At 55.3% G+C, this 115343-nt stretch carries 115 protein-coding genes, 1 tRNA gene and 1 other RNA gene (2 of these 117 only partly in view); 66 read left to right on the top strand and 51 right to left on the bottom strand.

Annotation, left to right across the window (positions count from 1 at the left end; all coding sequences use genetic code 11):
- The 3 genes in view from OCA8868_RS14990 to OCA8868_RS14980 are tightly spaced (at most 15 nt apart) and all read right to left on the bottom strand, a layout consistent with a single transcriptional unit that may run on beyond the window.
- Positions 1–255 carry the beginning of a hypothetical protein gene (locus tag OCA8868_RS14990; RefSeq protein ID WP_093997434.1) on the bottom strand. 864 nt of this gene lie to the left of the window's left edge, so 255 of the gene's 1119 nt are visible here — the first part of the coding sequence; the start codon lies at positions 253–255; the stop codon falls past the left edge of the window.
- A complete protein-coding gene (locus OCA8868_RS14985) occupies positions 248–478 on the bottom strand; it encodes a hypothetical protein (protein WP_093997393.1) in 231 nt (76 codons plus the stop codon). Before OCA8868_RS14985 ends, OCA8868_RS14990 begins: the two co-directional genes overlap by 8 nt.
- Positions 479–493: 15 nt before the next feature.
- Positions 494–1570: a coiled-coil domain-containing protein gene (locus OCA8868_RS14980; protein WP_093997392.1), complete on the bottom strand. Its 1077-nt coding sequence runs from the start codon at positions 1568–1570 to the stop codon at positions 494–496.
- Positions 1571–1723: 153 nt separating this feature from the next.
- On the opposite strand from OCA8868_RS14980, the gene OCA8868_RS14975 reads away from it, so the two are divergent.
- Positions 1724–2269: a hypothetical protein gene (locus OCA8868_RS14975; RefSeq protein ID WP_093997391.1), complete on the top strand. Its 546-nt coding sequence runs from the start codon at positions 1724–1726 to the stop codon at positions 2267–2269.
- Here the strand turns inward: OCA8868_RS14975 and OCA8868_RS14970 are convergent.
- Positions 2266–3105, bottom strand: coding sequence for a L,D-transpeptidase (locus OCA8868_RS14970; RefSeq protein ID WP_093997390.1), 840 nt, complete (start codon positions 3103–3105; stop codon positions 2266–2268). The two genes, OCA8868_RS14975 and OCA8868_RS14970, sit on opposite strands and share 4 nt — an antisense overlap.
- Before the next feature lie 177 nt (positions 3106–3282).
- Here OCA8868_RS14970 and OCA8868_RS14965 point away from each other — a divergent pair, with 177 nt between their 5' ends.
- Positions 3283–3756 carry a hypothetical protein gene (locus OCA8868_RS14965; protein ID WP_143849653.1) on the top strand — a complete coding sequence of 158 codons (474 nt, stop codon included), beginning with the start codon at positions 3283–3285 and terminating at the stop codon, positions 3754–3756.
- Here the strand turns inward: OCA8868_RS14965 and OCA8868_RS14960 are convergent.
- Positions 3749–4501, bottom strand: coding sequence for a hormone-sensitive lipase (locus OCA8868_RS14960; protein WP_093997388.1), 753 nt, complete (start codon positions 4499–4501; stop codon positions 3749–3751). The two genes, OCA8868_RS14965 and OCA8868_RS14960, sit on opposite strands and share 8 nt — an antisense overlap.
- 67 nt (positions 4502–4568) lie before the next feature.
- Between OCA8868_RS14960 and OCA8868_RS14955 the strand changes: the two genes are divergently transcribed.
- The 4 genes from OCA8868_RS14955 (at position 4569) to OCA8868_RS14940 (ending at position 9530) form a co-directional block, all read left to right on the top strand.
- Complete coding sequence (locus OCA8868_RS14955; RefSeq protein WP_093997433.1) at positions 4569–6047, top strand: NAD-dependent succinate-semialdehyde dehydrogenase; 1479 nt, start codon at positions 4569–4571, stop codon at positions 6045–6047.
- Positions 6048–6423: 376 nt separating this feature from the next.
- The gene (locus OCA8868_RS14950; RefSeq protein ID WP_093997387.1) at positions 6424–6837 is read left to right on the top strand and encodes a CopD family protein; all 414 of its coding nucleotides are present in this window, start codon (positions 6424–6426) and stop codon (positions 6835–6837) included.
- A 51-nt stretch (positions 6838–6888) separates the two neighbouring features.
- Positions 6889–7425: an RNA polymerase sigma factor gene (locus OCA8868_RS14945; protein ID WP_093997432.1), complete on the top strand. Its 537-nt coding sequence runs from the start codon at positions 6889–6891 to the stop codon at positions 7423–7425.
- The gene (locus tag OCA8868_RS14940; RefSeq protein ID WP_093997386.1) at positions 7422–9530 is read left to right on the top strand and encodes a vWA domain-containing protein; all 2109 of its coding nucleotides are present in this window, start codon (positions 7422–7424) and stop codon (positions 9528–9530) included. Before OCA8868_RS14945 ends, OCA8868_RS14940 begins: the two co-directional genes overlap by 4 nt.
- Positions 9531–9594: 64 nt before the next feature.
- On the opposite strand, the gene OCA8868_RS14935 is transcribed toward OCA8868_RS14940, so the two are convergent.
- From OCA8868_RS14935 to OCA8868_RS14920, 4 genes are all read right to left on the bottom strand, one after another.
- A complete protein-coding gene (locus OCA8868_RS14935) occupies positions 9595–10284 on the bottom strand; it encodes a helix-turn-helix transcriptional regulator (protein ID WP_093997385.1) in 690 nt (229 codons plus the stop codon).
- Positions 10284–10655 (bottom strand): VOC family protein, encoded by a 372-nt coding sequence (locus OCA8868_RS14930; RefSeq protein ID WP_093997384.1) that lies wholly within the window; start codon positions 10653–10655, stop codon positions 10284–10286. The genes OCA8868_RS14935 and OCA8868_RS14930 overlap by 1 nt, the downstream gene beginning before the upstream one ends.
- 73 nt (positions 10656–10728) lie before the next feature.
- Complete coding sequence (locus OCA8868_RS14925) at positions 10729–11484, bottom strand: hydroxypyruvate isomerase family protein (RefSeq protein WP_093997383.1); 756 nt, start codon at positions 11482–11484, stop codon at positions 10729–10731.
- Positions 11484–12077, bottom strand: coding sequence for a DUF1285 domain-containing protein (locus tag OCA8868_RS14920; protein ID WP_093997382.1), 594 nt, complete (start codon positions 12075–12077; stop codon positions 11484–11486). The genes OCA8868_RS14925 and OCA8868_RS14920 overlap by 1 nt, the downstream gene beginning before the upstream one ends.
- Before the next feature lie 65 nt (positions 12078–12142).
- On the opposite strand from OCA8868_RS14920, the gene OCA8868_RS14915 reads away from it, so the two are divergent.
- The 4 genes from OCA8868_RS14915 (at position 12143) to OCA8868_RS14900 (ending at position 19009) form a co-directional block, all read left to right on the top strand.
- Positions 12143–13150, top strand: coding sequence for an AAA family ATPase (locus OCA8868_RS14915; RefSeq protein ID WP_093997381.1), 1008 nt, complete (start codon positions 12143–12145; stop codon positions 13148–13150).
- Entirely contained in the window at positions 13147–14022 is an 876-nt protein-coding gene (locus OCA8868_RS14910) for a DUF58 domain-containing protein (RefSeq protein WP_093997380.1), read from the top strand. The genes OCA8868_RS14915 and OCA8868_RS14910 overlap by 4 nt, the downstream gene beginning before the upstream one ends.
- Positions 14023–14101: 79 nt before the next feature.
- Positions 14102–16861, top strand: coding sequence for a DUF4159 domain-containing protein (locus tag OCA8868_RS14905; RefSeq protein WP_093997379.1), 2760 nt, complete (start codon positions 14102–14104; stop codon positions 16859–16861).
- 75 nt (positions 16862–16936) lie between these two features.
- Complete coding sequence (locus OCA8868_RS14900) at positions 16937–19009, top strand: hypothetical protein (RefSeq protein WP_093997378.1); 2073 nt, start codon at positions 16937–16939, stop codon at positions 19007–19009.
- Positions 19010–19013: 4 nt separating this feature from the next.
- Here OCA8868_RS14900 and OCA8868_RS14895 read toward each other — a convergent pair whose 3' ends face one another.
- Positions 19014–19346: a hypothetical protein gene (locus OCA8868_RS14895; protein ID WP_093997377.1), complete on the bottom strand. Its 333-nt coding sequence runs from the start codon at positions 19344–19346 to the stop codon at positions 19014–19016.
- Between the two features lie 35 nt (positions 19347–19381).
- Entirely contained in the window at positions 19382–20092 is a 711-nt protein-coding gene (locus OCA8868_RS14890; protein WP_093997376.1) for a DUF599 domain-containing protein, read from the bottom strand.
- Positions 20093–20173: 81 nt separating this feature from the next.
- Here OCA8868_RS14890 and OCA8868_RS14885 point away from each other — a divergent pair, with 81 nt between their 5' ends.
- The 6 genes from OCA8868_RS14885 to OCA8868_RS14860 all read left to right on the top strand — a co-directional run bounded on the left by OCA8868_RS14885 (position 20174) and on the right by OCA8868_RS14860 (position 26004).
- Positions 20174–21613, top strand: coding sequence for an FAD-linked oxidase C-terminal domain-containing protein (locus tag OCA8868_RS14885; RefSeq protein ID WP_093997431.1), 1440 nt, complete (start codon positions 20174–20176; stop codon positions 21611–21613).
- Between the two features lie 67 nt (positions 21614–21680).
- Positions 21681–22889 carry an FAD-binding protein gene (locus OCA8868_RS14880; protein WP_093997375.1) on the top strand — a complete coding sequence of 403 codons (1209 nt, stop codon included), beginning with the start codon at positions 21681–21683 and terminating at the stop codon, positions 22887–22889.
- A complete protein-coding gene (locus tag OCA8868_RS14875) occupies positions 22886–23206 on the top strand; it encodes a hypothetical protein (protein ID WP_093997374.1) in 321 nt (106 codons plus the stop codon). The genes OCA8868_RS14880 and OCA8868_RS14875 overlap by 4 nt, the downstream gene beginning before the upstream one ends.
- Position 23207: 1 nt before the next feature.
- Complete coding sequence (gene glcF, locus OCA8868_RS14870; RefSeq protein ID WP_093997373.1) at positions 23208–24527, top strand: glycolate oxidase subunit GlcF; 1320 nt, start codon at positions 23208–23210, stop codon at positions 24525–24527.
- 57 nt (positions 24528–24584) lie between these two features.
- Positions 24585–25397, top strand: coding sequence for a trypsin-like serine peptidase (locus OCA8868_RS14865; protein WP_093997372.1), 813 nt, complete (start codon positions 24585–24587; stop codon positions 25395–25397).
- Between the two features lie 139 nt (positions 25398–25536).
- Positions 25537–26004, top strand: coding sequence for an Hsp20 family protein (locus tag OCA8868_RS14860; protein ID WP_093997371.1), 468 nt, complete (start codon positions 25537–25539; stop codon positions 26002–26004).
- 70 nt (positions 26005–26074) lie between these two features.
- On the opposite strand, the gene OCA8868_RS14855 is transcribed toward OCA8868_RS14860, so the two are convergent.
- From OCA8868_RS14855 to OCA8868_RS14840, 4 genes are read right to left on the bottom strand one after another with little or no spacing between them, the layout of a single operon-like run.
- Positions 26075–26710, bottom strand: a complete 636-nt coding sequence (locus OCA8868_RS14855; protein WP_179214871.1) for a phytanoyl-CoA dioxygenase family protein — start codon at positions 26708–26710, stop codon at positions 26075–26077.
- Positions 26711–26712: 2 nt separating this feature from the next.
- The gene (gene polA / locus OCA8868_RS14850; protein ID WP_093997369.1) at positions 26713–29505 is read right to left on the bottom strand and encodes a DNA polymerase I; all 2793 of its coding nucleotides are present in this window, start codon (positions 29503–29505) and stop codon (positions 26713–26715) included.
- Between the two features lie 50 nt (positions 29506–29555).
- A complete protein-coding gene (locus OCA8868_RS14845) occupies positions 29556–30233 on the bottom strand; it encodes a TIGR02117 family protein (protein WP_179214870.1) in 678 nt (225 codons plus the stop codon).
- The gene (locus tag OCA8868_RS14840) at positions 30230–30406 is read right to left on the bottom strand and encodes a zinc-finger domain-containing protein (protein ID WP_093997367.1); all 177 of its coding nucleotides are present in this window, start codon (positions 30404–30406) and stop codon (positions 30230–30232) included. Before OCA8868_RS14840 ends, OCA8868_RS14845 begins: the two co-directional genes overlap by 4 nt.
- 106 nt (positions 30407–30512) lie before the next feature.
- Between OCA8868_RS14840 and OCA8868_RS14835 the strand changes: the two genes are divergently transcribed.
- Positions 30513–31442 carry an ABC transporter ATP-binding protein gene (locus tag OCA8868_RS14835; protein ID WP_093997430.1) on the top strand — a complete coding sequence of 310 codons (930 nt, stop codon included), beginning with the start codon at positions 30513–30515 and terminating at the stop codon, positions 31440–31442.
- Positions 31443–31541: 99 nt separating this feature from the next.
- Here the strand turns inward: OCA8868_RS14835 and OCA8868_RS14830 are convergent, their stop codons facing one another.
- Together OCA8868_RS14830 and OCA8868_RS14825 are read right to left on the bottom strand one after the other, a co-directional pair.
- Complete coding sequence (locus tag OCA8868_RS14830) at positions 31542–31904, bottom strand: histidine triad nucleotide-binding protein (protein ID WP_093997366.1); 363 nt, start codon at positions 31902–31904, stop codon at positions 31542–31544.
- Between the two features lie 11 nt (positions 31905–31915).
- Positions 31916–33493 carry a DUF5928 domain-containing protein gene (locus OCA8868_RS14825; protein WP_093997429.1) on the bottom strand — a complete coding sequence of 526 codons (1578 nt, stop codon included), beginning with the start codon at positions 33491–33493 and terminating at the stop codon, positions 31916–31918.
- A gap of 143 nt (positions 33494–33636) precedes the next feature.
- On the opposite strand from OCA8868_RS14825, the gene OCA8868_RS14820 reads away from it, so the two are divergent.
- The gene (locus tag OCA8868_RS14820) at positions 33637–34455 is read left to right on the top strand and encodes a sulfotransferase family protein (protein ID WP_093997365.1); all 819 of its coding nucleotides are present in this window, start codon (positions 33637–33639) and stop codon (positions 34453–34455) included.
- Between the two features lie 59 nt (positions 34456–34514).
- Here the strand turns inward: OCA8868_RS14820 and OCA8868_RS14815 are convergent, their stop codons facing one another.
- Complete coding sequence (locus tag OCA8868_RS14815; protein ID WP_093997364.1) at positions 34515–35492, bottom strand: adenosine kinase; 978 nt, start codon at positions 35490–35492, stop codon at positions 34515–34517.
- Positions 35489–36142: an endonuclease III gene (gene nth, locus OCA8868_RS14810; protein WP_093997363.1), complete on the bottom strand. Its 654-nt coding sequence runs from the start codon at positions 36140–36142 to the stop codon at positions 35489–35491. Before nth ends, OCA8868_RS14815 begins: the two co-directional genes overlap by 4 nt.
- A gap of 103 nt (positions 36143–36245) precedes the next feature.
- Between nth and OCA8868_RS14805 the strand changes: the two genes are divergently transcribed.
- The 4 genes from OCA8868_RS14805 to OCA8868_RS14790 all read left to right on the top strand — a co-directional run bounded on the left by OCA8868_RS14805 (position 36246) and on the right by OCA8868_RS14790 (position 39781).
- A complete protein-coding gene (locus tag OCA8868_RS14805; RefSeq protein ID WP_179214869.1) occupies positions 36246–37223 on the top strand; it encodes a Hint domain-containing protein in 978 nt (325 codons plus the stop codon).
- Positions 37224–37274: 51 nt separating this feature from the next.
- Positions 37275–38108, top strand: coding sequence for a bifunctional helix-turn-helix domain-containing protein/methylated-DNA--[protein]-cysteine S-methyltransferase (locus OCA8868_RS14800; protein WP_093997361.1), 834 nt, complete (start codon positions 37275–37277; stop codon positions 38106–38108).
- Positions 38109–38251: 143 nt separating this feature from the next.
- Positions 38252–38908 (top strand): YiaD family glycine zipper/OmpA-like lipoprotein, encoded by a 657-nt coding sequence (locus tag OCA8868_RS14795; RefSeq protein WP_093997360.1) that lies wholly within the window; start codon positions 38252–38254, stop codon positions 38906–38908.
- Between the two features lie 105 nt (positions 38909–39013).
- A complete protein-coding gene (locus tag OCA8868_RS14790; protein ID WP_093997359.1) occupies positions 39014–39781 on the top strand; it encodes a FadR/GntR family transcriptional regulator in 768 nt (255 codons plus the stop codon).
- A gap of 70 nt (positions 39782–39851) precedes the next feature.
- Here OCA8868_RS14790 and OCA8868_RS14785 read toward each other — a convergent pair whose 3' ends face one another.
- The 5 genes from OCA8868_RS14785 to OCA8868_RS14765 form a co-directional block, all read right to left on the bottom strand.
- Entirely contained in the window at positions 39852–40424 is a 573-nt protein-coding gene (locus OCA8868_RS14785) for a F0F1 ATP synthase subunit B (RefSeq protein ID WP_093997358.1), read from the bottom strand.
- A 4-nt stretch (positions 40425–40428) separates the two neighbouring features.
- Positions 40429–40956 (bottom strand): F0F1 ATP synthase subunit B', encoded by a 528-nt coding sequence (locus tag OCA8868_RS14780; protein WP_093997357.1) that lies wholly within the window; start codon positions 40954–40956, stop codon positions 40429–40431.
- A 121-nt stretch (positions 40957–41077) separates the two neighbouring features.
- Positions 41078–41302 carry a F0F1 ATP synthase subunit C gene (locus tag OCA8868_RS14775; protein WP_015496525.1) on the bottom strand — a complete coding sequence of 75 codons (225 nt, stop codon included), beginning with the start codon at positions 41300–41302 and terminating at the stop codon, positions 41078–41080.
- Positions 41303–41369: 67 nt separating this feature from the next.
- Positions 41370–42128 (bottom strand): F0F1 ATP synthase subunit A, encoded by a 759-nt coding sequence (locus OCA8868_RS14770; RefSeq protein ID WP_093997356.1) that lies wholly within the window; start codon positions 42126–42128, stop codon positions 41370–41372.
- A gap of 1 nt (position 42129) precedes the next feature.
- On the bottom strand, positions 42130–42468 hold the full coding sequence (locus tag OCA8868_RS14765) for an AtpZ/AtpI family protein (RefSeq protein WP_093997355.1): 339 nt from the start codon (positions 42466–42468) through the stop codon (positions 42130–42132).
- Positions 42469–42672: 204 nt separating this feature from the next.
- On the opposite strand from OCA8868_RS14765, the gene OCA8868_RS14760 reads away from it, so the two are divergent.
- Entirely contained in the window at positions 42673–43020 is a 348-nt protein-coding gene (locus tag OCA8868_RS14760) for an ArsR/SmtB family transcription factor (protein ID WP_093997354.1), read from the top strand.
- A 24-nt stretch (positions 43021–43044) separates the two neighbouring features.
- Here OCA8868_RS14760 and OCA8868_RS14755 read toward each other — a convergent pair whose 3' ends face one another.
- Positions 43045–43923, bottom strand: coding sequence for a LysR family transcriptional regulator (locus OCA8868_RS14755; RefSeq protein ID WP_093997353.1), 879 nt, complete (start codon positions 43921–43923; stop codon positions 43045–43047).
- A 113-nt stretch (positions 43924–44036) separates the two neighbouring features.
- On the opposite strand from OCA8868_RS14755, the gene OCA8868_RS14750 reads away from it, so the two are divergent.
- The 6 genes from OCA8868_RS14750 (at position 44037) to rimM (ending at position 48246) form a co-directional block, all read left to right on the top strand.
- A complete protein-coding gene (locus OCA8868_RS14750; RefSeq protein ID WP_093997352.1) occupies positions 44037–44573 on the top strand; it encodes an FMN-dependent NADH-azoreductase in 537 nt (178 codons plus the stop codon).
- A gap of 273 nt (positions 44574–44846) precedes the next feature.
- Positions 44847–46340: a signal recognition particle protein gene (gene ffh / locus OCA8868_RS14745; protein WP_093997351.1), complete on the top strand. Its 1494-nt coding sequence runs from the start codon at positions 44847–44849 to the stop codon at positions 46338–46340.
- Positions 46337–46912 (top strand): GNAT family N-acetyltransferase, encoded by a 576-nt coding sequence (locus tag OCA8868_RS14740; RefSeq protein ID WP_093997350.1) that lies wholly within the window; start codon positions 46337–46339, stop codon positions 46910–46912. Before ffh ends, OCA8868_RS14740 begins: the two co-directional genes overlap by 4 nt.
- Positions 46909–47199, top strand: coding sequence for a chorismate mutase (locus OCA8868_RS14735; protein ID WP_093997349.1), 291 nt, complete (start codon positions 46909–46911; stop codon positions 47197–47199). The genes OCA8868_RS14740 and OCA8868_RS14735 overlap by 4 nt, the downstream gene beginning before the upstream one ends.
- A 22-nt stretch (positions 47200–47221) precedes the next feature.
- Positions 47222–47668 (top strand): 30S ribosomal protein S16, encoded by a 447-nt coding sequence (rpsP, locus tag OCA8868_RS14730; RefSeq protein ID WP_093997348.1) that lies wholly within the window; start codon positions 47222–47224, stop codon positions 47666–47668.
- Positions 47669–47730: 62 nt separating this feature from the next.
- Positions 47731–48246, top strand: coding sequence for a ribosome maturation factor RimM (gene rimM / locus OCA8868_RS14725; protein WP_093997347.1), 516 nt, complete (start codon positions 47731–47733; stop codon positions 48244–48246).
- Here rimM and OCA8868_RS14720 read toward each other — a convergent pair.
- Positions 48243–49172, bottom strand: a complete 930-nt coding sequence (locus tag OCA8868_RS14720) for a hypothetical protein (protein WP_093997346.1) — start codon at positions 49170–49172, stop codon at positions 48243–48245. The two genes, rimM and OCA8868_RS14720, sit on opposite strands and share 4 nt — an antisense overlap.
- Positions 49173–49248: 76 nt before the next feature.
- On the opposite strand from OCA8868_RS14720, the gene trmD reads away from it, so the two are divergent.
- From trmD to rpmE, 5 genes are all read left to right on the top strand, one after another.
- The gene (gene trmD, locus OCA8868_RS14715) at positions 49249–50040 is read left to right on the top strand and encodes a tRNA (guanosine(37)-N1)-methyltransferase TrmD (RefSeq protein ID WP_093997345.1); all 792 of its coding nucleotides are present in this window, start codon (positions 49249–49251) and stop codon (positions 50038–50040) included.
- A gap of 282 nt (positions 50041–50322) precedes the next feature.
- Complete coding sequence (locus OCA8868_RS14710) at positions 50323–50730, top strand: APC family permease (RefSeq protein WP_093997344.1); 408 nt, start codon at positions 50323–50325, stop codon at positions 50728–50730.
- A gap of 1 nt (position 50731) precedes the next feature.
- Entirely contained in the window at positions 50732–51364 is a 633-nt protein-coding gene (locus OCA8868_RS14705; RefSeq protein ID WP_093997343.1) for an APC family permease, read from the top strand.
- Positions 51365–51667: 303 nt separating this feature from the next.
- On the top strand, positions 51668–52054 hold the full coding sequence (rplS, locus tag OCA8868_RS14700) for a 50S ribosomal protein L19 (RefSeq protein WP_093997342.1): 387 nt from the start codon (positions 51668–51670) through the stop codon (positions 52052–52054).
- Positions 52055–52065: 11 nt separating this feature from the next.
- A complete protein-coding gene (gene rpmE / locus OCA8868_RS14695; protein WP_093997341.1) occupies positions 52066–52287 on the top strand; it encodes a 50S ribosomal protein L31 in 222 nt (73 codons plus the stop codon).
- Positions 52288–52351: 64 nt separating this feature from the next.
- Here rpmE and OCA8868_RS14690 read toward each other — a convergent pair whose 3' ends face one another.
- From OCA8868_RS14690 to OCA8868_RS14675, 4 genes are all read right to left on the bottom strand, one after another.
- Positions 52352–52627, bottom strand: coding sequence for a hypothetical protein (locus OCA8868_RS14690; RefSeq protein WP_143849651.1), 276 nt, complete (start codon positions 52625–52627; stop codon positions 52352–52354).
- Positions 52628–52889: 262 nt separating this feature from the next.
- Positions 52890–54380: an inorganic phosphate transporter gene (locus tag OCA8868_RS14685; protein ID WP_093997428.1), complete on the bottom strand. Its 1491-nt coding sequence runs from the start codon at positions 54378–54380 to the stop codon at positions 52890–52892.
- Between the two features lie 90 nt (positions 54381–54470).
- The gene (locus OCA8868_RS14680; protein WP_093997339.1) at positions 54471–54935 is read right to left on the bottom strand and encodes an NUDIX hydrolase; all 465 of its coding nucleotides are present in this window, start codon (positions 54933–54935) and stop codon (positions 54471–54473) included.
- 80 nt (positions 54936–55015) lie between these two features.
- Complete coding sequence (locus OCA8868_RS14675) at positions 55016–56332, bottom strand: DEAD/DEAH box helicase (protein ID WP_093997338.1); 1317 nt, start codon at positions 56330–56332, stop codon at positions 55016–55018.
- Positions 56333–56689: 357 nt separating this feature from the next.
- Here OCA8868_RS14675 and OCA8868_RS14670 point away from each other — a divergent pair, with 357 nt between their 5' ends.
- Positions 56690–57499 (top strand): division plane positioning ATPase MipZ, encoded by an 810-nt coding sequence (locus OCA8868_RS14670; RefSeq protein ID WP_093997427.1) that lies wholly within the window; start codon positions 56690–56692, stop codon positions 57497–57499.
- On the opposite strand, the gene OCA8868_RS14665 is transcribed toward OCA8868_RS14670, so the two are convergent.
- From OCA8868_RS14665 to OCA8868_RS14655, 3 genes are all read right to left on the bottom strand, one after another.
- Positions 57496–58788, bottom strand: a complete 1293-nt coding sequence (locus tag OCA8868_RS14665) for a hypothetical protein (protein WP_093997337.1) — start codon at positions 58786–58788, stop codon at positions 57496–57498. The genes OCA8868_RS14670 and OCA8868_RS14665 overlap by 4 nt on opposite strands.
- A gap of 81 nt (positions 58789–58869) precedes the next feature.
- Complete coding sequence (gene cueR, locus OCA8868_RS14660; RefSeq protein ID WP_093997336.1) at positions 58870–59256, bottom strand: Cu(I)-responsive transcriptional regulator; 387 nt, start codon at positions 59254–59256, stop codon at positions 58870–58872.
- Entirely contained in the window at positions 59253–61421 is a 2169-nt protein-coding gene (locus OCA8868_RS14655; protein WP_093997335.1) for a heavy metal translocating P-type ATPase, read from the bottom strand. The genes cueR and OCA8868_RS14655 overlap by 4 nt, the downstream gene beginning before the upstream one ends.
- A gap of 190 nt (positions 61422–61611) precedes the next feature.
- Between OCA8868_RS14655 and OCA8868_RS14650 the strand changes: the two genes are divergently transcribed.
- From OCA8868_RS14650 to OCA8868_RS14595, 12 genes are all read left to right on the top strand, one after another.
- Positions 61612–63018, top strand: a complete 1407-nt coding sequence (locus OCA8868_RS14650; protein ID WP_093997334.1) for an aminotransferase family protein — start codon at positions 61612–61614, stop codon at positions 63016–63018.
- Positions 63019–63126: 108 nt separating this feature from the next.
- A complete protein-coding gene (locus OCA8868_RS14645; RefSeq protein ID WP_093997333.1) occupies positions 63127–63606 on the top strand; it encodes a hypothetical protein in 480 nt (159 codons plus the stop codon).
- A gap of 106 nt (positions 63607–63712) precedes the next feature.
- Entirely contained in the window at positions 63713–65701 is a 1989-nt protein-coding gene (locus OCA8868_RS14640) for a trypsin-like serine peptidase (protein WP_093997332.1), read from the top strand.
- 64 nt (positions 65702–65765) lie between these two features.
- Positions 65766–67229, top strand: coding sequence for a MocR-like pyridoxine biosynthesis transcription factor PdxR (gene pdxR, locus OCA8868_RS14635; RefSeq protein WP_093997331.1), 1464 nt, complete (start codon positions 65766–65768; stop codon positions 67227–67229).
- A gap of 174 nt (positions 67230–67403) precedes the next feature.
- Entirely contained in the window at positions 67404–69185 is a 1782-nt protein-coding gene (gene xsc, locus OCA8868_RS14630; protein ID WP_093997330.1) for a sulfoacetaldehyde acetyltransferase, read from the top strand.
- 73 nt (positions 69186–69258) lie between these two features.
- Complete coding sequence (locus OCA8868_RS14625; RefSeq protein ID WP_093997329.1) at positions 69259–70185, top strand: phosphate acyltransferase; 927 nt, start codon at positions 69259–69261, stop codon at positions 70183–70185.
- The gene (locus OCA8868_RS14620) at positions 70182–71243 is read left to right on the top strand and encodes an acetate/propionate family kinase (RefSeq protein WP_093997328.1); all 1062 of its coding nucleotides are present in this window, start codon (positions 70182–70184) and stop codon (positions 71241–71243) included. Before OCA8868_RS14625 ends, OCA8868_RS14620 begins: the two co-directional genes overlap by 4 nt.
- The gene (locus OCA8868_RS14615; protein WP_093997327.1) at positions 71243–72004 is read left to right on the top strand and encodes a sulfite exporter TauE/SafE family protein; all 762 of its coding nucleotides are present in this window, start codon (positions 71243–71245) and stop codon (positions 72002–72004) included. Before OCA8868_RS14620 ends, OCA8868_RS14615 begins: the two co-directional genes overlap by 1 nt.
- 18 nt (positions 72005–72022) lie before the next feature.
- Positions 72023–74851, top strand: a complete 2829-nt coding sequence (locus tag OCA8868_RS14610) for a molybdopterin oxidoreductase family protein (protein ID WP_093997326.1) — start codon at positions 72023–72025, stop codon at positions 74849–74851.
- Positions 74848–75351 carry a hypothetical protein gene (locus OCA8868_RS14605; RefSeq protein WP_093997325.1) on the top strand — a complete coding sequence of 168 codons (504 nt, stop codon included), beginning with the start codon at positions 74848–74850 and terminating at the stop codon, positions 75349–75351. Before OCA8868_RS14610 ends, OCA8868_RS14605 begins: the two co-directional genes overlap by 4 nt.
- 133 nt (positions 75352–75484) lie before the next feature.
- Positions 75485–76264 (top strand): 4Fe-4S dicluster domain-containing protein, encoded by a 780-nt coding sequence (locus OCA8868_RS14600; RefSeq protein WP_093997324.1) that lies wholly within the window; start codon positions 75485–75487, stop codon positions 76262–76264.
- Positions 76264–77133: a dimethyl sulfoxide reductase anchor subunit family protein gene (locus tag OCA8868_RS14595; protein ID WP_093997323.1), complete on the top strand. Its 870-nt coding sequence runs from the start codon at positions 76264–76266 to the stop codon at positions 77131–77133. Before OCA8868_RS14600 ends, OCA8868_RS14595 begins: the two co-directional genes overlap by 1 nt.
- A gap of 57 nt (positions 77134–77190) precedes the next feature.
- Here the strand turns inward: OCA8868_RS14595 and OCA8868_RS14590 are convergent, their stop codons facing one another.
- A complete protein-coding gene (locus tag OCA8868_RS14590; protein ID WP_093997322.1) occupies positions 77191–78252 on the bottom strand; it encodes an ABC transporter ATP-binding protein in 1062 nt (353 codons plus the stop codon).
- A gap of 15 nt (positions 78253–78267) precedes the next feature.
- Positions 78268–79053 carry an IclR family transcriptional regulator gene (locus tag OCA8868_RS14585; RefSeq protein WP_093997321.1) on the bottom strand — a complete coding sequence of 262 codons (786 nt, stop codon included), beginning with the start codon at positions 79051–79053 and terminating at the stop codon, positions 78268–78270.
- A gap of 139 nt (positions 79054–79192) precedes the next feature.
- On the opposite strand from OCA8868_RS14585, the gene OCA8868_RS14580 reads away from it, so the two are divergent.
- From OCA8868_RS14580 to OCA8868_RS14540, 9 genes are all read left to right on the top strand, one after another.
- A complete protein-coding gene (locus tag OCA8868_RS14580) occupies positions 79193–80443 on the top strand; it encodes an ABC transporter substrate-binding protein (protein ID WP_179214868.1) in 1251 nt (416 codons plus the stop codon).
- Between the two features lie 117 nt (positions 80444–80560).
- A complete protein-coding gene (locus tag OCA8868_RS14575) occupies positions 80561–81472 on the top strand; it encodes a carbohydrate ABC transporter permease (RefSeq protein ID WP_093997320.1) in 912 nt (303 codons plus the stop codon).
- A complete protein-coding gene (locus OCA8868_RS14570; protein ID WP_093997319.1) occupies positions 81472–82320 on the top strand; it encodes a carbohydrate ABC transporter permease in 849 nt (282 codons plus the stop codon). Before OCA8868_RS14575 ends, OCA8868_RS14570 begins: the two co-directional genes overlap by 1 nt.
- The gene (locus OCA8868_RS14565; RefSeq protein ID WP_093997318.1) at positions 82320–84398 is read left to right on the top strand and encodes an alpha-galactosidase; all 2079 of its coding nucleotides are present in this window, start codon (positions 82320–82322) and stop codon (positions 84396–84398) included. The genes OCA8868_RS14570 and OCA8868_RS14565 overlap by 1 nt, the downstream gene beginning before the upstream one ends.
- A complete protein-coding gene (locus OCA8868_RS14560) occupies positions 84395–85300 on the top strand; it encodes a 2-dehydro-3-deoxygalactonokinase (RefSeq protein ID WP_093997317.1) in 906 nt (301 codons plus the stop codon). The genes OCA8868_RS14565 and OCA8868_RS14560 overlap by 4 nt, the downstream gene beginning before the upstream one ends.
- Positions 85301–85903, top strand: coding sequence for a 2-dehydro-3-deoxy-6-phosphogalactonate aldolase (locus tag OCA8868_RS14555; protein WP_093997316.1), 603 nt, complete (start codon positions 85301–85303; stop codon positions 85901–85903).
- Positions 85900–86724, top strand: coding sequence for an SMP-30/gluconolactonase/LRE family protein (locus OCA8868_RS14550; RefSeq protein ID WP_093997315.1), 825 nt, complete (start codon positions 85900–85902; stop codon positions 86722–86724). The genes OCA8868_RS14555 and OCA8868_RS14550 overlap by 4 nt, the downstream gene beginning before the upstream one ends.
- Positions 86725–86762: 38 nt before the next feature.
- The gene (locus tag OCA8868_RS14545) at positions 86763–88655 is read left to right on the top strand and encodes a beta-galactosidase (protein WP_093997314.1); all 1893 of its coding nucleotides are present in this window, start codon (positions 86763–86765) and stop codon (positions 88653–88655) included.
- On the top strand, positions 88652–89596 hold the full coding sequence (locus tag OCA8868_RS14540) for an aldose epimerase family protein (RefSeq protein WP_093997313.1): 945 nt from the start codon (positions 88652–88654) through the stop codon (positions 89594–89596). The genes OCA8868_RS14545 and OCA8868_RS14540 overlap by 4 nt, the downstream gene beginning before the upstream one ends.
- Here the strand turns inward: OCA8868_RS14540 and OCA8868_RS14535 are convergent.
- Entirely contained in the window at positions 89593–93141 is a 3549-nt protein-coding gene (locus OCA8868_RS14535) for a hydantoinase B/oxoprolinase family protein (protein ID WP_093997425.1), read from the bottom strand. The two genes, OCA8868_RS14540 and OCA8868_RS14535, sit on opposite strands and share 4 nt — an antisense overlap.
- Positions 93142–93262: 121 nt before the next feature.
- On the opposite strand from OCA8868_RS14535, the gene OCA8868_RS14530 reads away from it, so the two are divergent.
- A tRNA-Met gene (locus tag OCA8868_RS14530) sits at positions 93263–93339 on the top strand.
- A gap of 76 nt (positions 93340–93415) precedes the next feature.
- Positions 93416–94795, top strand: a complete 1380-nt coding sequence (locus tag OCA8868_RS14525) for an FAD-binding oxidoreductase (RefSeq protein WP_093997312.1) — start codon at positions 93416–93418, stop codon at positions 94793–94795.
- Between the two features lie 213 nt (positions 94796–95008).
- Here OCA8868_RS14525 and hemC read toward each other — a convergent pair whose 3' ends face one another.
- Complete coding sequence (gene hemC, locus OCA8868_RS14520; RefSeq protein WP_093997311.1) at positions 95009–95974, bottom strand: hydroxymethylbilane synthase; 966 nt, start codon at positions 95972–95974, stop codon at positions 95009–95011.
- Between the two features lie 93 nt (positions 95975–96067).
- Between hemC and hemE the strand changes: the two genes are divergently transcribed.
- Positions 96068–97102, top strand: coding sequence for a uroporphyrinogen decarboxylase (gene hemE, locus OCA8868_RS14515; protein WP_093997310.1), 1035 nt, complete (start codon positions 96068–96070; stop codon positions 97100–97102).
- Positions 97103–97112: 10 nt separating this feature from the next.
- Here hemE and OCA8868_RS14510 read toward each other — a convergent pair whose 3' ends face one another.
- The gene (locus OCA8868_RS14510; protein ID WP_093997309.1) at positions 97113–97637 is read right to left on the bottom strand and encodes a hypothetical protein; all 525 of its coding nucleotides are present in this window, start codon (positions 97635–97637) and stop codon (positions 97113–97115) included.
- The gene (gene hemF, locus OCA8868_RS14505) at positions 97628–98524 is read right to left on the bottom strand and encodes an oxygen-dependent coproporphyrinogen oxidase (protein ID WP_093997308.1); all 897 of its coding nucleotides are present in this window, start codon (positions 98522–98524) and stop codon (positions 97628–97630) included. Before hemF ends, OCA8868_RS14510 begins: the two co-directional genes overlap by 10 nt.
- 108 nt (positions 98525–98632) lie before the next feature.
- Here hemF and OCA8868_RS14500 point away from each other — a divergent pair, with 108 nt between their 5' ends.
- Positions 98633–99022 (top strand): hypothetical protein, encoded by a 390-nt coding sequence (locus OCA8868_RS14500; protein ID WP_093997307.1) that lies wholly within the window; start codon positions 98633–98635, stop codon positions 99020–99022.
- Here OCA8868_RS14500 and OCA8868_RS14495 read toward each other — a convergent pair whose 3' ends face one another.
- Genes OCA8868_RS14495 through clpS form a run of 3 tightly spaced genes read right to left on the bottom strand, consistent with a single transcriptional unit; the run spans position 99023 to position 101173 of the window.
- Entirely contained in the window at positions 99023–99826 is an 804-nt protein-coding gene (locus OCA8868_RS14495; RefSeq protein WP_093997306.1) for an SDR family NAD(P)-dependent oxidoreductase, read from the bottom strand.
- Positions 99827–99870: 44 nt separating this feature from the next.
- On the bottom strand, positions 99871–100809 hold the full coding sequence (locus OCA8868_RS14490; protein ID WP_093997305.1) for a class I SAM-dependent methyltransferase: 939 nt from the start codon (positions 100807–100809) through the stop codon (positions 99871–99873).
- Between the two features lie 22 nt (positions 100810–100831).
- On the bottom strand, positions 100832–101173 hold the full coding sequence (gene clpS, locus OCA8868_RS14485; RefSeq protein WP_093997304.1) for an ATP-dependent Clp protease adapter ClpS: 342 nt from the start codon (positions 101171–101173) through the stop codon (positions 100832–100834).
- A gap of 111 nt (positions 101174–101284) precedes the next feature.
- On the opposite strand from clpS, the gene OCA8868_RS14480 reads away from it, so the two are divergent.
- From OCA8868_RS14480 to OCA8868_RS14470, 3 genes are all read left to right on the top strand, one after another.
- The gene (locus OCA8868_RS14480; RefSeq protein WP_093997303.1) at positions 101285–101980 is read left to right on the top strand and encodes an HAD family hydrolase; all 696 of its coding nucleotides are present in this window, start codon (positions 101285–101287) and stop codon (positions 101978–101980) included.
- 229 nt (positions 101981–102209) lie between these two features.
- The gene (locus OCA8868_RS14475; protein WP_370738004.1) at positions 102210–103628 is read left to right on the top strand and encodes a D-alanyl-D-alanine carboxypeptidase family protein; all 1419 of its coding nucleotides are present in this window, start codon (positions 102210–102212) and stop codon (positions 103626–103628) included.
- A 15-nt stretch (positions 103629–103643) separates the two neighbouring features.
- Positions 103644–104336, top strand: coding sequence for a fumarylacetoacetate hydrolase family protein (locus OCA8868_RS14470; RefSeq protein ID WP_093997301.1), 693 nt, complete (start codon positions 103644–103646; stop codon positions 104334–104336).
- On the opposite strand, the gene OCA8868_RS14465 is transcribed toward OCA8868_RS14470, so the two are convergent.
- From OCA8868_RS14465 to OCA8868_RS14445, 5 genes are all read right to left on the bottom strand, one after another.
- Positions 104333–105916, bottom strand: a complete 1584-nt coding sequence (locus OCA8868_RS14465; RefSeq protein WP_093997300.1) for an ABC transporter ATP-binding protein — start codon at positions 105914–105916, stop codon at positions 104333–104335. The genes OCA8868_RS14470 and OCA8868_RS14465 overlap by 4 nt on opposite strands.
- Positions 105913–107058: an ABC transporter permease gene (locus OCA8868_RS14460; protein ID WP_093997299.1), complete on the bottom strand. Its 1146-nt coding sequence runs from the start codon at positions 107056–107058 to the stop codon at positions 105913–105915. The genes OCA8868_RS14465 and OCA8868_RS14460 overlap by 4 nt, the downstream gene beginning before the upstream one ends.
- 2 nt (positions 107059–107060) lie before the next feature.
- On the bottom strand, positions 107061–108278 hold the full coding sequence (locus OCA8868_RS14455) for a microcin C ABC transporter permease YejB (RefSeq protein WP_093997298.1): 1218 nt from the start codon (positions 108276–108278) through the stop codon (positions 107061–107063).
- Between the two features lie 43 nt (positions 108279–108321).
- On the bottom strand, positions 108322–110241 hold the full coding sequence (locus tag OCA8868_RS14450; RefSeq protein WP_093997297.1) for an extracellular solute-binding protein: 1920 nt from the start codon (positions 110239–110241) through the stop codon (positions 108322–108324).
- Positions 110242–110408: 167 nt separating this feature from the next.
- Entirely contained in the window at positions 110409–110924 is a 516-nt protein-coding gene (locus OCA8868_RS14445; protein WP_093997424.1) for a c-type cytochrome, read from the bottom strand.
- Between the two features lie 123 nt (positions 110925–111047).
- Here OCA8868_RS14445 and OCA8868_RS14440 point away from each other — a divergent pair, with 123 nt between their 5' ends.
- On the top strand, positions 111048–111896 hold the full coding sequence (locus OCA8868_RS14440; RefSeq protein ID WP_093997423.1) for a prephenate dehydratase: 849 nt from the start codon (positions 111048–111050) through the stop codon (positions 111894–111896).
- On the opposite strand, the gene OCA8868_RS14435 is transcribed toward OCA8868_RS14440, so the two are convergent.
- Together OCA8868_RS14435 and nudC are read right to left on the bottom strand one after the other, a co-directional pair.
- Complete coding sequence (locus tag OCA8868_RS14435) at positions 111893–112354, bottom strand: SRPBCC family protein (RefSeq protein ID WP_093997296.1); 462 nt, start codon at positions 112352–112354, stop codon at positions 111893–111895. The two genes, OCA8868_RS14440 and OCA8868_RS14435, sit on opposite strands and share 4 nt — an antisense overlap.
- Positions 112355–112403: 49 nt before the next feature.
- On the bottom strand, positions 112404–113357 hold the full coding sequence (nudC, locus tag OCA8868_RS14430) for an NAD(+) diphosphatase (RefSeq protein WP_093997295.1): 954 nt from the start codon (positions 113355–113357) through the stop codon (positions 112404–112406).
- A gap of 83 nt (positions 113358–113440) precedes the next feature.
- On the opposite strand from nudC, the gene ffs reads away from it, so the two are divergent.
- Together ffs and rsgA are read left to right on the top strand one after the other, a co-directional pair.
- Positions 113441–113539, top strand: an RNA gene (ffs, locus tag OCA8868_RS14425) — signal recognition particle sRNA small type.
- Positions 113540–113627: 88 nt separating this feature from the next.
- Positions 113628–114662: a ribosome small subunit-dependent GTPase A gene (gene rsgA / locus OCA8868_RS14420; RefSeq protein ID WP_093997294.1), complete on the top strand. Its 1035-nt coding sequence runs from the start codon at positions 113628–113630 to the stop codon at positions 114660–114662.
- Here the strand turns inward: rsgA and OCA8868_RS14415 are convergent.
- Positions 114646–115140 carry a dual specificity protein phosphatase family protein gene (locus OCA8868_RS14415; RefSeq protein ID WP_093997293.1) on the bottom strand — a complete coding sequence of 165 codons (495 nt, stop codon included), beginning with the start codon at positions 115138–115140 and terminating at the stop codon, positions 114646–114648. The two genes, rsgA and OCA8868_RS14415, sit on opposite strands and share 17 nt — an antisense overlap.
- A protein-coding gene (locus OCA8868_RS14410; protein WP_093997292.1) for an ankyrin repeat domain-containing protein crosses the window boundary here: on the bottom strand, positions 115127–115343 show its 3' portion. It continues 1316 nt past the right edge of the window; 217 of the gene's 1533 nt are visible here — the last part of the coding sequence; the start codon falls outside the window, past its right edge; the stop codon is at positions 115127–115129. Before OCA8868_RS14410 ends, OCA8868_RS14415 begins: the two co-directional genes overlap by 14 nt.

The raw sequence follows: 115343 nt of genomic DNA, 5'->3' as shown, positions 1-115343 counted from the left end.
ATCAAACGTCAACTTACCCGCATGGGCAAACCGACCCGAAAAATGGTACTTATGCGCCAGCGCCTGAAAGGTGTAATTCAGCCCGACAATATAGCGCGTCATCACCTCGACATCGCGCTTGGACAAACGGTTCTCCGCCTCAAGCGTCGCCGCGACGCGACCCAGATAACCAATTATCTTCTCAAACTTGCCAAAATAGCGCCGCGTGACGCGGGTGTCTTCAAGCTGGAAATGGTCGAGCGGGGTGTCAGTCACAACCACCATCTCCTCCGTCGCTGCCGCCGCCTGCGCCGTCAAAATAACCGTTGTCAGTAAAAAGGTTGAGCGCCTTTAACAAAGCGATCAAACCAATTCCTGCACTCACTATTGTATAATCTCGGTTCGCCGTTGCCACAGCAAAGACCAAAACAATTCCGGAAACCGCTGCAATTACGGCAGAGACCTTATTCAGCAGATTCAAACTAAGAAACCAGTTCATTTGATCTGCCCGTCATCAAGCCCCATATTCATTGCTGTCGTGCTTCTCGACGATTTTCTGGAACCGTCGCATAAACCGCTCATCGGCCTTGGCCTTTTGCTCCAGCACTTCACGGGCGAACACCATGTGGTCCTCGTGGGCTTCCATCATCTCGGCCATCCGCGCGTTCGTGGCGGACCCAATCGCAGCCATCGCGGTTTGTGCTTCTTGGTCCGTCTTCACGCCGATCTCGTTGATGCGGTGCGCCACGTCTTGTTGCTGCGCGGTCTTCAAGGATTTCGTCAGGGCATCATACAGCACAACGCGCTGTTTGGTGTCTGTTTGCAGCTTGTTGATCAGCACCATTTGCGTCGCCGCTTGGTTCTGCAAACTGTCGATCCAGGTCTTACCCTTCTCGATGTAACGCTCCAGCGTTTGGGACTTCGCAAGCTTCACCTGCTCTTGCTGAACAGCCTCGTTATAGGCCGTGTTCAGCGCCGCGAGTTCTGTTTCCAGCTTGGTGCGCGCAGCCGCGTCCTGTTCAACGGAAATCTTGTTTTCAAGCGTGATGATCGCAGGGTCCATGCTCAGAATTTCAGCACGGATCGCCTCAAGCTCACCAACAACGGCTTCGCGTTCGCTCAACGTGCCACCAAGGTTGCCTTCGACTTTGGTTTTTTGGTCTTCCAAGATCAGCAGCTGGTTTTCCAGCAGCTTGGTGATCACGTCAGACTTCGAAATCAAATCTTGCAGCTTGTCATCCACAGAGGCAGAACGCATCCGCTCTTCGCGCATGGAATCCGACTTGGCACCACTAAAGAAGCCAACGAAGCTTTCCCAGCCAGTTTTAGATCGCATCTCGTCGAAGTCTTGCTGAAAACCGGATGTTACATCGTCCAGACCCATAATCAGCTCAGCGATATTCGCGTTCATCAGTTCCGTGTGGGCATGCACGTCTTCAAGCGAGGCGTTCTCGATATCAACGGCAATGTCCGTTCCCTCTGCCATCTTCTGGCGCGCGGTTTCAATCCGGCTGGTAAGTTCTGAAATCTTGGATTGAGCTTGTGCAACCTCTGTCTGGGATTTACGGATCTGTGCGTCAAAATCGGCCATCGTTTTCCTCACTGCAATAAACTGTTGTGGGTTATGTAGGTATTGTTAACGACAATTTCATGGCGCGAGTAGGAAGAAAACGGAAAATTTGCGCCAGCCGGTCAGGTTTTAATGACCTTTGCATTTTCTGAGTGGCGTCCGTATAAGAGCGTTATGAACGCCGTTCAGGTATATTCCCCACCACGCCTTCTTGCCCTGTGTTTGGGTGGGATCATTTTCGTAGGCTACCATTTAGGGCGACGGCCCGCGTTGATGGATGCTTCGCCGTTCAATCCCCCCGTTCCATTGCTCTTTACAATAGGATTCGCGCTAATTTTGGGTTACGGGCTAGCGTCGCTATGGTGGTTAATCCGATCAACCAAGGGCCAAATCTGGGAAACCTTCCACCCAACCCGAGGCCGCGTCATCGGCGCGTTCTGTCTGGCGTTTGTTGCCCCATTGGTTGTGGTTTCTTGGCTTCCTTGGCTTCCCGGCGTTCTCGCCGTCATGGTCATTTTTCAAGGCACATGGGACTCTTTTTCTGGGATCGGAATGCTGCTGGTAGGCACCCTTGTCGCCTACCCCCTCTCCGCCATGATCGTACGCCACACCTATGACCAACACTTGCTACGGTTCGGATTGTTTTGCCTGTGTTTCTGGTCGTTCTATGCGGGCCATTTGTTGTGGTCCGGCATCGCGGTACTGCGTATTGTTTATTAACCGCCAGAAATAGTGCCCGAATCCAAAGGACCGCCCGCCGCAACATCATCGCCGTTATCTTCAACCGCATCATCGACCGCATCACCGGTGCCATAAATCAAGTCCGGATCAACGATGTTCGGCGCAAGGATTACACCGCGATTGGCAAGCTCCTCGCCCTCCAACTCAATCGATTGGGCCATTGAACGAACAACAACGCGCGTGCCATTTGGCACACGTGGGTACAGATCAATGATGTCGTGGTTGAACATGCGGATGCAGCCAGCAGAACCAGAGTTCCCAATAGACGGCAGATCGTTGGTCCCATGAATGCGGAAATGCGTGTCGCGGCCGTTTTGGAACAAATACAACGCACGCGCACCGAGCGGGCTTGCCAATCCACCCTCTACACCCTGCGCAAACGGGCCATAAACTTCCGGCTGCCTGCGCAACATATTCGCAGTCGGTGTCCAACCCGGCCATTCACGCTTTAACTGGATCGTTGACGGGCGGCTCATTCGCGCGCCTTGCCGGCCAACGGCAATCGGATAGCGACGCGCCATGCCGTCATCTTCAACAAGATACAAAAGCTTTGCGTGTGGATCGATAACGATCGTGCCAGCGCGTTCCGGCCCGTTATATTCGACGATTGCACGTTGGTTTACGCCTTGCAGATACTCCGGCGGGATCGGTGGCAACGTGTAATCACCATCTTCGAGCACCCCGTAACCTTCGACGATTTCAGTCGCCGGCACGCCACCAATGACTTCGACTTCAACCTCGGAAGAACATGCTGCAAGTAGGGAGACCCACAAAACACCTAACGCATTACGAATATAACGGGGGGCAAACTGCATTTCGGTCCTCAGTGAAGATTTCTTTCGTGAACACTAACAGTCACATTGCGCGCAAAACCACCTTTATCTGCGCTGGCGGTGTCAGTTTTTGTCAACGTGAACTAAATTATGGAAATCTGCCGTCCTTGCACGCATGTTAAACGCATACCGCACGTCAGGAGCTAACTCGAAAATCTAGTGCGCGAACTCTTTAAGATCTTGTTCTTTCCATTCACGAGCCTCATCCCGTGGCGCAGGGTCCTGCCATACACGACCGTTGTTAATCCGCGCCGTGACACCCGCGCAATGGAGAATACCCAAGTTGCGAACCCTGCCAACGCCAATCGCCTCCATGTTTTTCACGGTTCTTTCGCGTCAGAGCTTGAAGCGACCGACTATTGCCTAAAACCAATGGGGCGCAACAAACCTGAACCGCTAACCCGTGATTTGCCCGATGCAACAATCGACACAAATGAAATCGAAATCGTATTCGGGCCGAAACGGATCGGCGTTGCGATCCCGATGCTCACGCAACATCCTGACGGACTGTTTCACCAAGTCGGGACGAGCAATACTCTAGTCCTTATCTCAGAGGCGGCTTTTTACGGGTTGCACTACACCCTCAATGATACACCAGTTCTACGGTATGCTGGCGCGTTTGAGGTTACCTAAAAAGCGCGCGCATCATCGCGCTGGTCGGGTCTTCTAGACCTTCTATCACATCGAAATGGTGCTTTTCGCCCTCAACCGTTAAATCACAGTCCCATGCGTCGTGCAGCCACTTCGCTTGATCCAGAAACGCGGGCCGCTCACCACCGCCAACCCAAGCTGTCACGGGGATATCTTGCGGCTTGTGGTGGGTCGGGCTTTCACGTTTTGCTTCGGCCGCATCGATCCGCAACGTCGCATTCATTGATGTGTCCATCAACGGTGCCAGATCGCTTAAGGGCGAAATCGCCATGATCCGATGCACGCGAGACGACCAACCTGCCGCCATGTCAGCGCAAGCCATCCGTGCCACCAAATGACCACCTGCCGAATGTCCAACCAGATACAACGGCCCATCCATCACTTGGGAAATTTCACTAACCCTGTCTGCAATCTGTCGCGTCATATCGCTAATCCGCGCGTCCGGCGCCAAGGTATAAGACGGCAACGCGCAGACAAACCCCGCGGCCAAAGCCCCTGCCGCCAAATGTGAGAACATTGAAGGCGAGCCAGCCAGCCAGTAGCCGCCATGCACAAACACGACCGTGCCGCGGATCGCCGTTTTGGGTGCATAAATCTCACCCTGCTCACTAATCCGCGCCGCGCCTTGGTCCTTGCGAAACGCTGCAGCCTTTGCCTCCCACATTCCGTAATAGCTCTCACCATTCGGAATGTAGGCCGAATTTGCATAGGCTTGGTCAGGTGTCATGAAACCTCATTATGGACAATGCGTCAGTCTGGCGTAAATGTACGCCGAACCCATGCCGGAGAAAACCATGCTTGATTCCAAAACAGACCTCAAATCGATGCTAAGCCGCCCTGAACTCGTCTGCACCGACGCCTTTGTTGGCGGCAAATGGGTGCAAGCCAAGTCAGGTAAAACATTTGACGTAACCAACCCTGCACGTGGCGACGTTATCGCACAGGTCGCCGATCTGAGCCGCGAGGAAATTGCGGACGCGATCGAGGTCGCCGAACAGGTGCGCCACGCATGGGCTGCCCGCACCGGCAAGGACCGCGCCAACGTTTTACGCAAATGGTATGACCTGATGATGGCCAACCAAGAAGATCTCGCGATCATCATGACCGCCGAACAGGGCAAGCCAATGGTAGAGTCACGCGGCGAAATCGCTTACGGTGCGTCCTTCGTTGAATGGTTCGCCGAAGAAGCCAAGCGTTCGTACGGTGAAACCATTCCCGGCCACATGCCCGACAAACGCATCACTGTGATCAAACAACCCATCGGCGTCGCCGCTGGCATTACGCCGTGGAATTTCCCCAACGCCATGATCGCACGCAAAGTTGCACCTGCACTGGCCGCTGGCTGTTCTTTCGTGATCCGCCCTGCATCACTTACGCCTCTGTCAGCCCTCGCGATGGGAAAGCTCGCCGAAGAAGCTGGCATACCCGCTGGCCTGTTCAGCGTTGTTACATCGACGTCCTCGTCTGCCGTGGGCAAGGAATTCTGCGAAAACCCACATGTGAAGAAACTGACCTTCACTGGCTCAACCGAAGTCGGTCGCATCCTGCTGAAACAGGCCGCCGATCAGGTCATGAAATGCTCTATGGAACTGGGTGGCAACGCACCGTTCATCGTATTTGACGACGCGGATCTCGATGAGGCCGTCATCGGAGCCATCGCCTGTAAATTCCGCAACAACGGCCAGACCTGTGTTTGCGCGAACCGCATCTATGTCCAAGCGGGCGTCTATGATGAGTTCGCCGCGAAATTGAAGGTCGCGGTTGAGGCACTGAACATGGGTGATGGCCTCGTAGATGGCACAACCCTCGGCCCGCTGATCGAACCCTCGGCCGTTGAAAAAGTCAAAGAACACCTCGCCGACGCAGTATCAAAGGGTGGTGACATCCTCACGGGTGGCAACCCTTCCAACCTCGGCGCGCTTTTCTTTGAACCAACGATTGTTACAGGCGCCACGAAAGACATGCTCGTCAGCACAGATGAAACGTTCGGCCCCTTCGCACCGCTGTTCAAATTTGAAGATGAAGACGACGTGATCGCACTGGCCAATGACACAATCTTTGGCCTCGCGTCCTACTTCTACGCCAAAGACCTCAGCCGCGTTTATAAAGTGGCCGAAGCGCTGGAATACGGCATCGTCGGCGTAAACACAGGCATCATTTCTACGGAAGTCGCCCCGTTTGGCGGCGTCAAACAATCCGGCTTGGGCCGCGAAGGCAGCCACCACGGCATGGATGACTACATGGAAATGAAATACATCTGCATGTCCGTTTAAAATCAAATCCGGGGCTTTCGGGCCTCGGGTCACGGCGTAGCTTTAGAGTGTGGGCGCAACAGCCACCGAACGCTCGCGTCATACTTCGCTAACCTGACCAACGTATCTTCATCCTTGGTTAACCCGTGTTCGGCCACCACACTGCACACGCCTAGGATTTCAAAACGGCAGCCGGTCTCATGGACCACCCATGCGCAAACACGCAAATCGGGTGCAGAGACAGGTCGCAGCGCAATAGACCTCGGGGGCATAAAACACCCCCACGGCCCCGCCTTTTTGGTGGAACACATCACAAACCCTGCACACCCGTCGCCTGACAGCCCATCGCTGCCTCGGGCCGCTTGCACGCGCCCATTGCTTGCGCCATTAACGCGTCATGGACTGGATCAAAATCATACATATCCTAAGCGTGATGGGGTGGATGACATCCATCTTCGCCGTCCCCCGCGCGCTGATTTATTGGAAACGCGACCACGACAAAACGGGCGAGTTCGGCCCGCTTGGAGACCTCACTTACCGTCTCTATCGCTTTTCCGCCGGCCTTATGGTGCTCGCTCTGCTCACTGGCATCTATCTTGGCGCCGCCGTTTTCCAGTTCGACACTTGGGTGATCGTGAAATTCGGCCTCGTGGCGTTGTTGTGTGTTCACTACATGATGACCGGCGGCATGGTGATGCGTGCCAAACGCGGCGAATTTCGCGAAAGCGACATGTACCTGCGCGTTTTCAACGAAATCAGCGTATTAGGCGTTATTGCCATCCTCTGGGTCGTCGTCACAAAACCTTTTTAAAATTTATTCCAAGGATTGACCTCCGCACCCCGTCATACCCTAGTGATGCGTATGACAGTGAGCGACGAAGACTTGGCCCAAGCGGCGGCAAATGGTGATGGACAGGCTTTTGCAAGCCTGATCAACCGTCAGTACGACCGCTTATATCGCCTGTGTTTTCGCCTCACCGGATCACAGCACGAAGCCGAGGATCTGACCCAAGACATCTGCGCCGCCCTGCCCGCAAAACTCGCCAGCTACAAACGCCAATCAAAAGTCACCACATGGCTGTACCGTGTCGCCGTGAACGCCTCCCATGACCGTCGCCGCAAACAGGCCACCCATGGCAAGGCCGCCGATGGTTGGGGCGATTGGGAATTGAACCGCCAAGCCGTGATAAGCGAAAACGCCGAACGCGCTGATTGGCTGGCACACGCTATGGGCCAACTCGCCCCTGATCTGCGCGACACACTGGCCCTCGTGCTAGATGATATGACCCACGCCGAGGCAGGCGAAATCCTTGGAGTTTCGGAAGGCACCATTAGCTGGCGCCTCTCTGAGGCCCGCAAACACCTGAAATCCCTTAAGGAAAAGGAGGGCGTAGCATGAGTGATGAATTCAACCTAGACGACCTCAAGTCCGCAATGGACGACGCAACGCCCGCACCAAATGCCCAGCGCCGCGCGGAAAATATCGCCCTCGCACAGAAAAACTTCGCCGATCTCCAAGGATCACGTGACCCCGCCCGTCTCACTCCCAGACCAACAAAATGGACTGGAGTAAAAGACATGCTGAGCAAACTGACATCCCGTGGCGGTTTGACCGTCACCACCGCCATCGTCGCCTGCGGCTTCATGATCGGCACCCCGCAAGGGCGCGATATTTTGAACATCTCGACAACCGCGAAGGTGGCTGCACCTGAAACACTGCCCGTCGATGACGCAGAAATCGGATCTGTCTCTATCGAGCCTGCCCAAGCTGAGGAAGCCGAGCTTGTGGTAGACCTCCTTGACCGCATCGAGCCCACTGCAGACATGGCACTAGAAGCTAGCTCGACATTCTCCACGGTTGACGAGGATGCTCCTGTCGTCGCCCAAACACGCCCTGAACCGCGGACAGAAGGACTTGCCGTACGCGTGCAGGAAGAAAGCATTGCACAGGAAAGTGTAGTTCGAGGTGCAGTTCAGCAAGCTGCACCGCAAATGGTGGCACCCGAATCTTCATCTGCACCCCTTCGCTCACTTGAGCAAACTCCTGTAGGTGGTTTGTTTTTTGGGAGTACTGACATGGCTGCTGATGAGGTGTGGATGCAACCCTCCACACCCAACACCGAAACCTTCGCCAACGAAGCCCCAAACCCGCTGAAAATCACCACCGAAGAACCGGTTTCGACCTTCTCCATCGACGTAGACACCGCCGCCTATTCCCTCGTGCGCTCCTCGCTCACACGCGGGCAACTCCCGTCGCCCGATGCCGTGCGCATCGAAGAGCTGATCAACTACTTCCCCTACGCCTACGCCGCACCCGAAGGCGATGCGCCCTTCCAACCAACCGTCAACGTGTTCGAAACCCCATGGAACGCAAACACGCAGCTCGTTCACATCGGCATCCAAGGCGAAATGCCTGCCGTCGAGGACCGCCCGCCGCTGAACCTCGTGTTCCTGATCGACACATCGGGCAGTATGGATAGTGCGGATAAACTGCCCCTTCTGCGTCAGTCCTTCCGCCTAATGCTGGATAATTTGCGCCCCGAAGATGAAGTCGCGATAGTCACCTATGCGGGCTCAACCTCCATCGCGCTGGAACCGACACAAGCCTCTGATCGCACCGCGATCCTCAAGGCCTTAAACGACCTGCGTGCAGGTGGGTCCACCAACGGCCAAGGCGGGATTGAAGCGGCCTATACAATGGCGGAAACGATGACGGATGATGGTGACGTGTCCCGCGTGATCCTTGCCACGGATGGCGATTTCAACGTCGGCCTTTCTGACCCACGCGGTCTGGAAACCTATATCGAGGACAAGCGCGACAGCGGCACCTACCTGTCCGTCCTCGGCTTCGGGCGTGGCAATCTGCAAGACGCCACGATGCAATCGCTTGCGCAAAACGGCAACGGAACCGCAGCCTACATCGACACCCTGTCTGAGGCGCAGAAAGTCCTCGTAGATAACCTCACCGGCGCGCTCTTCCCCATTGCAAATGACGTGAAAATCCAAGTCGAGTTCAACCCCGCCACTGTCGCTGAATACCGTCTCATCGGTTATGAAACCCGCGCGCTAAATCGCGAAGATTTCAACAATGACGCTGTTGATGCAGGCGAACTCGGTGCGGGTCACACGGTCACCGCGATCTATGAAATCACCCCGGTAGGCAGCCCCGCACAACTGTCTGATCCGCTACGCTACCAAGCGGCTGAAACCACCAGTACATCCGACGAACTCGGCTTCCTACGCCTGCGCTACAAAGCCCCCGGCGAAGACACCAGCCAGCTGATTGAAACCCCGTTCTCCAGCACCGGCACACCTGGCACGGAAGCCCTCTTCGCGGCCTCTATCGCGGGCTTTGGGCAACTGATGCGAGATGACACCTACCTCAACGATTGGGGATGGGACGACGCCATCGCGTTGGCAAATGCCAACCGTGGCGACGACCAGTTCGGCTACCGCACCGAAGCCGTCCAACTCATGCGGCTCGCGCAATCTCTAAGCAACTAACCTTGCTTTTGTTTCACAAATATCCCCGCCGGAGGCATCCAACGCTTGCCTTCGGCGACCACACCTAACGCGGCATTCCGCGGTCCTGTGACGCATAAAAATCTAACAGAGATTGGCCTTTTTCAACCTTAAACGGTCCGATCTCCTGCATGCCGTTGATGCGATCCAACCGGAACATCCTGAAATCGTCGCGCAACTCGCACCAGCCTACGACGGTCCAGACCTTTCCCCAGAACCACAGCCCCAGCGGACGAATAATGCGCAGCGAGGTCACGCCGAACTGGTCCGCATAGTCCAGCTCCAACCGGATACGCCCGTCAGCGGCTGTTTCAATCCGGTCAATCCGTGCGCGAATTTCATCCGTCATGTTGTGCATCGTGAACGCATGCACCGGAACCGCCGCAGCCTTCGCGCGGGCCTCATCGGGCAGTACGGCTTCGATTTTTACCAGCGCTTCTTCAGCAGCCGCCGCCATAGACGCGCCACCCCATGCGCGGATCATCCGCGCGCCGGCAACAAGAGCGACGATTTCTTCTGAATTGAACATAAGCGGTGGCAGGTCATACCCCGCCCTCATCACATATCCGACGCCGGCCTCACCTTCGATTGGAACGCCAGAGCCAATTAGGTCCGCCACATCACGGTACACGGTCCGCTTCGTGACCTCGAGACGTTCAGCCAGCATTTGGGCCGTAAGCAGCCGACCGCCTCGCAGATATTGCACAATCTGGAAAAGGCGGTCGGCGCGTCTCATTAAGCGGCTTTAAGTTCGAACATGCCGACAGAATTACCATCCAAATCCGTCATGTACTGAAAACGACCTGATGGAATATCCACGACCGGCCCAAGCACCTGACCGCCAGCTTTGCTCACGCGCTCTGCCGTCGCTTCGAGCGTATCAGTCACGGTCAAATGAACGGTTGTACCAGACTCTTTGGCAGGCTTGCCCGGGTACAAATGGCCACCGCCGCCGTTGTCTGCGCCGTTCAAAATTACAATCGGGTTCGGTCCCATGTCAGTCACCAGCTGCGATGACCAGCCGAAGGCTGTGTCATAAAATTTATGCGATGCGTCGAGGTCAGTCACCGGAATTTCGATCCATGCGATCATTGGTTGTTCAGTCATTTCTCATCTCCATTGGTTTGTTGATGAGGCCTCTCTGTCATACCCTTGCTGACAGCATACTGTCAGCAGCATGTCAGCTGATCCAAGAAAGATTTTCCTCGGTGCGTCCGGCGGGGTGATATTCACCACTGATCCAACCGCTATATTTATTCTTTTCCAATAACTTAAAGAAACTAGGGTAATTGAAATCGCCACCTTCAGGCTCATGTCGATCTGGCACCCCGCCGACCTGAATATGTGCCGCTTTATGGCGCACCTTGTCCCAAACACCCAAAATATCGCCTTCGATTCGGGATGCGTGGTAGGCATCAAACTGTAAGTTCAGGTTCGGTGCGTCGACTTCATCCAACACCTCAAGCGCCAAATCGAAACTGTTCAGGAAATACCCCGGCATGTCGTGCGTATTGATCGGTTCAATCGTCAGACTTTGCTTTGGCGCAAAGGCCGCTGCCCATTTCAAGTTCTCGACAAAACACGCCCGCGCAGCCGGCCCCTTAGCAACGCCAGCCATGATATGCACATGTTCCGCGCCAAGCGCCCCTGCATATCGGATCGTGCGGCGAAACGACTGCTTAAACCGGTCTTCCTCGCCAACAACAGCGGCAAACCCGCGCGGCCCGTCAGGATCTGCGTAATTCGGTGGAGGGCAATTTATCAGAGCCAGTGGCATCTTTGCCCGCGCCAATGCAGATCCCAACTCAGCCGCATTTACATCATAGGGAAACAGAATTTCGACCCCACTAAACCCTGCTTTTGCTGCCTCCATAGGGCGCTCAAGAAGCGGGTACTCAGTGAACAACATCGTCAGGTTTGCACAGAAACGGGACACTAAACGTCCAGTTCTGCAGCTGGGATAATCGGGAAAAACTGACCCCCAGATCGCACACCAAACCAGTCAGTACCGTCGTGCGTCGCGGTTTCACCGATATCGACAAGCCGGTAAAACGATTTGCGATCAATCAACGCATCAAGGTTTCGACGCACTAAAACATAGGGGCTCGGCTCACCTGTTTCCGGATCACGCACCACGCGAATTGGATGCTCTGGCCCCGCAACTGCAAAATCCCCGACATTTGTTTCGAACCGCAAATTGTCGCCCACGCGTTCAAAATCCACGGCCACGAACGGCGCGTCCTCGACGGTGATTCCGACCTTTTCGACAGGTGTCACCAGAAAATAATCATCGCCATCCTTGCGGATAATGGTCGAAAACAGCTTCACCAGCTCAAGTCGGCCAATCGGAGTTCCCAAATAAAACCATGTTCCGTCCCGCGCGATCCGCATGTCCAAATCGCCACAAAACGGTGGATTCCACGTCTCTACAGGGGGTAATCCGCGCCCTTTGGCAGCGGCACGCGCCGAAGATGCGAGACTTTCCGCCGAAACAGTCACCGATCCATCACTTTCGTTTGTTTTCCCCATTGGGCTTACCTGCGATATCTGTTCAACTATCCGGCGATTATATGCCTCATAAGAAAGAGAACGCCATGCCTTCCGACGCAGAGCTTGTGACCCAGATCGAAACCCTTGGCGACAAGCTGGCCGAGGCCCGCACATCCATCGCCAAACGCTTTATCGGGCAAGACAGTGTCGTGGACCTGACATTAACCTCGCTTCTATGTGGTGGGCATGCGCTGCTTATCGGTTTGCCCGGCTTGGGAAAGACGATGCTAGTCGACACGCTGTCTACGGTGATGGGCCTAAACGGCAACCGTATCCAGTTCACCCCTGACCTGATGCCCGCAGATATCCTCGGTTCTGAGGTTCTGGAAACATCCGCTGATGGCACCCGCGATTTCCGTTTCATCGAAGGCCCCGTATTCTGCCAGCTACTGATGGCTGACGAAATCAACCGCGCCTCACCACGTACTCAGTCCGCGCTGCTGCAAGCGATGCAGGAAAAAGAAGTGACCATCGCAGGTGAACACCGCGCTCTTGGAACACCTTTCCACGTGCTCGCCACGCAAAATCCGATTGAGCAGGAAGGCACTTACCCTCTGCCTGAGGCGCAGCTTGATCGCTTCCTCGTACAAATTGACGTCCCCTACCCAGACCGCGAAACCGAACGCGATATTCTGATTGCCACCACAGGCGTAATTGAGGGAGAAGCCAGCGCTGTTTTCACCGCCGATGAACTCCTTGAGGCACAAACCCTGCTGCGTCGCATGCCAGTTGGTGACGCGATTGTAGAAATGATCCTCGACCTCGTGCGCGCCTGCCGTCCCGACGATGAAACCGCACCTGAAATCGTGAAGGATACCGTCAGCTGGGGGCCCGGCCCCCGTGCGGCGCAAGCTCTGATGCTGACCGTGCGTGCCAATGCTCTGCTTGATGGTCGCCTCGTCCCCTCAGCCGAAGACGTACGCGCAATGGCTGCCCCCGTGTTGACCCACCGCATGGCGCTGTCCTTCGCAGCCCGCGCACGGGGCGAAAGCCTCAGTAATGTCATCGACCAAGTCGCGACTCAAATCACAAGCGTTTCCAAAGCCGCATGAGTGACGCCCCCCTCACCTTAAGGTCGCGCGCCGAAGCCCTCGCCGCCCCCTTTCCGCCCCTGCTGGCAGAGGCGGAACACCTTGCCGCGACGGTGATGGTGGGTGATCACGGGCGCAGGCGCGCAGGTCAGGGCGATACGTTCTGGCAATACCGTCCCGCGCAAAACCACGATGAAATGCGCGCCATCGACTGGCGGCGCTCAGCGCGATCTGACGCGCAGTTCGTGCAAGATAAAGAATGGCAAATCGCGCAATCTATCTTGCTTTGGGTCGATCAATCCGCGTCGATGTCCTTCACATCCCTGAAAGACGGCACCACCAAAGCGGACCGCGCACGCGCCCTTGCCTTGGCCACCGCAATCCTGCTGCTGCGCGGTGGCGAACGCGTTGGTCTCACCGGCGATCTGCTGCCGCCCCGTCGCGGTGAAACCCAAATCAGCCAAATGGCGACCCTGCTGTCCGAAGACCACACTGACGACTTCGGAACACCAAACGCGGATGGCATGCTTCCCCATTCCCGCGCCCTGTTTGTCTCCGATTTCATGGGCGACCTATCGGCGATCGAAACCGCGATGGGAAAAGCGGCTGAACGCGATGTGCGCGGCGCTTTGGTTCAAGTCCTTGATCCAACCGAAGAGGCCTTTCCTTTCGATGGCCGCACTATTTTTGAATCTATGTCAGGCACCCTGCGTCACGAAACCCTAAAGGCCCGCGACCTGAAATCGCGCTACCTAAACCGCCTTGCAGAACGCAAAGATCGCCTATCCCAACTCGCCCGCGCAACGGGCTGGCAGTTCCACACCCACCACACGGACGCCTCTGCGACCTCGGCCCTTCTGTGGACCTACACCGCACTGGAACGCCGCGCATGACCCGTGTTTGCTTTTGTTTCATAAATATCCCGGGGAGTCCGAAGGACGGGGCAGCGCCCCTGCGCGGGTGGACTAAATAATGTTGAACATCGGTCCTATCGCCTTCACCGCCCCGTGGCTGCTCCTCGGATTGCTCATCCTGCCAATCTTGTGGCTACTGCTACGCGCCGTCCCGCCCGCGCCAATCCGACGCCGCTTTCCCGGTGTTGCCTTGCTCCTTGGGCTCACGGATGACAGCACCCAAACAGACCGCACCCCGTGGTGGTTGCTGCTCCTGCGGCTTCTCGCCGTTGCAGCGATCATCACAGCCTTCGCTGGGCCTGTCCTCAATCCCGACGAGGAAACACCAGGCAGTGGTCCCTTGCTGATCCTTGTTGATGGTACATGGGCCGACGCCCGCGATTGGCCGCGCCGCGTCGACCGTATTGATGCCGCCTTGGCCGAAGCCGCGCGCGATGGTCGGCCTGCAGCGCTCGTGACTCTCACCGATCTGCCACCAGAAGCGCCAGTATTCCAAGATGCCCAAGCCGTTCAGCAACGCATCCCAGCACTCACGCCGCACCCGTTTACGCCGGACGCTGATGCAATCACGAAATGGGCCGAAAGCCTGACCGGATCCTTCGACACATTCTGGATGTCTGATAGCCTCGCTCGCGACAGCCGTGACACGCTACTCTCAGCGCTCGAAACTCACGGCACAGTAACAGCTTTTGAATCCCCGCGCCCCGTCTTCGGGTTGCGCGCAGCGCAGGTCGTTGACGGCGACGTTTCCGTAACCGTTTTACGCGCGGTAGGCGGTGTTGGCTCGCAAGTAAGTGTCGCCGCAATCGGCCTTGATCCTGCGGGCATCGAACGCCAACTCGCAACCGCCCCTGCCAGTTTTGAGGTCGGCAGTACCGAAACAGCGGCGACCTTCGATCTGCCCCCTGAATTGCGCAACCGCGTGACCCGATTTGAAATCCAAGGTGTGCGGTCAGCGGGTGCCGTCACCCTAACCGATGACGCATTGAAACGCCGCGAAGTGGCATTGCTGGCAGGCGCTAGCGAACGTGAAGCGTTGGAACTTCTCTCCCCGCTTCACTACCTTGAACAGGCGCTTATCCCGACGGCTGATCTGATCGACGGCACGCTCGAAGACGTGCTTCTTGCCAATCCAGATGTGATTATCCTCGCCGATGTCGCGACCCTCACAGCCATTGAAACCGACACCATGATTGAATGGGTCGAGAACGGTGGATTGCTCGTGCGGTTTGCTGGCCCACGCCTTGCGGCAAGCGATATTAGCCGCATTGACGAAGACCCGTTGATGCCCGTGCGCCTGCGCGTTGGGGGCCGATCTATCGGTGGCGCGATGTCATGGGGCGAACCAAAAGAGCTTGCTCCTTTTCCGGATAACAGCCCATTCTTTGGACTGCCGATCCCGAATGACGTCGCCATCATCGCGCAAGTCATGGCGCAACCGGATCCGACATTGGCCAGCCGCGTTATCGCCCAATTGGCCGACGGAACCCCTCTTGTGACGCGCAAGTCTTCGGGCGAAGGATCAATCGTGTTGTTCCACGTCACCGCCAATGCGGAATGGTCGACCCTGCCGATTTCGGGGTTGTTTGTGCAAATGCTGGAACGCCTTGCGGTGTCCACGCGCCCCGCCGCGCCGACGGCGGATGAGTTAACAGGAACAACGTGGATGCCAGAAGACGTGTTGAATGCATTTGGCGACCTTGATCGCGCCGACACGCTTCCCGGTGTGGCTGGTGAAGACCTCGCCACAGCGCAGCCATCCGCAGCGATGTTACCCGGCCTTTATGCGGGTGAAGACCGCCGGATCGCTGTGAATGCAATCGGTCCTGAAGAAACCCTTACGGCGACGAGCTGGCCTGCAAACATCGTCGTTGAAGGACTGGATGTGATCCGTGAAACGCTTCTGAAGGGATGGCTGTTGGCTGCGGCTTTGGTCCTGCTGACCGTTGATATCGTCGCTTCACTGGCGCTGTCTGGTCGCCTACGTGGCCCGCGCGCAAGTGCTGCTGCGACGATTTTAATCGCATTGCTCATCGCGCCATATGATGCCCGTGCGCAAGACGACAGTTTCGCGATTTCTTCAACCGCTGATGTTGTGCTTGCCTATGTCATCACGGGTGACACCCGCGTTGACGAAATGTCAGACGCTGGGCTTTACGGGTTATCCAACACACTGTTTCAGCGCACCTCTATTGAGCCATCCTTTCCGGTCGGCATTGATCTTGAAGCAGACGAGCTGGCGTTCTTCCCGTTCATCTACTGGCCCGTCACCGCCGACCAACAACTGCCGACCCGCGAAGCCTACGCCAAGTTGAACCGCTATTTGCGCTCGGGAGGGATGATCCTTTTTGACACCCGCGACGCTGACCTTGCGCGGTTTGGATCTTCTTCACCAGCGGGGCGCAAGCTGCAGGCAATTGCCCGTGGTCTGGATATCCCCGCGCTGGAACCAATCCCGCAAGACCACGTACTGACGCGCACATTCTATCTGTTGCAAGATTTCCCCGGCCGTCACCCAGGCCGTGATGTCTGGGTCGAGGCCGCGCCTGCGGGCGCTGAACTATCCGAAGGCATGCCGTTTCGCGATCTCAACGATGGCGTCACACCGGTTGTGATTGGCGGCAACGATTGGGCTGCGGCATGGGCGACGGATCAGCTTGGGAATCCACTTGTACCGATTGGGCGTGGACAAGCTGGCAACCGTCAGCGCGAGATCGCGCTGCGCTTTGGCGTGAACCTGATCATGCATGTGCTGACGGGCAACTATAAATCAGATCAGGTGCATGTACCTGCACTGCTGGATCGGTTGGGGCAATGATGATGCGGGAACTAACTTGGCCAACTTGCGCCTCCGGCGGGGGTCTAAGGAACAAAAGAAGCAAGGGTGTCGCGCATGATTGGTAATGTCATTTTCGACCCATTGGTGCCGCTGGTTGTCCTCTATGGCCTCGCTGCGATTGTGGTGCTTGGCCTAGCGTTCGCAGTTTGGCGGCGTTTGCTGGGGTGGGCGCTACGCGCTCTGGCTGCGGTCGTTCTATTGGGTGCGATTGCGAACCCGTCTTTGCAACGCGAAGACCGCGCGCAACTTTCCGATATTGTCGTGGCCGTTGTTGATGAAAGCGCGAGCCAGCGCATTTCAGACCGCGCCGAACAGTCGGCAGAGGCGCTAGCGAACCTTCAGTCGGAAGTCGCCCGCCGCCCGAACACAGAGCTACGGGTTTTGACCCTAGGCGACGGCGTCGATGATGCGGGCACTGAGTTGATGACGGCCTTGTCCGAAGCTTTGGCGGAGGAGCCACAAGCCCGTGTGGCTGGCATGGTATTGATCACCGATGGGCGCGCCCATGATTTGCCCGTTGCGCCATCCGCATTGCCCGCCCCGCTGCATGTTTTGCTGACTGGGCATGAGGACGATTGGGACCGCCGCCTTGTGGTGAAGAACGCGCCAGCTTTTGCCATCTTGGGCGAACCGGTGACGCTGACGTTGCGCATTGAAGACCAAGGTGCGGCACCTGACGCCGATTTTGTTGACCTGACCATTGCGATTGATGGCGGTACACCGCTGGCGTTTCAGGTGCCCGTGAACCAAGATGTTGAACTGCCGATTGATCTGCCGCACGGCGGTATGAACGTCATGCAGTTTGCGACACCCACGATTGAGGGCGAGCTGACGGACCGCAACAATGAAGCGGTCATTCAGATCAACGGCGTGCGCGACCGTTTGCGTGTGCTGTTGGTCAGCGGCGAGCCCCACGCGGGGGAACGTACGTGGCGCAATTTGCTAAAGTCTGACAGCTCGGTTGATCTTGTGCATTTCACCATTTTGCGCCCACCGGAAAAGCAGGACGGGGTTCCCGTTAACGAGTTGTCTCTGATCGCCTTCCCGACGCGCGAGCTGTTCTTGGAAAAGATTGATGAATTCGATCTGATCATTTTTGATCGCTACAAGCGGCGCGGTATACTGCCTTCAGCCTATTTCGAAAGCATTGCGACCTATGTGCAAAATGGCGGAGCTGTGTTGATTTCGGCGGGGCCGGATTATGCCAGTGCGGATAGTATTTACCGTTCTTCCCTTGGCGCGGTGTTGCCTGGCCGCCCGACCGCGCGGGTCTATGAAGAAGGCTTTACGCCGATGATCACGGACCTTGGGCAGCGCCATCCGGTGACAGAAGGCCTTGAGGCATTTGCCCCGAATTCGGGTGAAGACGGGCTACCCGGTTGGGGCCGCTGGTTACGCCAGATTGAAGTTCTGCCAAGCGAGGAAGCCGCCGTTGTTATGTCTGGTATCAACGCCCAACCGTTGCTGATGCTCGAACGGATCGGCGAAGGGCGCGTGGCGTTGATGGCGTCGGATCATTCGTGGTTATGGGACCGCGGGTTTGAGGGCGGCGGGCCGCAGCTGGAACTTCTGCGCCGCCTTGCCCACTGGATGATGAAAGAACCCGAGCTTGAAGAAGAGGCGCTGTGGGTTGAACCGAACGGGTTGAGCATGCGCATTATTCGCCGCACGTTGAACGAAGAAACCGGCGAGATCACGATCATCCATCCCGACGGTACCGAAACGGTTGTGACTTTGGATGAGGTAACACCAGGACGACACGAACTATTATGGGAAGCGCCCGAGGTCGGGTTATATCGTTTGCGCGACGGGGACATCGAAACGGTTATCGCTTTGGGGCCGGCCGCACCGCGTGAGTTCGAACAGACGATTGCCAGCGGCGAAATTTTGGCTGACCTTGTGGCATCGACTAATGGCGGCATCGTTACGATGTCGGACGGCCTGCCGTCTCTGCGCGATGTGCGTGCTGGGCGCGTGGCCTTCGGGCGCGGCTGGATCGGGGTGACACCGCGCGATGCATACCGCACGGCGGATGTCAGCGTGTCGCCGCTCCTGCCTGCGTGGTTGGCACTGCTGTTGGCGGGGCTGTTGGTGATAGGTGCATGGCTGCGCGAGGGTCGGCGCTAACCCGTTAGTTCAGAGCGAATGGTGTCGTCTCATCAGCCCAACCATCGACGTTGTTCGACGTACGCACAAAAACTTCGTCAACACCTTCAGGAACAATAATCTGACTTGATCGTGTAAACGGTTGCTCGTTCACATGCGGGTGCGCGAGGACGCGGGTGCCGAGGATTGTTCCATCCGCGAGTTCAACACGCCAACCATCCGCGTAGTGGTCCCAACCCGTATCGGGGTGAGACAGGCTCACGCTAAAGCTTCCGCCGCTGTATGTTACGGCTTCAACAACGGGTGCGTCGGCGAATGCTGGGGTAGCTGCGAGCAGCAGGAATGACAAATATTTCATGGGCCCATCGTATAGAACCAAACCGCCATTCCAAATCACGCTTTGGTGTCAGGAATATCGTTTAGAATAATTTCACGCGGAAGCGATGCGAACTCGCGAGACCAGACAAGCGATCCAATGACCAAACATGCCGCGAAAAGTGCCCAAGCACCCGCGACCCATGCGACCGCACCCAAAGCAAAATACATAGACCGCAACCCACGATTAAAGTTTAGCGCGGCGCGGATGTTCAGCTCCGCCGCTTTGCGCGCCAATGGGATCGCCTGTGCGTCGTCGGGATCATTGGGGACCGCGCCCATCATGACCGAACAATATCCGAAAACGCGATTGGACCAGACGAATTTTAGGAATGCATTACCCAACAAGATGAGCACCAATATCAACTTGGTCTGAAGCTCCATCGCGGGAGTTTCCAGATTGCCGATCTGCATGGTGACATTTTGCAGCGGGTCAACATTGCCGATCAGCGCCAACAAACCACCCATCGCCAACAAGGACGTAGACGCAAAGAACGAAGTTCCTTGGCGCAGGCTGGCCATCATTTGAGCGTCAAATATTCTGGGCTCTCGCCGGACCATGACCATCATCCATTTGCGCCGGTATTCAGACATCAAAACGGTCACGCTGGGATGTTTTGCCGCCGGGTGCTCGATCCACCAACTAATGCCTTGCCAAACGCCGAGAAAAACAAAAACGGCGACGATATCTAGCCCGCTCAGGCCAACAAAATTTGCGATAGATTCCATACGCAAACCCTAGCGGGCTTCAACGCCATAGACACGACATCAAATTGGTTATATTTATTTACCAATTAAAGGATGCTTCCGATGCAAATGCCGACCCCAAACCAAAACGTGCTGTCACGAAAGGCGCAAATTGTCGAACGACTTCAAGGTGTTTTGCGCGATGGTGCCGTTATTCATTCCGAATCTGAGGTCCGCGCCTATGAGTGCGATGCTCTGACCGCCTACAAATGCCCGCCACTATGTGCGGTGCTTCCAACCTCAACCGAGGAAGTCGCGGCTGTTTTGAAAGTGTGCCATGAAATGGGCGTACCTGTTGTCCCACGCGGATCAGGCACCTCATTGGCGGGGGGCGCATTGCCCACGGCGGATTGCGTGATTTTGGGTGTGGCGCGGCTGAACAGCGTGTTGGAAACCAACTACGATGACCGCTACATCCGCGTTCAGTCCGGCCGCACAAACCTAAGCGTCACTGGCGCGGTTGAAGCGATGGATTTCTTTTATGCGCCCGACCCATCCAGCCAATTGGCCTGCGCGATTGCGGGCAATGTCGCGATGAATTCCGGCGGAGCCCATTGTTTGAAGTACGGCGTGACGACGAACAATCTGATGGGCGTGAAGATGGTGCTTATGGATGGCACGATTACTGAGATCGGTGGTGCGCATTTGGATGCGGCAGGTCTGGACCTGCTTGGGTTGATCTGCGGGTCTGAGGGGCAGCTTGGCGTCGTGACCGAGGCCACGTTGCGCATTTTACGCAAGCCCGAGGGTGCGCGGCCGGTTCTGATGGCGTTCAATGACAACGAGGTTGCAGGTGCCTGTGTGGCGGACATCATCAAGGCAGGCGTGTTGCCCGTGGCGATCGAATTCATGGACCGTTTGTGCATTGAGACCACCGAGAATTATGCCAAGGCGGGCTATCCGGATTGCGAAGCACTGTTGATTGTCGAAGTCGAGGGTGCCCCCGAAGAAATTGACGAACAACTTGCCCTGATCAAGGACATCGCCCTTAAACACGATCCAGTTGAACTACGTGAAGCGCAAGACGAAGAAGAAGCCGCCCGCATTTGGCTAGGCCGCAAATCCGCATTCGGCGCGATTGGGCAGATCAGCGACTATATGTGTCTGGACGGCACGATCCCTGTGTCATCCCTGCCGATGGTGCTGCGCCGCATCGGGGAATTGTCAGACGAGTTTGGCCTGAAAGTCGGCAATGTTTTCCACGCAGGTGACGGCAATATGCATCCGCTGATTTGCTATGACGCCAACAAACCAGGTGACCTGGAGTTGTGCGAGGCGATGGGTGCTGAAATCCTGAAACTATGTGTCGACGCAGGTGGCTGTTTGACCGGAGAGCACGGCGTTGGAATTGAAAAACGAGACCTGATGACCCACCAGTATGCGCAACAAGATCTGGATATTCAGATGGCCGTGAAGGATGTGTTTGACCCTGAATGGCTGTTGAACCCTGCAAAGGTTTTCCCGCTCGACAGCAGCGCATCGCGTCGTATTGCGGCGGAGTAGGTTAGTGTTAAGGGGGGCCAGCCCCCGCTTCGCTCCCCCGAGGTTTAGTGAACAAAAGAAGCTGAAAATGACCGTAACGACAGAACAAGAACTGGCCGAGGCCGTGAAGGGCGCAACAGGGCCGCTGCATATTTGTGGCGGCGGCACCCGCGACATTGGCAATCCAGTTGTGGGGGATGTGTTAAGCACCGCTGGGTTGAACGGGATTAGTTTGTATGAACCCGGTGCGCTGACGATTGTGGCGCAGGCCGGAACCCCCGTGGCAGATATCGAAGCGGCGCTCGAGGCCGAGAACCAGCGGCTCGCGTTCGAACCGATGGATCATCGCACCTTGTTAGGCACTACCGGCAAACCAACCATTGGCGGTATCGTTGCCACGAACGCCAGCGGGCCGCGGCGGATTTCTGTCGGTGCGTGCCGTGATCACCTACTTGGGGTGCGTTTTGTGGATGGGGCTGGCACGACCATCAAGAACGGTGGTCGGGTAATGAAGAACGTCACTGGATACGATCTGGTGAAGCTGATGGCGGGGTCTTACGGGACGCTGGGTGTGCTTAGCGAAGTATCACTGAAGGTCCTGCCCCGTGCGGAAACACAAGCTACCCTTTGCATCTTTGGTCTGGATGAAACAACAGCAGCTGACGCAATGTCCGCAGCCCTTGGGTCCCCATATGAAGTGTCGGGGGCTGCATGGGATGTGGATCGTACGATGCACCTTCGCCTTGAGGGGTTTGAAAACTCGGTAAATTATCGTGTGGGGAAGCTAGCCGATCTCATCAAATCCTATGGCGAGGTTCAGATCGTGGATGATCCGACCGCGTCTGAGCGCATCTGGGTGGCAATCCGCAATGTTGATGCCCTAGCTGGCAAAGATGTTGTGGTGCGTATGTCGATCCAGCCATCCGCGCTTTCTGAGATGCATTTTGCCACGCGCAATATGTTCGTACCTTATGAGAATGGTCCGACATTCGACATTATGACGGATTGGGGCGGTGGACTGGTCTGGATCGGGGCGGACGCAAACCAACTGGTGGATTGCGCCAAGGTCGTTGACGGGGAGCCTTCAGCGGAGTTGGGCGGGCAAGTTTTGGTCGAGTACTTGCAAAGCCAATGTGCGTTTAGTGGCGGGCACGCAACATTGATCAAAGGCCCAGGCGCATTACGAAATGCGGTGCCTGTCTTTCAACCGGAAAACCCGACGGTCAACATGTTATCAAAAGGGCTGCGTAACAAATTCGACCCGCGCGGGATAATGAATGCGGGGTTGATGGGATGAACGGGCTCGGTTTGGGATTTGTCATCATGCCCTGCATCGGGGCAACGATCATGGCGGCACTGTTGTGGGATTGGCGGCTGGTGGTTGCGGCTGCATTTGGTGGCCTGGGTATAATCGCACTGGGTGAATACTTGCCCGAAGCGTTGCGCGTCATCAGCCTGCCAATTGTGGTCGGTGTTGTCATTGGCGCGGTATCTTTAACACCGCGCCTTTTTACGCGGCCAAGTATCGACATTTGGTCACGGATGCTTTGGGCGCTTGTTCCGACCTTTGTGATTTCCTTTTTGTTCTTGCTGATCAATACGAGCGGAGCCTGATATGCAGACCACCTTTACCGATGATCAGCTGAAAGACGCGGGTACAGCACGGGCAAACGAAATCCTGCGCACCTGTGTGCATTGCGGGTTCTGCACCGCGACCTGCCCGACCTATCAGGTTTTGGGCGATGAATTGGACAGCCCACGCGGGCGCATTTACCTCATCAAGGACATGCTGGAGAACGAGCGTGTGCCGGATGAAAAGACGGTAAAACATATCGATCGCTGTCTGTCCTGCCTGGCTTGCATGACGACTTGCCCGTCTGGGGTGCACTACATGCATCTTGTCGATCATGCCCGTGAGTACATTGAAAACACTTATAAACGCCCACTGAGCGATCGTGTTTTACGTTGGGTATTGGCGCGTATCCTACCCTATCCGATGCGGTTTCGTGTGGCGCTGCTTGGAGCAAAGATTGGCAGGCCTTTTGCGCCGTTCATGCCCGATGCGCGGCTGCGGGCGATGTTAGAGATGGCCCCGAAGGTGATCCCGCCCGTGTCGCGCAATGATGATCCGCAAACGTTTCCAGTGCAGAACAAAAAGATGCGCGTCGCGTTGATGACGGGCTGTGCGCAAAAGGCGTTGAACACGGATATCAATGACGCCACCATCCGCCTTCTCACACGGCTAGGCGCTGAAGTGGTAATCCCAGAAGGCCAAGGGTGCTGCGGGGCGCTGACGCACCACATGGGCAAGACATCTGAAAGCCATGCTGCGGCGGCCAAAAACATCAAGGCATGGCGCGCCGAGATGGAAAACGACGGCCTTGATGCGATTGTAATCAATACGTCTGGATGTGGGACCACGGTGAAGGACTACGGCCATATGTTCCGCGAGACCGAGACTGCAGATGATGCTGCTGCGGTGGCAGACATTGCAATGGACGTGTCCGAAGTTCTGATGAAACTGAACTTGCCAACAGGCGGCGCACCGGATCTTACGGTTGCCTATCATGCGGCCTGCTCATTGCAGCATGGTCAGCAGATCAAGACATTCCCCAAGGATTTGCTAAAGACGGCTGGTTTCAACGTCACAGAACCCGCAGACAGCCACCTGTGTTGCGGGTCTGCGGGCACGTACAACCTGATGCAGCCGGAGATATCCAAGCGACTTAAGACCCGCAAGGTTCAAACGCTGGAGGCCGTGAAGCCCGACATTATCGCGGCCGGAAACATCGGGTGTATGATGCAAATCGGCAGCGCGACTGACGTGCCGATTGTTCACACCGTTGAACTGCTGGATTGGGCGACGGGTGGGCCTAAACCTCCTGCCCTGACAGCCCCGAGAAAACGCGCGCCCGAGGTGCCGATCCTGCGGTAGCATGCCACATTTGTGCCCTAATGAAGCGTTAATTACAGGGAAACAAACGGACGAAGCATGCGCAAACTACTTATTTCACTGGTTTTTGGAGTCTTTTCTGCCGTATCTGCGCAGGCCCAAACCAGTGCGCTTCAGTCTTTGGAAACCGGAAATGACGCCCGTGGCTGGGAAGCCGTTGGCCGTTTGGACATTGACGGCAAAGGGTTTTGCACGGGCACGTTGATCGCCCCTGACCTTGTGTTGACCGCCGCCCACTGCATGTTCGAAACCAACGGCGGGCAAGCCGTTGATTTCAACCGTATCTCGTTCCTTGCAGGTCTGCGCAACGGCCGCGCCGAGGCCACACGGTCCGTTCGCAATGCAGTCATCCATCCGTCCTATGACAACCGAACTGATACGACGTCCGATGTTGTACGCTATGACGTGGCGCTGTTGCAGCTGGACCAACCGATCCGTAACTCCCGCATTGAGCCGTTTGAGTTGTCCACAAGCATGCTGCGCGGTTCGCAAGTCGGCGTTGTATCCTACGCGAAAGACCGCGCCGAGAACCCGTCATTGCAAGAAACCTGTAATGTCACGGGTCAACAAGCAGGCCTGTTGGTGATGAGCTGCGAAATTGATTTCGGAGCCTCCGGAGCCCCTGTTTTCCGCAACGAAAACGGCGTTCCGCGCCTTGTCTCCGTGTTCTCTGCGATGGCGGAACTCGACGGTGAAAAGGTCGCCCTTGGCATGGACCTAGCAGAACCGATTGCCACGCTGCGTTTGGCGCTAGAAGAAGGGCGGGGATTGTTTTCAACGCCGCCCACGTCAGCCCGCGTTATCCGCCCTGGTGAGCGCAATGACACAGGCGCCTTGTTCGTCCGCCCCTAAAACGTGACGCAAGCTACTTGAAAGCTGCACACCCCCGCCCCAAATAATCTGTATCGGGATGCCAATCATGGGTCCTGAACCACCCGCCTTGCCCCGTTTGGGAAGGCCAACATCGTTATCGCTTTGAAAAGGATACACCATGCGTACTTTAAATCTGGCTCCACTACACCGCGCCACTGTCGGTTTTGACCAAATCACCGATATGATGGACCGCATCTTGTCCAACGACACGAGCAACCAAAGCTACCCACCCTATAACATTGAAAAAACCGCTGATGACGGCTGGCGCATTTCCATTGCCGTTGCCGGATTTGGCGAAGAAGACCTCTCGGTTGAGGTTAAGGAAAACGCGCTGCACGTCACGGCGAAAAAGGCAGATGATGACGCTGAGCGCACCTATCTGCACCGCGGCATCGCGACCCGCGCCTTTAGCCGCCGGTTTCACCTTGCCGACCATGTGAAGGTCACTGGTGCTGCCCATGAAAATGGCATGCTGCACATCGACCTGACCCGCGAAGTGCCAGAAGCCCTGAAACCGCGCCGGATCGAGATTGCGAAAGCTCCGAAAATCGAGCAGGACGTGATTGAGGGTGACAAGGTTAACTAACCCCTGACGTCTCCTCCCAAGACGACGAAACGGACGCGCTGCCCCTCCCTCAGCGCGTCCGTTTTGCTTTCTATCCGAAATGCTGCCACGCAAGTGGCATAGGCAATTTCGTTCGGGCAAAATCAACGCGCAAGACGCTCCGCGTCGACGGGTTCTGCCCCGCATTTGATTTGTGCAGCGTCAGCATTGGCAAAATCAGTATATCTCCTGCCCGAGCCTCTTCGATCTCATGAACGAAATTCGCAGCATGTTTCTCAGCAGATTCCGAAGCGACTTTGCCCAGCGCATGACTACCTCGCGCGATCATCATGCCCCCAACTTCCGCCGAGCAATCATCCAAAAACACCCGCACAAACAACATGTCAGATAAAACCGAGATAGGTGGTTCACAGTGCCATTGGTCTCCTTTGAAGCTCCAGTTTGTATATCCCTCGACATCGTGCTTTTCTTGCACTGCGATCACGCGATCTTGGTGCCACGGAACGTGCCATGATTTCTTTTGTGTTTTTTGAAATGCGACAAGACGGACAGGCGCGTACCCTGCAAATTCAGCTGTGATGGCCGTGCAAACCGACGTCAGCCCTGCAAGAGACCCAGAAACTCTTTGCCCCGTGGATTGTGTCCCGAACGCAGTGATAAGGTCCTCAACAGCGCCCTCATGAAGTGCCGACCGTAACCAAACGCGATCTGACAAAGGTACGGTCAACGTCAATGCGCCTCAGCCCAAGTCGCCCCAATCCCAGCATCAACAACCAACGGCACGTCGAATTTCACCACCGGATTGGCGGCGTTTTCCATGACGTTTTTGGCGGCGACGATCAGGTCATCAGCGGCGTCCTTGTCCACTTCGAATACCAATTCATCATGAACCTGTAGCAGCATACGCGCGGGCAAATGGGCGATTGCGTCGTCCATGCGGATCATGGCGCGGCGGATGACGTCGGCGGCGGTCCCTTGGATCGGCGCGTTGATCGCGGCGCGTTTGGCGAAGCCTGCCTGCGGACCCTTGGCGTTGATCTCGGGCGTGTGGATTTTGCGGCCAAACAGCGTTTCAACGCGGTTGTGTTCTTTGGCAAACGCCACCGTGTCATCCATATAGGTGCGGATACCGGGGAAGCGTTCGAAGTAGCGGTCGATGAAGCCCTGCGCCTCGGCCCTCGGGATGCGCAGATTACGCGCTAGGCCGAAGCCTGAAATGCCATAGATAACACCAAAGTTGATCGCCTTCGCCTGACGACGCACGTCGGACGTCATTTCATCCAAAGGCACGTTGAACATTTCAGATGCGGTCATCGCGTGGATGTCGTGGCCGTCGCGGAACGCCTGTTTCAGGGTTTCGATTCCCGCGACATGGGCCAGAATGCGCAGTTCGATCTGGGAATAATCTAGCGCGACAAGGACCTTGCCCTCTTCGGCGACAAAGGCCTCACGGATTTTACGGCCCTCATCGGTGCGGATCGGGATGTTTTGCAGGTTTGGTTCTGTCGACGACAACCGCCCCGTGTTAGCACCTGTGATAGAATAGGACGTATGAACACGACCCGTTTCTGCATTGATGTGGGTTTGCAGCGCGTCTGTGTAAGTCGATTTCAATTTCGACAAAGACCGCCAATCAAGGACGCGGGCGGGAAAATCGTGTTCGGTTGCAAGGTCTTCTAGGATATCGGCACCCGTAGAATACTTGCCCGTCTTACCCTTTTTGCCGCCCTCAAGCCCCATTTCGTCAAACAGGATTTCACCCACTTGCGCAGGCGAGCCGACGTTGAATTTGTGTCCGGCGAGTTCGTAAAGTTCGTCTTCAAGCCCTGCCATTTTCTGGGCGAAGGCGTTGGACATCCGGCTTAGGGTGTCGCGGTCGACCTTGATGCCGGACATTTCCATTTTCGCGAGTACCGGAACCAGCGGGCGTTCCATCGTTTCATAAACGGATGTGACCTGCTTCTTGTGCAGCTGCGGCTTAAGTAATTCCCACAGGCGCAGCGTAATGTCGGCGTCTTCCGCTGCGTATTTCACAGCCTCTGCCACGTCTACACGGTCAAAGGTGATCGCGGATTTGCCCGTCCCAAGTAGGGGTTTGATCGGGATCGGTGTGTGGCCCAGATAGCTTTCGGATAGCACGTCCATGCTGTGACGATGCGTGCCCGCATTCATCGCGTAGGACATCAACATAGTGTCGTCGATGGGGGCCACGTCGATATTCAGGCGTTTGAAAATTTTGCAGTCATATTTGGCATTCTGAAAGATTTTCAGGATGCTGTCGTCTTCGAGCATGGATTTCAGAATGGCGAGGCAGGCTTCAAAATCCATCTGGTCTTTGGCGAGTTCATCATTGCCAAACAAATCATCGGCCGTGCCACCCTTATGGGTCAGCGGGATGTAACAGGCTTCGCCCGCTTCAACGCACAGCGACACGCCAACAAGGTCGACAACCATTTCGTTCAGGCCGGTGGTTTCAGTATCCACCGCGACGTAGCCACGCGCATAAATACGGTCGATCCATGATTGCAACGCGGTGGCGTCCTTCAACCATTCGTACTTTTCCGCATCAAACGGGGGCTGCTCAGGCGCGTCTTGGGCCACATCGGCGGAGGTCTCTTCGATCACCGGCGCTTCAACGCCTAGCTTCTCGGAAACGCGTTTCACAATCGTGCGAAATTCCATTTGCGCAAGGAATTCGAGTAGCACATCAGGTTCAGGATCGCGCACTTCGAGGTCGTCCAGCGTGAACGGCAGGTCCATCGTGTCGTCCAACGTCACGAGGCGTTTGGACAGTTCGATCTGGGCACGGTTGTCGATCAGGGTCTGACGGCGTTTGGGTTGTTTGATTTCCTCAGCGCGGTCGAGGAGCGTTTCAAGGTCGCCATATTCGTTGATCAAAAGCGCCGCCGTTTTGATGCCGATACCGGGCGCACCGGGCACGTTATCAACGCTATCCCCAGCCAGCGCCTGCACGTCGATCACACGGTCGGGGCCGACGCCGAATTTCTCGTGCACGCCTTCGGTGTCGATAATCTTGTTACCTTTCATGGCGTCCATCATCACCACGCCATCCCCGACAAGTTGCATCATGTCTTTGTCGCTTGAGATGATCGTGCAGGCGCCGCCCGCTTCACGGGCTTGGCGTGCAAGGGTCGCCATAATGTCGTCCGCTTCAAAGCCCTCGATCTCTTCGCAGGCGATGTTGAACGCACGGGTCGCATCGCGGGTCAGCGGCATCTGCGGGCGCAGGTCTTCTGGCATGGCCTCGCGGTTGGCTTTGTATTGGTCATACATCTCGTTGCGAAACGTATGGCTGCCCTTATCGAAAATCACCGCGACATGGGTGACATCGCCGCCCACATTGCCCTCGACATAGCGTTGCAACATATTGCAAAACCCTGACACGGCCCCAATCGGCAAGCCGTCAGATTTACGCGTCAGGGGCGGCAGCGCGTGATAGGCGCGAAAGATAAATGCCGATCCGTCGATCAGATGTAGATGACAACCTTTGCCGAACGCCATGTGTGCACTCCCCCGTTAGATAACCTTGGTAGCCTTGCGGCGAGCGAGGTTCAATCGTCCGTACGGTTCAAATGCCCGTTCCAGCGCAATGAAAGGGACACAGCATAAGGTGTGGGCGTCCAAATACCGAAATCAAGGCCCGCCCCCGCCAGCATATCCCCAACCCAAACATTACAGGTCCTAAAAATATTGAAACGCCCCTTTGCCGGGAAAAAGGCGTCATTGTCCGAGAACCCATCAATCGTGAGTGGGGTTTCCGCTTGAACCTGGCTACGTATCTTTGCTTGCAAGACCTCAAGCTGCGCTTGGCTTAACGAGATGCGGTGCAGGGCTGGATGGATCGGCACAGGGTCATAGACCTCAAACCGAAGCACGCCACTGTCGCCTGTTGCGGCCTTCATAACGGAACTGAATGTGATGTCACGGTACGTGCCGGCGGTGGTGTAAAATGCTTCGCTGCCCCAACCCACGGACAACCATGCGCCGTTAAACGCATCTATCGGAACGCTGGCTTCCCTCAAGAAGCTGAAAGTGGCGCGCGTATCGTCATCCAACGGCAGAAGGATGTCGTAATGGATCGGCCCTTGAACCAGAATAATTGACCGCTCGTCAGATTGCGGGCCGACATCATCGCGTAGTGCCGGAACAATTGCCCCGACTAGAGCCAAAAGAAAGTATAGGAATACCGGGCTAAGCGCCCAGACGATTAGGCGTGGTAGACGGCTCAAACAGCTGCAGTTTCGCCGTACACGTATTTACAATCACAATACGGGCATTCAACCCAGCCTTGCTTCTTTGGAATTTGCAGCCAAACGCGCGGATGACCCAATGCGCCTTCCCCACCGTCACAGGCAACCCGCCACTGATTTACGATCTTGGTTTCTGGCGCGGTGGTTGTCATGCAATTGCCTCTGGGCTGGGGGCACGTTAGGTGCCACATAAGAACGATGTCGAACGCGAGCTATATTAGCGATCCACGCGCCGCGAACAAGATGGGAAAGCACTCAATGTCCGAGAACGCCTTGGAAATCACGGGCCTGCGGAAAACATATGCCGCTAGCAAACGCAGCCCCGCAAAAGAAGCCCTGAAGGGCGTCGACCTGACGGTTCCTCGCGGGTCAATTTTCGGGCTTTTGGGGCCAAATGGCGCGGGCAAGTCGACCATCATCAACATCCTTGCAGGACTGGTGACGAAATCCGCAGGTTCCGTGCGGATCTGGGGGTTCGATCAAGACGAAAACCCACGCCAATCACGCGCCGCGATCGGCATCATGCCGCAAGAACCCAACCTTGACCCGTTTTTCACACCACGCGGTTCCTTGGATGTTCAGGCAGGGCTTTATGGCGTTCCCAAATCACAACGCCGCACCGCCGAGCTTCTGGAGCTCACAGGCCTCACCGACAAAGCCGAAGCCTACGCGCGCTCCCTTTCGGGTGGCATGCGCCGCCGCCTTTTGCTTGGTAAAGCGCTGGTGCATTCCCCCCAAATTCTCGTGCTGGACGAACCGACAGCGGGCGTTGATATCGAACTGCGCAATATGCTCTGGCAACACGTTCGACGCCTCAATGATGAAGGCATGACCATCATCCTGACCACGCACTATTTGGAAGAAGCCGAACAGATGTGCGACCAAATCGCCATCATCAACCACGGCGAGGTCATCGCAAATGACACAACGGCGAACCTTCTGGGGCAGCTGGACGCCAAGACAATGGTCATCACGCCGGACACGGCTTGCGAACTGCCTTCGGCAATGCCCAAAGGGATCGACGGGACAAAACGCGACAATGGCACGCTCGCCTTCACCTACAAAACATCTCAAATCCGCGCCGACGAAATCCTGTCACAAGTCCACAACGCGGGCATCACCATCAAAGACGTGCGTACCGAAGATCCGCACCTAGAAGATGTGTTCCTAAACCTTACCCGCGCCTGATCGCACCAAGACTTTTTGCCTTTGTTTCACAAATATCCCGGGTGGTCTGGAGGGCTGGCCCTCCAGCTGGTCGGATTGGCGTAGCCAATTCGAAACCACTTATTTCGCTAACATACGCCCCAAATTGCGACCACCCAGAATGTGCAGGTGATAATGCGGTACTTCTTGCACACCATCTTCACGCGCATTGGCTACCGCGCGAAAACCATCTTCGACTCCCTCTAAACGACACACCTCAGCGATGGCTTGCATAAACGCCACCTGCTCCTCAGCAGACGCATCACGCGCGAAATGATCCAAGGACATGTATGGCCCCTTTGGGATCACCAACACATGCACTGGCGCCTGCGGATAGACATCACGAAACGCCAAAGCATGATCGTTTTCAAACACGGTCTGGTTCGGGATCTCACCACGTAGAATCTTGGCGAAAATGTTTTGGTCATCATAGACGAAGTCCAAGGGCTCTCTCCTCAGTCGGCAAATAGGTAGGGGGTTTGGGCAATGCTGCGTCCGACATCTTCGGACACACTCAAAAACTCACAAATCGGCGGCGTGTTTTCATCTGGGCTGGACGCTTCGCGCACACGCAGGTGGTTTTCGAAACCGGCATCTCGGATACGATCGGACTCGTACACAACGTCATAGCGGATCGTCGGCAATAGCTGCTCCATCGTTTCATCCGCCGTCTGATCCCCCGCAAGACCGACACGTTTGGCATGGCCAATCAGGTACTCATCCGTGAAATCGCATTCCAGCTCCAACAGTCGTGTCGTGGAACGGTCGTTGAAGAAATCTTGCATCAAATCGAGGTTGGCCGTGTCCAGACAGATGATCAGGCGATCCGTGTTATAGTAGTCAAACAACATCCGCATCAGGGCGCGACGGTGACGTGTGCGTTTGCCAAGCGTGCGTTGGATACCCCCAAGATCAGGTAGATCGGTATCTTCCTCGTTAAACAGGTAATCGATGCAGGGAATGGTCGTGTGATGCTTCACAGACCCAACGAAACGCTTTGCGACATGCCATTTCTTACAGGCCACAATCAGCAATTCCCGTTCCCGTCCGAGCGAGGTTTCCGTTTCCCAGAAACGCGGTGCAAATCGCCGCCCAATACGGCCACGCCCCGTCAGGAACCCAAACAGCTTGCGCCCTTCATCCGAAATTTTGAAATCATCCCGATCAGAAGCATATAGTCGGCCCAGTCGCTCCTTGAGAGACGTCGCTTCAGGGGAAATTTTACGGGCAAACAAAAAGTCCTGCGATAACAGAAGATCATAGTGGTCGTTATAGAATGTCACCGGCATGCCGTAGTCCGTGAACATCAAAAACGTCAGCGTGCGTGTACGGATTTCCGGCTCAGGCACCAAATGGCGCACGAGCGTTTGGAAAAACGTCTCATCCGGAATCCACGTGGTGCGAAAGAACTTCATCACGTCGGGGCGGTTCTTGGTCATATCAATGATCCATTCCACAGTGCGGCGGCGCAAGCACCACCACTGTGACCCGATCATGATTTGCAGATCAGCGGGAATTTCACGTTCCAACCCAAGTTTTCGCTGCGCCCACCACGAATTGTAGAACAAGGTCTTGTGGGTGCGTTCATTGAAGAAGTGGCGATAAATCAGCCGCTCTTCTTTCATGCCGGTCTTGATCCAATCGGACTCGAAGAAATCAAAGCTCTCGATATAGTCGCAATCATCAGCGTCCAGCAGTTTTTTGGCGTAGCTGGCGGACTTAATGGCCATGCAGTCGCCCGACACCATGTAAAAATGTGTCGCCCGCGGAAACGCGTCAACCGCGGCTTCCACAGCGTACAAAGTCGCCTGAACGAGTGACCATTCACCCCAGCCGCACTTGATCCGCTTTTTAGCAAAGGTGACGTTGGGATTGTCGCCAAGTTCCTTTTCTATAAGGGCAAACGCTTCCTTCGGGGCACTGGCATCAAAGTGGATTGCGATGTAGTCACCAACCGCCGTCAGCTGTAGCGCCTGCTGCACGATGGCTTCAGGGTCTTTGTGACATAGCAAGATGAAGGCGATTTTTGCCATTTTGGAAACAATATTCCCCTGTTCGGTGAACTGTTTTTCATATGTAAACGTGAAGACGCATTGAATAAACACGAAAAATTTGCTTTTTTGCGTAAAAGCAATGCTGACGTAAACGGCAACGCGCAACTAAGAGGACGAGTTAGATGGGTTTTCCCGGCACTTGGATGACGCAAACTGAAAGTGTGGTGTACCGCGTGGTGCCCAAATGCGCCTGCTCGACGATCGGCCAGATCATGTATTATTCCGATCATGGCAAGTTTTTTGACGGTGATATTCATGACGCGCAGGACGGGATGCACAAGTGGGCGATGGAAGATAGCCAGCCGCTGATCACAGAGAACGTGAAAAGCCATAACAGCTACACATTCACCTGTGTGCGCAATCCATACACTCGCATATTGTCCAGCTTCTTTGACAAAATTTGCGGCATCCAGCGCAACGGCAAACGCTACCGCGGCAACCTTGTTCCGCTGTTGATCCAGAAATACGGCATCGAAGTTGGCAGCCCAGAAGACGGGTTCGAATTTGACCAGATCAAATCCTTCCGCCGTTTTCTGTTGTTTGCGCGCGACACCATCAAATTCCGCCGCCCGATGGACCCCGACATTCACTGGTCCGCGATGTCCGGCCATATTTCTACATTCATCGTGAATGGCGGCCGCTACGATAAGATTTTTTGGACCGAGCAGTTCAACGACGGCATGCAAGACGTGCTGAATGGCATTGAAACGCCGAACCCGATCGATCTGGCTGAAATTCCACGTTTCAACGAAAGCGAAGGGCACGGCCCCAAGCGCCTGCATCCGGTTGAAGACTACTTTGACGATCTTTCGATGCATCTGATGTACGAGATCTACAAAAAGGACTTCAATCTATTCAAATACGATTTCGACAATCCGGCGAACAAGATGCCGATTGCCGAGATTGATTTGGATGAAGTCCACGCAAAGCTGGGCGCGTAAGCACACCCTAACAAGGCAGAGTTATTGACCCCTCGCCCGTTGGCGAGGGGTTTTTCGTTTTAGATCAGGCCTTTTCCCGCGAACACATCCGCCATGTTCACTTCTGGCCGTGGCCCGATGTGGCCGATCACCTCAGCGGCACAAAGCACACCCATTTGCGCTGCTACGTCCAATGGACGCCCCGTTGCGATACCAAACAGGAAGCCCGCTGCGAACTGGTCGCCCGCCCCAGTCGCATCAACCGGGGTGACAGGAGTAACGTCTGCAACAAAGCGCTTGTCTCCCTGCTGAACCCAAACAGCTTCGCCTGAACGGGTGCACGCTACGATATCGCAAACCGCTGCCGCTTGGCGCAGGGCATGATCCAGATCATCTGTTTCGTACAGCGTCAGCCATTCCGCATCGTTGCCGATGGCGATATCCATGTCTTCTGCGATCAAACGCTTGAAATCGTCGCGATGACGTTCTGCGCAGAACGGGTCAGAAATGGTGATAGCGGACCGCCCACCTGCAGCCTTCATTTTGGTCGCCGCCTCAGAAAACGCGGTTTTGCCTTCGTCTTTGTCGAACAGGTACCCCTCAAGGAACAACAAACCGGTGCCAAACACGTCTGGAACGTCGGCAGATGAAATATCCGCACCTGCGCCGAGGTAGGTGTTCATAGACCGCTCACCATCCGGAGAAACAAAAATCATCGAGCGCGATGTCGGGTCGTCCACGTCTTGTGGTGGCAACGGAAAAGCTGTGCCTGCTTTCTCCAAGGCGTCCGCGTAGAACTTGCCAAGTGCGTCGTCTTTAACCTTGCCGATAAACGCCGTTTGAAGACCTAACTCGCCGATGCCGGCAAGCGTGTTCCCCACCGATCCACCCGGTGCTTCGACACGGCTGTCCATGGACGCATAGAGCAATTCCGCGCGATCACGTTCAATCAACTGCATGATCCCTTTTTCGATGCCCATCTGATCAAGAAAGGTGTCGCTGCTGGGCGAGATTACATCGACAATTGCATTGCCGATACCGATGACGTCGTAGTTCATGTGGTTTTTTCCTCGTAAAGACACAAGTCACGGATGTGACAGGCCTGACATTTTGGTTTTCTCGCGACGCAGATATACCGCCCGTGCAAAATCATCCAGTGGTGTGCGTGCAACTGAAATTCGGCTGGAATGTTATCTTCAATCGCGCGCTCAACGGCGTCGACATCCTTGCCCGGCGCGATACCGCTGCGATTGCCAAGGCGGAAGATATGCGTGTCCACAGCCTGTGCAGGTTGGCCCCACCACATATTCAAAACCACATTGGCCGTTTTGCGCCCGACCCCCGGCAAGGACTGTAGCGCGGCACGGCTGCTGGGCACCTCGCCGCCGTATTCGTCGACCAAAATCTGCGCGGTCTTCATCACGTTCTTGGCCTTTTGGCGAAACAAGCCAATCGTCTTGATGTGGTCCGTGACGGCATCAATCCCAAGGTCGAGCATCTTTTGCGGCGTGTCCGCAATTTTGAACAGCTCAGCCGTAGCCTTGTTGACGCCTTTGTCGGTCGCTTGCGCCGACAGCGCGACGGCGACAACCAAGGTATAGGCGTTCACATGGTCCAGCTCGCCCTTAGGCTCAGCGTCGCCGTCGCGAAAGCGCGTGAAGATTTCATGGATGGTGTTGTAGTCGAGTTGTTTGGTGAGTTTGGCCATGCGGCCCTTGTCGCAATTGCCGACCTGCCGGACAAGCCCCCTAGGCGCCTTAGGAAATCTGAAACCAAAACCCGTTAGACCATCTGAAATTTTGGGAAGTCAGATGCCGACGTACAGTTTCTATATCATTTCCAACTCGGTCCTATCTTACAACGGGACTACTGGCGCGTTTGACCTTTCAGCCAATTATGATCACACAGAACACCGGCTCCGCGTTGACGTGACTGATGATGATACTTTCATGGCCACGAGCGGTGACAGCAATCAAACAGCCATGATCTATGACATGGAGGGCAATTTGGTTGATAGTGGTGTGATAGAAGTGCCGAACTATGCCCAGATCAGCACACCAGACATCGAATACCTTGACCGGATTCACGTTGATGGAATCCACTACGGCTATCTCCCTAGTACTGGCCTAACACCGGGAGAGAGTTATCCCGTAACCAATGGCGGCAGCCTAGGCTTGGATCAAACTTATTTCGAGGACAACTCGGTCCCCTGCTTTGCGCCCGATACAGCAATTTCGACAGATCGTGGTGAAGTTCCCGTACAATGGATCAAACGTGGCGATTGCGTGCTGACGTTGGATCATGGGTATCAATCCGTGGCGTGGGTCGGGCGCTGGCGGGTGCCTTGGCCGATGCTGTTAACGTCTTCGCGTCATTGGCCCGTAACGATCGCGTCGTCAGATCCTGCCAACGCGCGCTGTCTTACCGTTTCTTCTGGGCATCGAATTCTGCTGCGCGATCCATGGTTCGATCTGCACAACGGTACACATGAGGTATTGTGCAGGTCTGGGTTAGTTGCGCCGCCACACATGCCCATGGCCGGAAAAGCCATGATCTGGCATCACATCCTTCTACCCCAACATGAAATCATTTGCGCCAACGGCCATTGGACCGAAAGCCTTTTCGCGGGCGGTAAGCTGTTTTCTGAATTGCCGGATCAAATGCAGGCCGAAGCGCGCGCTTTCTGTGGCGATGGTCACAAATACCCTGCCCGTCCAATCCTGCGCAGTCATGAAGCGCGATTATTCTTTGCCAAGGGCGCGCCTGCAAAGGTGCATTGCTATGCATAAAGGCGCAATAATCGGGTCGCGGGATGACACACACGGCGCTAGGTTCGGCATATGGAACAGTCAGACCGATATCATTACCAAGTCATCCGACGCGCTTTGGACGAGATCGACCAAGCAGAAACTCCTTTGACGTTAGACGCACTGGCGCGTGCGATGGACATGTCGCCAGCACATTTTCAACGTGTGTTCTCACGTTGGGTCGGCGTCTCGCCCAAGCGGTATCAGCAATACTTGCGGCTTGATCACGCCAAGACGATGTTGACAGAGAACTTCACCACGCTGGCGACTGCGGACGCTGTAGGGTTATCCGGATCCGGCCGCTTGCATGACCTGTTTTTGAAATGGGAAGCGATGAGCCCTGGGGACTACGCCAAGGGTGGCGCAGGTCTGGAAATCAAATGGGGAAAATTTGATAGCCCGTTTGGACCGGTCATCGCAATGGGAACCGAACGTGGCATTTGCGGTATGGGATTTGTTGCTGAACAAAGCAGCGATGAAACTTACGACGACCTTGCGCGCCGTTGGCCCAACGCGACCTTCACCAAGGACCCCGATGCGATCCGCCTTTGGGTCGACGCGGCGCTTTCGCTGAAAGGCGAAACCAAACTGCATATGATCGGCGCACCATTCCAGCTGAAGGTCTGGGAGGCATTGCTGCGCATCCCGTCTGGTCATGTCACGACCTACTCGGAGATCGCCAACTCTATCGGGTCGCCACGCGCGGTTCGCGCAGTTGGAACGGCCGTTGGAAAGAACCCCGTAAGCTGGTTGATCCCTTGTCACCGTGCATTGCGTAAATCCGGTGCCTTGGGGGGGTACCACTGGGGTCTTCCTGTGAAACGTGCATTGTTGGCATGGGAGAGTGCACGCGAGGACGCTGGGTAACCCATCGGGTTTACAGGAGAAAAAGGTGCTTAATCGGCGGAACTTCGCCAGACCCGCACACGTTATTGGATAACATCGCGCTTTGACCGATATACATTCCACCAAGCGCACCACATTGGTGCCCAACAATGGAATTTAGAACTATGACCCTGTCCAAAGTATCCCTTGCCGTTGCAATGTCCGGCGTTATTGGCCTGACAGCCTGTGAGACCTTAACCGACCCGAACAACCCGAACCGCCAAGCCCAGACTGGTGCGTTAATCGGCGCTGGCCTTGGTGCGATTGTCGGTTCAACCGGTGAGAACAATCCTGGCGATCGCAACCGTGGTGCAATCGTTGGCGCACTTGTCGGTGCTGCTGGCGGCGCCGGAATCGGAACGTTGCTGGACCGCCAAGAAGCAGAGCTTCGTCAAAGCCTCGGTTCTAACGCGACCATCGTGAACAACGGCAACCAGCTGATCGTGACGCTGCCACAAGACATTCTGTTCGCAACTGGAGACGCGACACTTTCCGGCGCACTTCGCGGTGATTTGTCAGCGCTTGCGACATCGATCAACAACTACCCTGATACAACTGTGAACGTCATCGGCCATGCTGACAACACAGGCGGCGCGGCGTTCAACCAAGACCTCTCAGCGCGTCGTGCGCAGGCTGTGTCATCTGTGTTGATCCAGTCCGGCGTTTCGCCAAACCGCATCCGTTCAATCGGCCGTGGCGAAGATGCTCCGATTGCATCAAACCTGACCCCAGAGGGCCGCGCGCAGAACCGTCGCGTTGAGATCACGATCACACCAAACTAAAGGCGCTTTTCACGATTGGAACAGGGCCGCCATTGAGCGGCCCTTTTTTATTTGCGGCGTTTGCCCATTGGTCATATCATTTGACCAATTTTAAAGGGTGCCGCAATGCCGTTCGAACCTATCCAACCTGAGAAGATTTCGCAGACCGTTGTGCGGCAGATCGAACAACTGATCCTTCGCGGCATCCTTAAACCCGGAGAGCGCCTGCCGTCTGAACGCGAGTTATCAGAGCGTCTAGGCGTGTCGCGCCCTTCTTTACGCGAAGCATTGTCCGAACTGCAGGAAAGCGGCCTACTGACAAGCCGCGCTGGATCCGGTGTTTTTGTTGGCGATGTCCTCGGCTCGGCGTTTTCGGAAACGTTGGTCCGTCTTTTCACCAATCACGAAGAGGCTGTGTTCGATTACATCGCCTTCCGTCGTGACATGGAGGGGCTTGCAGCAGAGCGCGCCGCGACCCTTGGCACCGAGACTGACCTCAAAGTAATCGACACCATTTTTAAGAAAATGGAAGCGGCCCACAGTAAACGTAACCCCAGAGATGAAGCCGGTCTGGATGCGGATTTTCACCTGAGCATCATCGAGGCGAGCCACAACGTCATCATGTTGCACATGATGCGATCCATGTATCAGTTGCTGCGCGAAGGGGTGTTTTACAACCGTCAAATCATGTTCAAACAGCGCACCACCCGCGAGATGCTTCTAGACCAACATCGTGCGATCAATGATGCCCTTCAGGCGCGCGATGCAAAAGCTGCACGAGCAGCCGTTGAGGCACATCTGGGGTTTGTTGAAAACGCCCTTTGGGGGCAAGATAAGGCCAACCGCAACGAAGCGATTGCGCAGAAACGGTTAGACCACGAATTGCGCCGCTAGGTTCATCTCCGAAATGAAAAAGGCCCGAGCATTTGCTCGGGCCTTATCCACATTCTAAAAGCCTCAGAAGTTAGTGAAGCTTGGAACCAACTTCTGCAATCGCGTCGTCGATCAGCTTGTTTGCGTCCGTAGCTGTTGTCTGCTTTGCAATCACGTCTTGCGCGGCAGCAACTGCGACTGAGACAGCTTGGTTACGCACGTCACGGATCGCGGAAGACTTCGCGCTTTCGATCTGATCTTCGGCAGCAGCCAAACGACGGGTCACGGAAGCCGCGATGTCCTCTTTCGCCTGTGCCGCTGCGCGGTTTGCTTCTTCTTTTGCGTTCTCAACGATGCGATCAGCTTGTTCTTGAACTTCACGCTGCTTACGCTCGTATGAGGCCAGCAAAGTCTGTGCTTCTTCGCGAAGCGCCTTGGCTTCATCCAGATCGGATTTGATGCCAGTCGCACGGCTGTCGAGCATACCAGTCAACATGCCAGGTACTTTGAACTTAATCAGAACACCGACGAAGATAATGAACGCGATCAGAACGATCATGTCTGTGTTGCTCAGCGACCAGAAGTCAGCGGAGAACGGGTTCTTGCTTGCGGCCAAAGCTGGCGACGCTGCGAGAGTGATCAGGGCTGCGATAGAATATTTCATGTCGTTACCCTTTCATCCGTGCAGTGATTGCCGCGGTGATCGTCTTGGCGTCAGCCTTACCACCGAGGGCGGCAACGATCTCTTTGGCGGTGTCTTTAGCTACGGCTTTCACCGCGGCGTCAGCACCTGCGTTAATTTCTGCGATTGCTTTTTCGCTTTCAGCCGTTTGCGCGGCGATCTCAGCGTCTGCTTTTGCCATTTGCACATCCAGATCGGCTTGGATTTCTGCTTTGGCGTCTGCAACAATCTTGCCAGCCTGCGCACGGGCATCAACAAGCGCTTTGTCGTAGGCGGCCTCAGCCTCCTGCGCGCGCTGCTTCAGCTCTTCGGCGGCTGCAATGTCATTTGTTATCGTGCCCTGACGTTCGGCCAAAACCGCGCCAATGCGTGGCAAAGCCACACGGGACAAGATGAAGTAGATCACGATCAACGTGACCACGAGCCAGAAAATCTGGTTCGGGAAGGTCGAGAAGTCTAGCTGCGGCATTCCTGCCCCGCCAGCTTCGGCGCCTGTTTCGACTGGATCAGCCATATTGAACGTCCCTCTTAGACAATCTGAAATGACGAAAGGCCAAGCGGCCTAAAGTCGGGGTCTTACAACGGGGTCGGCGAACATGCCGCCAACCCCGCCCGTAAGGATAGAAATTCGTGTCTTAGACCGCGAACATCAACAGAAGGGCTACGAGGAACGAGAAGATCCCCAAAGCTTCTGCGAATGCGATGCCGATGAACAGCGTAGCAGTCTGGCCAGCAGCAGCTGACGGGTTACGCAGTGCGCCTGCGAGGAAGTTGCCAGCTACGTGACCAACACCGATTGCGGCAGCGCCGGATCCGATTGCAGCCAAGCCAGCGCCGATGTGTGCGAGTTCGCCTTCCATAGTGTATCTCCTTACGATTGGAAGTTTAGCATCCCGGGGCTAGTCCCCGAGGGAGCATTCTTAGTAATTAGTGTGACGGGTGAAGCGCGTCTTTCAGGTAAACGCACGTCAGGATTGTGAATACGTAGGCCTGGATCGCGGACACCAGAACTTCGAGAGCGTAGATCGCGACAACGCCGAGGATGGCGACTGGAGCGATGATAAAGCCAACCTGCGCAAAGCCAGCGAACACCTTAAGAACGGCGTGACCAGCCATCAGGTTACCCGCCAAACGAATGGAGTGGCTAACCGGACGAACAAAATATGAAATAACTTCGATGATCGCGAGGATCGGGCGCAGTGCCAGTGGCGCTGAGGAGACCCAGAAGAGACCCAAGAATGCCGCGCCGTTCTTAACGAAACCAATGATGGTCACTGTGAAGAAGACTGCGAAAGCAAGGATCGCTGTAACCGCGATGTGCGAAGTAGTTGTGAACGACATTGGCAACAGGCCAAGGAAGTTCGAGATCAGAATAAAGATGAACAGTGTAAAGATGTATGGGAAGTATTTGATCCCGTCTTTGCCTGTTACGTCTTCGACCATTGTGTAGACGAAACCGTAAAGCGTTTCCGCGACAGACTGTGTACGTGTCGGAACAACAGCGCGTTTGCGCGTGCCGATGACCAGCAACAGAACGATACAAACGACAGCAATTGCCATCCACATTGTTACGTTGGTGATTGTGTACCAGTTAATCGGACCTTCACCGAACAGGCGGTGAACTTCGAACTGATCGAGGGGGTGAAAGGCCAATCCGCCTTCTGCGCCGTGTGCTTCGTCTGCCACTTTAGTCTTCCTCGTTCTTGTCAGCCTGTTTGGCCAACGCTTCATTCTGCATCTCTTGGGCGGATCGCATCATGGTTTTCACACCGGCTGCGAGCCCGAAGAATATGAACAGCACCATAAAGATGGGTGTGGCGCCGAACAAAACGTCCAAACCGTACCCGATGCCAAAACCGATCCCGAGACCGGCTACTAATTCGATCACCATCCGCCACGCCATATTGGCCTGAGAATAATGCTCCTCGGAGTGGGACTTCTTGTCCTCGCCTTTGGCCGCTGCGATCCTGTCTTCAAGCGCCTTGAGGCGGTCAGATGGATCAGTTTGGTTAGACGGATCGGACAAAACGTAGCCCCTTCCTAGGTTGCGGGTGTTCTAGGGGGTGTGGTGTTTAGAGTCAACGCGCAGGTTACTTAAGTTAAGCGGCTGTTTTTCATACACTTTCGACAGCGATCAACACGGAAAACATGCGCAAAATGTCGCAGCGCTGCGAATTCCGTTATTCAACCATTTGGTTGACGTTTCGCGCAACTTGCGCTCAATACAGGCATGGCCATGCCCCTTGATACCGTCTTCGCCGCCCTCGGCGATCCAACCCGTCGCGCGATTTTGGCGATGCTGTTGGAGGACGATATGGCGGTGACAGATGTGGCTGACCCGTTCGAGATGTCATTGGCCGCGATTTCCAAACACCTTGGGGTTTTGACAGCAGCGGGGTTGATCAGCCAAGAAAAGCGTGGGCGTGTGAAATGGTGCAAGCTGGAACCGGACGCAATGCGCGAGGCGTCGATCTGGATGCAAAGTTTTGGGCAGTTCGAGGCGGTGAACCTAGACGACTTCGAGAGGTTCCTAGCGGCGGAACTTCAAGACGACGCACCGGAGCTTTCGAAAGGCTAGTCCTTTGGCGGCCAATTTAATTTTCTAAGCGTCCCAAGCTGCGGCTTCTTCTTTCAGAAATTTCAAGAACGTCTGAACCTTCGTTGTGCGGTGCAGGTCGACGTGGGTCACCAGCCAAAGATGCGCGTCCCAATCCGGTTGACTTGGCAAAACCTCGACCAGTTCGGGATGCCGCTTCATCTGCGCGGATGTGACGAACCCCATCCCAGCACCTGCGGTTACGGCGTCGATCGTCGCGCGGATATCTGTCGTGCGAAACACCACACGGTTTTGCGGAACATGGGTGGCAAGCCATTGGTAAAACGGCGCTCGACTTTCAGCATTGTCATGGCCGACGAACCAGTGATTGCATAAATCGTCTTCGTCAGACGGCAGGCCATAATCCTGAACATAAGATGGCGCAGCAACTAGATGGACTTTCTGATTCAGAAACGGTTGCACCACATTGTCGGGCTGATCAGGGGCCTTTCCGGCACGGATAGCGACATGGGCTTCGCCGTATTCAAGACGGAACACGCGGTCACCCGTAAGAAACCGGACCGTGAGTTCAGGATGCTCGCGCCTGAATTTCGCCAGGACAGGGGTAATAAGGGGCGACAGCATAACCAAGGACGTTACAACCAAGTCACCGGACACGCCTTCACCCTGCCCGCGTATCCGCCCTGCTAGTTGGGTGAACTGATCATCGGTCGCCGCGGCGACCTGCATTAGATCTTGCCCAGCTTCCGTCGCGGTGTAACCACGAGGGTGACGCTGAAACAGCTTCACCCCAAGACGCTGCTCAAGCGCATCAATGTGGCGAATGACAGTTGCATGGTGAACACCCAGCGCATCAGCGGCCCCACTAACGGTGCCAATATTGGCCACCTGAAACGCAGTACGGATTTCATCCCAGTTATCCATGGCGACCCTTCTTTGAATTATGTGCGAATTTGAACATTAGCTGTTTGAAACGGACTATAGCGTTCACCCACGCAAAGGCCATATGCCTGTCATCACATATTCATGAGGTCCAGATGACACATACACTACATATCGACGCATCCGCGAACACCGAAACCAGCATAAGCCGCGCGGCATCCGCAAAACTGGTAGCCGACTTAGGTGGCACGGTTACCATACGAGATCTTGCAACCACGCCGCTTCCGCAGATCGATGGTGCTTGGGCCGTATCAAGATTAGTCGACCCAGACAACCAAAGCGACGAAGACAAAGATCGGCTCGCCCTATCGGATTCTTTGATTGCCGAACTACAGGCGGCGGATACGATTGTGATCGGCACTCCAATCTATAACTTCGCTGCCCCTGCATCCCTCAAAGCATGGATGGACCTTGTTGCGCGTCCACGCGTGACGTTCCGCTATACAGAAAACGGCCCTGAAGGATTGCTCAGCGGTAAAAAAGCGATTGTCGCCGTAGCATCAGGTGGAGTTGCCATCGGAACACCTGCTGATTTCCTGACCCCACATCTGCGTTTTTTCCTCAGCTTCATCGGAATCACAGACGTGGAATTCGTCGCAGCCAAAGATATTGCTTCTGCCGCGGCAGCTTGAAGAACCGAAATCCAACTTGGGCCGCTGACAATGGCCCAAGTGAAAGATCGCGCCATTCGAGGATTGTCGTCGACGAAAGTTTAGCGCACGCGTGTTGACTCAGACGCACCGCAGGCCTAAACGACCCAATAAATCCGGAGTGTTAAACCTCCGGTCCTTGCATATGTAAGGATCGCCCCCAGTCAGCGCGTTGCGCCCACTGGGGCTCTACTGCTTTGAACCGTTCGTTCCTATATAACGAACACCGATGAAACCGACGCAAAGGATGCGCCCATGTTCGAGTCACTATCAGATCGCCTAGGCGGTGTTTTTGATCGCCTCACCAAGCAAGGTGCCTTGTCCGAGGAAGACGTCAAAACAGCGCTTCGCGAGGTCCGTATTGCCTTGCTTGAGGCCGACGTTTCCCTACCGGTTGCGCGGGACTTCATCAAAGCGGTGCAAGACAAGGCGTCGGGCCAGTCTGTTACCAAGTCCGTCACACCCGGTCAGCAGGTCGTTAAGATCGTACACGACGAATTGGTGCATGTGCTTGCCGGTGACGGTGGCGACGGCACTCTGAAGATCGACAACCCGCCTGCCCCGATCCTAATGGTTGGTCTGCAAGGTTCCGGTAAAACCACGACCACCGCGAAGCTGGCGAAACGGATGAAAGAGCGTGAGGGCAAGAAAGTCCTCATGGCATCTTTGGACGTCAACCGTCCTGCCGCGATGGAACAGCTACAAATCCTTGGTGCGCAGATCGGCGTGGACACACTGCCGATTGTAAAGGGCGAAGACCCTGTCCAGATCGCCAAACGCGCCAAGACCCAAGCCTCCCTTGGCGGCTATGACGTTTATATGCTCGACACGGCAGGCCGTTTGTCCATCGACGAAGAGCTGATGCAGCAGGTTGAGGCTGTTCGTAACGTCGCCAATCCACGCGAAACACTTTTGGTTGTCGATGGTCTGACAGGCCAAGACGCGGTTTCCACCGCTGAGAACTTTGACGGGCGCATCGGGATTTCCGGCGTTGTCCTGACCCGTATGGATGGTGACGGACGCGGCGGTGCTGCCCTGTCGATGCGGGCCGTCACCGGTAAGCCTATTCGTTTCGTCGGTCTTGGCGAAAAGATGGACGCGATTGAAGAGTTCCACGCTGACCGAGTTGCGGGCCGTATTCTTGGCATGGGCGACATCGTTTCCCTCGTCGAGAAAGCCCAAGAAACCATCGAGGCTGAACAAGCTGAACGCATGATGAAACGGTTCCAGAAGGGCCGCTTCAACATGAACGACATGAAAATGCAGCTTGAGCAGATGATGAAGATGGGTGGCATGGAAGGCATGATGGGCATGATGCCCGGCATGAAGAAAGCCGCCAAACAGGTCGAAGAAGCGGGCATGGACGACAGCGTTTTCAAACGCCAGATCGCCATGATCCAATCCATGACCAAGAAAGAACGCGCCAACCCGCAACTGTTGCAGGCATCCCGCAAGAAACGGATCGCCGCCGGTGCTGGCCTCGAAGTGCGTGAGTTGAACCAACTGATCAAAATGCACCGCCAGATGGCGGACATGATGAAGAAGATGGGAAAAATGGGTAAAGGCGGCATGCTGAAACAGGCCATGAAAGGCATGTTCGGCAAAGGCGGCATGCCTGACATGAACGACCCAGCAGCAATGGAAGCGGCAGCCAAACAGTTGGGCGCGAATATGCCCAGCGGCGGCATGCCCGGTCTAGGCGGCGCTGCATTGCCCCCTGGCTTAAGCGGGTTCGGCAAAAAGAAATGACCGCAACCTTCACCCTCCCTACGCTTGAAACAGAGCGTCTGGTCCTACGCTTGCCGCGCATGTCGGATATGTCCGATTACGTCGCCTACAAGGCGTCTGAGCGGTCCAAGTTTACCGGTGGCCCGATTGAAGCAAGCAAATCATCGATGTATTTTGCATCGATTGCAGGCCAGTGGCTTTTGCGAGGGTACGGGTTGTTCATGGCGACCACAAAGACAGACCCAGACGTTGTTGTCGGCGGGTTTGGCGTGTTTCACCCGTTGATGAATCAGGAAGAACCCGAATTTGGCTGGACGCTATATGACGCCGTATTCGAAGGCAAAGGCTATGTGACTGAGGCCATGCGCGCGATCATTCCGTGGTCTTGGGACGTCATGGGCGTAGACACAGCGCAATCCCACATCGACGAGGGCAATGAGCCTTCTGTCGCCGTGGCCAAAGCATTGGGTGCTACGTTCGATGCGCAGCAAACCGAGATCGCCAATGCACCGGGTGGCGAACTTTACGAGGACGCCAACGAAACCTGTCCGCAGGTAAACATCTGGCGTCACCATAAGGGGGCTTTGACATGACTGACGACATCCGCGCTGGCGACCTCTTGAAAGAACATCGCGACAGCATCGACCGTCTCGATGCGATCCTTGTCTATACGTTGGGCGAGCGGTTCAAACACACTAAGGCTGTGGGGAAACTCAAAGCTCAACACGACCTTCCCCCGTCCGATCCCGCCCGCGAAGCGCGCCAGATTGCACGACTAGAAGATTTGGCGAACGAGGCCCAATTGGACCCCGAATTTGCCAAGAAGTTCCTCAACTTCATCATCGCTGAAGTCATTCAGCATCATAAATCACACCGATAAAAACCTAAAGGAAATCAAACTCATGGCTATGAAAATTCGCCTCGCACGCGGTGGCTCCAAGAAGCGCCCGTTTTACCGTATTGTTGCTGCGGACTCCCGCATGCCACGTGACGGCCGTTACGTAGAAAAGCTCGGTACATATAACCCGCTGCTGGCTAAAGACGACGAAAACCGCGTTCAGATGAACATGGACCGCGTGAACTACTGGCTCGGCGAAGGCGCACAGCCAACCGACCGTATTTCCCGTTTCCTCGAAGCAGCTGGCGTTGTTGAGAAGAAAGAGCGCACGAACATGAAGAAAGCGGTTCCTGGCAAGAAAGCCCAAGAACGCGTTGAAGAAAAAGCAGCAAAAGTAGCAGCCGCTGCTGAAGCAGAAGAAGCAGCTAAGGCCGCAGCAGCAGAAGCGGCAGCAGCACCTGCTGAAGAAGAAGCACCTGCTGAAGAAGCCGCTGCAGAAGCAACTGAGTAATCAGTCTTTCGGGTGGGGCGGCAACGGTTGCCCCACCCTTCCCCAACCTAACAGGACCGCACATGTCAGATGACCGCATCATTGTCGGAACCATCTCGGGCTCTTTCGGGGTCCACGGTGACGTGCGCCTGAAATCATTTTGTGCAGACCCAGAAGCGCTGGCGGACTACACGCCGCTGACCCGCGCGGACGGCACAGAAATCATGACTATCGTGATCAAAGGTCAAACCAAGGGCGCGCTTATCGCTCGGGTCGACGGGATCACGACAAAGGAAGAAGCGGACGGTTTGCGTGGCATGGACCTGTTTGCCCGCCGCGACCAGTTGCCGTCCCTGCCAGACGACGAATTTTATCACACTGATCTCGTGGGCTTGATGGCCTTCGATACTGGTGGCGAAAAATTGGGCCGCATCAAAGCGGTTCAAACCAATGGCGCCGAAGACTTGCTCGAAATCATCAGCCCATTGGACAAAGACACGGTTCTGGTGCCATTCACCAAGGTAATCGTGCCAACCGTGGACCTCGCGGCAGGGCGCATTGTAATCGACCCACCGGGTGGGTTGTTTAGCGAAGACTAACTCTCCAAGTGCGCGTCTAATGCACGCCGGATTACGGGCCCTGCGACCGGATCATCGTGACGGCGAAATAGTGAATCCAACAATTCATCTGCAATCAAAAATGGCAGCAATTCTGGGTGATCCCCCGATAGATCAAAGGCGCCCTTAAAGGCATTAAGACAGATCGGGTGGACCCCAAACCGCCGCATCCCTTCAGCTGGCAATCGGCGTTCAGCCAAAACCGCAAACCTTGCGATTGCGCGGGAGATCGGGTCGGTTGAATAGCCTTCAATATCAAAACCCCAAATCGCATCGCCAGTCCAATGCAGGTTATGGGGCGCGAAGTCCTTAGGCAGGTGCCCCTTGAGCGCGGTCATATTTCCCGTTCGAGCATGACGCTGCTTTTGAAGATCAATCAATTGTGCTGCACGCGTTTGATCCTCAGGCGACAGGGTGGAGACCTCAGTGCCTTTGCGTTTCTTAACCCAAAAACTAGGGCTGAACGTATCGGTAAAAGTACGCGGACCGACGTAACCTGCCAACCATGTAGCGACATCAGCAATCACCTCGTCCGCTTGCCCCGTCGACAATGCATCAGACACCGGCGTGCCGACGGCTTGCGACATTAGAACCAACCCATCTGGTTCTGATGACCAAATGACTTGCGCGACCCCTCCCGCTGTAGGTGGCATGTGTGCAGTGACAAGTTCGGTTTCCGCGACACCTTTCCAAGTCAACGTCGAGCCATAGTCGGTTTCGTAGTGTTTTATAAACACAGACGATCCATCCAATGTTGCTTGGAAAACGCAGGCATTGTGACTTTGCTTGCGGAACACCAGATCGACCACCGCAGGTGCCTCGCGCTCAGCCAAAAGCTTCACAACTTCTTTTTCCTTGCCCAGTCGGGTTTGCCAAGTATCGAATGTGTTGAGAATGCTGGACGTCATTTGCTAGATTTGCGGGTAATTGGCACGCGATGCAACCTTCAATTGGCACCACTGCGCTCCTGCGTTAACAGGGGGCATGAGCAACAAATCTTCAAAATCCATTGGCCGCAAGTCGGTGCAGCTGAGCGCGAAGCCGCAAGAGTTAATGACGGACAAACCCCAGCTCGCCCATGCTTGGACGGCGCAGGTTATCACGCTGTTTCCGGATGCCTTTCCAGGGTTGCTTGGCGAAAGCCTGACGGGAAAGGCGTTGAAGGACGGTCTTTGGCAGCTGCAAACCACGGATTTGCGCCGCTTTGGGATCGGTAAACATCGCAACGTGGATGATACTCCGTCTGGCGGAGGCGCAGGCATGGTTTTGCGTGCAGATGTGGTTGCCAATGCGCTGGGCGATACACGGCGCAAGGCACGTGGCCGGATGCCGTTGATTTACCTCAGCCCGCGCGGTGTGCCGTTCACACAAAAAATCGCGCAAGACCTTAGCCAGCAAGACGGTGTCACGCTGCTTTGCGGCCGTTTTGAAGGTGTCGATGAACGCGTGCTGGAACACTACGAGATTATTGAGGTGTCCATGGGGGACTATGTGCTGACGGGTGGTGAATTGCCCGCCATGACCCTGATTGACGCCTGCGTGCGCCTTCTGCCCGGCGTTTTGGGCAACGAGGAAAGCGCGGTTGAGGAAAGCCATTCCAACGGCTTACTTGAACACCCGCAATATACCCGACCCCCTGAATGGGAAGGCCGCACGATCCCACCTGTTTTGACCTCAGGCGACCACGGCAAAGTCGCAAAATGGCGTAAAGAAACGAGCGAGAAAATCACGCAGGAGCGCCGCCCCGACTTGTGGGCAAAGAGGGGGAAAACGTAATCGAACGGTGGCGTTTTTCACGGCGCGTGCACCACTGAAGGCACTTGATCCTGATCAATGCGTCAAAGGCAAGAATAGTGCTTAACTAAGCGGATAGTTCTTCAATAAATCGAAAGCTTCCGTTTTGGCCACTCAGCACAACAATCTTGGTACGCCTGACGCACCGACGCTTCATCGTACACTCACCCTACCGCTTCTTACGCTTTACGGGCTTGGTGTAACGGTCGGTGCGGGAATTTACGTCCTGATTGGTGCAACAGTGGCTGAGGCGGGCGCCTATGCTTGGTTATCGTTCTTACTCGCCGCTTTCGTCGTGGCGTTTACGGCGTTTTCTACGCCGAATTGGCCACCAGATATCCTGTCAACGCCGGAGAAGCCGCCTATGTTGATGCCGGATTTGGCTGGCCATTATTGGCAAGCCTTGTCGGTGGGTTTGTCGCCTTATCCGGCATGGTGTCTGCCTCCGCAGTTGCGGTCGGGGCGTCTGGATACTTGGGCGGGTTAACGGGCCTGTCGTCCCCGGTTCTAATCGTCGCAATTGTCGGCACTATGGGGCTAATCGCGTGGTGGGGGATTAACCAATCGGTGAAGGTCGCCGGCGCGATTACCTTGCTCGAAATCTTCGGCCTTGTATTTGTAATCGCTTGGGGGTTCGGCATGTCCGAACGTAGCGGGGGTTTCAACGGCTGAGCTGTTTCCACCCCTTCAGGGCGCTCACTGGGGTGGCATTGCAAGCGCGTCCCTTTTAGCGTTCTTCGCCTTTATCGGGTTTGAAGACATGGTTAATGTCGCCGAAGAAGTCGAACATCCCCGCAAAACGATCCCACCTGCAATTGTGTACACCTTGATCGTGGCAACCGGCCTATATGTTTTGGTCGCCATTTCCGTTTTACTGGCTGTCCCGATCGACGAACTGTCCGGATCAGATGAACCGCTGACGCTGGTTTTCGTGAATGCGCCGCAGGCGGTTCAGACGGGTTTCGCCGCAGTCGCAGTGGTGGTGACGGTCAATGGGGTTCTTATTCAAATGATTATGGCGTCGCGCGTCATTTACGGCATGGCACAGCGCGGGCGTTTCCCATCCCCGTTCGCGATGCTTTCGCCAAGAACGCAAACGCCAACCATCGCGACAGCCTTTGTCGCGGCCAGCATCATGGGACTAAGCCTATTCCTACACATTGAACGCCTCGCTGGTTGGACCTCGCAGATCGTCCTCGCGGTTTTTGTCTGTGTGAACCTGTCGCTGATCGCGATCAAACGCAAAACGCGCCAGCGGGCGACTACTACCGTGTGCACATCATTGTACCACTATTCGGCATTCTAACGAGTGTGGCCCTCTTCGTTAGCACGATCATCTAGCAGCTAATCTGATCGGCACGCGATATTAGTGCAAATTCCAATCCCTCTTGCCCCAAACGCCCCTAACCCCTATACGGCCCGAGTGCGTGGCCCAAATGAGTCGCAGCACCTTTTTGGTATGGCCGCGACCTCTTCACCGCGAACCCGCCAAATTGCAAAACAAGGCCGTTAATACCTTTGGTGGGCAGCGCGACTGACCCGATGAAGACCAAAGCTCTGGCAGCCCTCACATCCGCGGAAAAACCGCGTGACTAAATAGGAGACGATCATGAACCTGATCGCACAACTCGAGGCGGAACAAATCGCCGAACTGGGCAAAGACATCCCAGACTTCAAAGCCGGCGACACTATTCGCGTAGGCTTCCGCGTGACCGAGGGTACACGTACCCGTGTGCAGAACTACGAAGGCGTCTGCATCGCACGCAAAAACGGTAAGGGCATCGCTGGTTCCTTCACTGTTCGCAAAATTTCCTTTGGTGAAGGCGTGGAACGTGTGTTCCCTCTGTACTCCACCAACATCGATAGCATCACTGTAGTCCGCCGTGGCCGCGTTCGTCGCGCCAAGCTGTACTACCTCCGTGAGCGTCGCGGTAAGTCCGCACGTATCGTCGAGAAGACAAACTACCGCGCGCCTAAGAGCGCCGCTCAAGCGTAAGGAAGATCGAGATGAGAAAAGATATTCACCCCGATTACCACGTCATCGACGTCAAAATGACAGATGGCACGGTTCACCAGATGAAATCCACTTGGGGCAAAGAAGGCGACCAGATGGCTTTGGACATCGACCCTTCCGTGCACCCAGCATGGACCGGCGCAGGCGCACGCCTGATGGACACTGGTGGTCGTGTTTCCAAGTTCAAGAAAAAGTACGAAGGCCTGGGCTTCTAAAGCACCTACCTTTTGGAAAAGAAATCGCCGCTCCTGTTTGGGGGCGGCGTTTTTCGTTTAGGGACTAATATTCACCATGCCGTAACCACATCTGATCAAATACCCGTGCTGCAACTGCGGGATCAGTAGCCCCAGTGTAGATTGCAATAACCATTCGTGCAGCGAGATCATTGGGTGAATCAACGGGAAAAATCTCAGGTCCGCAGAGGATATCTATAACATGGATGTCTGTTACGCCCACGTCAGCGTTCGGAACAAATTGCAGCGGAAATACAAATGCCCGTCCTGCACTTTCTTCAAACCAATCAGGCACATCAGAAATGGTTACTTGAACATCCAACGTTTCAGAGACCGCTCCCAGTAAGGCCTCTTGAACCACCAATTCGAACGATCAAAATAGTCTTTCCTCACTCGGAGGCTGTAAGCTTCCAGGTTGAGGAAACCCAATGACCACTAGGTCCGATCTCCGAACGAAGTCAGAAAATGAAACTTTGTTGAGCATACAAGCTGAACTCACACTTGGAAGCATGAACGCGCACACAAAAAAGCCAATACGAAATAGATGTTGTATAACCTAGCCTCCAACTGGCGGCGACATCACCCTATGCCCCAACAACCGTCACCAGCACCCAGAAGATCAGCGCTGATAGCAGGGCCGCTGCAGGGACCGTGATGATCCATGCGGCAATGATCGTCATGAAGTGGGAACGGCGCACCAGCTTACGGCGACGGCGTTCTTCGACGGAATAGGCTGGTTTGTTTGGCATCGCGATGCGTGCTTTTCGCAGGCGGCGCTCTGCGTCCCATTCACGGAAGAAGCCCACGCCAAACACACCACCAACGGCGATGTGCGTTGAGCTAACAGGCAGGCCGAGCCATGAAGCCACAATCACTGTGATCGCCGCTGACAGCGCCACACAGTAGGCGCGCATCGGGTTTAGCTTGGTGATCTGGCTGCCGACCATGCGGATCAGCTTTGGCCCGAACAAGAACAGGCCGAACGAAATACCGAAGGCACCAATCACCATGACCCAGAACGGGATCGAGAAGCTGCTGGTGAAGTCACCGGATTGGGAGACCTGCACAATGGCAGCCAACGGTCCAACCGCGTTCGCAACATCGTTCGCGCCGTGCGCAAAAGAAAGCAATGCAGCAGACACGACCAATGGAATACCGAACAGAACCTTGAGGGATTTGTTGCGGTTCTCAAGACCCTCAGATTGTTTTTTGATCACAGGGATCATAACCAGCCAGACCAAAATCGCGATCGCCAAACCAATCAACAATGCAGTAGGCAGGTCGATCTTGATGATCTTCTTAAGGCCCTTAAGCGCAAGGTAGGACCCGAATGCACCCGCCATGATGCCGACCAAAATAGGAACCCAGCGGCGGGCAGCTTCGATTTTGTCATCACGGTAGATGATGCGCGATTTGATAACGAACAAGAAGAACGCAGCGATTGCACCACCGAGGACCGGCGAGATAACCCAAGATGCAGCGATCTTGCCCATTGTGCCCCAAGACACAGCAGCAAAACCTGCCGCGGCAATACCAGCACCCATAACACCACCTACAACCGAATGTGTTGTGGAAACCGGCGCACCAACAAACGTCGCAAGGTTAACCCACAAAGCGGCCGACAAAAGCGCCGCCATCATCGCCCAAATGAACGTTTCAGGCGTGCCCATGCTTTCCGGGGCAATGATGCCTTTGGCGATGGTCGAAACAACATCCCCACCCGCAATCAGCGCACCAGCGGATTCGAAAATCACCGCAATCGCGATGGCGCCACCCATTGTCAGCGCATTTGCACCAACGGCAGGGCCCATATTGTTGGCCACATCATTCGCACCAATGTTGAGCGCCATATACGCACCCAAGCAGGTCGCAATGATTACGATCATGGAATTGTTGGTTTGCCCAAAGAACAAAGCGGCTGTGAGGCCAGCTAGAACGATAAATAGAAGTGAAATGCCCGGGCCAACCAACGGCCGCGCCACATATTGCGTCGCGACTTCAAGTCGCGAAAAACGCGCGAGATCTCGGTCTAGCGTCTCAAGATGGCGCAGGTCGCCGTTGTTATTGTCAGACATGGTGCCCCCCATAAGTTTGGCGGCACAATTGTCAGCAACAACGCATCAAATCAATGCTTTTGCGATTTGATAGGTCAGAAAATCTTATATTTAGGCGGTTGTGCCATTCAAGATAGACTTCAGCTCAGGCTCATCCACCAAATTTGCAGCTTCTGATGGGCTGACCCAACGTCGCTCTCGTTGGCCTGCTTCTGGAAAATCATTCTCAAGCTCATTTACTGAAACCGAGTAAACCAATGTTTCAATCGGCACCGGAAGGCCGCTTCCCATTGTTTTGTCGTAGCCGTAGCTACCGATGGGTTCAGATTTCGCTGTCGCGTCTTTTACGCCAGCTTCTTCCCATGCTTCCTGCAAAGCAGCCTGAGACGAGGCGAGGCCACGAATGGGCCAACCTTTGGGAATGATCCAACGCCCTGTTCCTCGGCTCGTGACTAACAGCACCTCTTTGTCATCACCTGTACCTCGTGTGCAAAGCGCTGCGACTTGCAGCCCTTTTGGACGACGGAACATAGGCGCGACGAAGTCACGGATAACGCGGTTGATTGCGGAGTTCATTTGGAAACTGCCATTTTTTCTTATTATCTTTGGACACTTACATAAGGGTAAGTGTCCAAAAATGCAACTTAGGCCTTAATTTAAGATGAAGCCTTATTGGGTTTGCGACGGCGATTGCCACCGCCACCACCGGGTTTTCCACCACCAGGGCGGCCACCGCCGCCGCCAGGGCGACCACCACCAGGTTTGCCGCCACGACCGCCACCGCCGCCAAAACGACGACCGCCGCCGCCACCGCCGCGCTTTGGCTTGGCTTCTTCTTCGTCGCGCGCCCACGGGCGGCCACCGGCAACTGGAATGTCGGCCTTCATCGCCTTTTGGATATCGCGCAGTTCGCCCATTTCGTCAGGCGCGCAGAACGCGATTGCCATGCCATCGGCACCGGCGCGCGCCGTGCGGCCGATACGGTGGACATAATTTTCAGGCACATTTGGCAAGTCGTAATTATAAACGTGCTTTACCTCAGGAATATCGAGGCCACGTGCCGCCACATCTGTCGCAACAAGGATTTTCACCTTACCCGCTTTAAAATCCGAAATCGCGCGGTCACGTTGACCTTGGGATTTGTTTCCGTGGATGGACGCTGACGCGAAACCTTTGTTCGTCAAAAGCTTATGCAGCTTTTCAGAACCGTGCTTTGTGCGGCCAAAAACAATCGCGCGCTCGTCGCGGTGCTTGTCGATCAATTCCAACAACAAGTCAGTCTTCGCAGCTTTGGCGACGAAGTGGACTGATTGTTCGATACGATCCACAGCCTTACCCGGTGCGTTGACCTGAACGCGGATCGGGTTTTCAAGGAACGCACCCGCGAGTTCACCCATCAGTTTCGGCATTGTCGCGGAAAACAGCATCGTCTGGCGCGGCTTGGCCAAAAGCGGCGCGATCTGGCGCAGCGCGTGGATGAACCCCATGTCGAGCATCTGGTCCGCTTCATCAAGCACGAGGAACTTGGTATCGCCAAGGCGCACGGCGCGGCGTTCAAGCAGGTCAATCAAACGACCCGGCGTGGCAACCAAAAGGTCAACACCGCGTTCAAGTTTGCGGATCTGGCCCGTAATACCAGCGCCACCAACAACCAACATCGTCTTGAGGTGTGTACCAGTTGTGTAGGCCGCCAAGTTTTCTTGAATTTGTTTCGCCAATTCGCGGGTCGGCGCGAGGATCAGGGCGCGGGCAGTTTTACCCTCGGGCTTACCCTGCTCTTTCAGAAGCATATCAATCATCGGCAGGCCAAAGGCCGCCGTTTTACCACTGCCTGTCTGGGCAAGGCCCATAACATCGCGGCCATTCATGGCGTGCGGGATGGCTTGGGCTTGGATCGGCGTCGGGTCCGTAATCCCTTGGCGTTCCAGTTCTTTAATAAGTCGGGGCGCAAGGCCCAGCATGTCGAAATCCATGTGTTTTCCTTAGATCGGGGCGGGCACTGCAGCGCCCGCATAAAATTCTCGCCCCAACCCGAACGGCTGAAGCATCGCATGAGGATGCGCCAAAGGCTCGCGGTGGGCCGAATGCCCATGCCTAACAAAAACGAGGCCCGCCGACTGGCGCGGCACCCCTGCGTGATGGTGGGAACCTTAGGACGATGCACCTTTGCGCAAATCTGCGCCTGCTCACGCGGCAGCTAGCATCGTTCCTGAGGGGCAAATGGGGCTTTCAATGTCACAAGTCAATCCCTCTTTGCCTTGCGCCCAGCGCTGCGTATAGTTACGCCGACGCTCTGGACAACGATCCGGATCAGCAAAGGGGCAAGCGCAGTGGCACATATTATCGTCGTGGGGAACGAAAAGGGCGGGGCTGGTAAGTCCACGGTTTCGATGCATGTAGCAACCGCGCTGTCGCGCATGGGGCATAAGGTCGGCACGCTTGATCTGGATTTGCGCCAGAAAACGCTGGGCCGCTACATCGAAAACCGTCGGAAGTTCCTTGAAAAGGAAGGGCTGACGTTGCCCACTCCGACCTATCACGACTTGCCCGAGGTCGACCCTGCGACGCTGAAAGAAGGCGAAAACATCTTTGACCACCGTCTGTCCGTGGCCGTTGCGGGGCTTGAGCCGGACAATGATTTCATTCTGATCGACTGCCCGGGCAGCCACACACGGCTGTCACAGGTCGCCCATTCGCTTGCTGATACGTTGATTACGCCCCTCAACGACAGCTTTATCGACTTTGACCTTCTGGCCCATATCGACGGGGATGCAGAAACCATCACTGGCCCATCCGTCTATTCGCAAATGGTCTGGAATGCGCGGCAGTTGCGCGCGCAGGCTGGGTTTGAACCGATTGACTGGGTCGTTGTGCGCAACCGCATGGGCGCGCAGAACATGGTCAACAAACAAAAGATGGAAGCCGCGATTGAAAAGCTGTCGCGCCGCATCGGGTTCCGCACGGCACCTGGTTTCAACGAGCGTGTCATCTTCCGTGAGCTGTTCCCACGCGGCCTTACATTGCTGGACCTGCGCGACATCGGCGTGAAAGGCCTGAACATCTCAAACGTCGCTGCCCGTCAAGAGCTGCGCGAGCTGATCAAATCGCTGAACCTTCCGGGCGTGACCGTCGATTTCTAGTTGATACCCATACTGTCGAACCGCGCGGTTGTTTTTGGACGCAAAGTCCGGCGCACGATGAAATACCAACGCAGCGCGAACAGAGCGACAAACACGCCAAGTAGCATACCTAAAAGCAATATCTGGGCATCAAAGTCTCCAGAAACCGCCAAGAAGAACTTTGCCACGAACCATTCCGCAATCGGTGCGACGTCAATGTCGGTCCAATGGCGGTTCGGGTCAGCATCAGGCACAATTGCAGCGGCAGCGCTTTCCGCAATAACCTCCGCAGTGGATTGCGTTTTAACGACAGTCGCTGTCGATGACTTGCCGATCAGGTCGGATACGGTCGAAGCGAGGCCTAAGAAAAATAGGCCGCCGACAAGGCCAATCAATACTTTACGGACACCGAATTTGGCACGTGGTTTGATTACACTTGCAGTTTTTGGCGCAAAAACGTCGATCCCCGGTTCATCAAATTGCGCGGCTGGCGCATCGTTGTAACTTTCATCCACTAGACCGCTTCGCTGCTTCCACAGCGGCGCGGCGCTGCGTTGGGGGGCTGTTGTGACCTCTGGTGAAAGTGGCGGCAAGTTTACATCGGGGGCCGCGATCTTCGCCTCAGGTTCTTTGCGGAACACCAGCTTGGCCAACGCGAGCAACCCGATGGCCCCAGCGATCTTTGAAAAGAAGCCAAACATTGTGGTGTCGTCCGCCTCAGGCGGTGCAAACGCAACCTCGCGCCCATCGATGAACGGCCACACAACGATTATGTCATCGCTAAACGTAAGCCCCTTTTCGGCGAACGCATCTTGTGTGATTTCTTCCCACGACCCTAATGAGCTTAGCTTACCGTTGTATTCCATGATGGGGCCAATATCGCCAAAACCCATCAACCCGTTTGTTAGAAACTCTGGCGTTAGTCTGTCATGGCGAAAACCGCTTTCGTAGAAGAGTGCAATCGCAACAATATCTCTTTCGCTCGTCGCGGTTTCCGACACGATTGGCACCATAAAGGCTTCAAGGTCGCTGGTATCTTTTTCAAGCGTCAGACGATACGCGTAATCAAATACGGCCTGTCCACGCAGCACGACTTCACGCAGATCAGTTGCATCACTTTCACGGTCGAATTTTGCAACATCAACAGCCGCAGGTGGGCCAGCGGCCAGTGCGGCGGCCTTGGCAGCGACGCGATCATTTTGGGAAACCTGAAGGAAATACCCGATGCCAAGCACAATAGCTGCGCCAACTCCAAGACCGATAGGGCCAAGGCGAAGGAAATTGTAAAGCGCGGATAGAATATGCGGCATAGAAGACTTCAAACTAATGTTGAGGCCAATTTTGCCGCCAGTCTTGGGCAAGATTTGGGCACGTATAGGTTGTTTTTTGTACTAGCCGCGCTGCAATTTGTCGATAATTGGGCAATCGGGCCGCGCGTCCCCTGCGCAAGACTGAACCAAATCCGCCAATGTCGCGCGCATATCCTGAAGGCCCGCAATCTTCGTCTCGATCGCTGCAAGGTGTTCTTTGGCGATGGCACGTACATCACCGCTTGCACGGTCTTGATCCTCCCAAAGCGCAAGCAGATCACGGCAGTCATCAATCGAAAACCCAAGGCTGCGCGCGCGGGCAAGAAACGCGAGTTTATGAAGATGCGCGTCGCTGAAATCGCGATACCCGTTATCCGCGCGGTCTGGCGTTACTATCCCGATGTCTTCGTAATATCGAATGGTTTTCGGCGGCAACCCTACCCGCAAACCAGCGTCTTTGATGTTCACTGTGATACCTCCAATTCAGCCACTTTGACCCAGCGCAACCGCAGAGCGTTAACAACAACCAACACACTAGACGCCGCCATCGCCAGAGCGGCAAGTTGCGGTGACAAAAGCCCCAGTGCCGCAACGGGAATAAGGATGATGTTGTACCCAAAGGCCCAGCCGAGGTTTTGCCAGATATTGCGCAACGTGCGGCGGCTCACTTCAATTGCGTGCGCAACGCCTGCGGGATTGCCCGACACCAACACAACATCCGCGCTTTCAACGGCAACGTCGGTGCCAGTCCCCATCGCGATGCCCACATCGGCCACAGCAAGTGCGGGGGCGTCATTGATGCCGTCCCCAACAAACGCGACCTTACGGCCGCCGGTTTGCAGCTCTTTAACGGCGTCGACTTTACCGTCCGGTAGAACGCCTGCGATCACGTGATCGATACCTAGATCATCGCCCAGCGCACCCGCGGCTTCTTGCGTATCACCAGACACCATTACGACCTCCAGACCGCGTGCTTTCATTGCTTGCACCGTCGCCTTGCTTGTTGGTTTCGGCGCATCAGATAAGCCAAGCGTTCCGGCGAATTTCCCGTCAATCGCGACCATGACTGGGGTCTGCCCTGCGGGAACGTCCGCCTGCGCTGTAACGCCTTCCCAAGCCATCATCGCTGCATTGCCGATCACGATGCGGCGGCCTTCGACGACGCCCTGCACGCCGTGACCCGGTATTGTCTCAACCTCGGTTGCCAGAGGCAAATGTCGCCCCGCCAACGTCACGATTGCGTTCGCCAATGGGTGATCGGAGGCAGCTTCAACACCGGCAACGGCTGCGAGGTCTTGCGTGCGTAACGTATTGGACACCACGACAGGCGCGCCAATCGTAAGTGTCCCAGTCTTATCAAACGCCACGACATCAACACCCTGCAAAGCCTGCAATGCATCTCCGCGGCGGAATAATACCCCAAGTTCAGCAGCGCGACCCGTGCCGACCATGATTGATGTTGGCGTCGCCAAGCCCATCGCACAGGGGCAGGCAATGATGAGAACTGAAACCCCAGCAACCAAAGCCTGTGGTAAGGACCCAAGAACCAGCCAGATCACCACAGTAAACGCGGCGATCACCATGACCGCCGGAACGAACCACAGCGTTATTTTATTCACGAGACCTTGAACCGGCAACCGCGCGCCCTGAGCCTCGGCGACCATCGCAATGATCCGCGCGAGCATGGTATCAGAACCAACGGCGCGCGCTTCAAACACCAGCGCGGATGTACCGTTGACGGTGCCAGCGACCAACGCGTCACCAATCGTTTTTTCCACTGGGATCGGCTCGCCAGAAATCATGCTTTCGTCAACGAACCCTGTGCCACGTTGCAGTGTTCCATCCACCGGAACACGTGCGCCCGCAGCCAAGTGAACCACATCCCCGACTACAACTTTGTCGAGCGGCACCGATATCAACGCACCCTCCCGTTCAACTTTCGCGGTATCAGGGCGCAGTCCGATCAGCCGCTTGATCGCGGCACCCGTTCGGCCCTTTGCGCGGGCCTCAAGGTAGCGGCCCAGCAAAATGAGCGTCACAATCACCGCAGCCGCTTCGAAATAGACCGCAATGGTTCCGTCCGGTAGCCATTGCGGGCGAAACGTTGCTACGGTCGAATAGCCCCATGCAGCAGTTGCACCGAGCACGACGAGCGAGTTCATATCAGGCGCACCACGCAACAATGCCGGGATTCCCTTGGTGTAAAACCGACGGCCAGGGCCGATCAAGACGAGCGTCGCAAGGACAAACTGGATCAACCAACTGTCCTGCATGCCGATCACTTGTGCGATGAAATGATGGACCGATGGAAATACGTGCCCACCCATCTCGACGATGAAAATCGGAAGCGTTATTGCGCCGGCAATCAGCGTTGAGCGCAACAAGGCTGGTGCCTCATCTACACGTTCCTGCGCCACGCCACCTGCCTTGATTGGGCTTGCCGGATAACCAGCCTTTGTTGAGGCTGCAGCGATCAGGCTTTCCAGCCCTGTGATGCCCTCAACCGTCGCTGTGCGGTCCGCAAAATTGATATGGGCAGAGGTCACGCCCTCAACCCCAGCCATCGCCTTTTGAGCGCGTGCAGCGCAGCCGCCGCACGTCATTTCATCTACATCAAAGCGATAACTGGCCATAACGACTCTCCTTTTGGCCTTCTACATAAACCTTCCAGTAACGGGAAGGTCAAAGGAATTCGTCACCCAGCTCGCATCAATTTTGGCATTACATCGGCACAACGACTGGCCCTATCCGCGCACCTTTAGAACCGAGATAGTAAGGCATCGCGCCCTTTGTGCGCCCCTGATTCCATGCGGAGGATTTGAGATGGACGGAATGACAACAAATGACCTGAGCCACGTGGTTGACGCCGACCGTGCCCATGTTTGGCACCATCTCAGCCAGCACCAGCAATATATGAACGCTGATAAAAGCGCGCAAATTGACCCGCGTATTATTGTCGAAGGCAAAGGTATGCGCGTTTGGGATCAGCACGGTAAAGAATCCATTGATGCTGTTTCGGGTGGTGTTTGGACCGTCAACGTAGGCTATGGCCGTGAAAGCATCGCAAATGCGGTACGCGATCAGATTCTGAAAATGAACTTCTTTGGCGGCACTGTAGGGTCCATCCCTGGTGCGCTATTCGCGGAAAAACTGATCTCCAAAATGCCGGGCATGTCGCGCGTTTACTACGCAAACTCCGGTTCTGAGGCCAACGAGAAGGGCTTCAAAATCGTGCGCCAGATCGCGCACAAGCGTTACGGCGGCAAAAAGCATAAGGTCCTGTATCGCGATCGCGACTATCACGGGTCTACTTTGGCGACGATGTCCGCTGGCGGTCAGGACGAACGGAACGCACAGTATGGCCCCTTCGCGCCTGGCTTCATTCGCGTTCCGCACTGCATGGAATACCGCAAGCACGAACAGGACGGCGCGCCAGACGAAAACTACGGCGTTTGGGCTGCTGATCAGATCGAGGAAGTGATCCTGCGAGAAGGCGCGGACACCATTGGTGCACTTTGCCTTGAACCTGTGACCGCTGGCGGCGGTGTAATCACCCCACCAGATGGTTACTGGGAGCGCGTTCAAGAAATCTGCAAAAAATATGATATCTTGCTGCATATCGACGAAGTTGTTTGCGGCGTCGGACGCACAGGCGTTTGGTTCGGCTACCAGAACTACGGCATCAAGCCAGACATCGTGACGATGGCCAAAGGTGTAGCATCTGGTTACGCAGCAATTTCATGCTGTGTGACGACCGAAGAGGTTTTTGACATGTTCAAAGACGACTCTTCGGACCCGCTGAACTACTTCCGCGATATTTCCACGTTTGGTGGCTGCACAGCTGGCCCAGCTGCGGCTATTGAGAACATGCGCATTATCGAAGACGAAGATCTCTTGGCAAACACACTGGTGATGGGGGACCGTATGGTTGCCAACCTGCAAGCGCTGTCTGAAAAGTTCCCGCAAATCGGCGATGTCCGTGGCAAGGGGCTGTTTGTCGGGGCAGAACTGGTATCAGATCGTGCCACCAAAGAACCAATGTCTGAGCAGCTTGTCGGCGCCGTTGTCGCGGACTGCAACAAGAACGGCGTAATCATCGGGGCGACGAACCGCTCTGTTCCGGGTAAGAACAACACGTTGTGTTTCTCCCCTGCTTTGATCGCCACTACAGATGACATCGACGAGATCACAGATGCAGTTGGTGCCGCATTGGGGCGGGTTTTCGCCTAAACCAAACAAACAGAACAGTTACAGTATCTTAGGGCGGGTTCAGGGATGGACTTGCCCTATTATTTTGCGGCAAGGTGCCCGTGAAATCCACAACCAAAGGCTGTTTCTATGTTTCGCTCGTTTCTAATACTCATTACTTTCATCATCGCATTGCCTGCTTATGCGCAAAACTCTTGCGAATACGCGAACGACAACGAGTGCGACGAAGAGCGCTATGGCGGCCAGGGGTACTGTGAAACAGGCACCGATACGACAGACTGCTCACTGGTAAGTGCGGGCATCAACGACGACAGCTGTACCTTCGCCAACGACGGTGAGTGTGACGAATACCGTTATAACGGCTCAGGCGCTTGTATGGACGGATCTGACCTAACCGACTGCACAGCATGGCAGGTTGAGCGTGAGAACAACTTCGTAGAGCGCGCGCGTGCCCTTGGTTTAAACGACGTCGCGATCAACGCTTTGGGCGACAACACGTGTCGCTGGTCCTATGATGACGAATGCGACGACCCATCATTGGGTGGAACCGGTGCATGTGACGTTGGCACCGATGCAATGGACTGTGTCGCTTCCAAGCCAACCAACTAGTAGCCGCAATAATAACAAAATCCCTTAGGGTCGGGTTCAGCACTGGACCCGGCCCTTTGTTTTGCGCCAAGGTAACACCATTGATTTCAAGACAAAGGTTTACTCTATGCTTCGCTCACTTTTGATCCTTTTGACCTTCGTCGTCGCCCTACCCGCCTTTGCGCAAGATTCCTGCGACTATGCTGGCGACAACGAGTGCGACGAGGAACGTTATGGCGGTCAAGGGTACTGCGACGCGGGCACGGATACGACGGATTGTACCTTGTTGCGTGCAGGCATCGCCGACGACAGCTGCACATTCGCCAACGACAACGAGTGCGACGAGTACCGATATAACGGCACGGGGTCATGTCAGGACGGATCCGACACAAGCGATTGTGCCGCGTGGCAGGTTCAACGTGAAGCGGACTTCCTAGACCGCGCGCGGGCATTGGGTATTGCAGAACAAACCATCAATGAGTTGGGCAATAACACCTGTCGATGGAATAATGACAACGAATGTGACGACATACTCTATGGCGGCACGGGCGCGTGTGATCCTGGAACTGATGCGACCGACTGCCTTTCTTCTGTTAGCACGAGCGCTGCGATTGATCCGTTGGTTGGCGGCGACAACTCCTGCCCGTTTGCCAATGACAACGAATGCGACGAGGCACGTTATGGCGGCCAAGGGTTTTGTGATGCTGGCACCGACACCAACGACTGCGCAGCATTTGGGGACCTTACGTTGACGCCTATCGGCAACGTCGGGGACACGTGCGAATATGCTAATGACAGCGAATGTGATGAGGCACGTTACGGTGGCGGTGGCTATTGTGAAGATGGCACTGACACTTCGGATTGCCGCCAACTGGCTGCAGGCCTCGATGATGACAGCTGCCAATGGTCCAACGACGGCGAATGTGACGAGCTGCGCTATGGCGGTGGCGGGCAATGCATTGATGGCTCTGACGCGACGGACTGCGATATGTACGGAACGTCGCCGGAAGCTTTAGCCCGCTTGCTTTCGCTCGTTCCGGCAGATTTGCGCACGCAACTGGGCGACGATTCTTGCCAGTATTCCAATGACGGCGAATGCGATGATGTGAACTTTGGCGGCACGATCTATTGTGACACCGGTACCGACGCGACCGATTGTCGTGCCATGGCGATTGGCGGCGAAGACAGCTGCCGCTGGGCCAATGACAACGAATGTGATGAGCCGGGTATCGGCACAGACAACTGCACATCCGGCACAGATGTAACCGACTGCGCGGCAGTTGCTTACCTGCGCAACCGCACCGACACCTGTAACACCGCGTTTGATGGCATTTGTAACGAAGCCTCTGTTGGCGATGGTACGTGCGAAGCGTTTTCCGACACGGCTGATTGCCTTGGCCGTTCGCGCCCTGCTGGTCTTGAGAACCACTTCTTTGGCCGCGACGACCGCTTTCTGGTTGATGCAACGCAATCACCTTGGCGTTCTATCGGATCACTGGAACTGCAAGAAGGCTCATGCACAGGAACGCTTGTGGGCCCAGCATTAGTACTGACGGCTGCGCATTGCGTCACGGATACAGGGAACGAAACCCTCACGCCTGTTATGTTCCGCGCAGGGCTATCACTGGGTAACTCAATTGGTGAAGCCAAAGTAACTGCCGCAGTGTTTGACCCTAGCTACACTCCAGACACCCAAGAGGCTGGCGGAGGCAATGGCCATGACTGGGCGTTGGTTGTTCTTGATCGCAATCTTGGTGACGAAATCGGCTATTTGGACGTGCATGAACTCACGACCGCAGACATAAGCCAGATCGGACGATCCGGACTGCTGGTCAATCAAGCCGGGTATTCTTGGGACACTGGCGATAACCTGTCAGGCAACCAAGGGTGTCGCGTTGTTGAGGCGTTTGAGGACAATTCAATCTTGCACGAATGTGATACGGCGCAGGGCGACAGTGGCTCGCCGTTTTTGCTCAATATTGATGGTGAATGGAAAATAATCGCAGTCGACAGCCAGTTCTTCCGTTCCGATGATCAGGATAAATCCCCGTTCAGCCAAGCGAACCTCGCCGTTGATAGCCGTGCATTTGCGGCGGCTGTTGCTCAGCAGCAGTAATTAAATCGGCACGTACTTAGTTAAGGCCAGTTTACTTTCACATAGAGCCAGTTAGTCTGGCCCTATGGCGCTTCCTGTCGAAACCTTTTTCTTGCAGCCCGATGCTGAGGGTACGTTACAAACCCAAGTCCGCCAATTGGTTGCGGAGGGTATCCTTGCGGGTCGTTTCCGCCCCGGTGAAAAACTGCCGTCATCACGCAAGTTGGCGACCCACCTTGGCGTTAGCCGGATAACCATCACGCTCGCCTTTACCGAACTTCTTGCGGATGACTACATCGTTGCAAAAGGACGGTCAGGCTACTTCGTATCTGAGAACGCGCCTGAGCCACCACAGTTCCCCGCCACCGCTAGCGAAGTCAGTACCGTGGATTGGAACCGCGCGATCGGGCAGCGTTTCACCCCGACGCTCGGGATCACCAAACCGCGCGACTGGGCGCAATACAAATACCCGTTCGTCTACGGCCAAGCCGACCCATCCCTATTTGATTCCGCAAACTGGCGTCTTTGCGCGCTTGAGGCGCTCGGCAAGAAGGACTTTGAAGCCCTCACCGCGGATTACTACGACAGCGACGACCCTAAACTGCTTGACTTTATCGCACGGCAAACACTGCCGCGCCGCGGCATCCTAGCAAAGCCGGACGAGATATTACTGACCTTGGGCGCACAAAACGCACTGTGGTTGACCGCGCAAGTGTTGCTCACGCAACGGCGGACCGCCACAATCGAAGACCCGTGCTATCCGGCTTTGCGCGGCATTCTGGAACAATCTCGCTGCCACTTGCACGCGATTCCCGTTGACCAGGGTGGCCTGCCACCTGAATATCTCCCAGCTGAAACGGATGTTGTTTTCACAACACCGAGCCATCAGTGTCCGACCGCAGCGACGATGTCGATGTCGCGGCGTATGGCGTTACTCGACAAGGCAGAAAAGGACGATTTTTTGATCGTTGAGGATGACTACGAATTTGAGATGTCATTTCTGAACCCGCCGTCCCCCGCGCTGAAGTCTCTCGATAAGAATGGGCGAGTTATCTATGTGGGCAGTTTCTCCAAATCGCTTTTTCCTGGTTTACGGCTTGGTTACTTGGTCGGTCCAGCTCCCTTTATTCGCGAAGCCCGCGCCCTTAGGGCGTCTGTTTTACGCCATCCTCCCGGGCATATCCAACGTACGGTTACGTATTTTCTATCGCGCGGCCATTACGACGCCCTTGTTGGGCGCATGGGGCGCGCGTTTCATGAGCGACGCAAAACGATGGACAAAGCCCTTGAAGAAACCGGCCTGACGGTTGCTGGCGCGGGTAGTTTTGGCGGTTCAGCACTATGGATGCGCGCGCCAAAGCACATCGACACCCGTGACCTTGCCCAGCGCCTTTCTGAAAAGGGTGTCTTGATTGAACCAGGCCATTCCTTTTTTAACGGCCCGGATGTTCCAAAGAACTACTATCGCTTAGCTTACAGCTCGATCTCATCAAAACGAATCGCTGAAGGCGTAGAGATTGTAGCGCGAACTTTGCGTGAAATGGGCTAGCGGGCTTGCCTTCGAGAACGAGTAGTTTCCTCATTCGATATTTCATGCCATAAATGAGACTAGAAGTCTTAATAGTAAAATAGCTGGCCTTAATCACCAATGTGAACTGGACCTAACTCGCCTGCCGCGTAAGCCATAAGTTGCGCACAAACTTGCTCCAAAGGGGATTCCCAAATGAAAATGACGACCGAAGAAGCCTTCGTAAAAACACTCCAGATGCACGGCATCGACAATGCATTCGGTATTATCGGCTCTGCCATGATGCCAATCTCTGACATTTTCCCTGATGCGGGTATCCAATTCTGGGACTGCGCGCACGAAACATCTGGCGGCATGATGGCGGACGGATACACCCGTGCGACTGGTAAGATGTCCATGATGATCGCGCAGAACGGTCCCGGCATTACGAACTTTGTAACGGCTGTTAAGACCGCCTACTGGAACCACACTCCGGTTCTGTTGGTCACGCCGCAAGCTGCAAACAAGACAATCGGCCAAGGTGGTTTTCAGGAAATGGAACAGATGAACCTGTTCGCTGACTGCGTCGCCTACCAAGAAGAAGTACGCGACCCTTCACGTATCGCCGAAACGCTGAACCGCGTGATCATGCAGGCGAAACGCGCCTCTGCTCCGGCACAGATCAACGTGCCACGTGATTTCTGGACGCAAGTCATCGACATCGACCTCCCCGTCATCGTCGATTTCGAACTGCCACAGGGTGGTGAGCAAGCTGTTCAAGACGCAGCTGACCTGCTGTCTTCCGCAAAGTTCCCCGTCATCCTGAACGGTGCAGGCACGATCCTGTCCAAGGGCGGCATCGAAGCATCTCGCGTGTTGGCTGAAACACTCGACGCGCCGGTTTGCGTTGGCTACCAGCACAACGACGCTTTCCCGGGCAACCACCCACTTTATGCTGGGCCATTGGGCTACAACGGCTCCAAGGCTGGTATGGAATTGATCAAGCAAGCGGACGTCGTGCTTTGCCTTGGCACACGCCTCAACCCGTTCTCCACTTTGCCGGGTTACGGCATGGAGTACTGGCCAACAGACGCAAAGATCATCCAAGTTGACATCAACCCTGACCGTATCGGCCTGACCAAGAAGGTCACTGTTGGTATCGTTGGTGACGCGGCCAAGGTTGCATCAGGCATCACATCCAAACTGTCCGACGGTGCAGGCGACACAAACCGCGCAGAGCGTAAGTCCACAATCGCGCAGACTAAATCTTCATGGGCGCAAGAACTGACATCCATGAACGAAGAGCAGGACGATCCGGGCACAACTTGGAACCAACGTGCACGTGCTGACAAGCCAGACTGGATGTCCCCGCGTATGGCATGGCGCGCAATCCAGCAGGCGCTTCCGGTTGAGGCAATCATCTCATCCGATATCGGTAACAACTGTGCCATCGGCAACGCCTACCCGTCTTTCAACGACAGCCGCAAATATCTGGCCCCCGGCCTGTTCGGCCCGTGTGGTTACGGTCTGCCATCCATCGTCGGAGCGAAAATCGGCCAGCGTGACACGCCTGTTGTCGGTTTTGCAGGTGACGGTGCGTTCGGTATTTCCGTCAACGAACTTACGGCGATTGGCCGTGGCGAATGGCCTGCGATCACACAGATCGTGTTCCGTAACTACCAGTGGGGCGCTGAAAAGCGGAACTCTACCCTGTGGTTTGACGACAACTTCGTCGGCACAGAATTGGACGAAGGCGTTTCCTACGCTGGCATCGCCAATGCATGTGGCCTGAAGGGCGTTATCGCACGCACACAGGAAGAACTGACTGCTGCACTGGATCAAGCGATCAAGGACCAGATGGAAAACGGAATCACAACGTTGATCGAAGCCATGATCAACCAGGAACTCGGTGAACCATTCCGCCGCGACGCTATGAAGAAGCCGGTAGAAGTTGCTGGCATTTCCAAGGACGACATGCGCGAACAGCCAATGGCGTAATCACCCTTGCAAGCCATGACCGAGGCGGGGGAAACTCCGCCTCGGTTCTCTAATTTTGAAAGGCCTCGTACTCATGTCATCATTCCTATCTGACGCCGTGGCCGACGCCCCTGCCCACATCATTCAGCAAGCCCAAAACGCGCCCAGCCCGCGCGTCGCAATCGCCCGCGCTGGCGCACCATTGCCGATGCTTGCCGCGATGGAAGCGACACAAGCCAACATGATGGTGCCGCTGTTCACAGGCGAGCGCGCCGATATCGAGGCAGAAGCTGACAAACTGGGCTGGGACATTTCCGGATTTGAGATCATCGACACAAACGGCGAAGCTGAAGCGGGTGCTGCTGCCGCCCTTGCCTGTGGTGAAGGACGCGCCGATGTTTTGATGAAGGGACAACTGCACACCGACGCATTTATGCGCGCTGCCGTGTCACGTGATGCAGGCTTGCGTACCGGCAAGCGGTTTGTGCATATCTTCCATATCACCACGCCCGATGGCAGCCGCTCAATCACAATCTCGGATGCGGCTGTAAACGTGAACCCAGACATTCGAACCCGTCAAGATGCGACCTCTGAGGTCGTGAGCTTGCTGCACAAGATTGGAAACCCACGCCCGAAGGTCGCGTTTTTATCTGCGACAGAATCCCCGATTGAAAGCGTGCCATCATCTATGGAAGGTCGCGAATTGCGGGACTGGGCGATTGAAAACATCAAAGACGCCGACTTTTCCGGCCCCTTGGCATTTGACCTCATCATGTCGCCCAAAGCTGTGAGCGCCAAGAAGCTGACGGATGACCCAGTTGCAGGGCAAGCGGATGCGATCATCGTGCCGGATATCGTTTCGGGCAACGCGCTGTTCAAATCGTTTGTTTACCTTACAGGCGGCTGCGCTGGCGGCATCGTCATGGGTGCAAAGGTGCCGATTTTGCTGACATCAAGGGCTGACCCCGCAGCCGCGCGCCTGAGTTCAATCGCCCTTGGCGCAATTGTAGCTGCCTCATGATTTTAGTCGTCAACGCAGGATCCAGCTCCATCAAGGTGGCATTGTTTAAGTCCGACCTGACCGAAGTGTTGAAGGGACAAGTCAGCGGCATTGGTGGCTCACTGGCGCATATCGAGCTTGGGGCGGATGACAAAAACATTACCGCACCCGATCACGACGTAGCATTAAAAGCGATCCTTGCCAGCCTTGACGCTCAAGGCATCAAAACCAAAGACCTGACCGCCGCTGCCCACCGTGTTGTGCATGGCGGCACGTCCTTGGTGCAACCATGTCGCGTGACCGATGACGTAATTGCGGGCATTGAGGCGGCGACCCCGCTGGCGCCGCTACACAATCCAAACAACCTTGCGGGCATTCGTGCGTTGCAAACTTTGGCACCGGACCTGCCGCAATACGCGAGCTTCGGAACAGCATTTCACGCGACAAATCCCGATGTTGCCACCGCCTACGCAATCCCCAAAAAAGACCGTGACATGGGCATTCGCCGATACGGGTTCCATGGGCTGTCATACGCTTGGATCGTTACGCAGTTCGAAGACAAACTACCTAACCGCCTTCTCGCGTTTCACCTCGGTTCTGGCGCGTCCCTTTGTGCGATCCATCATGGCAAGTCCGTTGCCACTTCGATGGGGTATTCTCCGCTGGACGGGCTGACAATGGGCACACGATCCGGCGCGATCGATGGCATGGCCGTACTGCGCATGGCGGAAATCCATGGCGCAGACGAGGCGTCTCGCCGTTTGAACAAGGATTCTGGCTTAAAGGGGTTGGGAGGCGCCAATGACATGCGCTTACTGTTGGCCGCTGACACCGAACAAGCCAAGTTCGCAGTTGATCACTTTTGCTACTGGGCCGCACGCCATGCAGGGTCTGCGATTGTGGCGATGGGTGGCGTTGATGCCGTCGCGTTTACTGGCGGAATCGGTGAAAACTCCGCTGAAATTCGCGACCGTATTATGACCCACCTGAAATTTCTTGGTGATGTGCCATTGCATGTCATCAAGGCCGACGAAGAACGTCAAATCGCGGTGGACGCCGCCACACTGGGCGCTTCATAATGGACTGGCTGCTTGAAACGACCAACCTGACGCAGGGCGAATTTTTGATCTTATTGGGATTAACAATGTTTGCCGGTGTCGTACGTGGGTTTTCAGGCTTCGCACTCTCTGCGATGGTTATGGCAACTGCCGTGGTCATTCTTCCCCCAGTCGAGTTGATCCCGATGTTGTGGTGGTTAGAAATGTCCGCGTCGTTGTTGATGTTGAAGAACGGCTGGGCAGAAGCAGATCGCCCCATGGCCTATGGGCTCGTGATTGGTGCTTTGGTCGGGTGGCCCATTGGTCTTTGGCTAACATTGTCGCTACCCGTTGAGATATCTAAGGCCCTCGCACTGAGTGTGATTGTTGTCCTAGCAATAAGCCAACTGGCGAAACTAAAGCTGCCGTTTTTGGCAAGCAAAGCCGGCCTCTACGGAACTGGCACTTTGGCGGGAATCGCTTCTGGCGTGGCGCATGTCGGCGGTATGGTGGTCGCATTTTACGTTTTGGCTGCGGACAAACCCGCGCATGTTATGCGGGCGTCACTTGTGCTGTACCTGTTCCTCGGCTCCGCAACTTCCATGCTTGTGCTTTTACTATTCGGTGTGATGGACTTTTCCGGAATATCGCGTGGACTTGTATTTGCCGTACCGACGATGATCGGCGTCCTTATGGGCCAACTGCTCTTTACCGAACGCCTGTCTGCCTATTACCGTCCTGTTTGTCTCATCTTGCTCATCGGCCTCGCGTTGCTGGGCCTAATTCGAACCCAATTCGCCTGACCTTGAAAGATACTTGATATGCCCAAAGATCAACCGATCCTCGACACGTCACCAAAGGTCTCAGACGAGGTCAGAAAAACGACATGCTACATGTGCGCCTGCCGCTGCGGGATTAACGTTCACATGAAGGACGGCAAAGTCGCCTATATTGAGGGCAACAAAGACCATCCGGTGAACCAAGGCGTGCTTTGTGCCAAAGGCTCTGCGGGGATCATGCAGGTCAACGCGCCATCACGACTGAAATCCCCTTTGAAACGTGTCGGCCCGCGCGGGTCGGGCGAGTTCGAGGAGATTTCGTGGGAAGAGGCGCTGACAATCGCAACCGATTGGCTGGCACCTGTGCGCGAAGACGATCCGTCCAAGCTCGCGTTTTTTACAGGGCGCGATCAGTCGCAATCCTTTACGTCGCTCTGGGCGCAAGGCTTTGGCACGCCGAACTACGCCGCACATGGCGGTTTCTGTTCGGTGAACATGGCGGCAGCTGGCATCTACACGATGGGCGGCGCTTTCTGGGAATTTGGCCAGCCCGACTGGGACCACACCAAGATGTTCGTGCTGTTCGGTGTCGCCGAAGACCACGACAGTAACCCGATCAAAATGGGTATCGGCAAGATCAAAAAACGTGGCGCGCGCATGGTTGGCGTGAACCCGATCCGTACAGGGTACAACGCTGTGGCCGATGACTGGTTCGGCATCACACCCGGTACAGACGGCCTGCTGATCATGGCGCTGATCCATGAGCTATTTAAGGCTGGCAAACTCGACCTCGACTACCTCGCGCGGTTCACCAACGCGTCTTGCATTGTCAACGAGGACCCAAGCAGCGACGAAAGGGGTCTGCTGTTGCGCGATGATGATGGTCAACCCCAAGTCATTGACCGCAATACGGGCAACCTTGCGCCATGGAATGGTAAAGGCGTTGAGCCTGATCTTGGCACAGCGTACCGCCATGCGGGTGTCAGCCATCGCCCCGTCTTCCACTTGATGGCGGATCGTTTCCTAGACCCGAAATACGCACCAGATGAGGTCGCAGAGGCCACAGGTATTTCCGCAGATCGTATCAAGCAACTGGCGGCAGACATGGCCCATGTCGCGTTTGACGAAGCGATTGAACTGGACCGCCCATGGACAGATTTCCGCGGCAAAAAACACGCCAAGATGATTGGTCGCCCTGTGTCCATGCACTCGATGCGCGGGATTTCGGCGCATTCCAACGGATTCCAAACCTGCCGTGCTCTGCACACGCTGCAAATCATCCTTGGCGCGGTGGAAACCCCCGGCGGTATGCGTTTCAAACCGCCCTACCCCAAACCTGCAACCGCGCACCCAAAGCCGCACGGCAAAGTTACACCCGGAGCAGCCCTAAACGGCCCGCACTTAGGCTACCCGCACGGCCCCGAAGACCTGATGCTAAAGGACGATGGCAGCGCCATTCGGATCGACAAAGCCTTCACATGGGAGAACCCGCTGTCTGCCCATGGCATGATGCACATGGTGATTTCCAACGCCCATGCGGGCGACCCGTACAAGATCGACACGCTGTTTATGTACATGGCGAACATGTCGTGGAACTCGTCGATGAACTCGACGGGTGTAATGGAGATGCTGACCGACACGGATGAGGACGGCGAATACGTCATTCCGCGCATCATCTACTCTGACGCGTACTCCTCGGAAATGGTGGCCTTCGCCGATCTGATCTTACCGGACACCACATACCTTGAACGTCACGATTGCATCTCTCTTCTGGATCGCCCGATCTGCGAAGCCGATGCCGTTGCTGATGCGATCCGTTGGCCTGTTTTGGAGCCGGACCGCGACGTGCGTGGCTTCCAATCTGTGCTTTGTGAACTTGGCGCACGCCTAAACTTGCCCGGTTTTGTGAACGAAGACGGTAGCCAAAAGTACGAAGACTACGCCGACTACATCACAAACCACATTCGCCGCCCGGGTATTGGCCCGCTTGCAGGCTGGCGCATGGGTGAAAACGGAACACAAGACGGGCGCGGTGAGCCCAACGAAGGCCAGCTCGACAGCTACATCAATAACGGTGGCTTCTGGCATGCCGAGGTGCCGAAAGAAGCCGCATATTACAAACCGTTCAACATGGGCTATCAAGATTGGGCCGTGGAAATGGGTTTCTTTGACAGCGTCCAGCCCTACATTTTCACTCCTTACGTCGAGCCCCTGCGCCGCATGCAACTTGCCGCCGAAGGACATGGACGGGTGCAACCGCCTGACCATCTACGCGAGCAAGTCAAAGACACGATGGACCCGCTGCCGATTTGGTATGCCCCCCTGTCTGATGACCGGATCGACACTGACGAATTCAACGTCCACGCGCTGACGCAACGCCCGATGGCGATGTATCACTCATGGGGATCGCAAAACGCTTGGCTGCGCCAGCTTCATGGCCGCAACCCGCTTTATGTACCGACCAAGATTTGGGAACAGCACGGGTTCGAAGAAGGTAGCTGGGCCAAGGTCACATCGCCATCCGGCGTCATCACCGTCCCAGTCATGCACATGGCCGCATTGAACGAAAACACCGTATGGACATGGAACGCGATCGGCAAACGCAAAGGTGCATGGGCGCTTGATGAAAAGGCACCCGAAGCGACCGAAGGGTTCCTGCTAAACCACCTGATCCACGAGTTGTTGCCAGAACAGGCCGACGGAATGCGCTGGTCCAACTCGGATCCAATCACAGGACAAGCCGCATGGTTTGATCTGCGCGTAAAAATAGAAAAGGTTGCAGCACCTGCCGAAGCGCAACCGGTCACTCCGCCGCAAAATGCCCCTGTCCCGAAGGGCCCTTCTCGTTTGGCGTGGAAGGTCGGCAAATGATCCGGTCATTTGCAGTACTTCTCTTTTTGGCAGGTCCTCTGGCGGCTGACGAACCACCGGTGCAGGAAATTATTTCCAACGCCGTGACCATTGCGTCAGATCGCAACGCCCATCTGCAAGACATTGTGGCGTTCAAGGGGATCGCGACGTCCCAAATGCAACCAAACGGCACAACACCAATCACCTTCCACGACGGCTCCACTCAAAACGTGCGACTGGATTTTATAGGTGCCTACAATAATGGCACCTGCGATTGGGCGCTCCAAATTCCCGGCACCACTCAATTCAGCTTTACCAAGAGCCTGATAACACAGGCCCGCCTGACAGAAGAAGGCTGGCCAGACGAAATGATCGACACAACTGACACCTTCTCGGCAGCCGAGTGCATGGCACGCTCCGCCCTCGTCTTATTGGATAATCCCTGCATGGCCTTGTTACCAATCCAGGAAGACGAAGCCATTTTCCACTTCGCCGTCGGCCTTCCGGAATTGTGCCAATGACCCGCACCCTCCTCCTCATCTTCGCCTTTCTCACCCTGATGATTGGCACTTTCATTTGGTTTGTCATCACATGGGACGCCAGCAAAGAAGATCCCGTCAATTCGATCCGACCCACTCAAACAGGGGCCCTCACATGACCACACTTCCCACTTCCACGGCCAAGAAGCTCGGCCTCGTGATCGACCTTGATACCTGCGTCGGCTGCCACGCTTGTGTCATTTCATGCAAAGGCTGGAACACGGAAAACTACGGCGCGCCATTGTCGGACCAAGACCCTTATGGCGAAAACCCGACGGGTACTTTCCTCAATCGTGTGCATTCCTACGAAATCCAACCCAAGGAAGCGCCCGCGCAGCTGATCCACTTCCCGAAATCATGTTTGCACTGCGAGGATGCGCCTTGTGTGACCGTCTGCCCGACTGGCGCGAGCTACAAACGCGTTGAAGACGGGATTGTTCTGGTTAACGAGCAAGACTGTATCGGTTGTGGTCTTTGCGCTTGGGCATGTCCTTATGGTGCACGCGAGATGGACCAAGAAGAGAAGGTCATGAAAAAATGTACCCTCTGCGTGGACCGTATCTACAACACGAACCTGCCCGAAGAAGACCGTGAGCCAGCCTGTGTGCGCACCTGCCCCGCTGGTGCGCGTCACTTTGGGGATTTCGCGGATCCCGAAAGTAACGTGTCAATTCTGACGGCTGAACGCGGCGGTATGGATTTGATGCCTGAGATGGGCACCAAGCCCGTCAACAAGTACCTCCCACCACGCCCTAAGGACCGTGACCGCTCTGAAGATGTCGACATTCTTGCACCATTCCTTGAACCTGTTGCGACTGAGGCCACAGGATTCCTTGGATGGCTCGACAAAGCGCTCGAATCTATGCCCGGTTCCTCAAAAGGGGGTAAGAACTAATGCATCCCGCACCATCAGTTATTCTATTTTCCACACTCTCTGGCCTTGGCTTTGGGCTATTGGCATTCCTTGGCTTTGGTATGCCGTCCCCAACTGGGTTCATGGCATTTATCTGGTTTGCAATCGCATACCTTTTGGCCGTGGGAGGTCTTATTGCGTCTACATTCCACCTTGGGCACCCAGAACGCGCGCTTAAGGCGTTCAAGCAATGGCGGTCAAGTTGGCTATCGCGCGAAGGCATTTGCGCGGTCGCAGCATTGCTGGTGATGGCGCTCTATGGATTTGGGGCAGTCTTCCTTGGGGCGAACTGGACGCTGATCGGTGTCGTTGGCGCAGTACTTTCAATCGGAACCGTTTTCACCACTTCAATGATTTATACCCAGATCAAAACCGTACCCCGCTGGCATAATTGGACAACGCCAGTGATGTTCCTCAGCATTTGTATCGGGGGCGGTGCCCTACTTTCTGGCCAAGTCAGCCTAGCGACTCCGTTGTTGATCTTAGCCGGCGTTGCCCAGATTGCGCATTGGATATTCGGTGACAAAGCACTGGTGAATTCAGGCACTACACTGGCGACAGCAACGGGCCTTGGCGCACGTGGTGACGTGCGAGCATTCGAGCCTCCACACACGGGCACCAACTATCTACTGAAAGAGTTCGTTTACGTGATCGCGCGCAAACACGCGCTAAAGCTGCGGATTATCGCGATTGTTTTGATGGTGGTATTGCCGGTTCTATTGCTTATCACGCACTCACACATCCTTGCGGCGTTTGCAGTTCTCAGCCACCTTGTTGGCGTCTTCGCCGCACGTTGGTTGTTCTTTGCAGAGGCCGAACATGTTGTTGGGCTGTACTACGGCAAACGTTAACCGCACAAAGTCTCTAGAAGACTTTGTGAACAGACTTTCAAAGAAAGTCTGTTTCGCTCAAGTGCGGATGCGTTCCTCAGTCTCGGCATCAAACAGATAAACGCGCTCGTCTTCGAACTTCAAACCTACACGTTGCCCTTCACTCACACGATCATCACCTCGTTCTTCAACAACGATACGTTCGCCGTTGTCGGGCACCAGATAGGCATAACTAACACCACCAAGGCTTTCGGTAAGGTCGACACGCAGGGAGTCGCCCTTGGGATCAACGACCAGATGTTCGGGACGCAGGCCAACACTCACCGCTTTACCCTTGTAGGCTGCTGCAATTTTTATCGGGACCGATGTCTTGAGCGCAGTAATTTCAATCGCGCCGTCCCCGATAATGCCATCCATAAAATTCATCGCAGGTGAACCGATAAAGCCCGCCACGAATTTGTTGTCAGGATCACGGTAAAGGTCCATCGGTGCACCAACCTGTTCAATCACGCCCAAGCGCAGCACAACGATCTTGTCCGCAAGCGTCATCGCTTCGACCTGATCGTGCGTCACGTAGATCATCGTCGCGCCGATTTCTTTATGCAGACGCGCAATTTCTACCCGCATTTCGACGCGCAGTTCAGCGTCAAGGTTGGACAGAGGTTCATCAAACAGGAACACTTCGGGGCCACGCACAATCGCGCGGCCAATGGAAACGCGCTGACGCTGACCGCCGGACAGAGCCGCAGGTTTGCGATCAAGGTAATCTTCGAGCTTCAGGATACGCGTTGCTTCCGCAACCTTTTCCTCAATTTCCTTTTTCGGATGACGGTTCATTTTTAAACCGAATCCCATATTTTCTTTTACGGTCATATGCGGGTAAAGCGCGTAAGTCTGGAACACCATCGCAACACCGCGCTCGGATGGGTCCATGGTTGTGACGTCCCGATCGCCGATATTCATGGTGCCGGCAGTGGTTTCTTCAAGGCCGGCAACCATCCGCAAAAGCGTGGATTTACCGCAACCAGATGGCCCGACGAAAACGCAAAATTCGCCGTCTTTGATTTCAAGGTCGATCCCGTGGATCACCTGTACGTCGCCGTACTTTTTGATCACGTTATTGAGCGTAACACCGGACATATTGGTGGACCTTCCTTAGGAATTGGCGGCCGTCGCAGGAAATTGCCAAGCACTGGCTTCTTTCGCGATCGCGGCGGCTGCTGTTTGGATGCGTGGAACGAGGCCTTCCAGCCCCGCAAGGTTTGTACGGGTCGTGGTGCTGGTGACAGAAAGAGCCCCCAAAACGCGATTGGTTTCAGAGAGGATCGGCAACGCGACGCAAATGATTCCAGGCTCGTGCTCTTCTCGGTCAAATCCGTAACCGTTTGCACGTATGTCACCCAACTCTTCGCGCAGACTATCAGGTGACGTGTGCGTGGAATCGGTGAAACGGTGGTAGCTTTGCTGACCCAGCACATCGGCAAGTTCATTTTCGGGCAGATACGCCAACATCGCTTTGCCGACACCTGTGCAATAGGCTGGGCCGACTTTTCCTGCTTGGCTATACATCTGCACAGGGTCTGCGGCGTTACGTTTATCGACATAGATAACCTGTGCGTTGTCCAGCTGGGCAAGGTGCACTGTTTCCCCGACTTCTGCACTCAGCAGGTCAATTTCCTCACGGGCAATTGGTGCGAGCGAGGCCTGTTGCCATGCCGCATGGGCGAGGCGCACCAAGCGGACGCCGGGCGCGTAGGTTCCACGATCCGGATCGTAAGCAAGCATGCTCTGACTCGTCAGCGTTTGCACGAATCGGTAGAGGGTCGCTTTGGGAAATGGCGATGCATCGATCAGCTCGGAAAATCGAACTGGGCGGCCATAAGACGCCACCTGATCCAATACTTCCAATGCTTTACCAACTGTTCCGTCGTTTGAAGCCACTGCTTGTTCCTCCCGCTGAACTGAAGTCGTCCAACCCCAGTGTTGACAAGCATGGGCGATTCGAGATTAGATTTCAATATTCAAAACTAAGTTTCAAATAATGAAACCTTGTTGGAATGGAAATCTAAGGGAGGAAACCATGAATTCCATGTTGAAGGCGTCCGTTGCGGCGCTTGCTTTGGGTGTTGCATCAACATCCGCGTTCGCTGACGGCCTGTCAGGCGATCTTCGTATTGTGTCCGACATGTCCAACCCTGCGCCACGCGCGGTGATGGAAGGTCTTGTCGCAGATTTCGGCGCGGCAAACCCAGACCTAAACATCGAGCTTGAGATCGTTGATCGCGAAGCTTGGAAAACACAAATCCGCAACGCGCTGACAGCTAACGCACCAGACGTTGTAAACTGGTATGCAGCCAACCGTATGGGTCCATATGTCGAAGCTGGCCTGTTTGAAGACGTGTCTGACATGTACGAAGACGGCTCTTTGCCAGGTCTTGAGGCCGTTAAGGGCGCGATGACATTGGACGGCGCCCAGTGGGGCGTGCCTTACACGTTCTACCAGTGGGGCATCTACTACCGTGAAGACATCTTCAACGAGCTGGGCCTGACCGAGCCTACGACAATGGAAGAAGAGATGGCCAATTGCCAGGTTATCCTCGCCTCTGGTCGCAAGTGCTACGCAATCGGTACAAAGTTCCTTTGGACTGCTGGCGGCTGGTTCGACTACATGAACATGCGCACAAACGGCTTCGATTTCCACATGGAACTCGCACGTGGCGAAGTGGCATGGACAGACGAACGTGTTGTACAGACAATGGCCAACTGGGCTGCTCTGATCGAAATGGGCGCATTCATCGACGACCACCAGTCTTACAGCTGGCAGGAAGCGTTGAAGTTCATGACAGACGGTGACGCAACAGCTTACCTCATCGGTAACTTCGCTGTGGCACCTATGCGTGACGCAGGTCTGGACGATAGCCAAATCGACTTCTACCAGTTCCCGTTGATCGCGGACGTTCCACAGGGCGAAGACGCCCCAACAGATACGTTCCACATCCCAGCTCAGGCGACGAACAAAGACAACGCCCGTGCATTCCTCGCTTTCGTTGCTTCTGCTGAAGTTCAGACAGCAATCAACGCTGGCGCGGCTTTGGGTCAGCTGCCTGTAAACGCGGATTCTTCTGTTGATGCGGACGAGTTCCTCGAGCAGGGCTTCGACATGCTGTCTACCAACGCACAAGGCGGCGTGGCACAGTTCTTTGACCGTGACTTCCCAGCAGAAATGGCCTCCGTGGGCATGGAAGGCTTGCAGGAGTTCATGGTGTTCCCAGAGAACGTCGATGACATCCTCGCCCGTCTCGAAGAAGCGCGTCAGCGCATCTACGAATAAGCGATTTTAATTGGGGTAGGCCTTTGGGCCTGCCCCTTCCCCACTTAACCCATTCGAAAGCCGCCCGTTCACCCTTTGGTGCGATTTTCGCATGTGTTGACCCGTCAGGAGATAATCATGTCAACCTCCACCCACCGCAGCTGGTACAAGCGCAATGAAATCGCGGTGACGCCGTGGCTGTTCCTGATCCCGGGCATCGCCATGTTCGCGCTCTACGTGATCATCCCGATTTTCCAGTCCTTCTGGATCTCGTTTCATGAATGGGACGGTTTGGGTGAAAAGACATGGGTTGGGTTGGACAACTACGAACGTCTGCTTGGCGGTGATCGCAAGTTCGAGACGTCGTTTTGGAACAACCTGAAGTGGTTGGTTTTGTATCTACTGGCGATCCCGATGGGGCTGTTCATCTCGTTGTTCCTGAACCAAAAGGTCTTTGGCATTCGGCTGTACAAATCGCTTTTCTTCTTCCCCTTTGTCATCTCGCAGGTCGTTGTGGGCCTTGTATTTTCATGGTTCTATTTGCCCGGCGATCAAGGTCTTTTGAACAACGTGGTCGGCGTATTCGGCCTTGGCCCTTACAATATCCTCGGCAGCCCAGACACCGCGACATACGGCATCATCGCCGCCGGCCTTTGGCCGCAGACGGCTTACTGCATGATCCTATATCTTACGGGCTTAAACTCAGTAGACCCTGAGCAAGTCGAGGCCGCGCGTCTGGACGGTGCTAAAGGTCATCGCATGCTTTGGCACGTGATCCTACCACAGCTGAAACCTGCGACCTTCATCGCCTTCGTTGTGACAATCATCGGTGCGCTCCGCTCGTTCGATTTCATCGCCGTAATGACCAACGGCGGCCCCTTCGGATCAACCCGCGTGCTGAGCTTTTACATGTTTGAAGAATCCCTATCCGAGTTCGGCTTCCGCATGGGCTACGGCGCAGCCATCGCAGTTGTGCTGTTTTTCATCATGCTCGGTTTCATCGGCTACTTCCTGTGGTCCATGTATCAAGACGAAAAAGGAGCGCGCTGATGTTTCCGACACCGCTCGAAAAAACTTCCCGCCAATGGCAGATCAGCTATCAAGTCCTGCTGCCAATCGTCCTGATCATTTGGTTGCTACCGCTTATCGCCGTCGCGATTTTTTCAATCAAACCCGACGCGGATTTCACCAACGGCAACTACTGGGGCATCCCCAGCTCGTTTGAGATGTTCAACAATTACGGCAAGGTTTTCTTTGAATCCGATATGCCGCGGTATTTGTGGAACTCGGTGCTGATCACCATTCCGACAGTCATTGGCGCAGTCATTTTGTCGTCGATGACGGGCTTTGCGCTGGGTGTGTACAAATTCAAAGGCAATCTGCCGATCTTTTTCATGTTCATTGCCGGCAACTTCGTTCCGTTCCAGATCCTAATGGTCCCTGTGCGTGACCTGACACTGGGCCTTGGGCTTTATGACACCAAAACAGGCCTCGTGCTGTTTCACATCGCCTTCCAAACCGGATTTTGCACGTTGTTCATGCGCAACTTTATCCGTGCGCTTCCCTTTCCCCTAATCGAGGCCGCCCGTGTCGAAGGTGTCTCAGAATGGCGCATCTTCCTGTTCGTGGTTTTACCGCTGATGAAACCCGCGCTGGCCGCCCTGTCTGTACTGATCTTCACCTTCATCTGGAATGACTACTTCTGGGCAATCGTCCTAACCCAAGGCCCAGACAGCCAGCCGGTCACTGCAGGGATCACCAGTTTTAACAGCCAGTACCGCGCGGCGTATCATTTAATGAGTGCGGGTTCGATTGTGGCGGCACTGCCCCCTGTGGCAATGTTCTTCCTAATGCAGAAACACTTTATCGCGGGTCTAACCCTTGGGGCTGTGAAGTAATGAAAACTTGGCGATTGGATGATGGCTGTCAGACGTTGGTACTGGCCGCGCGGCGCGAGCGTTTGCCCGAGGTCGTATACTGGGGCGCTGTTTTGCCTAAGGACGAGAACCTTGAAACCTTGCTCGCAGCGCACGCGATTGACGTAACCGGCGGTATGCTCGACGAGAACCCCGACCTGTCGCTGTCCCCCGAAGCATCGCGCACCTTCCCCGGCCAACCGGGACTTATTGTGCACAGTGAAAACGGCACACCCCTGCTGCCAAAATTCTGTTTCCTTTCGGCTGAAAACGGCAGCAACCTGACGCTCAAATACCGCGACGAAGATAGCGGCCTCACGCTGACGTTCGTGTTCGAAACCGAAGTACACACCAACGTCATTCGCGCGATAACCGTACTCAATTCCGACGCACCCGTTCATCTGCACTGGCTGGCAGCGCCTGTCATGCCGGCACCACAGCAATCTGAAGAAATGATCGATTTCTCAGGTCGCTGGTGCCGTGAGTTTGAGACGAACCGCACAGCTTGGTCCCCTGGCATTCGGTACCGCGAAAATCGCACCGGTCGCACAGGGCACGAGCATTTCCCAGGACTCATCGTGCCCGTTACTGGCGCCACAAATACCCAAGGTGAAGCCTACGCGTTCCACTATGGCTGGTCCGGTGGTCACCGAATGATCGCTGAAGAACTTCCGGATGGGCGCCGACAAGTTCAGTGGGGCCATGCCGCACGGATGGAAACAGAAGCGGCGACAGAATTTAGCACCGCACCGCTATTCATGACCTATTCGAATAGCGGATTGAACGGTTGCGCTGTTTCGTTCCAGCGTCACGTTCGGGACCGCGTTGTAACGTGGCCCAAACCTGACCGCCCACGCCCTGTCCATTACAATTGCTGGGAAGCTGTCTATTTTGACCACAAAATTGACGTGCTGTCCGACATTGCCGATCGCGCCGCCAAACTGGGCGCCGAACGTTTCGTGTTAGATGACGGTTGGTTTGGCAACCGTGACGACGATACACGCGCATTGTCCGACTGGGAGGTCGACGAACGTAAATACCCCGACGGCCTCGACCCATTAATCGACCACGTGCATTCCCTTGGCATGTCGTTTGGCATCTGGTTTGAGCCGGAAATGATCAACCCAGATAGCGACATTCATCGTGCCCATCCTGATTGGGCCTTGGGTAGTGAAGACCAGACATTGGGACGCCAGCAAAAGGCGCTCAATATGGCGCTACCTGAAGTGCGCAACTTCTTGTTCGATCGCATGTCAGCGATTCTGCGCGATTACGACATCGACTACATCAAATGGGACCACAACCGCGTACTGCCTATGCCGGATGCAACGCAAACGCGTGGCTCTTATGCCTTGATTGATCGATTGCGCGACGCCTTCCCGGACGTGGAAATTGAGAGCTGCGCGTCTGGCGGCGGGCGTATTGATTTTGGCATCCTGAAACGCACACAACGGGTTTGGCTGTCTGATTCAAACGACGCGCTTGAACGCCTACATATTCAGCACAACGCCGCATTGTTTCTACCACTGTCGATTACGGGATCCCATGTTGGTCCTCGTAAGTGTCATACGTCTGGGCGGACGCTCGATATTTCGTTCCGCGCTTGGGTCGCGGCACAGCGGCATATGGGGTTCGAGATGGATCCCCGCGAACTCGACGATCACGAAATCCGCGTGCTGACCGAAGTTACTAACTGGTGGAAACACAACCGTAGTTGGATGCAGAAGGCGGATATTCTTTTGCTCGATAGCTCAGACCCTGCAGTTATTGCCGAGCAACAAATACACCCGTCTGGTGAACAGTTTGTCGTGTTTGCAGGCAAAGCAGCGACCTCCGCTCAGGTTGCACCACGTCCCTTACGCCTCACGGCGTTGGATCCGGGCGCACTGTATGAGGTCACTTTGGCCAACCGTTCATCTGCATCGCGCCTGTCACGCGGCATACTTGCGCTAAAGGACGGGCCGGCCACACTTTCAGGCGCTTACCTGATGCATCACGGATTGACCTTGCCTTGGGCGTTCCCTGAAACCATGTGGGTGATCGAAGGGAAACGTCTATGACTGCTAATCAAACGCCAACATGGATCGCCGCTGATTGGGGCACATCGAACCTACGACTTTGGGCAATCAGCAATGACGGGACCGTTTTGGACATGCGGACGTCGGAGAAAGGCATGGGGCAATTAGCACCTGATGCGTTTGAACCCGTTTTGGTTGATGTTGCTGCCGATTGGCTAAAGACTGCGGACACAGTCGTTGCCTGTGGCATGGTTGGTTCACGCCAAGGATGGGTCGAAGCGCCTTACCAAACCGCTCCCTGCAGCGTTTGCCCGAACACCATGGTCAAAGCCGCCGTTCAACGCGATGGGCTTACCGTTCACGTTGTTCCCGGTATCCGCCAAACGGATCCTGCGGACGTTATGCGTGGCGAAGAAACCCAGATAGCAGGCTTCTTGTCACTGAATGACGACTGGGACGGCATAATTTGCCTTCCCGGCACCCACACCAAATGGGTGCATATGTCCGCTGGTGAGGTCGTTAGCTTTCAAACCTGTATGACCGGCGAAATGTTTTCTCTCCTTGCAGAAGAATCCGTGTTGCGTCACTCCATCGCTGAAAGCGGATGGAATGACGGCACTTTCCTTGAAGCGCTGTCTGAAACGATGTCGCGCCCTGAACGCATGGCGGGACAGCTGTTTTCGCTGCGCGCTGCGCAACTTGTCCATGACACCGATCCGCAAACACTCCGTGCACGACTTTCAGGCCTGCTGATTGGCGCAGAACTCGCGTCGACCAAACCCTATTGGCTTGGTCAGAACGTGGCGCTCATTGGGGCAGATGCTGTTTCTCAGCCCTACCTTGCAGGGCTTGCCGCCCAAGGCGTTAACGTCGCCCACGCAGATGCCACTGAAATGACGCTTGCAGGCATCAAAACCGCGCATGCCATTCTGGAGACCGAATAAATGACACGCAACATTATCGCAATTCTGCGCGGCATCACACCGCCCGAAGCGACCGCCGCCGCCGAAGCTTTGATCGGCGCTGGTATCACAACCATCGAAGTACCTTTGAACTCACCCGATCCATTCGACAGCATCAAAGCAATGGCCGATGCTTTTGGCGAACAAGCATTGATCGGCGCGGGTACGGTATTGTCAGTTGAAGATGTAAATCGCGTTGCGCAGTCGGGTGGCAAGCTCGTCGTCTCTCCGAACGTCGACCCGCGTGTGATCGTCGCAACCAAGACCGCCGGGATGCAGAGCTGGCCAGGCGTCATGACACCTACCGAATGCTTTGCGGCACTGAAAAACGGCGCGGACGGTCTAAAAATTTTTCCAGGCTCTTTGCTTGGCCCTGACGGGTTAAAAGCGATCCGTGCGGTCCTTCCTGAAAACACCTTTATCTACGCAGTTGGCGGCGCAGGCCCCGAAAACTTTGCCGATTGGTTTGCAGCGTCCGCTGATGGTTTCGGCATTGGGTCAGCGCTTTATAAACGAGGCATGTCAACGGCTGACATCTCCGCACGCGCCAAAGACCTCGTGGCCGCATACGACGACGCAAGATGATTTTCGATGAGACCCAATGCACGTTGGGTGAAGGCCCTCTTTGGCACCCAGAACGAGGTGAGCTGTTCTGGTTCGATATTCTGTCCAAACGCCTCCACATCAAAGGACGGCATTGGCAGTTTTCGCGCCATGTTTCTGCAGCGGGTTGGATCGACGATACCCGTCTGCTGCTGGCGGATAGCATTGGTCTGCACGTTTTCGATTTGGCACGGGAAACCGCCGATCAAATTTGCGAGATCGAAATCGATACACCTGCTACCCGTTCCAACGATGGGCGTGCAGACCCTTGGGGCGGCTTTTGGATCGGAACCATGGGGCTGAACGCCGAACCGAATGCTGGGGCGATCTATCGCTACTACCGCGGCGAAGTTCGCAGGCTTTTTGTAGACATCACCATTTCCAACGCGATCTGTTTTGCGCCTGATGGCACCTATGCCTGCTTCACCGACACGCCAACCAAAAAGATCATGCGACAACGCCTTTCGGAAAAAGATGGCTGGCCCACGGGTGATCCAGAAGTCTGGCTCGATTTCGGGGAAACGAATTGGGGGCCGGACGGTGCAGTTATCGACAGCACGGGCAATTTTTGGAACGCCCAATGGGGCGCTAACCATGTTGCATGCTATGCGCCGGACGGCACCATGGTGCAAACTGTCGCCTTCCCAGCCACGCAAACATCTTGCCCGGCATTTGGTGGTTCTGACCTCAAAACACTGTTCTGCACATCCGCCGCTGACGGGCTTACGGGAGCTGACGAAGGTAAAACCTTCGCAACCCCTGTCGATGCCGTTGGACAAGCTGAGCATCAAGTGATCCTTTAATCTCAACTTTGCCTCGGCCCAAAACCCATAGGACCATCATGAAACGCACACTCGGCGTCTGCTATTATCCTGAACACTGGCCCGAAGATATCTGGGCAGAAGACGCACGCCGAATGGTGGATGCGGGGCTAAGTTGGGTCCGCATTGGCGAATTCGCGTGGTCGCGACTAGAGCCGAAACCGGATGAGTTCGATTGGGGTTGGCTGGACCGCGCGATTGATGTTCTGGGCAATGCAGGCCTGAAAGTCATCCTTGGCACACCCACTGCAACGCCACCACGCTGGATGCTCGACAAGCATCCCGATATGCTTGCAGTTGATGAACAGGGCCGCCCACGTGGTTTTGGTTCACGACGCCACTATTGCTTTTCGCACCGTGGTTACCGTGAAGAAAGCAAGCGTATCACGCGCAAGTTCGCCGAACGATACGGGACAAATAAACACATTCAAGCATGGCAAACGGATAATGAATATGCCTGCCACGATACAACCCGCAGCTATTCCGATGCCGCAACTGAAGGGTTCCACTTCTGGCTGGCACAGAAGTACCAATCCATTGATGCGCTCAATCGTGCCTGGGGCAATGTGTTCTGGTCGATGGAATACGATGACTTCGTAGACATCGATTTGCCCAACCTGACTGTCACGGAACCAAACCACCCTCATGTCCTTGATTTTTACCGTTACTCCTCAGACATGGTTGTCGGATTCAACCGCGAACAAGTTGATGAAATCCGCAAACACACCAGCGCGCCGATCATTCACAATTACATGGGGCGCGAGACATCTTTTGATCATTTCAAAGTTGGCGCGGACCTTGATATCGCATCTTGGGACAGCTACCCGATAGGATTTTTGTCCGACCGCTTAGAAGGTTCACCCGAGTTCAAGAGACGGTTTTTGCGCCAAGGTCACCCTGATAATCAGGCGTTTCACCATGATCTTTACCGTGCCGTTGGCAAAGGTCGATGGTGGATCATGGAGCAACAACCGGGCCCTGTGAATTGGGCACCCTACAACCCAGCCCCGTTGCCCGGGATGGCGCGACTATGGGCATGGGAGGCCTTTGCACATGGCGCTGAAACCGTGTGTTATTTCCGCTGGCGTCAGGCCCCATTTGCCCAAGAACAAATGCACGCAGGGCTGTTGCGTACAGATGACCAAGATGCGCCAGCACTGGCTGAAGCCCAACAGGTTTCGCAAGAAATCAACGACTTGCCAGATGTAGGCACGGCAAAGGCAGACGTTGCTTTGGTGTTTGATTATGAAAGCGCGTGGGCGTGGGAAGCGCAACCGCAAGGTGCGGACTTTGATCAGTTCCGGCTTGCATTTTCAGCATACCGTGCCTGTCGTCGCGCCGGCCTAAACGTGGATGTCCTGCCACCGGACACGGATGATCTGTCAGCATACAAATTCACGCTCGCCCCAGGCCTCATGCACCTATCAGGGTCGCTACGGAACGCCCTAACTGGAGCAACCGCGCTGATCGGTCCGCGAACGGACACCAAGACACAAGACATATCTATCCCGACCCCACTTGGCCCGAACGTCGACGGTTTGAATGTTTCCGTAACACTTACCGAAAGCCTGCCACCGGACGTCGGCGTGCCGCTGGAAAACGGTGGGCAATTCGTGCATTGGCGCGAGATGCTGGAGGGGGACGCGTCCGTTACATTGCGTACCACTGACGGGCATGCTGCGATCATGGGCGATAAACTTCGCTACCTTGCTGGCTGGCCGGATGATGCGACTTGGGACCTGATCCTAAAAGATCTGTGCGATGAAACCGGCCTAACGCACCACGCGTTACCTGACGGTCTTCGTATCAGGAACACTCAAACCCATCGCTTCGTGTTCAACTACGCCCCAGAAACGATCGAATGGAACGGCACCGAAATACCTGCCGCGGGCGTCCATTGGGAAGCGCTTTGACACAGTTTGGGACAACCTCCGACGGCCGGACCGTTGATGCACTGACAATCTCGGCGCACGGATTGAGTGCACGTGTCTTGACGCTTGGCGCAATTTTGCAAGACGTTCGGTTGAGCGGCATTGAACACAACCTGACTGTCGGCGCGCCTGACTTATCCCGCTATGAGGGTACGTTTCAGTATCATGGAGCAATCGTTGGCCCAGTCGCCAACCGCATTACAAATGCAACTGCCGTTATCGACGGATATGATCATCGTTTTGAGGCAAATTTAGACGGCAAGCACACGCTTCATAGCGGGACACGTGGCACACAAACGCGCATCTGGGACGTGGCCCATCACAGTGTTGACCGTCTAGAACTAACGCTGAAGTTAGGTGACGGTGACGGCGGCTTTCCCGCGAACAGAACGGTAACCGCGCGATTTGAAATCCTTGAAGGCCCTGCCTTGCGTCTGGCCATCATGACAACAACCGATGCGACCACCGTCGCCAACCTAACCAATCACAGCTATTGGAACTTGGACGGTAGCGATCACATGCGCGATCATTCATTGCAGATCGATGCTTTAGAATATCTACCAACAGACGAAGCAAGTTTTCCAACCGGAGAGATTGCACCCGTCCGTCAAACACCGTTCGATTTCACGGAACAAAGGCCGCTCGCGCTGGGGTCTCCGCCTGTTGATCACACATTCTGCATTACAAAGCAGCGCCGCGCATTGACTGAAGTATTGCACCTTACTGGCGCGAATGGCCTATCGATGCGTGTCGCAACGACAGAAACCGGCATGCACATCTACGACAATCGCCCCGCTCACGATAGCATCGCAATCGAAGCCCAAGGTTGGCCCGACGCACCGCGCCACAACCATTTCCCAAGTATCGAAGTCGCGCCCCAAGCCCCGATTGAACAAATCACACAGTGGCGTTTTTCTCGCTAGGGTTTTCCCCAGCCTCCGCCACCCGGTGTCTCGAGGTAAAACGCGCCACCTGCAGGCAAGTCGATCTCATCGTTCCCGCGCAAATCGTGACGCGTCCCATCAGGCATTACTGCCCAATTGCGCCCGGCCGCACCGTTTTCGCCGCCGCCCACGCCGAACGGCTGGACAACCCGATGAGAACAAAGCGTCGTCACCGTGACAGGTTCCAAGAACGTCATGACGCGGCGGGCACCGTTTCCGCCTGTAAAGGCTCCAGCACCACCGGACCCATCACGAACTTCGAACCGATCGAGCCGAACAGGAAACCGTTTCTCCAGAATTTCCGGGTCCGTCATGCGCGTGTTGGTCATGTGGCTTTGCACGGCATCACATCCATTGAAATCGGGGCCTGCGCCGGTGCCACCAGCGATCGTTTCATAGTTCTGAAACCGCTCATTCCCCCAAACAAAGTTGTTCATCGTGGCTTGCGAGCCAGCGATAACAGCCAACGCACCATAAAGCGCGTTACAGGCCGCTTGACTGACTTCGGTATTGCCCGCAATCACAGCTGCCGGATAAGTCGGGTTCAGCATGCTGCCACTCGGCGCAACAATCTTGAGCGGTTTCAAGCACCCTTCGTTGAGGGGAATGGCTGAGCCAACAAGCGTGCGGAAAACATACAGCACCACGGCACAGCAAACCGAATAGGGGGCGTTGTAATTGCCGCTATGCTGCGCACTCGTTCCAGTGAAATCAACAGTCGCAGTACGAGTGGATTTATCCACGGAAACGGAGACTTGTATCGTTTGGCCGATGTCCATCGGGTAGGTGAACGACCCATCTGACAATCGATCAATCACACGGCGTACGCTTTCTTCTGCGTTGTCTTGGACGTGGCCCATATAGGCTGTGACGACATCCACACCATAGCCAGAGCAAATCCGTTTTATCTCCGCCATACCCGTCGCGTTCGCAGCCACCTGTGCCTTCAGGTCCGCAACGTTCTGATCAATGTTGCGGCACGGGTATCGCCCTGATGACAGCGTCGCGCGAGTATCGTCCTCGAGAAAACGCCCCTTTGAAACCAGCTGAACATTGTCGATCAACACGCCCTCTTCATCGATGTGTTGACTGTCGGGCGGCGCGGACCCCGGCGTGCGGCCGCCAATGTCGGCATGATGTCCCCGTGACCCAAGCCAGAAGCGCGGCTTGCCATCGATAAACACAGGCGTAACCACCGTGACATCCGGCAAATGCGTACCACCGTTGTAGGGCGAATTCAGCATGAACGCGTCGCCCTCGACCACATATGGCCAGCCTTTCATCACCGTTTTGATACTGTCGGACATGGACCCCAAATGCACCGGAACATGTGGCGCATTCGCCACCAGATCCCCAGAGCCATCAAAGATCGCGCAGGAAAAATCAAAGCGTTCTTTGATATTCACCGACTGGCTCGTGTTGGCCAAAGTCGCGCCCATCTGATCCGCCACGGACATGAATAAGTTGGACATCACCTCAAGCACGACAGGGTCGACTTCGGTGCTTGCGCTGCGGTTTGTTTGTTGCGCCTCAGACGTCAAAACTAGATTACCCAATGTATCCACTTCTGCTGACCAATTGGGTTCGATGACATTGGTGCCTGTCGGTTCCAAAATGATCGCAGGGCCTCTGACTTTATCGCCTATTCCCAACGATGCACGCTCATAGAATGGGCGATCATGTACAGCGATTGGGTCAGGGGATTGCGCTTGTTTTACCCGAAGGTCGGGCAGTGCCGCGCCCTCGCCAATGGCCTCGGCGCTCAGCATTTCGAACAGAATTTCGGCCTCAGGGCTTGTGAACCCGAAACGCGCCAAATGTGCCGCCTCAAACGCGGCCTTCATCGCGTCAGCCGCACCAAAGGCAACTTTCAGGTCTTGCTGTGTCCCGCTGTAGCGCAAGTAGGCCCAGAGTTCGCTACGTACGTCTTTCGCGCCTTGGGACAACACCGCATCACGCGCAGCAGATCCCAGTTCAGCCAAGGTCGCTTCAGCCTTTGACACATCAGCAAGCGGGGCGTCAAACTGAACCTCTCGCAAATCGCGCAGTTCAGCCAAGCCCATGCCAAACGCGGACAGAACGCCCGCGAACGGATGGATCAGCACACGGGACATGCCCAGCGCCTCGGCCACAAGGCAGGCGTGCTGCCCACCTGCGCCACCAAAGCACTGCAAGGTGTAATCCGTCACGTCATGACCACGCTGAACACTGATTTTCTTGATCGCATTCGCCATATTATCGACGGCAATCGCAAGGAACCCCTCGGCGATGTCTTCCACCGCGCGTGGTGCTTCACCACTTTCGTTGGCGACCTCTTCAGCGAGGGCTTCAAACTTTGACCGTACGGTCGCAACGTCCAGAGGTTGGTCACCGTTTGGCCCGAACACATGGGGGAAATGATCTGGGTTCAGCTTACCCAACAGCACATTGCAATCGGTGACGGTCAGCGGCCCACCACGGCGATAACACGCAGGGCCCGGGTTGGCACCTGCGCTTTCCGGACCAACCTGAAAACGGCCATCGCCGTACCGACAGATCGACCCACCACCTGCCGCAACCGTGTGAATATCCATCATAGGTGCCCGCATCCGCACGCCAGCGACTTCGGTCTCAAAGGAGCGTTCGTATTCGCCTGCATAGTGGCTCACATCGGTAGACGTGCCGCCCATGTCAAAGCCGATCAACTTGCCATAGCCAGCGGCCTCAGCCGTCTTGACCATGCCGACGATTCCACCGGCAGGACCGGACAAGATCGCGTCGCGCCCGTGGAAACGTCCAGCATCTGTTAGGCCGCCACTGGACTGCATAAAAAACAACCGCTCACAAACGCGGCCCACATCCAACGCACCCGCGACTTGGTTTACATATCGCCGCAGAATTGGTGACAGATAGGCATCTACAACCGTCGTGTCCCCACGTCCAACAAGCTTGGCGAGGCGCGAAACCTCATGACTTGTGCTAACTTGTGTAAACCCGATTTCCCGCGCGATTTCTGCGATCAGAATCTCGTGTGCAGGGTTAAGATATGCGTGCAACAGTGCAACCGCGACGGCCCGCACCCCTTTATCAAACGCCGATTGTAGAGCGGCACGCACCGCCACCTCATCCAGACCTTTCAGAATGCTACCATCCGCATTCAGGCGCTCCTGCACCTCCGCGACTTCGGTGTACAAAAGTTCAGGGCGCTTAATCTCAAGCGCGAACAAATCGGGCCGCGTTTGATAGCCGATCTTAAGAAGATCACGAAAACCTTCGGTGATCAGCAACAACACGTCCTCGCCTTTTCGTTCCAGCAACGCGTTGGTTGCAACGGTCGTGCCCATCTTCACAGCAGAAATCGAACCGACGGGGGGATTCGGAGTGCCAATCAAATCATGCACCCCTTGCACGGCTGCATCTGCGTATTGCTCTGGATTCTCCGACAGAAGCTTTTGAGTCACCAATTTTCCATCAGGTGTGCGTGCAACGATGTCGGTAAATGTACCGCCCCGGTCTACCCAAAATTCCCACTGTTTTGATGACATAATGCGCCCTTTGTCTTTGTCAGCGGACTTGATCAAGGTGCGAGACTAAGAACAACCCCCCAAAAGCGTCAGTTTCGATTTGACAGGCAGCGCTAGCGCGACTATTCCGCCCGCTGTGCATGGCGTTATAGCTCAGTTGGTTAGAGCGAACGACTCATAATCGTTAGGTCCCTGGTTCAAATCCAGGTAACGCCACCACACACCCTTTATTTCGACTTGTCTCCCTTTGATTTCACGCACAAGTTGCGTAGGCTCTGACTGCTAGAGGTAATGTATGGCACTGTTGCAAGATTTTGAGGCGATCGTAGGGACCGCCAATGCGTTGACCGGGGACGATGTCGCGCGCTGGTCAAAAGACTGGTCGGGCAAGTATTCTGGCGAACCTGGTGTCGTTTTACGCCCAGCATCCACACAAGAAGTCTCGCAAATCATGGCACTGGCCAACGAACAGCGCCAATCCATCACCCCGGTTTCGGGCCATACTGGGCTGGTTGGCGGCACCTACGCCCCCGGTGGCGTTTTGCTGTCCCTTGATCGGATGAACACAATTCATGACATCAACACCAGTGCCCGTACCGCTGTGGTCGATGCTGGCGTGATTCTATCCTCATTGCACGACGCCGCAGAAGCCGAAGACCTGATTTTTCCACTGACTTTCGGCGCACGGGGTTCTGCAATGATCGGCGGCGTGATGTCTACCAACGCGGGCGGGTCCAACGTGCTGCGTTACGGCAATACACGTGATCTGGTGCTGGGCCTTGAGGCCGTGCTTGCTGACGGTCGAATCGTCGACCTCATGACAGCGCTGCACAAAGACAATTCCGGCCTGAACCTGCGCCAGCTTCTGATTGGCTCTGAGGGGACCCTTGGCGTCATCACCAAGGCCGTCGTCAAACTCGCACCCAAGCCCAAAGCCTACGCAACGGCTATGGTTGCCACGCCGACCCTTGAAGACGCACTTACCCTACTGAACCGCACTCAAGACGCCACGGGCGGCGCGGTCGAGGCGTTCGAATACATGCCGCGCAACTATATCGACGTCTATATGGACCGCTTTGAAGGTGCACGCGAACCGTTCGAGGGGCCCCAAGACATCAACATCATGGTCGAGGTCGCCACTACGACTGATACGGACGTGAATGAAACCTTGCTCGAGATCATGTCCGATATGATGGAAAGCGGCATGGTCCTAGACGCCGCCGTTGCCCAAAACGAATCCCAACGTCGCGAAATGTGGGAACGCCGTGAAGCCGCCGCAGAGCTGGCGTTCTGGCGCCAACCCATCGTCGACACCGATATCGCATTCCCACTCGATCTGGTTCCGGAGTTTTTTGAGCGTGTAGGCGTTGCCATGGCCGCGCTCGACCCTGACCATGAGCCGAACTTCGTCGCGCACCTAGGGGACGGCAACATCCATTACAGCGTCTACCCCTCGCGTGACGATCAAGACTTAATGGACAAAATCATCGAAGCCGTGGAAGACATCGTCGCCGACCTCGGCGGCAGTTTCTCCGCCGAACACGGCGTCGGCCTGTCCAAACTCAACACCATGCGCCGCCGAAAAGATCCAGTCGCCCTTGATATGATGCGCAAGATTAAAGGCGCACTAGATCCCAATGGCATCCTCAATCCGGGGAAGTTGATACCGGATTAGGGGAATGGCGGGAAGAATGACACTTGCGCGAAGATTTGGACTTGCCACTATCATTTTCGTTGGATTGATCTGGTTAATTGATAGTGTTTTTCTTCAAATAGACAGTTGCTTGGACGCAGGTGGCAGTTGGGATGAAGCCACGAAAAGTTGCGAACTTGAGGAGTAAGACTCACATTTTGCATTCGGTTAAGAAGTACAGTGAACGGACTTCAGTTAACCCGCCACCACCGCCTCAAAGAAATCTGGTCCAGCTTGACCAAGTAATTCTTCAGCCAGACTGCGTCCGATAGCAGCACCATCCGCAATCGGCCCACGCCTCTCTCCGGTAAACACTTGGCTGCCATCCGGCTTCAATATTTCTCCGCGCAGCCAAATCTGGTCACCCTCAATCAAAGCCAAGCCCGCAATCGGTGTTTCGCAAGACCCATCAAGCGCCGCCAGAAACGCGCGTTCCGCCGCCATTTGCTGCCCCGCCGCGACGTCATGAATAGCCACCAGCATATCGCGCGCACGTAGATCGTCGACGCGGCGTTCGATGCTGATGGTGCCTTGGGCAATCGCTGGCAACATATCTTCAACGGATATCGCGCCCGTCGCGTGAACACCCATATCCATGCGGTTCAGCCCCGCCATCGCCAAAAACGTCGCTTCGGCCACGCCGTCCCCCAGCTTTTTCAACCGCGTCTGCACGTTACCGCGAAATTCAACGACCTTCAGGTCCGGACGTTTCGCCAATAGCTGTGCACGACGGCGCAGGCTGGATGTGCCAACCACGGCGCCCTGCGGCAGATCGGAAATTCCGGCATGATTAACAGACACGAACGCATCGCGCATATCTTCGCGCGGCAAAAACACGTCCAGCACCAACCCATCGGGCTGCTCAACTGGCATGTCCTTGGTGGAATGCACCGCGATATCAATATCGCCGCGCAACATCGCCTCTTCGATCTCTTTGGTGAACAAACCTTTGTTGCCAATCGTCTTCAGCGCGATATCCGCATCGATCAATGTGCGATCATCACCGGTCGTTTTGATCACGCAAATCTCAAACGCATCTTCAGGTAAATCATGCGCTTTCATCAAGCGGGCACGGGTTTCATGAGCCTGCGCGACCGCCAAGGGCGATCCACGTGTACCGATTTTCAAAGGCTGGGCCGCTGAGGGCAAATCAATTTCCATAACGCACAATTAGCCGCGCCCCGTGGCCCTTACAACCACTTGACTCGGCAACGCCCAAACGAGACACCGACAAGAAAGCAATTGGAGGCCATAATGAGCACGCAAAAGACAATTCTTCGCGCCCTAGCAGGTGAAACCCTGCCAACGCCCCCGATTTGGATGATGCGGCAGGCGGGCCGCTACTTGCCAGAATATAAAGCCACCCGCGCGCAAGCCGGTGATTTCCTGTCCCTGTGCTACAATCCCGAACTCGCCGCTGAGGTCACATTACAGCCAATTCGCCGCTACGGTTTCGACGCGGCCATCCTGTTTGCTGACATTTTGCTGCTGCCCCAAGCTTTGGGCGCTGATTTGTGGTTTGTCACCGGCGAAGGCCCGCGCCTGTCGACAATCACCACGTCAGATGAGCTGAAGGCGCTGAAACCCGTCAGCGCGATCCACGACACGCTTTCCCCGATCTATGAAACGGTCAAAATCCTGTCCCGTGAATTGCCGTCCGAAACAACACTCATAGGCTTTGCGGGCGCACCTTGGACCGTTGCGACCTATATGATCGCGGGCAAAGGCACGCCGGATCAAGGGCCAGCACATGCATTGAAAGATGCAAACAAAGCCGTTTTCGAAGGGCTTCTTGATGTGATCACCGAGGGCACGATCGATTACCTGTCAATGCAGATCGACGCTGGCGCCGAAGTCGTTAAGCTCTTCGACAGCTGGGCGGGTTCGCTTAAGGGTGATGACTTCCTAAACTACTCGATCAAACCAATGGCCCGCATCGTCGCCGCGCTTAAGGCAAAACACCCGAATACACCGATCATCGCCTTCCCCCGTGGCGCGGGCGAGAAATACGTTGGTCTCCACGAGGCCATTGGTGCCGACTGCATTGCGCTGGATGACGGTGTCACAGCCGCATGGGCAGCCGACAAAATGCAAATCGGCGGCTGCGTGCAGGGCAACCTGAAATCATCCCACATGGTCACTGGCGGCGACGCCCTCGTTTCGGAAACACGTCGCATCGTGGATGCGCTGCAAAACGGGCCGCATATCTTCAACCTCGGTCACGGGATCACGCCAGACGCGGATCCAGAGAACGTTCAATTGATGATTGATACGATCAGAAACGGCTAAGCGCGGGGGCCTAGATCAGCGGATCATGGGCCCATTGCAGCAAACCCTGCCGTTGGCGCGGGCGGCAAAAAATGTCGCCCGGGTCGCAGTTTGCCCGCACCTGCCCCGCATGCCGTGAAAACGCACGCCAGCGTTTGATTTGAACCGCGTCGAGCGCCTCAATGCGACGACCCAAATAATAGCGGCAATACCATTGAAACCAGCCACGTGGGTCGGGCTCGTATATCCAGCCCTTTCGACGCCATTCCGAGAGGCGTTGGCGGCTTTTTACACCGAAATAGTTCAGCTCAACGTTCGCAACGTCCGATGTTTTGGCTCCATCAAACCATTCAGTGGGCAATTCATCGGTGCAGTCGTTGCAATACTTGCCCTCAAACACGCCCATCGCCAGCATTTCTGCCGGCGAGTAATGGGGCGTGAACCCGTCCGCCAGGCCGCCAACATCAACGGCCAATTCATATCGGTAATCGCGCTGCATACGGTCGTTGACCTCAATCACAAGACCCGCGCGGTAGTCTTTTTCGCTTAAACCCATTTTGCCAACGGCGGCAGGCTCATCAGCACTGCATTCGCGTCATGCCCTGTTTCTAGGCCGAACTTCGTTCCGCGATCATACACAAGGTTATATTCCGCATAGAGGCCGCGATGCACAAGCTGCGCATCCTTGTCAGCTTCAGACCACTCGTTGTTCCGGCGTTTCTCAACCAAAGGCACATAGGCGGGCAAAAATGCGCGCCCCAAGTCCTGCGTCAGGGTGAAATCAGCGGCCCAATCACCCGTGCAGTGATCGTCCATAAACACCCCCCCAACGCCACGAGCGCGGTTGCGGTGCGGGATGTAGAAATACTCGTCCGCCCATGCCTTGAACTTGGGGTAATGCGCGTCGCCATGTGTGTCGAGCCATGCTTTTTGCGTGTCATGAAAATGCGCCGTGTCCTCATCATATTCAATGCAGGGGTTCAGGTCAGACCCACCGCCAAACCACCACGCATGGGGCGTCCAGAACATGCGAGTATTCATATGAACCGCAGGTGCGTGCGGGTTTTGCATATGCGCAACAAGGCTAATACCGGACGCCCAAAAGCGCGGATCATCGGCCATTCCATCCAGCCCCTTACGGGCCATCATTGCCGCCTGCGCGCGCGCACCCAAGGTGCCGTAAACGGTCGAGATATTGACGCCGACTTTTTCAAATACACGCCCGCCACGCATCACTGACATCAAACCGCCACCGGCGTCCTCGCCGCTATCACCAGTGCGTTTGGTTTCAGTCACTTCAAATCGCCCGGCTGGAAGGTCAGAAAACGTACCTTCCATCTGAGTATCTTCCAAATTTTCAAAGGCTTTCACAATCTCATCGCGCAGCGTGCGGAACCACGCCGACGCCGTTGATTTCTGCTGTTCCATGTCATCCAACGCCATGTCGCTACCCGATGTTATTGCATATCAAGCAGACCTATCATTGATTGTAAGAGCAGGCCAAGCGCCCGCAAAGCGACCGCGACCATATGGCTGCCAAAGGAAGACCTAATGACCTATAAGACCCTATTTCTCGTTCCGCTCATAGCTCTGGCGGCGTGCGGCACTCCGCGAGAACAATGCATAAACAACGCGAACCGGCCTGTGGCTGCAATTGATCGGCAAATCGCCGTTGCACGCGGCAACATTCAACGCGGTTATGCTCTGGCCGAGGTCGAAGACGTACGCATTGTCCGCACCGTGTGCGAGCGCGACAATCCTGATGGAACCGTATCACGGTATCCATGTTCAGAAACTGAACGCTTCACCCGTGAAGTCCCAGTTTCAATTAGTGTTGCAGAAGAACGTGTTAAACTTGCCGAACTTCAAGAACGCCGTGCCGCAGCAGTACGCAATGCCCAAGCTGCCGCCCAGCAATGCATCGCCACTCATCCGGAATAGTTAGTGCGCAGGTGAATTGGCCGGATCGATCAAGGTCCGGCCGCCGTCGACCGTAATAATCTGACCGGTCACGAAACTCGACGCATCTGACGCAAGATACTGTACCGCGTCGGATACTTCCCCCGGCCCTGCAATGCGGCCCAAGGGCGTGTGTTCGATGATATCGCTGCGATATTCGTCATGCTCTTTAAGCTGCTGTTGCAGGCTCGATGACATCACAGAACCGAAGGCAACTGCATTCACACGGATGCGCGATGGCGCCAGTGCAACCGCCATGGACCGCGTCATCTGATCGAGCGCTGCGGTGGAAACTGAATATCCCAGTAGGTCAGGATTTGCGCGTCGTGCCGCGATAGAGCTGAGGTTGATGATCGATCCAACGACGCCTTCTTCTTGGTCTTCTGCTTGCTTGATCATGCGCTTTGAAATCGCCTGCGTCAGACGAAGTGACGTCATCAGGTTTTGGTTCAACAGCGCTTCAACCTGGTCTTCTTTTGGGTTCAGAGGATCAGACGGCACCATCTGGCGGGACGCGTTCACAAGAATGTCTACACGTTCGAAGCTATCAATCGTCATCGACAATAGGTTGTTGATTGAAAGTTTCTGGCGCAGATCACACGCGAAACTCCGGTAGTGTTCCTGTTCGATTTCAGATGAACCCAGCTCTTCTTCAAGGCGCTCCTCATCCATATCTGCAAACACGACATTTGCGCCTTGAGAAACAAAGTGTCTCCCGATCGCAAGGCCAACACCGTTCGCGGCACCCGTGACGATGGCTGTCTTACCGGCAATTGAAAAGGACATGAAAGCTCCTGACGCCCGACTAGATTCGGGCAGGCTACGGGAATTTAGCGTTTTGGGCGAGTCGCGCGGAATATCTTGAACGCGCCAGAACCGGAAAGCTCTTCGACGCGGGCGAATTTGGCGTCAAGTTCGGCCTCATAGGGCAAGTGGCGGTTTGCGACCATGTAGAACACGCCGCGCGGGTTCAGAATTCGTGCAGCAGTTGCGATGAACCCTTTGCCAAGATCAGGGTCGCCTGCGCGACTGGCGTGAAAGGGCGGGTTTGAGATGACGGTGTCATATGGACCGCCTGAATAGGTAAGCGCGTCTGTCCAAACGTCCCGCGCGCGCGGGTCATTGGTGTTCTCAACCGCACACTCAAGCGCAGTCTTTTCCGCTTCGATCATATCAAGGCGCGTCACATCCTCATGCGTAAGGATCTCACGGCTGAGATACCCCCAACCAGCGCCAAGATCAGCGACCTCGCCTTTCAGGTTATCGAGGTGATCGGCCAACAAGGCCGATCCCGCATCGATCTTGGCTTCGGAAAACACGCCCGCGACGGTTTTATACCCTTCTGGTGACTTAACCGTCGTGTCCCATTTGGGTGTTGCACCGGCCTCAAACCAGAAAAGGCGCCCGTGGCCTTTGGTGATAACGCCCAAGATCGGCGCGACCTTGCGAATGTCTTTATAGACGCTTTCAACGCCATCCGTTTTCTGCCCGTCAACGATTACCAAACCACCCGCGGCAATCGCAGACATAATCATAGTCCGCGCAAGGGTTTTGGACCGCGGCAACACAACAAGTGTTCCAGCGCGTGCAGCGCCGTCACCGATGAAACCCATCGCGTCCCAGTATCGATGATCTGGATAATAGGTCGCTTCAACGCTCACATCGCTTAGGCCCGCCAGATCATAGCCAGCAGGTGGGCGCAGAACGTGCAGGGTTCCGGACAGGTCCAGACCTTCGTCCAGCGCGGTAAAAAGGCGGGAATGTTTCATGTAATCCGAGTGGGCATGCGCCCTACTCTTTCTCCATTGTGCACTGCAGCGGATGCTGATGACGACCAGCATAGTCCATCACAAGGGCAACCTTGGTTTCCGCGATCTCATGCGAAAAGACACCAACGACCGCTAGTCCTTTTTGGTGAACTGCCAACATAATCTCAACGGACTGGTCGTGGGTCATGCCGAAAAAGCGTTCTAAAACCGTCACGACAAATTCCATAGGCGTGTAATCGTCGTTCAGGATCATGACTTTATACAGCGGCGGGCGTTTGGTTTTCGGACGTGTTTCAAGTTTAACACCGATATCGCTATCGCTGTCATCATCCCGATCAGCCATCATGTTAACGTCGTGCAGCATCTTAGTCCTTTGGCGCGAGTCTCTAGCAGAGTGTGCGTTCAGCCGCTTAATATAACCTTCACACCCCTTATGAAAAGGGGGGCACGATATTCAGCTTCAAGGGGCCTTTAAATGAACAAACCAAATTGGACCATCGCTTTTGACGCTGATGATACACTTTGGCACAACGAGCGTGGCTTTGCGTTAACACAAGCTCGTTTTGCTGAGCTTTTACAGGAGCACACCGACGGTGATCACTTGATGCAACGCTTGTTGGCGGCTGAGCGTCGCAATCTCGACATCTACGGATTCGGTATCAAAGGGTTCACGCTGTCGATGGTCGAAACCGCGCTTGAAGTCACAAATGGCGCTGTTTCTACCGATGTCATTTCAGAACTTCTTGCGATGGGGCGTTCAATGCTTGCAGACCCAGTCGAACTTCTGCCCGGTGTTCGAGAGGCGATTGAAGCGGTTAAACCGGACGCCGAAATCCTGTTAATCACGAAAGGTGACCTGCTGGATCAAGAACGTAAGCTCGCGCAATCCGGACTTGGAGATCTTTTTGATGTGGTTGAGATTGTAAGCGACAAAACACCTGACATCTATTCACGTATTTTCGCCCGCCAAGACACGGCCCATCAGATGATGGTGGGCAATTCGTTGCGCTCGGATGTGATACCGGCAATCGAAGTTGGCGCATGGGGCGTCCATGTTCCGCATGAGCTGACATGGGAATATGAGCATGCCGAAGCACCCGTCACGCATCGCCACTTTCGCCAAATTTCCACGCTCAGCGATTTGCCTGAGCTGGTGAAACACCTGACGTAAGGGACAATTAACCAATTGCCTCATTCTTGCCTTAATCCGCTATCTAGGGGGTATTCGCAAATTCCACCGCTAGATATGGGAGCCGACGCGCAAGATGTGCATGAAAAGCACACCGAAAGCCTTTGAAATTAAGGTATTTTCTGAAACGCCGCCTTGTGTTAGCCTTATTTCATAAAACGAGACCCCACTAAAAAAATCGGGGCTCACGAGGCAGTAAAGAGGCAGTGGCGTGAAACGTCGTATTCAAAACCCCGCGTTGGCGGGTATTCTTCTATTGATTACTCTCCTGATGGCGGCTTTAGCGCCAGCAACAAGTAGTGCTGCGCCCTACGCGGCGATGGTGATGGACGCACGGACGGGTGAAATTTTGCACTCGCGCAACGCGGATACACAATTGCACCCAGCGTCGCTGACCAAGATGATGACGCTTTATATTGCGTTCCAAGCGGTTGAACGCGGTGAGATAAGCCTTGATGATATGGTTACGATCACCCCCCTGTCCGCCAATGAGCCTCCCAGCAAGCTTGGCCTCGTTGCAGGGCAGCGCATTCAGTTCCGTTACCTTATTCGTGCCGCCGGTGTGAAATCTGCCAATGATGCCGCAACTGCGATTGGTATAGCATTGGAAGGCAACGAAGCCGCCTTTGCTCGTCGCATGACCGCCACAGCCCGCGCTATGGGAATGACACGTACGACATTCCGCAATGCACACGGCCTGACAGAGGCTGGCCACATGTCAACAGCACGCGACATGACAGTGCTCGGTCGCCACATGATTTACGACTACCCCCAATACTATAACATCTTCAGCCGCATCACGACGGATGCTGGCGTGCGCGAAGTCGCCAACACTAACCGCCGTTTCCTGAGCAACTATCGCGGTGCTGATGGCATCAAAACAGGATACACACGAGCAGCCGGCTTCAACCTCGTGGCCTCCGCTGAACGTGGCCAAGAACGCATTATTGCGACAATGTTTGGTGGGTCTTCTACCGCACAACGTAACGCACGCGTGGCTGAACTGCTCGACATGGGGTTTGCCCGTGCACCGAGCACTGCGAACCTCAACCGCCCTAGCCCCGTTGCACCACAAGGGTCAGGAAGCGCAAACGCCCCTGCTCCAGGAACAACTGCGCGAACTGTCCGTGTGAATGGCCTTGTTAGTCGTTCCCTCCGCCCGAACGCACGCGCTGTGCCAGAGGCGCCAGAAGCGCCAACCGTCGCATTGGTCGCGGTCGATGCAGAAGCCATCGAAAGTACCGTCACCGAAGTCCTACAAACAGCCGCCGCAGCGCCTAGCGCAAGCCAAACCCCACAAGCACGCCCTTCGGATGTCGTTCTGGCCGCGGTTCAACAGGCCAGCCCAGCACCAAACGAACCCGAGATCGTCACACGCATTTCTACATCTGGTAGCCGTCATTGGGGCGTCAACGTAGGCCGCTATAATTCACGCTATCAAGCAGAGCGTGTGTTGCTTCGCGTGGCTTTGAACGAAATGTCGACACTTGATGGCAGCCTGCGCCGCGTGAACCAATCGAGCCGCGGGTTTGATGCAAACTTTATGGGATTAACACGTGATGGTGCCGAACAAGCATGTGCACGCTTGCAAGCACGTGGCACCACGTGCTTCATGATCGGGCCTGATTAAACCCAAGGAAGTACAATGGCTGTATTAGACGTCCGCCCACCTAACGCACCTACTCTTCGCACGAGCAAAACGGACCACTACGTTGGCGTGCACCGCGTCTTTTGTGTTGGTCAGAACTACGCCGAACATGTTGCGGAAATGGGCGGCGATGCAAAAGCGGACCCGCCGATCTTCTTTATGAAGCCTGCAAGCGCTGTTGTGGCATCTGGAAAAACGATCCCGTTCCCACCTGCGACAGATAACCTTCATCACGAAGTCGAACTTGTCGTTGTGCTGCAACGTGGCGGCGCGAACATTTCTGAAGCAGACGCCCTAGAACACGTTTATGGCTACGCAACGGGCAATGACCTTACCCGCCGAGACATCCAAGCCGCCGCCAAAAGCAAAGGCGCACCGTGGGATATGGCCAAAGGCTTCGACAATTCGGCAATTGTCGGCACAGTGCATCCTGTTTCAGAAGTTGGTCATCTGAACGCAGGCGCAGTTACCTGTTCAGTTGATGGAGAGACGCGTCAGAATGGTGATTTGAACCAAATGATTTGGTCTGTGCCGGAAGTCATCGCGACTTTGTCCAAGCTTGTGACACTTGAACCCGGTGACATCATCATGACGGGTACACCGGCTGGCGTTGGACCAATCGAAATGGGACAGACTTGTGTTTGTGAGATCGACGGACTGTCACCTGCGAAGGTAACGTTCGAAGCCTAACCAAACGCCGCTTTCATCAATTCTTGCGTGTAGGTTTCCTTCGGGGCGTCAAACACAGCGTCGACGTCCCCCGCCTCAACTATATCGCCACGCTTCATGACCATCACCTTGTGGGACAGCGCACGCACGACTTTCAGATCGTGGGAAATGAACAGATACGCGAGTTGGTATTTCTGTTGCAAATTGCGCAGTAGCTCAACTATCTGAACCTGCACCGTCATATCCAGCGCGGATGTTGGTTCATCCAAAACGACCAACTTCGGGCGTAGGATCATGGCACGTGCAATCGCGATGCGTTGACGTTGGCCACCGGAAAACTCGTGCGGGTAGCGGTCCATCAATGACGGATCAAGTCCGACCTCTTGCATGATATCGGACACCATTTCGCGCGAATTTTTTCCGCCTGCGGTACCATGAACGGTCAAGCCTTCGGCAATGATCTGTTCAACGGTCATGCGCGGACTAAGCGATCCGTACGGGTCTTGAAACACAATCTGCATCTCACTGCGAAGGGGGCGCATTTGGCGGTCGGCCAGCCCCTGCAATTCTGACCCCATAAACACAATGCGCCCTTCCGAGCGGATCAAACGCATAATCGCAAGCGCAAGGGTCGTTTTGCCGGAACCAGATTCGCCGACGATGCCGACGGTTTCCCCTGCCCTCACAGTGAAGCTCGCATCATTGACGGCCTTCACGTAGCCGGTGGTGCGGCGCAACAAACCAGACGTCAGCGGGAACCAGATTTTCAGGTTTTCGGCCTTCGCCACAACCTTTGCAGAAGGATCGACAGGTACTGGCGATCCCGTACTTTCAGCCTCCAGCAAGGTACGCGTGTATTCGTGCTTCGGATTCGCAAAAATCTCGGCCGTGGGGCCGTGTTCGACAATTTCACCGTCTTTCATCACGCAAACACGATCCGCGATTTTGCGCACAATCGTCAGGTCGTGGGTGATGAACAACATCGACATATTCAAGTCGCGTTTAAGGTCTGCCAACAGGTCCAAAATCTGCGCTTGGATGGTGACATCCAACGCAGTTGTCGGTTCATCCGCAATCAGCATTTCAGGGCCGTTTGCCAACGCCATCGCGATCATCACGCGCTGGCGTTGCCCACCAGAAAGCTGGTGCGGATAGGCCGAAAGTCTGCTTTCTGGTTCGTGAATGCCGACCTGCAACAACAGTTCGATGATACGGGTTCGCACGGAATCTCCGCGCAGGCCTTGGTGCAACTCGATGCTTTCGCTCAGCTGTTTTTCGATCGTGTGCAGCGGGTTCAACGACGTCATCGGTTCCTGAAAAATGAAACTGATGTCATTGCCGCGCACACGCTGGAGGTCTTTCTCAGGCGCGCCAACCATTTGGGTGCCGTCATAGGTGATCGACCCGCCATAAGTGGCACTATCGCCAAGCAATTGCACAGTGGACAGCGCGGACACGGATTTGCCCGAACCGGATTCACCAACCAGCGCTACCGTTTCGCCCTTATCAACGTGAAACGACACACCGCGAACGGCGTGGGTTACTTCGCCATCCTGGCGAAAATCAACGGTGAGGTTTTGAACATCGAGAACCCGCGTCATGAGAAAGTCTTTCGCGGATCGAAGGCGTCACGCACGCCCTCGAAGATGAACACCAAAAGCGACAACATGATCGCGAAGGTAAAGAACGCCGTGAAGCCAAGCCACGGTGCTTGCAGGTTTTGTTTCGCTTGCAGTGTCATCTCGCCCAGGGAAGGCGCCGAGGATGGCAGGCCAAACCCGAGGAAGTCGAGGGATGCCAGAGTTGCGATTGTTCCGGTAATCAGGAATGGCAACATCGTAACGGTGGCGACCATCGCGTTGGGCAACATGTGGCGGAACATGATTGTGCGGTCCGATACGCCCAGCGCTTTGGCCGCGCGGACGTATTCGAAATTGCGCGCCCGCAGGAATTCGGCACGCACAACACCGACCAATGCTGGCCAACCGAACAGGATGGTCAAGAAGACAAGCAGCCAGAAACTGCGCCCCAGAATCGCGAATAGGATAATGATGACATATAGCGACGGGGTACTGCCCCAAATCTCAAGCAGACGCTGGAACACAAGGTCCACCCAACCACCGAAATAGCCCTGCACAGCGCCGGCGATGATTCCGATGATCGACGCGCAGGTCGTCACGATGATGGTGAACAGGATCGACAGGCGGAACCCGTGGATCACCCGCGCAACAACGTCGCGTTTGGTATCATCCGTGCCGAGCCAATTGTTTTCATCCGGGGGGGAAGGCGCAACACCGGGAATGTCTACGATGGTGTCATAGCTGTAGGGGATCGGAGGCCAGATCAGCCAGCCTTTAACAAAGTCGGGATCTTCGATCGTGCCTGCACGTGCCGCTTCGATCATACCTTCAGGGTCATCAAAGCAAGTTTGCAAACCACCCGTTTCAATAAGGCACTTCACTTCGATGTCTTTGTATTCGGCCTGCGTGGGGAAATCCCCGCCGTAGTCACGTTCTGAATAGAAGCTGAATATCGGCATACGGTAATCGCCTTGGTAATTCACCAAGATGGGTTTGTCATTGGCCAAAAATTCGGCGAACAGCGACATCACGAACAGGAACAGGAATATCCAAAGCGACCAATAGGCACGGCGGTTGCGCGTAAAATTGCGCCAACGGCGTTTGTTCAGCGGTGACAGACTGAACCGGCTGTTCTTTGGGGCTGAGGGAGTAGCTGTATCCATGTCTATCCCCTCTTCTCAAAGTCGATGCGGGGATCGATCAGTACGTAAGTAATATCCGTTAGTATGCCGACAACGAGGCCCATTAACGAGAACGCGAATAGCGTGCCGAACATGACAGGATAGTCGCGTTGCAACGTGGCCTCGAAGCCCAATCGCCCAAGACCGTCGAGAGAGAACAGCGTTTCGATGATCAAGGATCCGCCAAAGAAAACGCCGATGAACAGCGCAGGGAAACCGGAGATTACGATCAACATCGCGTTGCGGAAAACGTGGCCATAAAGAACGCGGCGCTCGGACAGGCCCTTGGCCTTCGCTGTGATGACGTACTGCTTTTTGATCTCGTCGAGGAAGCTATTTTTGGTTAGCAGGGTCAGCGTTGCAAAGGCCGAAATGGTCGATGCCAGAACGGGAAGCGCGATGTGGTGGAAGTAGTCTTTGATCTGCCCCCACGTACTGAGCGTGTCAAAATCAGATGACGTTAAGCCGCGCAGCGGGAACAGACGCAGACAGGTCGGGTTGGAATTATACAGCCACGTCACATTCTCGCGGAAGAAATCCGAAATTCCGAACGGCAATCGGAAACAGTTATTGGACGCGAACAAAACGATAAGCAAAATCGCGAACAGGAACCCCGGGATCGCATAGCCAACGATGATCGCGGCGGACGTCCATGTATCAAACGATGACCCGTCACGCACCGCCTTTTTGATGCCGAGCGGGATCGACACCATGTAGGCAATCAACGTGGACCACAGGCCCAGCGTGATCGACACGGGCATCTTCTCAAGCACAAGATCGACGACCGAAACGGAGCGGAAATAGCTCTCGCCAAAGTCAAAGCGCATGTAGTCCCACATCATTAGGAAAAAGCGTTCAATTGCAGGGATCGGCACCGAATTACAGGCATCGTTGCGTAGGTCCGGTTCGCCGGAAAACCCAGCGTCGCAAACGATACGGGCGAAGTTAAATTCGACCTGCAATTCATCCAAGAATTCTTGCGGCAACCCACGCGAGGCAACGCTATCGCCGCTCTCGTTCTCCACCAGCTCTGACCCGCCACCAGAGATGCCCTCGAACACATCACCGCCGCCTTCCATCTGCGCGATGATCTGGTCAATCGGCCCACCGGGGACAAACTGGATCAACACGAAGTTGATGATCATGATCCCAAAGAGCGTCGGGACCACAAGCAGCAATCGTTTGAGAATATAGGCGCCCATTTGGTGCGTAGCCTTCGTCTTTATTGCCGTCCGCGTGAGGGGTCTAGAACGCCCCTGCTGCTTTCAGTTCTTCTGCTCTTTCGGCGTTGTACCACCAGAATGACAAGTTGCCCAACGCAAAGGGTGGTAGCGTTTCAGGATGCTCGTACATGTCGTAATATGCGACAAAGTGCTTGTCGTTGTAAAACTGCGGCACCCAAAACTGTTCGGCACGTAACACACGGTCAAGCGCATTGGCCGCTGCGGTCAAATCCTCTAGCGATTCAGAATTGACTACGACAGTAATCAGCCCGTCGATCGCCTCGTTTTGCAAGCCCATCACGTTGCGCGAACTATCTTCGGCAGTTTCCGAGCCGAACCACTGGCGCAAAAAAATGCCAGGTTCAAACCCTTGCGTCATCGAATGCGTGATAATGTCGAAATCCGCTGGCGCGTCCAACCGTTCGACATATTGTGCAAAATCAACGCGGTTCATGGAGGCATCAACGCCCAAACGTCGCAGGCTTTCGACATAAGGGTTCACAATGCGATCCGACGACGGTGAATAAGTCAAAAACTCGAGCGACAGCAGTTCGCCATCCTTGCGGCGCATCCCATCGTCCCCCGCGACCCAACCTGCTTCGTCCAAAAGCGCAGAAGCTCGGCGCAGATTGGCACGATCCGTCGGGCGGCTTGGGTTAGAGACAGGTGGCACGACGGCCTCGTCTGTCAAGATCGAAACATCTAGAAGTCCGCTGTCGACAAAGGGTTGTAAAATTTCGCGCTCCGCATCCGACGGCACACCACGTGCCTGCAAATCCGTATTCTGCCAAAACGATTCAACACGGGCGTATAACCCGTAAAATAGCGTCTCATTTGACCATTCAAAGTTATACATCAGGCCAATCGCTTCGCGAACCTTTGGGTCTTGGAAACGCTCTTCACGCAGGTCAAACACATAAGCCTGAGCAGTACCGATAGACCCGTCAGGGAGCTCTTCGACATTGACCCAACCGTTATCGATCGCCGAAAAATCGTATCCGGTCGCCCATTGCAAAGACGAGTTTTCCTGACGGAATGTGTACTCGCCCGCTTTGAAGCCCTCAAATGCGGCGGCGGAATCTGTAAAGTATTCGTATCGGATCGTATCGAAGTTGTTCTGCCCGACGTTAAGTGGCAGATCTTCTCCCCACCAATCAGGGACACGTTCGTAGATCACTTGACGGTTGGTGTCGTAGCTTCCGACAACGTATGCGGCAGTCCCCATGAACGGCACGTCTGTGCTTTCATCCAGACGAGCGCCCGTTTCTTCAAACCACGCCTTAGAAAAGGCTCGTGTGATTCCTGCAAAACCAATCACATCGCGACGTGGAGCGTCTTCGGTGAAATAGAATTTGATGCGGTGCGGCCCCAATACTTCAACGCCATCAAGGTAATCTTCAACCACCGTGACATACTCGGGGAGCCCCTGTTCCAAAATCAAATGATACGTAAATTCAAGATCTTCGGCGGTCAGCAACGTGCCATCGGTGAATTCTACGTCGTCACGCAAATTGAAAATCACCCAATCGAGACTCTCTGGGTATTCCATCGTTGTGCACAAATAACAGTAAGACCCATAAGGGTCGTCAGCCGTTGCTGCCAGAATACTCTCGTGAAGGAGGGTCGTACCCGCCGCAACCGAACCTGCACGCGTATAAGCGTTAAACGTGTCAAACGTCCCACGCGACCAAACACTGATTTCGCCGCCTTTGGGTGCGTCAGGATTTACGTAATCCAAATGCACCATATCGGGGCCGTACTTCAGTTCTCCGAAATTGGTATATCCGTGCGAAACGGTAATTTCTTCGTGGCTTTCAGCGCGGACCAATGTCGCAGCGCCAAATGCCAAGACCGACCCAGCAAGCAGGAGGCCCAGTTTCGACAAGCCGGCATTTTGCGCATTCGTTGCGACTTTGGCGGAACAACGCTGGTCTTTGATCATGGGGCACTCCTAAAAATGGCATATCCTGCAGGATTCAGCGTAGTGCGCAGGCCGATCAACATTCAAGTTGAGAATGCGTGAGATGAGCGTGATCACGCAAGGTTTAGCCCGCAAACGCAAAAGGCCGCCCCAATTGGAACGGCCTACGCACAATAACTGTCTGACGATTAGTCGTCGAGGCTATCGAGATAAGCGATAAGGTTCGCGCGATCGCCAATTTTACGCATGCCGTTGTACGTCATCCCGGTTCCTGGTGCGAAACCACGCGGGTTTTCAAGGAACGCGTTCAGGTTCTCTGGTGTCCAGACATCCGCAACCGCAACGAGCGACCCAGAGTAGCCGAAGTCAGCTTCGGTACCAACAGTACGTCCAACAACGCCGTAAAGCGATGGGCCTGTGCTGTTTTCGCCAGCTTCAAGCTTGTGGCAGGCAGAACATGCGCGCCACTGGCCTTCGCCTGCAGCAGCATCAGCCATTGCGTATACTTCTTCGAATGAAGGGCCTTCTTCGACAGGCTCGTCAGTGGCATCGCCACCTTCTACGGGGATTACATAGGCTTGCTCATGATCGCCGTGACCACCAGCGTGATAAATCTCTTCGGCGGCCCATTTGCCAAGCAAAAAGACCAAGAACGTGCCGCAAACTGCGCCCAGAACTTTGGTCATTGTCATTGTGTCGAACATGTCGCGTTCCATTTTCTTCCTGATTCAGCAATCATGTATCCGCTTCCCCCGCCAATGATCAAGGTGTAGCACCGCGACCAAATGCCCATTTTAGAGAAACTTGGGTAAATCGGGGATTAAATGATGACCAAACGCATCGCATTTCAGGGAGAACCGGGCGCATACGGGCACCAAGCCTGCGTAGAAGCGCGCCCCGATTACGAACCTTTACCCTGTCCAACATTTAACGCAGCGATCGAAGGCGTGCGAAAAGGTGATGCCGACCTAGGCATGATTGCGGTCGAAAACTCGACCTATGGCCGGGTTGGGGACGTTCACACGCTGCTTCCCGAAAGTGGATTGCATATCATCGACGAAGCCTTCGTGCGGGTGCACATCAACCTGCTCGGCAAACCCGGTGCGCAAGTGGACCAAATTAGAACGGCTGCGGGCCATATCGTAATTCTCCCACAATGCGGGAAGTTCCTGCGCGGAAAAGGCATCGCCCCTGTCATCAGCCCTGACAATGCACGTGCCGCTATGGATGTGGCGTCTGGCGATGACATGACGGCCGGCGCGTTGGCGTCAGAAATGGCGGCCGAGATTTACGGGTTGAACGTTCTGGCGCGTCACATCGAAGACCATGACCGCAACACGACGCGTTTCTTGATTATGTCCCGTGAACCGGATCTGTCCCGTCGTGGCAAGCACGGCATGGTCACAAGTTTCGTCTTCCGTGTCCGCAACATTCCTGCCGCGCTTTATAAAGCGATGGGTGGGTTCGCGACCAATGGCGTCAACATGACTAAACTCGAAAGCTATATGGTCGGCGGGCAATTCACCGCAACACAGTTTTACGCTGAGGTCGAAGGGCACCCAGATGATCGCAACGTCCAATTGGCAATGGAAGAGCTGGACTATTTCACAGACCACATACGGCTAATGGGCGTGTTTCCGGCAGCCGCGCGTCGCCATGAAAAGGCCAGCAATTAGGAACGGTAACGCGTTTCGACGTCTTCCGCGAAATTGGCGACCAACGTGTTAAATTTGCTTTTGTTTTTGCTGCGGGCGAACTTAACCGACTGAAACAATAGCTTCGCTGGAATCGACTTCGCTGTCGCTTTTGCACGCACGTTAAGCCGTGTGCGTGCTGGGCTCAACGCGACCAGATCAACCTGCAGCGTTGCATTCGCGCTTTTTGATGTCACATCAATTGTGATTGCGTTTGGCGCATCAACGGACACGACCTCAGCATTCACGACGCGCTCAGCGCCGCGCAATAAAAACTTCACGTGCCATTTCGTACCAACAACAGCGCTGTCGCCGCCAGAAATGCGTTCAACATCGCCACCGCGCCGCATAATCGAACGCTCAAACGACGCAAAATCTGTCACTTGCTCGAAAACATATTCGATCGGTGCTTCAATATCTTCGCGCGTCGTGAATTCCATGATCTCTGCCCAGCTATCGGCCTTTAAAGGCTCGTTGTTTGTTGTTCGGTCAGTATAACGTATTGGTGAGCCAGTTCTCTAGCAAAAAATGCGCGATTGCGCCCTTTCTCGCTGGTAGTATCGTTGGGTGTTCACCACGGGCAATTTGTTCCATCTCCAAGCGGCTAACCCAGCGAGCATCTTCCAACTCGATCGGATCGAGTGTGATGTCTTTGGTCGTTGCCTCACCATAACACCCAAACATCAAAGACGAAGGGAACGCCCACGGTTGGCTCGCGAGGTAGCTAACCTCCCCGACGCGAACACCTGACTCCTCGAACACCTCGCGGCGCACGGCCGCTTCCATGGTCTCACCTGGCTCAACAAATCCCGCGAGGAGCGAATACATACCCTCGGGCCAACCCGGGGACCGCCCAACAAGCACTTCGTCATCTGCCACGATCAGCATGATTACAACTGGGTCAGTCCGAGGAAAATGAGACGTGTCGCACACAGGGCAAAGGCGGCGCCACCCCGCATCGACAGCGTTGCTAATCTCGCCACATGATGAGCAGAATTTATGGCTGTCATGCCACCCCAAAACAGCGCGCGCGGTCGAGGCGAGCTCAGCGTCGCGCGGCGAAAGCGACGTCATTATCGCCCGTAGCTCTGCAAAAACAGCGTCGCCCGTTTCCGGGTGTTGCTGCAAAGTCGCGTCCAGAAACGCGTTCATCTGCTCGGCGTCCGGCAGTTCGGGCGCCCAACTGGTCAGGTTCACGGCAAAAACGGGCCCATCGTCATCCTGCCCGAGGAACACACGGACATTTCCTGCGTCAGCCATCACTGAATGATCCAGTGGCACGCGAACCAGAGGCCCGTTTTCCGATGTGATCAAAAGCTTGCCACGCCACAACACAATGGCACGCGCCGTTGGATCAGCCGCAATTTGAGCTTCATCTGCCCGCAGATGCGCAGCACGGTCCAAACCCGAACCACCGAAAGTAACTGTTTCTGCATGTCTCATCCGCAATCGATGCCACGCCCTCTCGCGCGGTGCAATCCATTGTGGCCCTTGCACGACGGGTGGTGTGGTCCTATATCACGTCTTGAGGGGTTGGCGCGGGCAAGTGCCTCGCCAACCTGGTCAGGTCCGGAAGGAAGCAGCCACAACGAGCCCCACTTGGGTCGATGTCCAACCTCTCACCTACTTCGAACTTGCACGGCAAGATTGAAGGCGAACGATAGAGCGAAAGTCGTACTTTCGCGGAGTCGTTCAATAGGATAGCCGTTTGATATGACAGACACCCTAAAAACCCTCGGCTGGTCCAACTATTTCATCCGTCAGGTGGACTATGACGAAACCGCCAACCCGCCCGAGCGACCGGTGCGAATTTCTGCGGTGCATCGGTCCCGTCTTGACGGGCTGTCTGAAAAGGGTGTCGAATCCCTCTCACCAACTGTTGCGGCTGGTCTTTATGCAGTTGGTGACTGGGTTATCGCAACAGGTTCTGCCGCCTCCGGCCCACTCGAACGTACCACAGGAATCGCCCGCCGCGCCGCAGGTGAAGATTCAAAGCCGCAGTTGATCGCCGCAAATGTCGACACGCTTGGCATTGTCAGCAGCTGCAACGCCGACTTTAACATCGCACGGCTTGAACGATATCTGGCGATGTGTGCGGCGTCCGGTTGCTTACCCTTGGTTATCCTAACCAAGGCCGACCAAAGCGATGATCCACAAAGCTACGTGAAACAAGCCGAAAAACTGTCTCCGATGCTCAGCGCGATTGCTGTGAATGCGACTGACGATGAAGACGTTAAACGCCTAAACCCGTGGTGTTCTAACGGGCAAACCCTTGCGCTGGTTGGCTCGTCCGGTGTTGGGAAAACCACGATCCAAAACCGCCTCACAGATGTTGTCGACACAACTCAGGACATTCGCACAGACGATGCCAAAGGGCGGCACACCACAACGAACCGCAATCTGCGCCCTACATTTGCGGGCGGCTGGCTGATCGATACGCCCGGTATGCGCGAGCTGCGCCTTATGGACGCCGAAGAAGGCGTTGACGAGGTGTTTTCCGACGTCACCGAGCTCGCTGCGATGTGCAAATTCAACGATTGCGCCCATGCCACTGAGCCCGGTTGCGCCGTTCGCGTGGCAATTGACGCGGGTGATCTTGATGCCGATCGACTGGAACGTTGGCGCAAATTAGAACGAGAAAACCGGTTCAACACTGCGACAGTTGGTGAAAACCGCGGGCACCTGAAACGGCTGCAAAAAATGTACAATGCCGGAAAGGAACGCGGCAGCGCTAAACGGAAGGTTTAGCTGCCCACGTTCGCTGGTCTTCGGTTTCTACGGCGCAAGGGCGGGTTTGGCGCAGCCGTTCAAGTGCCACGTCAAGTGTCTCGCCTGTCTCAACCATCAGCCGAAGCGCCGCCATGCCAGAGCGTCCGCAACCACCAAAACAGTGGACAAGTATCTTTCCACCTTGGGCGAAAACACGAGCGCAGAGGGCGGAAACCTCGGGCCACTTCGCTTCAATATCTCCGTCGGGCGCGCCAAAATCGACGATTGGCAAGTGGCGCCATTGGATTCCCACCGCGGCAAGATCATTCCCAAAATTCGTTGCACCCATGCGATCCAACTCAGACTGGGTGGTCATGGTTAAAACCAGTTCAGGGCCCCAGTGCATAACCGCTGACAGGTCCCTCTCATATGACCCAGACCGCCCAGGAATGGGGGACAGAGCGACCCGCCCTGCCCCCACATCCAGCGGGAAAATCGCAAACTCAGACGATCCCATATTCAACCACCTGTCCGGGTTTGTTCTTGGCCCATTGCGCTAGAAACGCACGGATTTCAGGCGACCCAGACGCGTCTAACGCCCTACGTGGCAGCGCTACGCCCTCGTCCAAGGCCAACTGCAAACATGCGATGTAGTCACCCTCCGCACGTTGCGGGTTGTTTTCCGCACCGTGAAGAATAGTGGACAACAACGTGCCGCCG

This window comes from Octadecabacter ascidiaceicola, assembly GCF_900185015.1.
Classification (GTDB): domain Bacteria; phylum Pseudomonadota; class Alphaproteobacteria; order Rhodobacterales; family Rhodobacteraceae; genus Octadecabacter; species Octadecabacter ascidiaceicola.
The sequence above is the reverse complement of the archived record's forward strand: the minus strand, read 5'-3'. Positions and strand labels throughout refer to the sequence as shown.

Excerpts from the sequence above, each read along its gene's own strand:
- OCA8868_RS14760 (WP_093997354.1), top strand. The coding sequence starts at position 42,673 with ATGGCCATGCCCCTTGATACCGTCTTCGCCGCCCTCGGCGATCCAACC.
- OCA8868_RS14785 (WP_093997358.1), bottom strand. The coding sequence starts at position 40,424 with ATGAAATATTCTATCGCAGCCCTGATCACTCTCGCAGCGTCGCCAGCT.
- OCA8868_RS14665 (WP_093997337.1), bottom strand. The coding sequence starts at position 58,788 with ATGCCGCATATTCTATCCGCGCTTTACAATTTCCTTCGCCTTGGCCCT.
- OCA8868_RS14945 (WP_093997432.1), top strand. The coding sequence starts at position 6,889 with ATGACAGTGAGCGACGAAGACTTGGCCCAAGCGGCGGCAAATGGTGAT.
- OCA8868_RS14975 (WP_093997391.1), top strand. The coding sequence starts at position 1,724 with ATGAACGCCGTTCAGGTATATTCCCCACCACGCCTTCTTGCCCTGTGT.
- OCA8868_RS14950 (WP_093997387.1), top strand. The coding sequence starts at position 6,424 with ATGGACTGGATCAAAATCATACATATCCTAAGCGTGATGGGGTGGATG.
- OCA8868_RS14685 (WP_093997428.1), bottom strand. The coding sequence starts at position 54,380 with ATGTCTGACAATAACAACGGCGACCTGCGCCATCTTGAGACGCTAGAC.
- OCA8868_RS14915 (WP_093997381.1), top strand. The coding sequence starts at position 12,143 with ATGCCTTCCGACGCAGAGCTTGTGACCCAGATCGAAACCCTTGGCGAC.
- OCA8868_RS14955 (WP_093997433.1), top strand. The coding sequence starts at position 4,569 with ATGCTTGATTCCAAAACAGACCTCAAATCGATGCTAAGCCGCCCTGAA.
- OCA8868_RS14755 (WP_093997353.1), bottom strand. The coding sequence starts at position 43,923 with ATGGATAACTGGGATGAAATCCGTACTGCGTTTCAGGTGGCCAATATT.
- OCA8868_RS14980 (WP_093997392.1), bottom strand. The coding sequence starts at position 1,570 with ATGGCCGATTTTGACGCACAGATCCGTAAATCCCAGACAGAGGTTGCA.
- pdxR (WP_093997331.1), top strand. The coding sequence starts at position 65,766 with ATGGCGCTTCCTGTCGAAACCTTTTTCTTGCAGCCCGATGCTGAGGGT.
- OCA8868_RS14750 (WP_093997352.1), top strand. The coding sequence starts at position 44,037 with ATGACACATACACTACATATCGACGCATCCGCGAACACCGAAACCAGC.
- OCA8868_RS14535 (WP_093997425.1), bottom strand. The coding sequence starts at position 93,141 with ATGTCATCAAAACAGTGGGAATTTTGGGTAGACCGGGGCGGTACATTT.
- OCA8868_RS14680 (WP_093997339.1), bottom strand. The coding sequence starts at position 54,935 with ATGAACTCCGCAATCAACCGCGTTATCCGTGACTTCGTCGCGCCTATG.
- clpS (WP_093997304.1), bottom strand. The coding sequence starts at position 101,173 with ATGCTGCACGACGTTAACATGATGGCTGATCGGGATGATGACAGCGAT.
- OCA8868_RS14865 (WP_093997372.1), top strand. The coding sequence starts at position 24,585 with ATGCGCAAACTACTTATTTCACTGGTTTTTGGAGTCTTTTCTGCCGTA.
- rpmE (WP_093997341.1), top strand. The coding sequence starts at position 52,066 with ATGAGAAAAGATATTCACCCCGATTACCACGTCATCGACGTCAAAATG.
- hemF (WP_093997308.1), bottom strand. The coding sequence starts at position 98,524 with ATGGCGTTGGATGACATGGAACAGCAGAAATCAACGGCGTCGGCGTGG.
- OCA8868_RS14565 (WP_093997318.1), top strand. The coding sequence starts at position 82,320 with ATGAAAACTTGGCGATTGGATGATGGCTGTCAGACGTTGGTACTGGCC.
- OCA8868_RS14610 (WP_093997326.1), top strand. The coding sequence starts at position 72,023 with ATGCCCAAAGATCAACCGATCCTCGACACGTCACCAAAGGTCTCAGAC.
- OCA8868_RS14560 (WP_093997317.1), top strand. The coding sequence starts at position 84,395 with ATGACTGCTAATCAAACGCCAACATGGATCGCCGCTGATTGGGGCACA.
- OCA8868_RS14550 (WP_093997315.1), top strand. The coding sequence starts at position 85,900 with ATGATTTTCGATGAGACCCAATGCACGTTGGGTGAAGGCCCTCTTTGG.
- OCA8868_RS14825 (WP_093997429.1), bottom strand. The coding sequence starts at position 33,493 with ATGGCAAAAATCGCCTTCATCTTGCTATGTCACAAAGACCCTGAAGCC.
- OCA8868_RS14885 (WP_093997431.1), top strand. The coding sequence starts at position 20,174 with ATGCAAATGCCGACCCCAAACCAAAACGTGCTGTCACGAAAGGCGCAA.
- OCA8868_RS14740 (WP_093997350.1), top strand. The coding sequence starts at position 46,337 with ATGACCGCAACCTTCACCCTCCCTACGCTTGAAACAGAGCGTCTGGTC.
- OCA8868_RS14605 (WP_093997325.1), top strand. The coding sequence starts at position 74,848 with ATGATCCGGTCATTTGCAGTACTTCTCTTTTTGGCAGGTCCTCTGGCG.
- nth (WP_093997363.1), bottom strand. The coding sequence starts at position 36,142 with ATGGCCAAACTCACCAAACAACTCGACTACAACACCATCCATGAAATC.
- OCA8868_RS14960 (WP_093997388.1), bottom strand. The coding sequence starts at position 4,501 with ATGACACCTGACCAAGCCTATGCAAATTCGGCCTACATTCCGAATGGT.
- rpsP (WP_093997348.1), top strand. The coding sequence starts at position 47,222 with ATGGCTATGAAAATTCGCCTCGCACGCGGTGGCTCCAAGAAGCGCCCG.
- ffh (WP_093997351.1), top strand. The coding sequence starts at position 44,847 with ATGTTCGAGTCACTATCAGATCGCCTAGGCGGTGTTTTTGATCGCCTC.
- OCA8868_RS14895 (WP_093997377.1), bottom strand. The coding sequence starts at position 19,346 with ATGAAATATTTGTCATTCCTGCTGCTCGCAGCTACCCCAGCATTCGCC.
- OCA8868_RS14910 (WP_093997380.1), top strand. The coding sequence starts at position 13,147 with ATGAGTGACGCCCCCCTCACCTTAAGGTCGCGCGCCGAAGCCCTCGCC.
- trmD (WP_093997345.1), top strand. The coding sequence starts at position 49,249 with ATGAGCAACAAATCTTCAAAATCCATTGGCCGCAAGTCGGTGCAGCTG.
- OCA8868_RS14655 (WP_093997335.1), bottom strand. The coding sequence starts at position 61,421 with ATGGCCAGTTATCGCTTTGATGTAGATGAAATGACGTGCGGCGGCTGC.
- nudC (WP_093997295.1), bottom strand. The coding sequence starts at position 113,357 with ATGAGACATGCAGAAACAGTTACTTTCGGTGGTTCGGGTTTGGACCGT.
- OCA8868_RS14445 (WP_093997424.1), bottom strand. The coding sequence starts at position 110,924 with ATGTTCGACACAATGACAATGACCAAAGTTCTGGGCGCAGTTTGCGGC.
- OCA8868_RS14920 (WP_093997382.1), bottom strand. The coding sequence starts at position 12,077 with ATGGGGAAAACAAACGAAAGTGATGGATCGGTGACTGTTTCGGCGGAA.
- OCA8868_RS14930 (WP_093997384.1), bottom strand. The coding sequence starts at position 10,655 with ATGACTGAACAACCAATGATCGCATGGATCGAAATTCCGGTGACTGAC.
- OCA8868_RS14575 (WP_093997320.1), top strand. The coding sequence starts at position 80,561 with ATGTCAACCTCCACCCACCGCAGCTGGTACAAGCGCAATGAAATCGCG.
- OCA8868_RS14455 (WP_093997298.1), bottom strand. The coding sequence starts at position 108,278 with ATGGGCGCCTATATTCTCAAACGATTGCTGCTTGTGGTCCCGACGCTC.
- OCA8868_RS14450 (WP_093997297.1), bottom strand. The coding sequence starts at position 110,241 with ATGATCAAAGACCAGCGTTGTTCCGCCAAAGTCGCAACGAATGCGCAA.
- OCA8868_RS14790 (WP_093997359.1), top strand. The coding sequence starts at position 39,014 with ATGCCGTTCGAACCTATCCAACCTGAGAAGATTTCGCAGACCGTTGTG.
- OCA8868_RS14815 (WP_093997364.1), bottom strand. The coding sequence starts at position 35,492 with ATGAACTACGACGTCATCGGTATCGGCAATGCAATTGTCGATGTAATC.
- OCA8868_RS14970 (WP_093997390.1), bottom strand. The coding sequence starts at position 3,105 with ATGCAGTTTGCCCCCCGTTATATTCGTAATGCGTTAGGTGTTTTGTGG.
- OCA8868_RS14620 (WP_093997328.1), top strand. The coding sequence starts at position 70,182 with ATGATTTTAGTCGTCAACGCAGGATCCAGCTCCATCAAGGTGGCATTG.
- glcF (WP_093997373.1), top strand. The coding sequence starts at position 23,208 with ATGCAGACCACCTTTACCGATGATCAGCTGAAAGACGCGGGTACAGCA.
- OCA8868_RS14675 (WP_093997338.1), bottom strand. The coding sequence starts at position 56,332 with ATGGATTTCGACATGCTGGGCCTTGCGCCCCGACTTATTAAAGAACTG.
- OCA8868_RS14435 (WP_093997296.1), bottom strand. The coding sequence starts at position 112,354 with ATGGAATTCACGACGCGCGAAGATATTGAAGCACCGATCGAATATGTT.
- OCA8868_RS14490 (WP_093997305.1), bottom strand. The coding sequence starts at position 100,809 with ATGAAACATTCCCGCCTTTTTACCGCGCTGGACGAAGGTCTGGACCTG.
- OCA8868_RS14985 (WP_093997393.1), bottom strand. The coding sequence starts at position 478 with ATGAACTGGTTTCTTAGTTTGAATCTGCTGAATAAGGTCTCTGCCGTA.
- OCA8868_RS14465 (WP_093997300.1), bottom strand. The coding sequence starts at position 105,916 with ATGACGCGGGTTCTCGATGTTCAAAACCTCACCGTTGATTTTCGCCAG.
- OCA8868_RS14780 (WP_093997357.1), bottom strand. The coding sequence starts at position 40,956 with ATGGCTGATCCAGTCGAAACAGGCGCCGAAGCTGGCGGGGCAGGAATG.
- OCA8868_RS14510 (WP_093997309.1), bottom strand. The coding sequence starts at position 97,637 with ATGGGTTTAAGCGAAAAAGACTACCGCGCGGGTCTTGTGATTGAGGTC.
- xsc (WP_093997330.1), top strand. The coding sequence starts at position 67,404 with ATGAAAATGACGACCGAAGAAGCCTTCGTAAAAACACTCCAGATGCAC.
- OCA8868_RS14570 (WP_093997319.1), top strand. The coding sequence starts at position 81,472 with ATGTTTCCGACACCGCTCGAAAAAACTTCCCGCCAATGGCAGATCAGC.
- OCA8868_RS14645 (WP_093997333.1), top strand. The coding sequence starts at position 63,127 with ATGTTTCGCTCGTTTCTAATACTCATTACTTTCATCATCGCATTGCCT.
- OCA8868_RS14470 (WP_093997301.1), top strand. The coding sequence starts at position 103,644 with ATGGCTGTATTAGACGTCCGCCCACCTAACGCACCTACTCTTCGCACG.
- OCA8868_RS14795 (WP_093997360.1), top strand. The coding sequence starts at position 38,252 with ATGACCCTGTCCAAAGTATCCCTTGCCGTTGCAATGTCCGGCGTTATT.
- OCA8868_RS14545 (WP_093997314.1), top strand. The coding sequence starts at position 86,763 with ATGAAACGCACACTCGGCGTCTGCTATTATCCTGAACACTGGCCCGAA.
- OCA8868_RS14460 (WP_093997299.1), bottom strand. The coding sequence starts at position 107,058 with ATGGATACAGCTACTCCCTCAGCCCCAAAGAACAGCCGGTTCAGTCTG.
- OCA8868_RS14735 (WP_093997349.1), top strand. The coding sequence starts at position 46,909 with ATGACTGACGACATCCGCGCTGGCGACCTCTTGAAAGAACATCGCGAC.
- OCA8868_RS14860 (WP_093997371.1), top strand. The coding sequence starts at position 25,537 with ATGCGTACTTTAAATCTGGCTCCACTACACCGCGCCACTGTCGGTTTT.
- OCA8868_RS14480 (WP_093997303.1), top strand. The coding sequence starts at position 101,285 with ATGAACAAACCAAATTGGACCATCGCTTTTGACGCTGATGATACACTT.
- OCA8868_RS14440 (WP_093997423.1), top strand. The coding sequence starts at position 111,048 with ATGACCAAACGCATCGCATTTCAGGGAGAACCGGGCGCATACGGGCAC.
- polA (WP_093997369.1), bottom strand. The coding sequence starts at position 29,505 with ATGGCGTTCGGCAAAGGTTGTCATCTACATCTGATCGACGGATCGGCA.
- OCA8868_RS14775 (WP_015496525.1), bottom strand. The coding sequence starts at position 41,302 with ATGGAAGGCGAACTCGCACACATCGGCGCTGGCTTGGCTGCAATCGGA.
- rimM (WP_093997347.1), top strand. The coding sequence starts at position 47,731 with ATGTCAGATGACCGCATCATTGTCGGAACCATCTCGGGCTCTTTCGGG.
- OCA8868_RS14800 (WP_093997361.1), top strand. The coding sequence starts at position 37,275 with ATGGAACAGTCAGACCGATATCATTACCAAGTCATCCGACGCGCTTTG.
- OCA8868_RS14880 (WP_093997375.1), top strand. The coding sequence starts at position 21,681 with ATGACCGTAACGACAGAACAAGAACTGGCCGAGGCCGTGAAGGGCGCA.
- OCA8868_RS14580 (WP_179214868.1), top strand. The coding sequence starts at position 79,193 with ATGAATTCCATGTTGAAGGCGTCCGTTGCGGCGCTTGCTTTGGGTGTT.
- OCA8868_RS14940 (WP_093997386.1), top strand. The coding sequence starts at position 7,422 with ATGAGTGATGAATTCAACCTAGACGACCTCAAGTCCGCAATGGACGAC.
- OCA8868_RS14875 (WP_093997374.1), top strand. The coding sequence starts at position 22,886 with ATGAACGGGCTCGGTTTGGGATTTGTCATCATGCCCTGCATCGGGGCA.
- OCA8868_RS14805 (WP_179214869.1), top strand. The coding sequence starts at position 36,246 with ATGCCGACGTACAGTTTCTATATCATTTCCAACTCGGTCCTATCTTAC.
- OCA8868_RS14905 (WP_093997379.1), top strand. The coding sequence starts at position 14,102 with ATGTTGAACATCGGTCCTATCGCCTTCACCGCCCCGTGGCTGCTCCTC.
- OCA8868_RS14625 (WP_093997329.1), top strand. The coding sequence starts at position 69,259 with ATGTCATCATTCCTATCTGACGCCGTGGCCGACGCCCCTGCCCACATC.
- OCA8868_RS14600 (WP_093997324.1), top strand. The coding sequence starts at position 75,485 with ATGACCACACTTCCCACTTCCACGGCCAAGAAGCTCGGCCTCGTGATC.
- OCA8868_RS14900 (WP_093997378.1), top strand. The coding sequence starts at position 16,937 with ATGATTGGTAATGTCATTTTCGACCCATTGGTGCCGCTGGTTGTCCTC.
- hemE (WP_093997310.1), top strand. The coding sequence starts at position 96,068 with ATGAGCACGCAAAAGACAATTCTTCGCGCCCTAGCAGGTGAAACCCTG.
- OCA8868_RS14935 (WP_093997385.1), bottom strand. The coding sequence starts at position 10,284 with ATGAGACGCGCCGACCGCCTTTTCCAGATTGTGCAATATCTGCGAGGC.
- OCA8868_RS14500 (WP_093997307.1), top strand. The coding sequence starts at position 98,633 with ATGACCTATAAGACCCTATTTCTCGTTCCGCTCATAGCTCTGGCGGCG.
- OCA8868_RS14615 (WP_093997327.1), top strand. The coding sequence starts at position 71,243 with ATGGACTGGCTGCTTGAAACGACCAACCTGACGCAGGGCGAATTTTTG.
- OCA8868_RS14820 (WP_093997365.1), top strand. The coding sequence starts at position 33,637 with ATGGGTTTTCCCGGCACTTGGATGACGCAAACTGAAAGTGTGGTGTAC.
- rplS (WP_093997342.1), top strand. The coding sequence starts at position 51,668 with ATGAACCTGATCGCACAACTCGAGGCGGAACAAATCGCCGAACTGGGC.
- hemC (WP_093997311.1), bottom strand. The coding sequence starts at position 95,974 with ATGGAAATTGATTTGCCCTCAGCGGCCCAGCCTTTGAAAATCGGTACA.
- OCA8868_RS14650 (WP_093997334.1), top strand. The coding sequence starts at position 61,612 with ATGGACGGAATGACAACAAATGACCTGAGCCACGTGGTTGACGCCGAC.
- OCA8868_RS14720 (WP_093997346.1), bottom strand. The coding sequence starts at position 49,172 with ATGACGTCCAGCATTCTCAACACATTCGATACTTGGCAAACCCGACTG.
- OCA8868_RS14835 (WP_093997430.1), top strand. The coding sequence starts at position 30,513 with ATGTCCGAGAACGCCTTGGAAATCACGGGCCTGCGGAAAACATATGCC.
- OCA8868_RS14525 (WP_093997312.1), top strand. The coding sequence starts at position 93,416 with ATGGCACTGTTGCAAGATTTTGAGGCGATCGTAGGGACCGCCAATGCG.
- OCA8868_RS14495 (WP_093997306.1), bottom strand. The coding sequence starts at position 99,826 with ATGTCCTTTTCAATTGCCGGTAAGACAGCCATCGTCACGGGTGCCGCG.
- OCA8868_RS14640 (WP_093997332.1), top strand. The coding sequence starts at position 63,713 with ATGCTTCGCTCACTTTTGATCCTTTTGACCTTCGTCGTCGCCCTACCC.
- rsgA (WP_093997294.1), top strand. The coding sequence starts at position 113,628 with ATGACAGACACCCTAAAAACCCTCGGCTGGTCCAACTATTTCATCCGT.
- OCA8868_RS14840 (WP_093997367.1), bottom strand. The coding sequence starts at position 30,406 with ATGACAACCACCGCGCCAGAAACCAAGATCGTAAATCAGTGGCGGGTT.
- OCA8868_RS14415 (WP_093997293.1), bottom strand. The coding sequence starts at position 115,140 with ATGGGATCGTCTGAGTTTGCGATTTTCCCGCTGGATGTGGGGGCAGGG.
- OCA8868_RS14890 (WP_093997376.1), bottom strand. The coding sequence starts at position 20,092 with ATGGAATCTATCGCAAATTTTGTTGGCCTGAGCGGGCTAGATATCGTC.
- OCA8868_RS14590 (WP_093997322.1), bottom strand. The coding sequence starts at position 78,252 with ATGTCCGGTGTTACGCTCAATAACGTGATCAAAAAGTACGGCGACGTA.
- OCA8868_RS14595 (WP_093997323.1), top strand. The coding sequence starts at position 76,264 with ATGCATCCCGCACCATCAGTTATTCTATTTTCCACACTCTCTGGCCTT.
- OCA8868_RS14555 (WP_093997316.1), top strand. The coding sequence starts at position 85,301 with ATGACACGCAACATTATCGCAATTCTGCGCGGCATCACACCGCCCGAA.